Origin of the sequence: Ulvibacter sp. MAR_2010_11 (genome assembly GCF_002813135.1) — a bacterium.
GTDB lineage: Bacteria > Bacteroidota > Bacteroidia > Flavobacteriales > Flavobacteriaceae > Altibacter.
Genome location: NZ_PHTY01000001.1, coordinates 2592163 through 2685000, shown reverse-complemented (window position 1 = coordinate 2685000; position 92838 = coordinate 2592163). Strand labels below are relative to the sequence as shown.

The window sequence follows — 92838 nt, the reverse complement described above, 5'->3', positions numbered from 1 at the left end:
ACTCCTGAGAGACCGATAGTGAACCAGTACCGTGAGGGAAAGGTGAAAAGAACCCTGAATAAGGGAGTGAAATAGAACCTGAAACCATACGCTTACAAGCGGTCGGAGCGGCTTTAAGCTGTGACGGCGTGCCTTTTGCATAATGAGCCTACGAGTTACTGTTGCTAGCAAGGTTAATCCTTTAAGAGGTGGAGCCGTAGCGAAAGCGAGTCTGAATAGGGCGATATAGTTAGTAGTAGTAGACGCGAAACCGTGTGATCTACCCATGGGCAGGGTGAAGCTGTAGTAACATACAGTGGAGGCCCGAACCCGTTGACGTTGAAAAGTCTTGGGATGACCTGTGGGTAGGGGTGAAAGGCCAATCAAACTCGGAAATAGCTCGTACTCCCCGAAATGCATTTAGGTGCAGCGTTGATTTATAGTTTTATAGAGGTAGAGCTACTGATTGGATGCGGGGGCTTCACCGCCTACCAATTCCTGACAAACTCCGAATGCTATAAAATGTTGATCAGCAGTGAGGGCATGGGTGCTAAGGTCCATGTCCGAGAGGGAAAGAACCCAGACCATCAGCTAAGGTCCCCAAATGTATGTTAAGTTGAAGCAACGAGGTTGGATTGCACAGACAGCTAGGATGTTGGCTTGGAAGCAGCCATTCATTTAAAGAGTGCGTAACAGCTCACTAGTCGAGCGATCCGGCATGGATAATAATCGGGCATAAACATACTACCGAAGCTATGGACTTACATCCTTGAGATGTAAGTGGTAGGGGAGCATTCTATTTGCGCTGAAGGTGAACTGCGAGGTTTGCTGGAGCGGATAGAAAAGAAAATGTAGGCATAAGTAACGATAATGCGGGCGAGAAACCCGCACACCGAAAGACTAAGGTTTCCTCAGCTATGCTAATCAGCTGAGGGTTAGTCGGGACCTAACGCGAACCCGAAAGGGGTAGTGGATGGCCAACAGGTTAATATTCCTGTACCTGCTCACGTTAAAAGTGACGGAGGCGAAAAGATGGTGCGTGCTGACGGAATAGCACGTTGAAGCCAGTGGTAACACGGCGATAGTACACTAAGGCTACGGCTGCGGTGATAATCCATTGTATCGACTTCCAAGAAAAGCGAGTGAAGCAGCCCGTACCCTAAACCGACACAGGTAGTTGGGATGAGAATTCTAAGGTGCTCGAGAGATTCATGGCTAAGGAACTAGGCAAAATCGACCCGTAACTTCGGGAGAAGGGTCGCCCTCATTAAGTTGAGGGCCGCAGTGAAGAGGTCCAGGCGACTGTTTATCAAAAACACAGGGCTCTGCAAAATCGAAAGATGAAGTATAGGGCCTGACACCTGCCCGGTGCTGGAAGGTTAAGAGGAGATGTCATCCGACTTGTCGGAGAAGCATTGAATTGAAGCCCCAGTAAACGGCGGCCGTAACTATAACGGTCCTAAGGTAGCGAAATTCCTTGTCGGGTAAGTTCCGACCTGCACGAATGGTGTAACGATCTGGACACTGTCTCAGCCATGAGCTCGGTGAAATTGTAGTAACGGTGAAGATGCCGTTTACCCGCTGTGGGACGAAAAGACCCCGTGCACCTTTACTATAGCTTAGTATTGACTTTGGATAAGTAATGTGTAGGATAGGTGGGAGACATCGAAGCAGCGTCGCCAGGCGTTGTGGAGTCACTGTTGAAATACCACCCTTTACTTATTTGAAGCCTAACCCATGAATTTGGGGACAGTGCTTGGTGGGTAGTTTGACTGGGGTGGTCGCCTCCAAAAGAGTAACGGAGGCTTCTAAAGGTTCCCTCAATACGGTTGGCAATCGTGTGTAGAGTGCAATGGCATAAGGGAGCTTGACTGAGAGACCTACAAGTCGATCAGGTACGAAAGTAGAGCATAGTGATCCGGTGGTTCCGCATGGAAGGGCCATCGCTCAAAGGATAAAAGGTACGCCGGGGATAACAGGCTGATCTCCCCCAAGAGCTCACATCGACGGGGGGTTTGGCACCTCGATGTCGGCTCGTCACATCCTGGGGCTGGAGAAGGTCCCAAGGGTTGGGCTGTTCGCCCATTAAAGTGGCACGCGAGCTGGGTTCAGAACGTCGTGAGACAGTTCGGTCTCTATCTACAGTGGGCGCAAGAAATTTGAGTGGATCTGACTCTAGTACGAGAGGACCGAGTTGGACTGACCTCTGGTGTACCAGTTGTTCCGCCAGGAGCATTGCTGGGTAGCTACGTCGGGAAGGGATAAGCGCTGAAAGCATATAAGCGCGAAACCCACCACAAGATGAGATTTCTTTAAAGGGTCGTGGGAGACTACCACGTTGATAGGTCACAGGTGTAAGTGCGGTAACGTACGTAGCCGAGTGATACTAATAACCCGTATGCTTATGTACGTCGTTTCCCTCCAATCTAGGTTGGGGGGAAGCTAACTCTTTTGCATACCTATAATGAGGATCAATTACCTTATTTACATGCATTTTCTTATTTCTTTTTTCAATATGTTAAGATATTTGTCCGCCAATAGCGGACAGTGAATAGTGAACAGTGAACAGTGAATCGAAATTACGACTCACACTTCACCACTCACCACTCACTTACAACTAAGGTGGTTATAGCGACGGGGCTCACCTCTTACCTTTCCGAACAGAGAAGTTAAGCCCGTTTGCGCCGATGGTACTACACTTGTGGAAGAGTAGGTCGCCGCCTTCTTATAAAGACTCAATCATGTAAATGGTTGGGTCTTTTTTTTTGGAGTAAATTTATGCGACGCTTCCACAAGGGGTGTGGTAGTCAAAATTGCCAAAGTGATAGTTTTAAGATACCACTTTGGCAATTTTGACTGTTTTAGTACTATTGAGCAGTCATCTATTTATCCTCATCATTTATTTGATGAGGGTCTTTTTTTTTGTTCCCGTGTCACTTCGACTACGCTCAGTGCAGGCCAGTGCGGGATGACAGGACTAACTTCCACACGTGGTGTGGTAACCAAAACCTTTAAAATTGTACATTCAAAACTACAATTTTAAAGGTTTTGGTTGTTTCATACTATTGAGACGTCATCTAATTATCCTTATCATTTTATTGAAGAGGGACTTTTTATGGATTCTGAGTCAAGCTCAAAATGACAAGACCAATTTCCACAAGGGACATGGTGCCAAAATTCTGAGTTTTGTACATTTTATAAGATACAGAACTCAGGATTTTGATGTTGTATATTATTTAGAGCCGTCCACCCTCTTCGAGTTTGGGTAAACCTTCTATAAGATCCGATTCTTTAGAAAGTCGGGTCGTTTTTATGTTCCCGTGTCACATCGGCTTCACTTCGGCTACGCTCAGTGTGGCAGCTCAACGCAGGCAAGTGCGGGATGACAAAGACTGAAGAATCCAAATTAATTACTATAGTATTAAAAGAACCTTTATTTTGGCAACACTTTTTATAGCTTCAGGCATTATTTGGCCATTATAAATTGTAAACTTGCAATAGGGATAGCAGCGACATCCGCCCAACTTGATTGGGGGATATAGCGGATTGCCCGACCCTTCTCAGCCGAAATACTTTGGAAAAGTAGGCCGGCGAAGAAGGGGATTGCCCAAAAAAAAGAGAAACATGCAAACAAAAACAGAGGAAATTTGGAATACTGCTTCCCACGGGATAGGAGTGTTGTTGGGCATTGTTGGTCTGATATTGTTGCTGGTTTACGATACAGGTAAAACTCCGTATAGCAGCTTTAGTATTTCTCTCTATGCACTTTCAATAATTATTTTGTACGCTGCATCCAGTATCTATCATGCAATTAGTAACGTAGAATGGAAGAACAGGCTACGCAAAATTGATCATATAAGTATCTATTTGCTCATTGCCGGCACCTATACTCCAGTGGCTCTTATTTCGCTGGAACAGACATCGGGCTGGATGATTTTTTGGATTGTCTGGGGAATAGCAGGAATTGGGACTATTTTGAAGTTGTTTTTTACAGGAAGATTCGAAATTCTATCGGTACTGTTATATTTGATAATGGGGTGGCTTATTGTAATTGATTTCAGTAACCTAATGTCACTTCAATCAAGCACAGGCATTAATTTACTGATGCTGGGCGGTGCTTTTTATACTTTGGGAATTGTATTTTATGTCATTGAGAAAATCCCCTATAACCACGTAATCTGGCATTTCTTTGTGCTAGGTGGCAGTATTTCTCACTTCTTCTTTATCTTTTTGGACGTTATTTAATGGAGTAGGGAGATAGCTTTAGATAAAGTAAGCCACAACAATACCCAGAATTATAGTGACTAACTTTGCCAGATTGAATTTGTGGTCTTTACTGCTTTCATATAAAATAGTAGTAGAAACATGTAGAAATATCCCAATAACAATGGCTGTAATTTCAGTATGATATGCCTGTAAAGTCTCAAACCCCGATAGGTAATTTCCTATTGGTGTCATCAGGGCAAAGAACGTCATAAAGGCAATGGTAACGGTATTGCTGTACTTTGCTTTAATAAAGAAAAAAGATAAGATAAGTGCTACCGGCACCTTGTGAACTATAATCCCTACCAGAATATTGTTTTCATCTGAAATTGGAAATCCTTCCAACAAGGCGTGAATCGATAAGCTTATAAACAAGAGCCAGGGGAAGTCTCTTTTTTCGGAATGCACATGGATATGACCGTGTTCGGCTCCTTTCGAAAAAAACTCCAGGCAAATCTGCAGTAAAATACCTCCCATTATAAAAATCCCAATCCGGTCTTTTGGCATTTCAAATACTTCGGGCAGTAGCTCCAAAATAGTCATGGACAAGAGAAAAGCCCCACTAAACGCTAGCAGTAATGACATTTGCGTTATCTCCTTGGTCTTGAGAACTCGCGCAATAAGATATCCAAAGGCTACGGCCAGAAATAACAAGGCGTATTTCATTATCGAAAAATAAGGATTAGGCGTTCAGACTTACTTTTGTCGAACACATTTAGATGGTAGTCGCCAAAACAACTGTATAATTGCACCCCGGCTGCGTCAAAATACATTTTAAAATCTTCGAGGCTAATTGATTTTACACGTTCCGTAAAGTGATAGTTTTCTTTCTCATGAACAAATTCTATTTCCTTAAAAATATAACCATCTGTAATTCTTTTATTTATCTGAAATTTTATTCCCTCAATCACTTTTGTTTCTGAGGCTACTAAATTTTTACGAACATGTTCCACATTCAGGAAATCAATAACGCCGAAGCCGTTGGGTTTCAGACCGTTTTTTATCGCTTGAATGGTACTTAGATTATCTTCTTCATTTTTAAAATATCCAAAACTGGTGAAAAGATTGAAAATAGCGTCGAATTTAGTAACAAACGATTTACACATATCGTGAACTTCAAAGTGAAGCGTTTCATTTTCGAACTGTTTGGCGTAATTGATACTGGATTGCGACAAATCGGCTCCAATTACATCGTAGCCCAATTCATTAAGGTATTTAGAATGACGTCCTTTTCCACAAGCCAAATCCAGTATTTTTGCGCCTTTAGGCAGACTTAGAAACTCGGTAAGTCGCTGCATAAAAAACCCGGCCTCTTTGTAGTCTCTATCCTTGTATAAAATATGATAGAAAGGAGTATCGAACCAGGAGGCGTACCAATTATCAGTTTCTTTTTGCATTAATGGATTATTGAGCTGCTAAAATACTGTATTTTTGTTCCTTTATTAAACTGAAGTTTGTTTAATTTAAATCGGGATAATTAAATGGTATCTCGCCTAAGCGGGAAATGAATATGGGAAAAAATTTTAAAATGGTGGCCAAGACTCTTTATGGGATGGAAGAGTTATTAGCACAGGAATTACGACAATTGGGAGCTTCCGAAATAGAAATAGGGACTCGAAATGTTTCATTTGAAGGGGATACAGGCTTTATGTACAAAGTAAATTTGTGCAGCAGAATCGCAATCAAAGTGTTGAAACCCATTACCGCCTTTAATATTTTTACCGAAGAGGATTTGTATAAAAAAATATATGAAATGCCGTGGGAAGATTATATGGATGTGAACGGCACTCTGGCAGTTGACTCTACAGTATTCTCTGAAGAATTTACGCATTCTCAATATATCTCATTTAAAACAAAGGATGCGATAGTAGATCGATTTCGGGACAGAGTAGGAGAGCGCCCCAATGTAGATCTGGACCATCCAACCCTGCGGATTAATATTCATATTGATAGAAATATATGTACAGTATCTCTGGATAGCTCAGGGAAGTCTTTACACAAACGTGGTTATAAAACTGAAAGTACTGTTGCTCCCATCAACGAAGTACTGGCTGCAGGAATGATTATGTTGTCCGGTTGGACGGGGCATTGTGATTTTATGGATCCCATGTGTGGAAGTGGTACTATTCTCACTGAAGCCGCCATGATTGCGTGCAATATTCCCCCTAATTTGAACAGAGAGGAATTCGGATTTGAAACATGGCCCGATTTCGATGTAGATCTTTATGAACTCATTGAAGCTGCAGCTCTTAAAAAGGTTCGTGATTTTCATTTTAAGATTTATGGCTCCGATACAGATGTAGTTGCGATTAATAAAGCAAAGGAGAATATAAAAAATGCTAATCTTCAGGATTTTATCGAATTGAAAACTCAGGATTTTTTCGATAGTAAGAAAGAAACCGGGCGTCAGTTGTATATGATTTTTAATCCCCCATACGATGAGCGAATATCTGTTGATGATATCGAAAAATTCTACGGAAACATAGGAACTACCTTAAAACATGGTTATCCCGGAACGCAAGCATGGATGATTACCAGCAATATGGAAGCTTTAAAACATGTGGGGTTGCGCCCTTCTCGAAAAATAAAACTCTACAATGGAAAGCTGGAAAGTAAATTTGTTCTCTACGAAATGTACGAGGGGAGTAAGAAAGCCAGCAAACAATAAGGCTACTTTTTGAAGATGGGAATCAAGTACGAAATACTGTAGCCATACCCCACGCCGAACTCACTGAAGTCGTATGTTCTATTAAAACCCGGGACATACAGATTGTCGAAATTTTCAGGTTTGTCTTTCGAAATCATTCGTTTTAACTGCAAATTTATAGACAAGTACAAATTAGATAACACTTCGGTCTTAATACCAACAACAAATTCTGCCCAGTGAGCTGTTAGTCCGGTGAACTCTTCAGGTTCTACCCGAAAGGCAGGGGGAAATGTTGGATCGGTTGTATAAATGCCGTATGCCAAAAGCTCCTGCTTAAAGCTCGAAAATCCATAACGTAACCCACCGTGAATCGCGTTGTTCATCCCAAGCCAGTTGTTATATGCATTGAAGTCGAAGCCAAGTTTTGCATAACTCCCGGATGTTTTGGAGTTTAAATTAGCCTCAAATCGGTCTTTTTTTTCGTTTCCAATTTCGGCTGCAGCATAAAACTTTTCGGTAATCCGGAAATCCCCAACAACTTCGAAGCCGCTATAACCCTCCTCAAGCAGGGTCCTCAATGGTTTTGAAATATCTAAACCTACCCGCAGTCCGTACTTTTGCGGAGCTTTAGCAACCGTATCGGTAACAGTATCTACTTGCTGTGCCATTAATGAAAATGACAATAGCAGCATACTAGTGCAAAATAGTAATATGTGCTTGTGTTTCATTTTCTATACGTTGTTGTTCTACAATTATGGAAAAAACCCAATTGGCACTTCCCTCATCTTCTTTGGCCGCAGCCAGATTATCAAAAACTGTTTTAAAGGCACAGGCGCGATTTACATAAATGTCTTCTCGAGAATACGTAAAAGTTAAGATGTCCATATTCGGATTTTCGCCCTCGTCATCGTACTTAAAACGATACTTTGATATATCTGCGCTAACATTAAGCGGAATGGCAATCGAATCGGTAGTGGTCTGTGTAATCACCTGTGTGCTATTGTTGTCGGCCGTTTCAATAGTGAGGTTGGGGACATCTTTGGCTACCAACGGATTTGCACTGTCCTTAAAGGTGATAATGAGCAGGGGAGTGGTGGCGGTGCCTTCACTACAAATATCATCACGGGTACAGCCGTTAAGCGCTGTAAAGATTGTGATGAGTATAATTATTTTTTTTAGCATATCTTTTTCTGAAATGATTTCAGAATCCATTATCGTTTTTCCAAAAGTACAACATTTTCTACGTGAAAAGTTTGTGGAAACATATCTACCGGTTGCACTTTTTTTACTTTGTACATAGAATCTAAAAGTGCCAAATCACGGGCCTGTGTTGCACTGTTACAGCTCACATATACAATCTTGGGAGCCGAGATTTCCAGCAATTGAGCAACAACATCGGCATGCATGCCGTCTCGAGGTGGATCGGTAATAATAACATCGGGTTTGCCATGCTGCTTTATAAAACCTGAATTAAAGACCTTTTTCATATCCCCTACATAGAATTCTACATTATCAATACCGTTTAGCAGAGCGTTTTCTTTGGCCGCATCAATAGCATCGGAGACCGCTTCAATCCCGATTACCTTTTTTGCCTTTTTGGCAACAAATTGGGCGATGGTGCCTGTTCCTGTGTATAAATCGAATACGACTTCATTTCCGGTTAGTCCCGCAAAGTCCCGGGTAACCTTATATAATTCGTATGCCTGTTCACTATTAGTTTGATAAAAAGACTTGGCGTTAATTTTAAACTTCAGACCCTCCATTTCTTCAAAAATATGGTCGTCTCCGCTATGAATTAGTACCTCCTGGTCGTAAATAGTATCGTTTCCTTTTGAATTGATTACATAAAGTAATGATGTAATTTCCGGAAACTCAGTAGCAACGGCATCTAAAAGCTGTTCCCGATTTTTTTTGTCTTCATAAAAGAACTGAAGCAGCACCATCACATCACCGGTTGATGCTGTTCTAATCATGAGGGTTCGCAAAAACCCTTCCTGATTACGGGTGTTGAAAAAACTAAGTTGCAGTTCCTGGGCTTTGGCTTTTATAAAGTCCCGAATTGCATTACTGGGATCACGTTGAAGGTGGCATTTATTAAGATCCAAAATCTTGTCCCACATTCCGGGAATATGAAATCCCAGAGCATTTCTGTTTTCTATAACAACATCACTCTTAATTTGCTCCAGTGTAAGCCATTTAGAGTCGCTAAAAGAGAATTCCATCTTATTCCTGTAGAAATACTGCTCTGCGGAGCCAAGAATTGGTTCTACTGGTGGAATTTCAATCTTGCCCAAACGAATTAGGTTGTTTTCAACTTCCTTCTGTTTGTAATACAATTGATGCTCATACCCCATAAATTGCCACTTGCAACCACCACAGGTTCCAAAATGTTCACATTTAGGGTCTACACGCTTGTTGGAGTATTCAGAAAAAGAGATCGCAGATCCTTCAAAATAAGCTTTTCGTTGCTTGGTCGTTTGAATTGTAGCTACATCTCCCGGAACTGCGTTGTTGATAAAAACCACTCTGCCATCCGGGGCCTTTGCGATAGCTTTCCCTTTGGCTCCGGCATCAATCACCTCTAAGTTCTCAAATATTTTCCGATTGTTTTTTCTTCTGGACATCGTGCAAAAATAGCATAATTAGAACGTTTAAATTGATTGGAAGCTTCAAAAAATGTGGGAATTATTTAGTAATTTGCACCCGCTAGGATGATTTCTCTCCGCTAAGAAGGAATTACGAATATTTTACTTTTAATTTTTTACAAAATGTCAGTTTTAGAACACACCTTGTCACAAAAGGCAATCGATCTTGAAAATAAATACGGAGCACATAATTACCACCCCTTACCGGTAGTTTTAAACAGGGGAGAGGGTGTTTATGTTTGGGATGTTGATGGAAAAAAGTATTATGATTTCTTGTCGGCATATTCTGCGGTGAATCAAGGACACTGTCATCCAAAAATTGTTGGTGCCATGGTGCAGCAGGCAAATACGTTAACACTTACCTCTCGTGCCTTCTACAACGATATGTTGGGTAAGTATGAAAAATACGCAACTCAGTATTTTGGTTTCGACAAGCTACTACCTATGAATACGGGTGCTGAAGCTGTTGAAACCGCTATTAAAATATGTAGAAAGTGGGCGTATGAGAAAAAAGGAATTGCCGAAAATGAAGCCGAAATTATAGTGTGTAACAATAATTTCCACGGAAGAACAACTACTATTATTTCGTTTTCTAACGATCCTGTGGCAAGAAAGAATTTTGGACCCTACACACAAGGATTTATAAAAATAGCCTACGACGATTTAAATGCGTTGGAGCAAGCGATCACTAGCTCTAAAAATATAGCCGGATTTCTTGTGGAACCCATTCAAGGGGAGGCAGGGGTTTATGTTCCATCTGAAGGGTATTTGGCAAAGGCGAAAGCATTATGTGCAAAACATAACGTCCTCTTTATTGCCGATGAAGTTCAAACCGGAATTGCACGCACCGGAAAATTACTGGCGGTTGATCACGAAGATGTAAAACCCGATCTTCTTATCCTAGGGAAAGCATTAAGTGGGGGAGCCTATCCGGTTTCAGCGGTTTTAGCGGATAATACCATCATGGATGTTATTGAACCCGGCACACACGGTTCTACCTTCGGCGGAAACCCAATTGCGGCGGCAGTTGCGATTGCGGCCTTGGAAGTAGTAAAAGATGAAAATTTAGCTGAAAATGCTGCTAGGTTGGGTGAAATTTTCAGAAGTGAATTAAATAAATATATAGCAACAAGTTCAATTGCAAAACTAGTACGCGGGAAGGGACTATTAAACGCTATAGTGATAAACGACACGGAAGAAAGTGATACGGCATGGAATATTTGTCTAAAACTTAGAGACAATGGACTTCTAGCTAAACCAACACACGGTAACATTATTCGTTTTGCACCACCTTTGGTTATGAACGAGACGCAATTAAGAGATTGTGTGGCTATTATTATTGCAACACTTACAGAATTTGAATAGAGTTATAAATTGATAAAAACAAAAAAGCGTCAATTTTAGGATTGACGCTTTTTTTATGAAGGCAATTAAAAATTACATTCCGTATTGTTCCATGATATCCTGATTCATGTTCATAATACCATCCATACCTAAGGTTGCAAATAGGAAGATTACATATCCTAAATAGAGCACGTTAAGAATGATACCAATAATAGCAAGTATCTTACCTGTTTTCACATTTTGATACCCGGAATATAGTTCGGGATTTGCCATGTATAATGCGGTAGCTTTTTTTGCCATCACCATAGCGATGATTCCAAAAATAAGTCCCAAGACTCCATAACAGCAACAAGTTACTATCGAAATAATCCCGAAAACTAGAATAAGGGTTGAGTTAGGTAATTTTTGTTTTTCCATAATTGAAATTGTATTTAGTTGATTAACAGTTATAAATTTAAACGAAATAGTTTAGAAAAACTATGGATGACTTTAATTTTTGAAGGATTATAGGACTTTACTCATCTTGATAATGTAGCTCACTATAATAATTGCAACGTTGAGAAAGAGGAGCCCTACTTTAATTTGAAAGGCATATTTAAATTTCACAAAAAAATTGAAAATTACGAAGAGCGCTAATAGGAGTAACGTATAGATGGCAGGATACATTTTAAAAGCAGCTATGAATTCGCCTCTAAAAAGAAAGGCTGCAGCACGTTGGATGCCACAGCCTAAACATTCTACTCCGAAGATTTTTTTATTCGTGCATTCAAGCATGTAATCTTCGAGTCCTTCCATATTGGAAAGGTTTATCTTTTATTATGGATAGTTATTTTGTAATCTATATTAATATTATCCACAGTAGTTAATTTTACCAAATACACAGCATCACTTAGGGTAGCAGTTGGGAATGTAAAATACTCAACCTTACCAATGTTCTGTTGTGAGATTACCAACTTTCCGGTCATGTCGTATACATTAGCCGACTTGATGTCATAGCCGTCAGGGTTTCTAACTTCTAACTGGGCGGCAGCATTGTTTTGGAAAAAGTCAACATTCTTTTTAGCCTGCATATTATCCGCTGCTATGTCTGAATTCTCTTCGGCAACCGGAGCTTCTTCAGCACCACGTCCACCTCTAAATACGATATAAAATCTATTGGTATATTCACCAGCGGGTAAGAAAATGTTTGCTGATTCTCCACCTGTAATTTGATAATAGGTACTGGTGATACGATCCCAAAGATAGGCATTGGTCATAGGCAGGTTTACTTCTTCAACGGCCATTATTTTAACATCAAATGACTCTTCTAATGTTAATGTAATAGGGATTCTCTTGGTAACTTCATAAGGTACTGTTGAAATTACAAACGGTACCATATTGGTATCTTGTCCAACAGCAACCGGGAAATAGGCCTCTGCTATTGTAGCATCCATTGGGTGCTTTCCATCCAATCCTCTGTCATAACCATCACTGGATTGATCATAAAGCACTAATACCATATCTCTAAAATGAGACTCTCCAAAGAATGTATTCAATCTTAGTTGTGGTAGTCTGTTATCAACCGGAGGTAAAATAACCCCTCCGTTACTATCAGCTAAAGATGATTCAGTTGAAGTAGCTACTTCTCCTCCCGAGGTACGATAAACGGAAGCATTTGCGGCGCCTTCCTTAATATAGCGCCGATGACTGTTTTTTATCGTAATTGTTCCTGAAGATCCTGTATATATCATAAATCCTTGGCCAATAGGAGCAAAGCGGCGATCGTATACAGACCCAAACATTCCAGTACTTCCACCTGGATTACCGGCAGCATCATAATTTAAAAATGCTGGTGCGGCGTAGACACCGACTTCCGTTGTACCACTGGGGTCGTTAGGACCAGGAACATACGTGCCATATCCACCTTTATTATCGATAAAGTTATGAGATTGAATAGTTCTGTCCTCATCCCAATATCTGAATTCAGTGATTTCGGTATTGTCGGCATCCCAAAAGACTCTGTTTAAATCCAGAGCTGAAGGATAAGGATTTCCGGATAGAACCACTTTATTTGCAACAACTGGAATAGTAATATTACCATTATTAGGACGACCTCTAAAATCATAAAGTTGATTATGATTGTTAGTTTCGGTACCTTTCATAGTAAAGCCATATCCCGGCCCAATTGCATTGCTTGTATTAATTGCTGTAAAAGGCGCACCTGATGCCCTAGTATATAGCCATCTGGTAGAAATAGTCAACGGATTTTCCCATCCGTTGTAGCCTGCAGTAACTTCTGTACGTATGGAGTGAGTCTTAGAAATAGAATCGAATATTCTAAAAACTCCGGCATTTTGATTACCGCTCGCCCCTAAATTCTGAACTCCGACAGGAGAACACCAAAATGAATAATCATAGGCGTCATCATCCGGGGTATTCTGAAATACAGAAATAAATCCGGTACCGCTATTCGCGGAACTTGTAATTCCTTGCACTAACTGTGCTTGATTTCGTAAATAAATGCTTCCTCGAGTGGATCCGACATTGTTCAATGCCAAATTCACATCTTGTTCCACAAATAATACTTGGTCGTTTACGTATACGTAAGAGTCATTAGCCCCATTTGGCTTAACATAAAGCTGAGCCAAAGACGCAGCAGAGAGTAACAGCATAGCTGTTGAAAGTAGTAGGTTTTTCATTTTTTCCTGGTTTAGCGTGGTATTTCTGGGGGGAAATTCCACTATTTCCGTTGTAAATTTAAAAATATTTTTGAATTATAAGACACAATATACGGAAATTCATATAAATTTAATGCTCAGATAGTTGTAAAATTCTTACAAAAGTATCAATTAATTGAAGTACTTTTCCTTCAAATAAATCAATTACATTCATGAAAATTGGGGATAAAATTGCCGTTCTAGACGAAGATATTTCAGGTCATATAGTAGCATTTACGGGCAGTGACGTAACAATTATGACTCAGGATGGTTTCGAAATGCAGTACGCTAAAAATGAGATTGTTGTGGAATCCAATTCGCTTACAAAAAAGCAAATGTTACCTCAAAATATTTCTGAAATAATTTCTGAAAAAGAAGTAAAGAAACATAAAAATACCACCAGAATACGTCCAAAAGAGCGATCCATGCCTCCAATGGAAGTCGATTTACACATTCATCAGCTTACAAATAATCAAAAAGGACTAAGTAATTACGATATGCTAACCCTTCAAATGGATACCGCAAAACGGCAATTAGAATTTGCCATTTCCAAGCGATTGCAAAGGGTTGTATTTATCCACGGCATAGGTGATGGCGTATTAAGAGCCGAACTGGATTTTCTCTTTAAGCGATACGATAATCTGGAATATTACGATGCCGATTATCAGAAGTATGGCAGAGGGGCTACCGAAGTGTATATTTTTCAAAGTAAAAACCCTTAATTAAATTCCGGAGTGATAGTTACAGTTCCACTTACTACATCTTGTTGGGTTCCCAAATCGATATTTTCCTGAGTGATTTCTTCTTCGCCATTAATTAGCACTAATCCCTGCAAAGAAAGTGAAATATCGCTGCTTAGAGAGTAGGTGTGTGTGCGATATTCGTCAATTATAACCGAGGTAGTTATAGCGGGATTCAAGTAATCGGGACCCACTTCAGGGTCTGTCACGGTTGTAATAGGATCAAATCCGCCACCGGCTTCATAACGGGTAAGTGTCCCGTCATTGTCATCGTCGGGATCCAGATAGTCCGGTATTCCGTCTCCATCAAAATCTCTCGGGTTTTCAAGATCGGAGCCTATTTCGAGTGAGGTTGGCACATTGTCTCCATCGTCGTCGTAATCGTAGTAATTAGGTATTAAGTCACCATCTGTGTCTAAGTCGTTATTCGGGTCTTCATCTATAGAGTCGTTATCGTCCAGTGTGGTTGTAGTTATAAGAATTGCTGTGCCGGAAGTCCCAATATAATCTGTAGTAACCGTTGGACTGGTAGGGGGGATACTGCTGCAAAAATAGGAGGCAGTGACCGCGGCATCGTAATTTCGGTAATTCACTATATTAGAGGTTGTATTTAAGGCAAATTCCTGAGTACTGCTCTCTAAAAAAAATTCTTCCGAAGTAGTTATTTGCAACGAAATACTCTCAAAACCTCCACTGTTTATTTTAAAGAACACATAACTACTTGATCCCTCACAGGTCTGTAAATTGGCGTCATCAAAGTCAAAAGTGGTTACAATTACATCTCCATCGTTACATGCGGTAAAAAAGTAAATAAAGAGACAAAGAATTAAGATTCTCACCATGGTATTTTCAGAAATTTTTGAACTGCTACAAAGTAACACATTTCTTTACAACTGAAATCGGTTTAATTTATTTTAATATGTATTTTTGCACTCTATGAAAAAAGTATATTTTGATAGTGCGGCTACGACGCAATTACGGGACGATGTGATTAGATGCATCTCAGAGGTATTAAAAACCGAATATGGAAATCCTTCATCTACACATTCTTACGGAAGATCAGCTAAATCTTTACTTGAAAATGCTAGAAAAGAAATTGCCGGCTATTTAAATGTCTCTGCTTCCGAAATTATATTTACATCAGGGGGTACCGAAGCAGATAACCTGGTTTTAAACAGTTGTGTTTGTGATTTGGGTGTCACTCGAATTATTTCCAGTAAAATAGAACATCATGCAGTCTTACATACTGTTAATGAACTCCAAGATCGCTTTGGAATTCGCGTGGACTATGTAAACCTGGATCATTGTGGGATGGTAGATTTTGACCATCTGGAAACCTTGTTGCAGGATACTTCGGCTAAAACTCTGGTGTGTTTGATGCACATAAACAATGAAGTTGGAAATATATTGGATATAAAACATACTGCAATGCTATGTAAAAAGTACGACACCTTGTTTCATAGCGATACAGTTCAGTCTGTAGGGCATTTTGAATTGGATTTTGCCGAAATACCGCTCGATTTCGCTGCAGTGGCCGCACATAAGTTCCACGGACCCAAAGGAGCGGGTTTTGCATTTATACGAAAGAATTCGGGGTTACGCCCCTTGATTCATGGTGGATCTCAGGAAAAGGGCTTGCGTGCAGGAACCGAAGCTGTCTATGCTATTGCCGGAATGGCCGAAGCCTTGAAATTATCCTATCAAAATCTCGAAAAAGAGCGTTTGTATATTACCGAAATAAAAGATTATTTTAAGAATCGACTTATATCCGAAATTCCGGGAGTAAAATTTAATGGGAATTGTGATAATAACGAGACCAGCACTTATACCTTGCTTAATGTGTGTTTGCCTGTTTCTCCCGAAAAGGCCTTGATGCTGTTATTTCAATTAGATTTAAACGGAATTGCATGTTCAAAGGGAAGTGCCTGTCAAAGCGGTAGTAATAAAGGGTCACATGTTTTGTCTGAAATTCTTTCAGAAGAAGATATGAATAAACCTTCCATTCGGTTTTCATTCTCCAGTTTTAATACAAAGGAAGAGGTAGACTACGTAATTGATGTGCTTAAAACCTTTATCGACAGTTAATTAAAACTTCATTGTTGCTCTTACGTTAAACACCCTCGGCGTTAAAAAATTCGGAATTGAATACTGCAATTTCGAATAGACATCTCTTACAAAGGTGTTTGTAATAGAGTTTCTTACATCGAAGATATTAAAGATTTCGGCGCCAATAGTCAATTCTTTAAAGGGCTTTAACCAGCCACTGTCCCGCAATTTATCCTGATTTACAATTACGTAGGATACGCCAACATCGGCACGCTTATAATCTCTTAATCTGGTTTGGAAGTTATACGGATCGGCATAACTTGGTGAACCACCGGGAAGACCGGTATTGTACACCATGTTCAAATACATTTTAAGATCGGGAATCACTTTTACATAATCCTGAAAGAGCACCCCAAACTTTAACCGTTGGTCTGTGGGCCTGAAAATATAACCTCGGTCCTCAATGTTTTCTTCGGTTTTAAGATATCCGAAGCTTACCCAGCTTTCCGTTCCGGGAACAAACTCTCCTGCCAGTCTTAGGTCAAGTCCGTAGGCATAAGCAACAGCATTATTTCGCGCACGATAACGTATACGAACGTTTTCAAGAGTATAGGGATTTACATCGGTTAAATCTTTGTAATATGCTTCCGAGTTAAGCGTAAAGGGTCTTCCCCACATATCGAAACTATAATCGTTTCCTAAAACAATATGCACGGACTGCTGTGCTTTTACCCCGGGGCGAACTGCTCCGGTCGAATCCCGTAATTCTCTGTAAAATGGTGGTTGATGATACAATCCCCCGGATAAGCGGAATAACATATCCATTTCCCACTTTGGTTTTATGGAAATCTGACCTCTCGGACTAAAAACTGTTTGTGTTGTGCTGGTGATGCCTTCTCCACTCACAGTCCAATTGTGGGCACGTACACCTGCATTCAGCCAAACATCATTTGTTCCCAGCTTTGTTCTACGGCTCCATTGAGCGTAACCGGAAATTCTATCTATCTGCACATCGTTACGTGCTCTAATGTTGGTGTAAGGGACAATGGGAGAGTCGAACGGGCTGTACGGCTGATTATTTACATAATCGATAATTGGCGGACGAATGGAAAATCCTGCTGAGTCAATAATTTCGTATTCCTGTACGCGATCACGAATGTCTTCACGGGTATATTTTATTCCGTATTCGATTTTATTTTCATCCAGCGCCAGATTTCCTTTGTGTTCCACATTCATGATAAGTGCGTCCAAATCGTTTCTGGCATGCGTAAGTTGTCCACCAATTCCTTCGGTAAATTCTACTTCTCCTAGATTTTCATCTCCAATATCGGTATTCACTTCGCCTAAGAAATACTGTCCCAGAATATCGAAATATTCCTGCTCTGTAGTTTGATACAGGGAAGCGATAAATTTAGCGGTGTAATTCTTTGAAGCGACATAGGTGCCTTTAAAAGCTCCGAAGTAAGTGTTGTATCTATCTTCTTCCTGTCCTTCATAAAAGACGACTAATGCGATAGGATCTGCCAAGGTTCCAAAATTTGTCTGTCGTGTAAGGGGTTGGTAGCTGTAATCGTTTATGGAAACATTTCCTAAAAAGCCTAATTCGAATTTGTTGGTGAATTTATAGGTTAAATAGGTTTGTGCATCGGCGAATTTAGGTTTGAAATTGGTTTCGGTTTGTTTGGCTTTTACAAAAAGACTGTTGTCACGATAACGCAAACCTACAATTCCGCGTAAGCGTTGGCTTTTTGAAATACCTTCAACCGCAACACTTGCTCCTAACAAACTAATATCGGCAGAAGCTCCGAAATCGGCCGGCTGCCGGTATTCAATATCTAAAACTGAAGAAAGTTTATCGCCGTATTTAGCCTGAAAGCCCCCTGCCGAGAAATCGACCGAGCGCGTAAGATCACTGTTTACAAAACTCAATCCTTCCTGTTGTCCGCTTCTAATTAAGAAGGGACGATACACTTCAATTTCATTTACGTATACAAGGTTTTCGTCGTAATTTCCTCCACGCACGTTGTATTGAGTGCTCAATTCGTCGTTTCCGCTAACACCCGGTAAGGATTTTAAAAGATTTTCTACTCCGGGATTGGCACCTACCATTTTTCGGATGGTTTCCGGAGCAATGCTCAGCACCCCTGTTTCATCTACCCTGGTTCGTTTTTTCCCCGTGATCACAATAGTACTTATCTGGATTAAATCGGCTTTCATTACCGGGTTGAACTCAAAATCCTGATTGGGTTTCAGATTAAAGGTTTGGAGAACATTACTATGGCTTACATGTGTAAAAGTTAATGTAACATCCTGATTGGTTGGAATTTCAATAAGATAATAACCATCAAAATCTGTTATTGTTCCTTCTCCGTCAAATGTTACGTTCACATCTGAAATAGGAACATTCATCTCATCAAGAATTACACCCTTTACAGTTGCTTTTTGAGCAAATAAAGTTGTAGTTATAAAAAAAAGGAGAAGGAGTAGTTGTAAAGTTTTTGTTTTCAAAAGTAAATTTTAGGATTATTTTCTGAAAAAAGTTGCTTCAAATGTAGCACTATTTCCCACATTATCGGTAACAATCAGTTTCAATTTATTTTCAGATTCAATGATGACGTTATCAGTAAAATTATAGGTAACAACGTCTTTTTTGTAATTATATTCCAGTAAAATGAATTTTCCGTTAATCGTTGCCCGATAATTGCTTATTCCGCTCGAATCATCTTCTATTTTCAATTCCAGCGTGTCGTTTTTGCTAATCCATTTTCCGTCCTCAAAATTTAAGGGCTTGATAGATGGCGCAACAGTATCGGAAGCAATAGTATAGTTTCCGAAGGTTCTAATGCGCGCCGAAAGTTTACTGCCATTACGGCTGGTTGTAGTGTAATAGGCCTTTCCCCGGTAATTGAGTCGGCCGATGTATAGCTTATCTAAATCCTCCTCTTTGTAATTTGAAGCGTCTACAGTGATCGTTATGTTTTTATGAATTGGGATCACATCCTCATGAAAAGTAAGTACATCTCCATCCACTTTTATCTCTAAAAACGCATCTTCATAAAGACTGCCTGAAGGAATGTATACGTTAAACTTTCCTTTTGTGATCGATGTTCCCTGATCGGCATAAATATAATCCTCGGTTTTTTTCGAAATCTTTTGCTCTAAAGTTTCGGACTTTTTACCTTCAATAGGAACAGATACGGTCACTGTATTCTGCATAAAGTCTTTAATTTCTATGGTGTACATTGAATTTAAAGAATCTTCCACTACAACATATCCGTTATCGATTTCATGTGTAATTATGCTTAAGGGATTATTTGTTTGCCGAAATAGTTTCTGTACACGACTCTTGTTGCTCATAAAATAATCGTAATCTATAAAACGATTGAGATAGCGTGTTTCATCGAAGGAAAATTTATCAAAAAGCACTGTGAATTGTTCCGCACCATTGTACACGGTTTTTATTTGATATACTCCATTCTTATTTGAAGCCCCGTCCAGCTGATCATTTGTAGAAACTCCGAAGCCAATTCGTCCATAGGCTGTTACTTTTTCAGCGATATAATTGCCGTCATTTTGCAGCTTGAGCTTCAGTTTTACAGGATTTTGCGAATTATTCACCTGGGCATCGTCTGCAATGGGATATGCAAACACCGAATTGACCAAAGGGTTTTTGCTGTCGGGAATATTAATACCGAAAAGCATCGGATTCATGGGCCTTTCGGCTGAATCTCTTATTTCGAAATGTAAATGTGGCCCTCCACTGCTACCACTGTTCCCTGTATATCCAATGAGTTCACCTTTCTTTACCGGAAGCATGGTTGCATCCGGAAACAACTCAATTTCGAAGGTTTCTTTTTTATACTGATTGTCCTTTACGTATTTCTCAATCGCGCCGGCATATTTTTGAAGATGGGCATATACAGTTCCATAACCATTAGGATGCTGAATGTAAAGTGCTTTCCCGTAGCCGTAGTGTGCAACTTTGATTCGGTTTACGTACCCATCGGCTGGCGCAAAGATGGGAAGTCCTTCCCGTTGTTTCGTTTTTATATCGAAGCCGCTGTGAAAATGATTGCTGCGCAATTCACCAAAACTTCCCGATAAAATAAGGGGAATGTCAAGCGGACTTGAAAAATAATCGGTTGGAATTGCATTTTGGCTCCATACTGTTACTCCCAAAAAAAACAGTACAAAAAACAATTTTGTAGACTTCATAAAGATATAATACGTTATAGGATAATGGAGCGTTTTGCTTTTTATTGTAATTGAAATTCAATATTACAAAAAATAATAGAAAAAGAGTTGTCATATTCTCTTGCGTGTGTTAACTTTGTGTACGTAGTATTGAAATAGATTTTTAATGAGCGACCTATCAGAAATTGTTGATTCTCTTGAAAATAGGATTAGTAAATTGTTACACAGACATGACAAACTGAAGCAAACTAATCAATCACTTGAAGCCGAACGCAACGTTTTAAAGTCGAAGCAGGAGCAATATGCACAGGATATAGAGGCATGGCGTGATAAATGCAACTCATTACAATTAGCAAATTCAATGCTTGGCAGCGACCAATACAAACGAGAAACAAAACTCAAAATAAATGCTTTAGTTCGGGAAATTGATCAGTGTATCGCTCAACTTTCCGAGTAAATCGAAACCATGTCGAACCAACTAAAAATAAAGCTATCGATTGCAGACAGAATATATCCTTTAACCATCAACCCCAGTCAGGAAGAAGGTCTTAGGAAAGCTGCAAAAAAGATAGAAGAAATGATTAAGAGGTTCGAAAACAGTTACGCCGTAAGGGATAAGCAAGATGTACTTGCCATGTGTGCACTACAGTTTGCGGCCCAAGTGGAGCAAAAAGGAATTGATAAGGAAACCGACACACAACACATAGAAGAAAAGCTGGAAGCTTTAAATGAGTTGTTACAGGAACATTTATCATAACGTTCTTTAAAATAAAAAGGTTACTGCCTACATTAATATTATTTTTTGGTAAACTCAACACGATTCTTTAAAAAGGGTGAGTTAAAGTTGTAAAAGCGCGCCGTCTTTGAGCGGATACTTGATCAGCTTGTTAGCCCTAAACTTGTTTTTAAGGAGTTTATTCAAAATGCCATTATTAATGTAGGCTTTTTTTTTACTCAAAAACAGATCTTACAATGGATAACATTATTACGCTCATTATAGCATCAATCATAGGTGTAGCGGTAGGTTTTTTAATTGCAAAGTTTTTTGAAAGAAACAATGCATCCCGACTCATCAAGTCTGCAAAGAAAAATGCGGCTGCTATCTTAAAAGAGGCCAAAGCAGAGGCCGAAACACTCAAAAAAGATAAAATACTTCAGGCAAAGGAAAAATTTATTGAATTAAAATCGGAGCACGAAAAAGTAATCCTCAGCCGCGAAAAGAAAATCTCGGAGGTTGAAAAACGAATACGGGACAAAGAGTCTCAGGTTTCCAATGAGCTGGCTAAAAACAAGCGCCTTAGCTCTGAAGTTGAAGCTCAAGAAAAGGATTATTCCGAAAAATTATCCTTCCTGGAAAAGAAACAAAGCGATGTTGATAAACTGCATAGGAGTCAGATAGAACAACTTGAGGTAATCTCAAGTCTTTCAGCAGAAGATGCCAAGGCGCAACTCGTCGAAAATCTTAAAGAAGAGGCCAAAGCAGGAGCAATGGCGTATATTCAATCTTCGGTGGAAGAAGCCAAAATGACGGCACAACAGGAAGCGAAGAAAATTATTATCACTACCATACAGCGTATCGGTACCGAAGAAGCGGTTGAAAACTGCGTGTCGGTATTTAATTTGGAAAGTGATGATGTTAAAGGCCGAATTATAGGTAGAGAAGGTCGAAATATTCGTGCTATTGAAGCCGCCACCGGTGTTGAAATTATAGTAGACGACACTCCTGAGGCAATTATACTCTCTTGTTTCGACTCGGTTCGAAGAGAGGTAGCCCGCTTGTCACTTCACAAACTGGTGACGGATGGACGCATTCACCCTGCTAGAATTGAAGAAATTGTAAAGAAAACCACCAAACAAATAGAAGAGGAGATAATCGAAGTTGGAAAACGTACCGTAATCGATTTAGGTATTCACGGATTACAACCCGAATTGATTAAAGCGGTGGGAAGAATGAAATATCGTTCGTCCTACGGACAAAATTTATTACAACACTCACGTGAAGTAGCGAAATTATGCGGTGTGATGGCGTCTGAGTTAGGTTTAAACCCAAAACTGGCCAAACGCGCAGGATTATTGCATGATATAGGAAAAGTTCCTGAAACAGAAACAGAGGTGCCTCATGCAATCCTCGGAATGCAATGGGCAGAAAAATACGGAGAGAAACCCGAAGTATGTAATGCTATTGGAGCTCACCACGACGAAATTGAAATGACCAGTTTGCTGTCTCCCATTGTTCAGGTATGTGATGCCATTAGTGGCGCACGTCCCGGAGCCAGAAGACAAGTACTGGATTCGTATATACAACGCTTGAAAGACCTGGAGGATATTGCCTTCGGATTTGGAGGTGTAAATAAAGCGTATGCCATTCAAGCGGGACGTGAGTTACGTGTGATGGTGGAAAGTGAAAAGGTGACCGACGAGAAAGCGGCACAGTTATCCTTTGAGATCTCGCAAAAAATTCAGACAGATATGACCTATCCGGGGCAGGTAAAAGTTACTGTGATACGTGAAACCCGCGCTGTGAATATTGCAAAGTAGGTTATTTCAACGCTATAGACCCTACCGAAAGACTGGCAGGATATATTGGTATTGTAATTTAGGATACTTCTAACTTTTCGTCATAAACATTTTCATACCCCTTTTCGGGACAATCGAAAAATTTGCCGGTAATAAATCGATAGTGCTTATCCAGCTTGGCTATAGTTTCCATATCTTCTTCTTCAAGGACAACATCTGCAGCCCTGAAATTGGAAATAATGTGTTCTTTACTCGTGGATTTCGGAATAACCGCTGATCCTCTATGTGTATTCCAGCTAATTAAAACCTGAGCCGCAGTGGCGCTGCGTTTTTTTGCAATCTCTTTAATTGAATCGATTTCCATTAAGTTGGGTTCATCTTCAGCTTTCATTTGTGAAGATCTGTCACCGGAGCCTAGAGGCGAGTAGGCGGTTAAAAGTATATTTTCAGAATTGCAATACTCCAGTAAATCATTTTGCTGAAGCAAGGGATGCAATTCCACCTGATTCATTTCGGGCTTTATAACTGCTTTGCTTACCAGATCCTTTAATTTTTGTACACTGAAGTTGGAAACCCCAATATGTTTTACCAAGCCTAATTCTTTAGCCTTTTCCATTTGTTTCCAGGTTACCGTGATTGGTAGTTCTTCCAAGGGAATATAGTCGCTGGGAGCTGAAGGAGAGCCAATGCCTTGTTTAAAGGCCACCGGCCAATGTATTAGATACAAGTCCAGATAATCTAATTGCAGTTTTTGTAAGGATTTCTGTAAAGCAGGTAGTACCTGACCTTCGCCGTGTGCATCGTTCCACAATTTTGAAGTAATAAAGACATCTTCCCTGAAAATTTTTCCTTCCGAAAAAACTTCAGCCAGGGCTTCACCAATAACTTCTTCATTTCCATAGACAGCAGCAGTATCAATGTGTCTAAATCCCGTATTTAAGGCTGTTTTGACAGCAATTTTTAAATCATTTCCTTTCGATTTCCATGTGCCAAGACCAATACTATGAAAAGTATCGCCATTGGCAAATTCCAGCATTTTCATATTCTTTCTTTTTTTGTTTCTATGAAAATACAAAACAATAAACGCCTATGTAAAGGAATTTGCCACTTTAGCGATTATTTAACTTCACCGGACGATTTATTCTTTCCTGGGATGATATCTATTAATTATCTCTGTAAGATGCGTTTTGTCAATATGTGTGTAGACTTCGGTGGTAGTAATACTCTCATGTCCCAGCATTTGCTGAATCGCCCTCAAATCGGCACCATTTTCCAATAAATGTGTGGCAAAGGAGTGTCTGAAGGTATGCGGACTTATAGTCTTGTGAATTCCTGCTTTTACAGCCAGTTGTTTCACTATTGTAAAAATCATAGCGCGCGTAAGTGCCTTTCCTCTTCGATTTAAAAACAGCGTGTCTTTGGCCATGGGAGCGATTTCTTGATGATTACGGACTTCCATACGGTACAACTCGATGTATTTTATGGTAGTATCTCCAATAGGAACAAAGCGTTGCTTATCACCCTTTCCTGTTACCTTTATAAAGCCTTCTTCAAAAAACAGATCGGATATTTTAAGATTTGTCGCTTCCGAAACCCGTAATCCACAACCGTATAGTGTTTCCAGGATTGCCCGATTTCGCTCTCCTTGCGGCTTGCTTAGGTCAATGGCTTCAATTAACGCATCAATTTCTGAAGTAGAGAGCGTATCGGGAAGTTTTCGTCCTATTTTCGGACTTTCAATTAGTTCTAGCGGATTAGTTTTTCGGTATTCTTCAAAAATAAGATAGTTGAAAAATCCGCGTAATCCCGAAATTATCCTGCTTTGAGATCTCGGATTTACTGCTTTGGCAATGTTGTAGATAAATTGTTGCACTGTTTCTTCAGAGATGGAAACAGGAGAAATTATAATTTCGTTTTCATCCAACCATTGTATCAACTTCTTGATATCCAGTTCATAGTTGGCAATAGAATTTTCAGAAAGGCCACGCTCAATTTTCAAGTAGTGTTTATAGTCGGTTACCGCTTGTTGCCATTTCATGATTTTGTGCATTTCAGAATCGTAAAACAAAAGTACATTTAAAAATAATTCTTTAGATTCGCCGTTTAGAAGTCAATACTAAAACACAAAAAAAAAACATTATGAAAAAACTGATTTTATTTGCATTAGCAGTTGGGATGTTTACGACATCGTCTGCACAAGGAATCGATTTAGGTGTTAAGGCAGGGGTAAACTTTGCAAGTTTAACTGACGCCAGTGGTCTGTCCAATCGAACAGGATTTGTAGCCGGTATTTTTGCAGGGGGAAAGTTTAACGACAATGTTGGGCTACAAGCAGATTTGCTATATTCACAGCAAGGAGCTGAATTTGAGGGTGAAAAATTCGAATTAAATTATGTCAATGTACCAATTGTGTTGAAATATTTCATTTTTCAAGGACTTAACATCCAAGCCGGACCACAATTTGGATTTATCGTTGATGATAATACACAATCATTATTTGGAGAAATATTTAACGATGCAGCTACTAAAGATTTCGACTTATCAGGAGTAGTAGGACTAGGTTACGATTTACCCCTTGGACTTAGGGTCGATGGTAGATACAACTTTGGTCTTTCTGATGTTTTTGAAAATTTTGGAGATTCAAAATCAAAGAATAGTGTCGTTACACTTTCGATAGGATATTCATTCCTATAATTTATAATCAGTATAAATTTACGAGCCGTTTTACGAAGGTAAAGCGGCTTATTTATTGAATATCAAATTGTTAATAACCCTGTTGACAATTAGGGCAATAGCCCTATATACTTGGTATTGTTTATTTTATTAGCTTTATCTCATTAACTAAACACACTTAATTATGAAAAAACTACTTATTATGGCTGCTATTGCAGTTTTTGGATTTACAACTGCCAATGCACAAGGCGTAAGCTTTGGAGTTAAGGCCGGTGCTAACTTCGCTTCTATTAATGGAGATGACGCCGATGATCTTGATGGAAGAACAAGTTTCCATGTGGGGGGTGTTGTAAACATTGGAATTTCTGAATTGTTTGCAGTGCAACCTGAACTTGTTTACTCTGCCCAAGGGTTTGAATTTGAGGACGTGAAGGGAAAGTTAGATTACGTTAACATTCCTATTATGGCTGACTTTACTGTAGCCGATGGATTGAGTCTTCAAGGAGGGCCACAGGTTGGAATTAATATTTCTGCAAAGCAGGAGTTCGATGGTGAAACTGAAGATATTGATGATATCGAAACACTAGATTTGGGCTTTGGAGCAGGTGCTCAATATAGATTACCCGATATGGGCTTGTTCTTTCAAGCTCGATATGTAATTGGTTTTAATGATATTGTAGAGGATTTTGCCGGAAAAAACAGCGTTATCAGCCTTTCTGTAGGATGGTTCTTTAACTAATAATTATTAAATCACAGAAAAGCGGAGGTGCAAGCTTCCGCTTTTTTTATTTCTATATATTTGAAATATGAAAATAGTCATCATCAACGGACCAAACTTAAACTTACTCGGGAAAAGAGAAAACGATATCTATGGAGATGAATCGTTTCAGGATTTTTTTGAACGTCTGCAAGAGAAGTTTAAAATGGTGACTTTGTCTTATTACCAATCCAATATCGAAGGCGAACTAATAGACAAGCTACAGGAAGTTGGCTATTCCTATGATGGAATTATACTTAATGCCGCTGCATATACACATACTTCGGTGGGAATAGGGGATACCGTCAAGGCCATTAAAACTCCTGTGGTGGAAGTGCATATTTCAAATACTTTTTCCAGAGAAGAGTTTCGACACACCTCGTTTATTTCACCCAATGCCAAGGGCATTATTCTTGGTTTTGGTCTGCAAAGCTACGAACTGGCGCTACAAAGCTTTTTGGCTGCCAAATAAAAAAGCGTCCCAATTACTTGAAACGCTTTATATCTTATTAAATATTCTTTTTATAAATGTATCACCTCGCCATACGCATCGGCGACAGCTTCCATAACCGCTTCACTCATGGTAGGGTGCGGGTGAATTGTTTTTAATACTTCGTGGCCTGTAGTTTCCAGTTTCCGTCCCAAAACGGCTTCAGCAATCATATCGGTTACTCCGGCACCAATCATATGACAGCCCAACCACTCTCCGTATTTAGCATCAAAAATTACCTTTACAAAACCATCTTTGGCTCCTGCAGCGCTAGCTTTTCCGCTTGCTGAAAATGGAAACTTACCTACTTTCAATTCGTATCCGGCTTCTTTTGCTTGCTTTTCGGTCATTCCCACGCTGGCAATTTCGGGCGTAGCATAGGTACATCCCGGAATATTTCCGTAATCGATGGCTTCTACATGTAGTCCTGCGATTTTTTCTACACAGGTAATCCCTTCAGCAGAAGCGACGTGTGCCAACGCCGGACCGGGAACTATATCACCAATGGCATAGTAGCCGGGAATGTTGGTCTGATACCAGTCGTTCACCATTATTTTATCTTTGTCAACAACAATTCCAACGTCTTCCAGACCTATATTTTGTAAATTGGAAGCAATCCCTACTGCTGAAAGTACTACTTCGGCCTCTAAAATTTCTTCTCCTTTTTGTGTTTTTACGGTTGCTTTTACCATTTTTCCTGAAGTGTCCAGTTTTTCAACCGAAGATGAAGTCATCACCTTGATACCTGCTTTCTTGAAGGATTTTTCAAATTGCTTTGAAACGTCTTCGTCTTCCAGAGGAACTAAATTTGGCAAAAATTCAACGATGGTAACCTCAGTGCCCATGGCATTATAAAAATGAGCAAATTCCACTCCTATGGCACCACTACCCACCACAATCATACTCTTAGGCTGTGTTTTAAGTGACATTGCCTCACGATAGCCAATTACCTTCTTACCATCCTGTTTTAGGTTGGGAAGTTCACGAGAGCGAGCGCCTGTGGCGATTATAATATGATCTGCCGTATATTCTTTTCCGTCGACATCAACTTTTTTACCCGGCTTCAGCATTCCAACACCATTGATAACATCGATTTTATTTTTTTTCATTAAAAATTGGACACCTTTGCTCATCCCATCTGCAACACCTCGACTACGATCCACTACTTTCCCAAAATCTTTATCTGCATTTTTCAGGGTGAGTCCGTAGTCCTCGGCATGTTTCAGATAGTTAAACACTTCGGCACTTTTAAGAAGCGCTTTTGTAGGGATACATCCCCAGTTTAAGCACACGCCACCCAAACTTTCTTTTTCAATTATTGCCGTTTTGAGGCCCAACTGAGAGGCTCTAATAGCTGCTACGTAACCGCCCGGTCCGCTTCCTAAAACTATAATATCGTATTTACTCATCCGCTAAATTTATGTCATTTTAATAATGACACGAAATTACAAAATGAAAGTGTAACGAAGTAAAAAACCACAAAAAAATAAGCAGCAAATCTCAAAGAACTGCCTTGAGGTTTGCTGCTTAAAATTGTAAGCCGGATTTAATCACTCGTTTTTAAAATCCACAGAAAGTGAATTAACACAATAGCGTTGTCCAGTTTTGGTGGGACCGTCATTAAACACATGACCTAAATGACTTCCACAATTGGCGCATAATATTTCGGTGCGAATCATTCCGTGTGTGGTGTCTTTTATATATTCCACTGTTCCCGCTATAGCTTCATCAAATGAAGGCCATCCACAACCATGATCAAACTTGCTGTTGCTTTCAAACAATGGTGTTTTACAGGCGCCACATACATAGGCTCCCGATTCAAAATTCAGATTGTATTTTCCGGTAAAGGGACGTTCGGTACCTTTTTGGCGTAAAATATGGAAGCGTTCGGGACCCAACTCTTCCAACCATTGTGCATCTGTTTTCTGTAAAGGATAACTTTTATTTTTCATTTTATTTCGGAATAAATTCTAATGCAGCACCATTAATGCAATGTCTCTTGCCTGTGGTGTCGCGAGGACCGTCATCGAAGACGTGTCCCAAATGCCCACCGCATACTGCACAATGTTCTTCAACTCGCTCATAACCCAAATTATAATCGGTTGAAAATGCTACATTTCCTTTAATCTCTCTGTCAAAACTCGGCCAGCCTGTTCCACTATCAAATTTGTACTCACTTTTAAAAAGGGGGGTTTGGCATGCAGCACATACGTAGACACCCGGACTGTAATTTTTATTTAGCGCACTTGTAAAAGGCTGTTCGGTACCGGCTTCACGTAAAATATGAAATTGTAAATCGGTAAGTTCGGCCTTCCATTCTGCTTCGGTTTTAACCACCGCATACGTAGCTGTTTCTTTTTTATCCTGCGCTGAAGAATTACAACCTGTAATTACAAAAATTATGAGTAACAGACTGATTTGTTTCATATTAATCGATTTTAGGAATTTGTGATGTTTCAATTTGTAAATTTTGTAATAATTCATCCATGGTCAAATTTGCATTGGCAAATTCAGAAGGAACTATTGCAACTCGAAACGTTTGGTCGTTTGTGTATTGTGTACCTAACGTAGAAAAATCTGAAAAATCTCCGTACAAATACAATCGGACGTCTAAAAACGTATAATCGAAATTATAAATCAGAGTCCCCTGAGGCACAAAAAATGTCTGTGGTAACTGACTCCAAATATCAATTCCACCGGATGTAACTCCTTCCAGAAGGTATACCAATACCACGTCGCTTTCATATACCTCTACATTGGAGGGAAAGACAATAAGCTGTTCGTAATTGTTGGAAGCGGTAAAATCTACAGTAACCTCAAATACCTGTCCCAAAATATTAATTCCGGGGTCTCCGGGAGGGCCCTGATCCCCTTCGCAGGATGTGAGTAAAAGAGTAGAAGTAAACAAGAGTGATAAAATTAAATGTTTCATAAGAGTATATTTTTTTTGAATGGTACAAAAGTTGTTCCATTCTATAAAAATACTATCAATCGTATGAGATGTTCTTAAAATTGCGATAAAATTTTGGCTATAATTTTCTCTCTTAAACGAAAATTGAAAGGATCACCACTGTTTTATATTTTTTTTATAACTATTCAATTTTTATATCCTTATTTTTAAACAAATAAATAAAAAAAGTTGATATGAAACTTAAAAAAACACTTTCCATACTTGCTGTTGTTGTCTTTGCCGTGGCTTGCACAACAACCAATCCGTTTACCGGAAAACAGACACTGGCACTGGTGCCTAATTCGCAGATCTTTCCAATGGCTTTCCAGGAGTACCAATCATTTCTAACAGAGCATAAGGTTGTGAAGGGGACAGCAGACGCCCAGCGCATCACCACTGTGGGACAAAAAATCGCGGCGGCTTCAGAGCGATGGTTGACTGCTAACGGATACGCCGGATATTTAGAAAATTATCAATGGGAATATAACTTGGTGGAGGATCCTGCCGTTAACGCCTGGTGTATGCCCGGAGGTAAAATAGTTTTTTACACCGGAATTTTGCCTATTGCAAAAAATGAAGCCGGCATTGCTGCTATTATGGGCCATGAGGTAGCGCATGCACTTGCTAATCACGGACAACAACGTATGAGTGCAGGACAATTACAATCATTGGGAGCAGTGGCCGGAAATATAGCCCTAAGTAAAGATCCTAAAAATCAGCAAATTTTCAATCAGGCATACGGGATAGGAACCACTGTAGGAGTTATGCTGCCTTTTAGTAGAAATCATGAAAGTGAAGCCGACCAGATTGGATTAACTTTAATGGCAATTGCCGGATACGATCCAATTGTTGCCGCCGAACTCTGGCAGCGTATGAAGGCCAATGCAGGAGGAAATGCACCCCCAGAGTTTTTAAGTACACACCCTTCCAGCGATACCCGAATTAATAATATTACCGCGTGGGCACCACAGGCAAAGGCGGAAGCCAGAAAATTTGGTGTTACTACTTTTAAAAAGTAACCCTCATAGCATAGATTTATTTATTACTTTAGAAGCTGCCTTTAGGGGCAGCTTTTATTTTTGTAAAAAGAATTTTTATGGGGAATCTCGAAAAGGGAAGTAAAAAATTATTAAATGCCTGGGCCTTTTATGATTGGGCCAATTCGGTTTATAGCCTTGTAATTGCTTCAGCGGTATTTCCAATTTATTATCAGGCGCTTTTCAACAGTGCAAATGTGGATTCCGTAGTGGTTTTTGGCGGTATTATTAGAAGTACCCCTTTAATTAGCTACACAACCGCGGCCGCTTTTCTACTTGTTTCTATCATGTCTCCCTTGCTTTCCGGAATTGCCGATTATGTAGGCAACAAGAAGGTTTTTATGAAGTTTTTCTGTTATTTGGGGGCCTTATCCTGTATTGGCTTGTATTTTTTCGATCTTGAAGCGATTCATACCAGCCTGTTATTTTATTTTCTGGGACTGGTTGGATTTTGGGGAAGTTTGGTCTTTTACAATTCGTACCTCCCCGATGTCGCCTTTACAGAACAGCAGGATAGAATAAGCGCCAGAGGATATTCTTTAGGATACATAGGAAGTGTGCTATTACTTATTTTCAATTTATTGATGGTGATGAAGCCTAATCTCTTCGGACTGGGAGAAGGGGGAGAAGCCAGTATGAAAGCGATGCGTATTTCGTTTGTCTCTGTTGGCGTGTGGTGGATCGGTTTTAGTCAGTATTCGTTTTATCATTTGCCGAAAGGAGTTTCAACAGGTCACAAGGTAACACGTAAAGTGATTTTTAATGGTTTTAAGGAACTAAAAGGGGTCTATCAATCGCTATCGGGAAATTTAAAATTAAAACGATACCTCGCGGCTTTCTTTGTATACAGTATGGCGGTGCAGACTGTAATGTTGGTCGCAACCTATTTTGGGGAGCAGGAAATTGATTGGGGAGGTGCGGACGAAAAAACAATAGGCTTAATTTCGAGTATCTTGATAATTCAACTGGTTGCTGTCATTGGCGCGACTCTTACGTCGCGGTCTTCAGAAAAATTCGGAAATATCCCAACCTTAATTGTAATAAATGGGATCTGGGTTTTAATATGTGTGGTAGCCTATTTTATAGAAACTCCAAATCAATTTTATATGACCGCCGGAGTAGTGGGATTGGTTATGGGTGGAATACAAGCTTTATCCCGTTCGACCTACTCGAAATTTTTGCCCGAAACAACCGATACTACCTCTTATTTTAGTTTTTATGATGTTGCCGAAAAAATTGGAATCGTTATTGGAATGGTAATTTACGGAGTCATTGATCAGGTAACGGGAAGTATGCGAAATTCAATATTGTTTTTGGTAGTATTTTTTATTACAGGCGTTATTTTACTTTTTAGAGTACCAAGAAAAAATAGCAAATAGACAATTTTTACTTATGTTTGCGGTTATTACCAAAGAAAACTTACTTACTTATGAAAAAATTTCAACTATTAAACTGGGTGTTGGTTGCCTTCCTTACATTTCAGTTTATTTCTTGTGATAACGAGCCCTTAGAGGGAGATTTTCAACAAGATGAAACCAATACTGCAGGAGAGGGAGAATTTATCGCCAAAGTAAATGGGCAGGATTTTTTAGCCGAAACAGCCAGCGGAGTTCTTTCCGGAGGTGTTTTGGTAATTACAGGACTTAAAAGTGAAAACGGAGAAAACATAACGCTCTCTGTGGCACAGGCCGGAGAAGGGATGTTTAATTTGGTAGCCGGAGTTGGTACACAAACATTTGGAATGTATTTTAATTCCGAGTCTCAGAGCAACCCTTATATTTCGTATGCGGCTCTAAGTGGCCATGGACAATTAACTATTTCTGAAATGGACACCGAAGCCTTGACAGTTACGGGAACCTTTAATTTTGTGGGAGGTCGTTTTGCGTTAGATGGTGAAGGAAACCCTGTATTAGACGGTAGTGGAAACCCGGTTATTGAAACCATAGAAATAAGTAACGGAGCCTTTAATACTATTGAATATACAATAGAGGATAATGGCGGTGGCAATGTGGATGATGCCTTTTTCGCGAAGGTGGATGGAGTTGATTTTATTGCACAGACCATAGAAGTTACCCAATCGACAGTCGCAGGAATTCCAATGCTCAAACTAGTTGCGACAAATGCAGCCGGAGCTTATATTCGTATTGATTTCCCCGAAGGTCAAGGCTATGGAGGACCCTTCGATATGCAATCCATTTCTAACGGTACCGATTTAATTGCCATGTACAATGCAGGTACCGGAGGTGAAGATTTAAGTTCAAGCCCCGGGGTTATTGAATTTTTAGAATTTGGAACTACAACCGGAAAAGTTCGCGCTCAATTTAATTTTACAGCGACCGATCCTTTAGGAAATGACCCTACAATTGTCCAAATTACTCAGGGGAGTTTTGCAATAGACTATATTGAAAACACAACCGAAATATCCGATATTTTGGAGGCCGAAGTAGATGGAGTTACATATACCGCCGCCACAATCGAATTGACTCAGACGCCAGTAGGAGGAATACCTACTGTGTGGGTGACTACTGAAGACACTGCAAACATGCAATTTTTACGCCTAACTTTCCCTGAAACTATTGAGGTTGGAAGTTATGCAATAACTAGCGATCTTGTTGTAGGTGATGAGAAAATTGCCTTGTTCATTCCAAACACCGCAGATCCTCATAATTTCAAATCGGATAGCGGTATTCTTACAATAATAAGTTACGACACTTTTAACGGAATAATAGAAGGAACCTTCGAATTTACGGCAATTGATATGACAGGACAGGATCCTACGATCTATCAAATTGCTAACGGAACCTTTACCATTCAAATTGATTTATAAAGTACAAACAGCTAATTCATAAAAAAACCGCCCGATTTTTCGGGCGGTTTTTTTATTTCACTATGTTTTTGAAATTTACATCGATCTAATGGAACCGGAGCCCATTACTTTGGTATCACTTTTTTCGGGGCTACCACTGTATCGAATATCCCCCGAACCGTTTACACGTGCTTTTATATTACTTTTGGCCATAACTTCAGCATCACCTGAGCCGGAAACATAGACTTGTACATTTTGGGAGATCATGCTTCCACCCATAAAATTACCACTACCGGATAGTTTTAGCTCTAAAGTTTGAGCCTTCCCGGAAAGCTTCATATCACCCGATCCGGTCACCTTTGCGTCTAATTCATTGGCGTCAATGTCTAAAACTAGATCTCCAGAACCTGTTACAGATACTTCAAATGCATCACTTTGGATGGTATTTTTTGAATCAATATCACCCGACCCTACCAGAGATACGCCTTTAATATCCTGAAATGGTACGGTAACATGAATTCCGTTTTTGGTCGTAAGGGAAGTATTGTTCTTCGTTTTAATTACCAAGGTGTTCCCATCTTGTACTTCAACGATAATATACTCCTGAAGGTTTTCGTCCGTAGTAACAGTAATTGTTCCTTCGGTACCCTTGTGCAAGTGAACATCCATAGAACCTACTGCCTTTATTTCGGTATAGTCTGATGTGTTCACGGTTTTTGTTGTCACATTTCCGTTACCAACTACTTTCTCGTGTTTCCATTGGGCGTTTACTTCCGAAAGTCCTAAAAAGAAGATGGTAAGTGTCAGCGCATAGTGTACTAGTGTATTCATATTGTTTGGTTTAAATGCGTTAGTTTTTGATAAATGTCACTCCACCGTAATCCGACCTGATATTTACTGTGTTTCCTGAATTCTTACTTCCATGATAACCGGAATACATTTTATGGCTGCTTTCTTTTGAAGTATTAGTGACTGATATTTCTTCTACACCCTTCAAACTGCAATAGGTTAAATTTACGGTAAAATTAAAGTTATAATTGCTTGCAAAGCCCAATTTAATTCCTGTGTAATCTGCATTAATAGTTACATCCTTTGCAGAACCCGTAAGCCTGTCGACAGTAATAGAACCATAATCGGTGTTTAAATTTAGAGTTCCGGTTACTGTTCCAATACGATTGCTCACATAGTCGCCGCGCCCTGTAATATTCCCGGCCTTGTTAATGGTAACTTTTCCGTAATCGTTGTTGTAATTTACCTCGGTTGCTTCTCCAATTTCCGAATTGGTATAATCTGCATTTAGCTCTAAACGACCCACCTTATCCAAAACGAAACCGGAGTAATCTGCATCTATCTTTCCACTTTTCATATATGCAATAGTGCTATTACTGGTATAATCGAAGTTCAAATAGTTATTGTCTGCGAGAAGTTCCCCAATTATTAACTGTCCGTAATCGCAATTTATTTTTGCATTGCCTTCCAGTCGGTTCAAATTAATGGATCCGTAGTCGTTATTAAGGTCGACCGAGTTCATTGCCGGGATTTTAATGGTGTAATTTACTTCAATGGAGATACTTTTGTGTTTCTTCCCCCACCAGCTCCAGGAATTGTTATTATTGTCTCCAAATCTTGTTTTTGCTGTAACCAGAGAGGCATTGCCTGTAAAATCTACAGTAATTTGATCCAAACGCTCCTGCACTTCTTTTTCATCATCTCCGTTCGTAGTAATATGGACTTCTATTACGGTTCGGTTTTCGTTCCAGGTAGTAATGTAAATGTTACCGTACGAATTGTCTACTTTAAGACCTGCGTTGGCATTTACACTGTATTCTTTTTTAAGTGTTTTTTCCTTGGTGTATTTCCCCTTAAACTTATCGGGATTGGCAAATACAATTGCCGGGATAAGTAACAGGAATACTGCTTTTTTAAATTGTGATTTCATCTTTAGTGTTATTTAGATTTTTAACTTCTTCTATTGTTACAAGTACTTGTTCGAGTAACTCGATACGGTTCTGGAAATTGGTAATCATCGCATAAATTACACGTTTGTTGTTACCACTTTTCAAGAGATCCATCTTGAGTTTTTCATATTCCTGTTCAAGTACTTCCATTTGTCGCATTGCATCGTCTACCAAGGCCTTGGTTTCGGGTGTGGTTTGACTTTTTAAGGTGGCTAATTCCTTATTGATGGTTGTTGTGAAAAAAGTTTGGGTTTCTGCCATTTCGGGAGAAACACTCGCCAAATCGCCTATTGGTGCGGGTTGATTCAGAAAAGTAAATCCTAAACCAAACAGTACCACTATCGAAGCTGCTATGGAAAGAGGTTTCCACCATCCTTTGGTTTTTTCAGGTTTCTGCGCTTGCGCATTCAACCTTTCCAGAAACCGTTTTTGGTGTCCTTCCGGAGTTTCATGGTCATCGAAGTTGCCTTCCAAACTTTTAAACAGATTATGTACGTAATCTTTATTCATAATGTATAATTAATTTTTTTCGTAAACTTTCTTTTGCTCTCGAAATAAGCGTTCTGCAATTGGCATAACTTATTTGTAAAATTTCACAGATTTCCTCGTAATCGAATCCTTCAATAAAATGAAGGGTCAAAACCTCCTGATAACTGTCATGTAACTCCTTCATTCCTGCCATCACCTGCCGCGCTTTTAACGGGACTTCATCCTCTTCAAATGCAGCAATTCCAAAGCTGTCTTCTTCAACATCAGGAAGATTGCTATCATTTATTTCCTGAAAACGCAGCGACTTTCGGTATTGTGAAATACTGTTGTTCACTACAATTCTTTTCAACCAGGATCCAAACGAAGCCTCACCTTTAAAGGTGTGCAATTTTTCAAACGCCGTTATAAACGATTCTTGCATTACATCTTCTGCTTCGGCCGTATTTTTTACAATACGAAGCGATGTATTATACATGGCATGTTGATAACGATTGTAGACTTCCAGCTGTGCCAACTGATTTCCTTTCTGACAAAGAGCGAGTAACGTATTAATATGTTGGTCGGTTAGTGACAAAAAATACAATTGTTTAGTCTAAAGATGAACTAAGATACCAATTGTTACACTTGCTGTAGAAATTTTTTAAGCGATTGGCATAACTCTTGACTTATACTGTTGAAGATGTTGCTGAAGCAGTTGATTTTCAGTAGTGTTTTTAAAAATTTATAATAAAATTAATATACTAACAGCATTGTAAGCGCTATTTTAGTGACACAATGTCGTAATCGATTATATGTCCAAAACAAAATTAACAACGATAGACAGTTTGTCATTTCAAGAACTAAAGGAAGACGCAGAATTAATTCCGTTGATGACGCCCGAAGATGAAGAAGCCATGCACAATGAGGAACTACCTGAAATTCTACCCATACTTCCACTTCGCAATACTGTTTTATTTCCGGGAGTTGTAATTCCCATCACTGCAGGTCGTGATAAATCCATCAAATTAATTAACGAAACCAATAACGGAACTAAGGTGATTGGTGTCGTTTCACAAAAAGAGGAAGCTAAGGAAGAACCCGGATTAGCCGATATCAATACCATTGGTACAGTCGCAAAGATTTTGCGTGTCCTGAAAATGCCTGACGGAAATACCACTGTTATCATACAAGGAAAAAAGCGCTTTGAGGTTTCTGAAGTAATTACAACTTCACCGTATATGACCGCTACCATCAGAGAAGTAGCTGAAGCACGTCCGGCCAAGGAAAATGAAGAGTTCAATGCCATTATCGAATCTATCAAGGAGATGGCACTCGAAATTATTAAAGACAGCCCTAATATTCCTTCCGAAGCTGCCTTTGCCATAAAAAATATTGAAAGCAATTCCTTCCTTATAAACTTTGTTTCTTCCAACCTGAATATTTCGGTGGAAGAGAAGCAAAAATTATTGGAAATAAACGACTTGAAAGACCGTGCGCTGGAAACATTGCGCTATATGAATATTGAAATTCAGAAGCTTTCGCTACGACAGGATATTCAATCGAAGGTCGAAAGTGATATAAGTCAGCAGCAACGCGAGTACTATTTGCATCAGCAGATGAAGACCATTCAGGAAGAATTGGGAGGTAATTCTTCCGAAGCCGAAATAGAAGAAATGCGCTCACGCTCCAAAACCAAGAAATGGAGTAAGGAAGTTAAAGTACACTTCGATAAAGAACTGGCCAAATTGCAGCGTATGAATCCGCAAGTAGCCGAATTCAGTATCCAAAGAAATTATCTGGATCTAATTTTGGATCTGCCTTGGGATGAATACAGTAAAGATAAATTCGATTTACACAGAGCGCGGAAAATATTAGATAGAGACCATCACGGGCTGGACGATGTAAAACAGCGTATTATAGAGTATCTGGCGGTTTTAAAACTGCGAAACGATATGAAATCGCCCATTTTGTGCCTGTACGGACCACCTGGCGTGGGTAAAACTTCATTAGGAAAATCCATAGCAGAAGCGCTGGGACGAAAGTATGTACGGATGTCATTGGGTGGATTGCGTGATGAGGCCGAAATAAGAGGCCACCGAAAAACCTATATTGGAGCGATGCCGGGACGAATCATTCAAAGTATTAAAAAAGCCGGAGCCAGTAATCCGGTCTTTGTATTGGACGAAATTGATAAACTTTCGGTTGGAAGCCAAGGGGATCCTTCTTCAGCCATGCTCGAAGTTTTGGATCCGGAGCAAAATCATTCGTTTTACGACAATTTCCTGGAGTTGGGCTACGACCTTTCTAAGGTAATGTTTATAGCTACTTCTAATAGCTTGAGTACCATTCAGCCTGCTTTGAGGGATCGAATGGAGGTTATTAATGTTTCGGGTTATACTATAGAAGAAAAAATTGAGATAGCCAAGAAGCATTTACTTCCGAAGCAATTAAAAGAACACGGACTAAACAAAAAACACCTCGCCATAGCGAAACCGCAATTGGAAAAAATTGTTGAAGGATATACCAGAGAAAGCGGTGTGAGAGGGTTGGAAAAGCAAATTGCAAAAATGGTACGACATGCAGCCATGAAAATTGCAATGAACGAAGACTACACGGTTAAAGTCAACAATGAAATGATTGTTGAAGTGTTGGGAGCCCCAAAAATGGAGCGTGACAAATACGAAAATAACGATGTGGCGGGTGTTGTTACCGGATTGGCGTGGACAAGAGTAGGAGGAGACATCCTTTTTATTGAATCTATTTTATCGAAGGGCAAGGGGCAGCTTACCATGACCGGGAATCTAGGAAAAGTAATGAAAGAGTCTGCTACGATTGCTTTGGAATATATAAAATCGAACGCTTCTCTTTTAGGTATAGACCCGGAAGTTTTTGAAAAATACAACGTACACATTCACGTACCGGAAGGCGCCACTCCAAAAGACGGACCCAGTGCGGGAATTACGATGCTAACTTCTTTAGTTTCACTATTTACACAACGAAAAGTAAAGAAAAGTCTTGCCATGACGGGAGAAATTACGCTTCGCGGGAAGGTGTTACCTGTTGGCGGTATTAAAGAAAAGATTCTGGCAGCCAAACGTGCGCGCATTAAGGAGATACTGTTGTGTGAAGAAAATAAACGCGACATCGATGAGATAAAACCCGAATATTTAAAAGGACTTACCTTTCATTATGTGAAGGATATGAGCGATGTGCTGAATCTGGCATTGACTAAGGAAAAAGTGAAAAATGCTAAAAAGTTGTAGCACTTTTATAATTTATGCGGGAACTAGGGCTGAAATATTTTAAATCGCAATCATTTCGTACCCTCCCGAAAATAAATTATACTTGCACTCGTTTAGATTTCAGGTAAAGTATCTCACATTACATGAACCATAAGGTTTTCTTTTTATTAGCCTCATTTATAACTACTTCAGTCTTCGCTCAAGTAGGAGGTAAGTCGACCTACCAGTTTTTGAATTTAGTGAATTCCCCACGGCAGGCCGCGTTAGGGGGCAAAACAGTGACTAATTACGATTACGACCCAACGCAAGGGCTTTTTAATCCGGCAGCTATCAATCCTGCTATGGACAATCAATTGTCCTTGAACTATTTCAATTATATAGGTGATATTAACTACGGAAGCGTTGCTTACGCCTATCTGTGGGACCGAAGAACTCAGGTGCTCCACACCGGGATTACCTATATTAACTACGGCAAATTTGACGGGTACGACGAACAAGGAAATCCAACCGATACTTTTAGTGGAGGTGAAGTGGCACTTTCTGTGGGACACGCCCGAAACATTCCATTTACCAATTTTCATGTAGGTGCCAACCTGAAACTTATTTCCTCGACCTTGGAACAATATTCCTCCTTCGGAGGGGCTGTCGATATTGGGGTAATGTATGTCTATGAAGATTGGGATTTACACATTACAGGGGTGGCGAGAAACATAGGGACTCAATTTACAGCCTACGATACCCAATACGAACCTTTACCATTCGAGTTGATTTTCGGGATTTCACAAACCTTGGAAAATATTCCAATTCGCTGGCATTTTACGCTGGAAAATATGCAGCAGTGGAAATTGGCATTCGCTAATCCAAATCAGGCGGTGGTCGATTTGGAAGGGAATTCGCAAGGCAAAAAGATAAACTTTATAGATCATGCCTTCCGACATATGATTGTGGGCATTGAAATCTTTCCGGAAAGCGGATTCAATATCCGTCTTGGATATAATCTTCGTCGTGGGGAAGAGCTTCGTATTCTGGAAAGAAGAGCCTTTGCCGGTCTAAGCGCCGGTTTTTCTCTTCGTTTAAACAAACTTCGCTTCAGCTATTCGTACGTAAAATATAACACAGCCGCTTCCACAAGTAATTTCGGATTAAATATTAACTTGCAGTAATGCGAAAAATTACTATTGCTATTGACGGGTATTCCTCCACCGGAAAAAGTACGGTGGCAAGGCAATTGGCAGATTGGTTAGAATATGTCTATATAGACAGTGGCGCCATGTATCGGGCAGTAACGCTTTTTGCTATGCGAAAAGGCTGTATTTCAGGGAATAACTTGAAAAAAAAGAAGTTGATAAAAAAACTTCCCAAAATATCTTTAGAATTCAGAACTAATTCTGACGGAAAAGCCGAAATGTACCTTAACGGAATAAATGTCGAAAATGAAATACGTACCCTCGAAGTTTCCGAATGGGTTAGTCCGGTCGCCACCATACCTGAAGTACGTAGAAAATTAGTTGCCTTGCAACAGGGAATGGGTACTAAAAAAGGCGTGGTAATGGATGGTCGTGATATTGGAACCGTTGTATTTCCGGACGCGGAGCTGAAAATTTTTATGAATGCTACGGCTGAAGAAAGAGCCGGACGGCGTTACAAAGAATTAATTGCCAAAGGAGATATGGTAACTTTCGAGGAAGTCTTGGAAAATGTAACCCGCCGGGATTATATAGATTCCAATAGAGACGATTCACCACTTATGAAAGCTGTGGATGCCATCGAAATAAACAATTCGGAAATGAACCTGGAGGATCAGTTTCACATTATTCTGCAACTTGCAAAAGACCGAATCGCAGGAAGAGTTTAAAAGGGAATTTTAGTCAATGTTTTCTTCGATTCTTTTATCCGGAATTAACCATATAACGGCTACAGCGATATAACAACCAATAGCAATCCAAGTGCTAAAAAACGACACCCCAATTCCGATAATGTACAAAAGCATCGAAATTTTTCCTTTAAAATCTTTTCCAACCGCTTTCTTTAAAATGAAATCCTTACCGTGGTGTTTTAAAATAGCCGTCTGCAGTATATAATATGCAATTGCACTCATTAGCAGGTTGAAGCCATATAAAAATACAGGCACATTTTCCAATGGGTGTTCTCCAAACCAGGAGGTAGTAAACGGAATAAGTGATAGCCAGAACAACAAATGCAAATTCGCCCACAGTATTTTACCGTTCACCTTTTCGGTCACTTGAAAGAGGTGATGATGATTGTTCCAATAAATACCCAGGTAGATAAAACTAAAGAGATAACTCGCAAACACGGGGAGTTCCGGTACAAGCGCTTCAAGCGTGACATCGTGCGGCGCTTTCAATTCTAATACCATGATAGTAATGATGATGGCGAGTACGCCATCGCTAAAGGCTTCTAATCGGTTGGTGGTCATGATATTGAATTTGAATTGCTATTCGAAATATAATATATTTTATTGGCTTATATGAAATCTTGCAAAATCACTGGAAAGTATAAATCACACCCAGCATATTTCCGTTAAATGAGAAATCTAATGAACCGGTGGAATTGTTTCTAGAATCGTTGTATTTTTTTGAATACTTTCTGTCTAAATACAGGTCGATTGCTTCCACGACGAAATAACTCATTGCCCAACTTAAAAAAACATCACTAGCCCAGTGAGCCTGATCGTATATTCTGGTGATACCCGGAATAACTCCCACAGTATAAATTCCGGCTTTTACCCATGGGCTATCAAATTGTTTCGCAATAATATGTGCATTCGTAAAAGTGAGTACTGCGTGTCCCGAGGGAAATGAACGGTAGGCCGGACTGCCACCAAAAGGACGGAAATGATCTTTTCCAAAACCGGCTCCGGGTCGGGCCCTTCCAACAAGTGACTTCGATAGTTGTTGTAAAAATCCGGTTGCTGTCGCCGATGAAATCAACAACACACCCGTCCGCCGCAGCTTTTCATTTCGCGTAAAAAGACCGGTTAAATAGACAGCCCCTGTCAAACCGTAATTGTTTTGAGGTGCGCCTGCATAATAGCCGTATTCCAGTATAATATTTGGAACTTCCTCCTTGTGTTTTTCCAATCCGTTATTGATGTTATCGTCAAACGCAAAGAGCAACAAGGTTCCGCCGGCAGTTACGCCTATTGGAATAAAATCATCTTGTGACCAGTAAACAGGTCTGCTATACGCAAAGCCAATCCCCTGAAAAACATTTCCCATGTCGTACGTGAAATCCTGCCACATAGTAGTGGTTGTATCTCGTGCCACAGCATTTTGTGTAACGCCTTGGACGGAAAAAAAGAAGAGTAAAATCCACAACACAGGTCCCGAAGCACTGAATGATCCATTAATTCTGAAGAGATAGCTCATAAATACCAGCTTAATTTGATACTTTTCTCAAAGATGGTTTCATAACAAATTTAGCCTAAAATTGCTTTCAATTTTAAATTTTTATTACCTCAAAAGAAGAAGTTAGCTTCAGATTAAAAAAAATTAAAGTCAGTAAACAAAACTCTTTGAAAATCAAAAGATAAGTAGTATTTTTGCAGCCCTTTTAACGACAAGACTGAAGTAAAAGGAACTAAAAACAAAACAAACAACAACCCTTCTGTGGGAGCGTCGTTATAACTTTCAGTCCGAACACAGAATACAAACCCTTGATTTTAGAGGAAATCATTTCCGAAGAAATCAAATATTACAGCATGGCTGATAAAGCAAAAGAAACAGCAGTAGAAGAAAAGAAAACTGCAAAAACAACCAAAAAAGCAGCGGTAAAAACTACCGGAGCTAAAGCAAAAGCGGACAAACCTGCAAAAGCTAAAAAAGAGGAAACTGAAACTGTGGAAGAAACAGTGGCAGAAGTTGCTAAAACTGAAAAACCTCAAGAGGAAGTTTCTCTAAAAGAGAGCAACCCCGAAAAATTCCTAAGTGATTTTAACTGGCACAACTACGAAGAAGGAATCGATCCTATCGACGATGGTAAGCTGGAAGAATTCGAAAAATTAGTAGCCGCAAACTTCGTAGATACTTTAGATGATGAAGTAGTAGAAGGTGAAGTAGTTTACATTTCAGATCGCGATGCCATTATTGACATCAACGCCAAGTCTGAAGGTGTGGTATCTCTTAACGAGTTTCGCTACAATCCCGGACTAAAGGTTGGGGACAAGGTAGAAGTGTTAATCGACGTACGTGAAGACAGTACAGGTCAATTGATTCTTTCTCACCGTAAAGCTAGAACGATTAAGGCGTGGGATCGCGTAAATGCAGCCCATGACGAAGGTACTATCGTAAACGGTTTTGTAAAATGCCGTACCAAAGGTGGTATGATTGTAGACGTGTTTGGTATTGAAGCTTTCTTACCGGGATCACAAATAGACGTGAAGCCTATCCGTGATTACGATATATATGTTGGAAAAACAATGGAATTTAAAGTGGTTAAAATTAACCACGAATTCAAAAACGTTGTAGTTTCTCATAAAGCGTTGATCGAAGCTGATATCGAAGAACAGAAAAAAGAAATTATCGGACAACTTGAAAAAGGTCAGGTACTGGAAGGTGTTGTGAAAAACATCACCTCATACGGTGTCTTTGTAGATCTTGGAGGAGTTGACGGATTGGTGCATATTACAGACCTTTCCTGGTCTCGTATCAATCATCCGAACGAAATAGTTGAATTAGACCAGAAATTGAATGTGGTTATCCTTGACTTCGATGAAGACAAGACACGTATCCAATTAGGATTGAAACAATTGAACGCTCATCCATGGGATGCGCTTGGAGACGAATTGAAAGTAGGGGATAAAGTACTAGGTAAAGTAGTTGTAATCGCAGATTACGGTGCATTTATCGAAGTTGCCGAAGGTGTTGAAGGCTTGATCCACGTAAGCGAAATGTCTTGGTCTACACACTTGCGTAGTGCTCAGGATTTTGTAAACGTAGGTGATAAGATAGAGGCTCAGGTACTTACTTTAGACCGTGAAGAACGCAAAATGTCATTGGGTATTAAGCAATTAACTCCCGATCCATGGACCGATATCACTAAGAAATATCCGGTAGGATCTACTCACAAAGGGATTGTACGCAACTTTACCAACTTTGGAGTGTTTGTAGAATTGGAAGAAGGAATCGACGGACTTATATACATAAGCGACCTTTCCTGGACCAAGAAAATCAAGCATCCTAGCGAATTCACCAATATTAGTGATACGTTAGAAGTGGTTGTGTTAGAGTTGGATGTTGAAGGACGTAAGTTAAGCTTAGGTCACAAGCAAACCACCGAAAACCCTTGGGATAAGTACGAAGATGAGTTTGCAGTAGGCACTAAGCACACCGCAGCTATCGATGAGATGGTAGACAAAGGAGCAGTAATCAACTTCAACGAAGATATTTCTGCATTTGTTCCTACACGTCACTTAGAAAAAGAAGACGGTAACAACTTGAAGAAAGGTGAAGAAGCAGAATTCCAAATTATTGAATTTAACAAAGAATTCAAGAAAGTGGTAGCATCTCACATGGCAATTCACAAAGAGGAAGAGGCTAAGATTGTAAAGCAAGCTGCTAAGAAGCAAGCCGCGCAAGCTGAAGAGGCTAAACCAACTTTGGGTGATGCAAATTCAAAACTTCAGGAATTGAAGGACAAAATGGACGGAAAGAAAAAATAAACAAGTCCTACTAAAAACAGGGATCTAATCCTATATTTAAAGAGCCTTTCAGCAATGAAAGGCTTTTTGTTTTAGGGCATTCCACAAATGTTATATCGAGCGCAGTCGAGATAACATTTTTGGCGGGCTTTCGCCTGTACGCGGTACTTGGCTCAATCCCCTAATGCGAACCCCTCCGTCCGCCTTTGGCGGACACCTCCCCTAGATTAGGGGAGGTGAAGTTCCTGCTCCTTTTTAATCTTTGACGCACTTTTTCTACAATCTCTCCTAATTAAGTTGAGCATTGATTCCCCTCCTTTTCAAGGAGGGATGTCCGCCGGAGGCGGGCGGGGTGGTTCCTTCTCGATACAATTTTTCTCACCTCCAGGTGATAAAAACCACTCGAAGCGACAGAATTCAAATAAAACCCTTAAATTTGTCCTCTGAATATCATTCAGAACTACTCTATGAGCCAAAAAGTGTTATTAAACGCAAAGGAAGTACACATAGCGCTTCACCGTTTGGCTTGCCAGTTAATAGAAAATCACGATAACTTTAACAATACGGTACTCATTGGCATTCAGCCGAGAGGAGTCTTTTTGGCCGAACGCCTTAAAACACTCCTGGAAACCGAATATAAAATTAAGAACATACCTTTGGGGTATTTAGACATTACCTTTTATCGGGACGACTTCCGCAGAGGCGACAAACCTTTGGAGGCAAACAGAACCAATATTAATTTTATTGTTGAAGATAAAAAAGTAGTGTTTGTAGATGATGTGCTGTTTACCGGACGTAGTATTCGGTCGGCATTAACCGCCATACAGTCGTTTGGAAGACCCTTGGAGATAGAATTACTCACACTAATTGACAGACGATTTAGCAGACATCTGCCCATTCAACCCGATTATCGCGGTAGACAGGTAGACGCAATCAATAATGAAAAAGTAAAGGTGTGCTGGAAGGAAAATGACGGAGAAGACGCAGTATATCTCGTAAATAGCTAGCGCTAATTACGCAGTAAGCTAAGGGCTATAAGCTATAGGCAGCCTAAAGCGAAACGCATAAAGCCTATAGCGTTTTTAGAATAAAAACAATGAGCGAACTAAGTGTCAACCACTTATTAGGAATTAAATACATCACAGAAGCCGATATTCAACTTATTTTCGAGACGGCCGACCACTTTAAAGAAGTCATCAATCGTCCCATTAAAAAAGTTCCTTCGCTTCGGGATATTACCATCGCAAACCTTTTCTTCGAAAACAGTACCCGAACACGTTTGTCATTCGAATTAGCAGAAAAACGCCTTTCGGCAGATGTGATAAATTTCTCAGCGGCATCATCTTCAGTAAAAAAAGGGGAAACTCTCATAGACACGGTTAATAATATCCTGTCTATGAAAGTCGATATGGTAGTAATGCGCCACCCCAATCCGGGCGCGGGAGTATTTCTCTCCAAACATGTAAAAGCCAGTATTGTGAACGCAGGAGACGGCGCCCACGAACATCCCACTCAGGCGCTATTGGATTGCTACTCCATTCGTGAGAAACTAGGTGATGTAGCAGGTAAAAAAGTAGTGATTGTAGGAGATATACTGCATTCAAGAGTGGCTTTATCGAATATTTTCGCCTTGCAAAAGCTTGGAGCAAAAGTAAAGGTATGTGGTCCTAAAACGCTTATACCTAAATATATAGAAAAATTGGGAGTTGAGATCGAAAACAACTTAGTGAAAGCTTTGGAATGGTGCGATGTGGCCAATATGCTCCGAGTACAAAATGAGCGAATGGAGATAAGTTATTTTCCAACGACCAGAGAATACACCCAACAATTTGGAATAAATAAAGCGCTATTGGACTCACTAAAAAAGGAAATTGTTGTGATGCACCCGGGACCTATTAACCGCGGAGTAGAAATTACCAGCGATGTCGCCGATAGCAAACAGGCCATTATTTTGGATCAGGTTCAAAACGGAGTTGCCATACGGATGGCGGTTCTCTATTTATTAGCTTCAAAGATACAGCACGATGAAGATTGAAAATCAGGATAATTTTGTGGTCTTAGCAGATGAAAAGAACGACATCAAGTCGTTTGCATCATTTTTGGAATTTCAAATTCCGAATAAGTTTAAAAGACAAAATGTAGTTGTAAACCTGTTGGAGTTTACCGAACTAGAATTGCCCGAATTACTATTGTTTCTTAAAACATCAAATCTGCATCGCAAGACTAAATTTTCATTTGTAATCGTTAATAATGCAATAGATCCTGACGATGTTCCGTTTGAAATGACTGTCGTTCCCACGGTTCAGGAAGCCGCAGATATCATCGAAATGGAAGAAATAGAACGCGATTTAGGATTTTAAACTATTTTCGCTTCAACTTCAATTGTAATTGATAGCTAAGAATGACGGTTAACATCGTCCAGCGTAAATCGTAAATTTAATGAAACTCACCATCCTAGGCTGTCATTCTGCAACTCCACGTATTACCGCGCATCCCACAGCTCAGGTATTGGAAATTAAAGGGCACCTCTTTTTAATCGACTGCGGGGAAGGGACTCAGGTGCAACTGCGAAAGTACAAACTGAAATTTTCCAGGATAAGACATATTTTCATCTCCCACTTACACGGCGATCACTTTTTTGGATTAATCGGACTTATCTCCACCTTCCGATTATTGGGAAGAGAGGCCGAAATGCACGTCTATGGCCCGAAAGGTATTAAGGAAGCCATTACACTTCAGCTTAAATTGGGAAAATCATGGACTAATTATCCGCTGTATTTTCACGAATTGGAAAGCAAGGATTCTGAAACTATTTTTGAAGATGATAAGGTAGTGGTCACCACCATTCCGCTAAACCATCGCGTTTATACCAATGGTTTCCTATTTAAAGAAAAGCCCGGAGAACGTAAATTAAATGTTGAGGATGCCCAAAAGGCTAATGTAGATTTGAGTTATTACAGCAAAATAAAGCAAGGTTTCGATGTGGTAAATAAAGATGGTATTACAATTGCCAATAGCTCAATTACTTCAGACCCCGAACCGTCAAAATCGTACGCGTTTTGCAGTGATACTGTATATTATCCGGAAATTGTTCCTCAAATAAGCAACGTAACGGCTTTATATCACGAATCGACATTCCTGGAGACCCATAGAGATTTATGTGAACCAACAAAGCACAGTACGGCCAGGGAAGCAGGACTAATTGCGCAACAAGCCAATGTGGGTAAGCTTATATTGGGCCATTATTCCGGACGTTATGGAGATTTAAACTCTTTTAAAACTGAAGCAGAAACAGTTTTCCAAAATGTAGAATTAGCGGAAGATGGAAAAACCTTTAAATTGTAGAAACCTTTCCCTCCCAAAAAATAGTTGATTATTCAATTGATTTTATTTGTACTTTAGAATTGCCTTTGGAAATGAAACAATACAAAGGAGTTAATTTCAACTAACTAACCCTATTTCTGCAATGAAAAGAACTCAACTTCTTATGAATTGTGCATTCGCAACAATTCTATTTATCACAACCGGATGTGAAAAAAGCAACGAAAAACCGATAATAGAAGTGCCTTCCGCTAAGGTGGGAATGATTGGTTATGGTTCGCTACTTTCTCGCGAAGCCGTGGAAGAGACTCTGGGGAGAACGTACACTGATTCTATTTATACAGTACATGTTTCGGGATACGAAAGAGCATGGAACTTTGCAGGTTCTACAAACGACCCGAAATTACCTGAAGAATTGCTTAAACTCGATAGTTTTTATGTTCAGGGCAATGATACCATCCCATTCGATAATATCGTTTTTCTAAATATTGAACCTAAACCTGAAAGCAAAATAAATGCCGTACTCTATTTCTTAACGCCTAAGGAGTTGGAAAAATTCGACACAATGGAACTAGGCTATGAGCGAATTGATGTTACAGATAGTATAGTAGAATATACTATTAACGGAGGAAAGGTGTACGCCTACAAAGCCATGCCCGAATATACTCTAAACGGTATAGGGAAGGGAAAAAAGAACATTATTGACCAGCTGTATTACGATTTGGTGCTGAACGCAAACAAAGGAAATGGTGCAGAATTTAGAAAGGAGTTTGAAGCGAGTACATTACCTCCCGATACGATATTGGTTGCTCCTGTGAGGTATAAGGAACAGGTCGAGCAATAATTATTTTACAACCGATTCATGTATTTATAACTTGTGGTTTTCAATGAATAAGAAATCAAGACTCAGAAAGAGATCTGCATTTTTCCTGATTATGGGAATAGTAGGTTTATTCTCCGTACTTATAGGCTTCACAAAGACTTTTTTTGTTCCTGTAAGTTTTGGCACATTCAATGCGCCGGCAATCATTTATGTTCACGGTATTTTAGCCTTTTGCTGGGTGTTCCTGTATTTTACACAAGCGTTTCTCATACGAAAAAACCGCTATCTAACGCATAAAAGATTAGGTATAATTGGTTTAATAATTGCAATCGGAATTGCAGTAACAATGATTCCGGCAGGAAAGTTTCAGGTGGAAAAAGAACTCGCTATGGGCTTTGGGGATTCTGCTATTTCAGCAATTTTAGGGGTTTTTATATCCGCATTGATGTTTCTTTTGTTAGTCTTTTATGGGATTTATAAAAGACGAGTCCCGCAAACACATAAAAGAGTAATGCTATTAGCACTTTTGGTATTACTCTGGCCGGCCTGGTTTCGTTTTCGGCATTATTTTCCTTCCATACCTAATCCCGAAATTTGGTTCGCAGTAGTATTGGCAGATAGTTTTATTGTAATATCTATGTTTTGGGATAAAATTGCAAATGGAAAAATTCACCCTGCTTTTTTATACATAGGCACATTCATTATTGTGGAGCACATATTTGAAGTTCTTATGTTCGACAGTTCCAATTGGCGTGTTATTGCAAAGACCCTGTACGGGTGGCTATAAAGTATATTATGTGAAAGAACTTTAACGGGAGATTATTTTTCTATAAACCTGCTTTGATTATCGATACATTTATTTAACCTAAATTTAGAAAACACACCTCTAAAAACTTCTGCAATCTTTGTAACTTGCATTAAAATTGTAGTATGCAAGATAATCTTCAGAATCACCGAAAATCGTATGAAAAAGCGGCGCTTTCTAAAAAATCGGTGGCTATCAGTCCTTTTCAGCAGTTTAAAATCTGGTATAATGAAACCGAACAGCTTGGCGGTATTGAAGAAGTAAATGCGATGACGCTCACAACCATAGGAATAGATGGGTTTCCTAAGGGCAGAGTAGTCTTGTTGAAAAAATACGACGAAAATGGTTTTTATTTTTATACCAATTACAAAAGCGAAAAAGGCATCGCAATAGCCCAAAACAACAAGGTATCATTATCCTTTTTTTGGCCTACTTTAGAGCGCCAGGTTATTATAAAAGGAACTGCAACAAAAACTTCGGAAGAAGACGCCAAAACCTACTTTCAATCGCGCCCCAAAGGGAGTCAGTTAGGGGCTTTGGTTTCAAACCAAAGTGATCCCATTGAAAATAGAGAGGTTCTGGAATCCAGATTACAGACGTTAGAAAAGGAATTCGAGCATAAAGAAGTTCCAAAACCCAAAGATTGGGGCGGATATGTTGTTACTCCGCTGACCGTTGAATTCTGGCAAGGAAGGCCAAATCGGTTACACGATCGAATACAATATACTTTAGAAGGAACAAATTGGAAAATTAAAAGACTTCAACCATAATTATGAAAACACTTTATATGGTCCGGCATGCAAAGTCATCCTGGAAACACGACGTAATAGATCACAAACGGCCGCTAAAAGGCAGAGGGAAACGCGACGCTGTGTTAGTTTCTAATGCCGTAAAAAACGGTGTGTCGCCTCCACAAAAAATTGTATCGAGTGATGCTACCCGAGCACTATCAACCGCCACCTATTTTAAAGAGGCATTTGGAACTCCCGATGCAAATTTTAATACCAATCATTCGTTATACGATTTTAGCGGGCAAAATGTAATGAATATTGTAAAAAGCCTGGATAATTCGCTTAATTGTGTGATGATTGTAGGGCATAATCACGCCTTTACCTCGGTTGCAAATATGTTAGGAAACAAGTATATTGACAACGTACCCACCTGCGGCTTTGTAATGATTCAGTTTGAAGTAGATAATTGGAGTGAGGTTACAACAGGTAAAACAGTACAAACTATATTCCCAAGAGATTTAAAGTAATGTCTATAACCAAGGTGAAGAACACAAAAGTTGAAAACCGCTACTTTAACAGGGAGTTGAGCTGGTTACAATTTAATGCTCGCGTTTTACAGGAAGCGGCAGACAAAACGGTTCCTTTGCTTGAAAGGCTTCGGTTTTTAGGGATTTTTTCAAATAATCTGGATGAGTTTTTTAAAGTGCGCTATGCTACAATTAAACGAATTGTAGAAGCCGGAAAAGGAGGGAAGAGCGAATTAGGGGGAATTTCTTCAAAAGAATTGCTGGAAGAAATTACAACTATCGTGATTGAACAGCAGGCGACCAGCCTTCGGATATTGCACACCATTGAGGAACAACTCAAAAAAGAAAATATCTTCATCATCGATGAAACTGAAGTTTCGGCTTCACAAGGGAAATTTATTTCCGAATATTTTATTCGGAAAGTAAGCCCGGCCTTGGTTACTATTATGATTGGGGAATTAGAACAATTTCCCGAACTAAAGGACAGCGCTGCCTACTTAGCGATTAAAATGGTAATGTCTAAGGAAGACAAGACCTTCGAATCGAAGCTCAATTATGCCTTGATAGAAATTCCGCGTTCTATTGAACGTTTTGTAGTTCTTCCGCCTGAAGGGGATAAGCAATACATTATTCTGCTGGACGATTTAATACGACATTGCTTGAAGAACATATTCAGTATATTTAAGTACGACAGTATTTCGGCACACATGATAAAAATTACTCGTGATGCCGAGTTGGACATAGACAGTGACCTGAGTAGAAGTTTTATCGATAAAATTTCAAAAAGTGTGAAGGAACGTAGTGCCGGTGATCCGGTCCGATTTGTATACGATAAGAGCATCGAGAAGGAAACGCTTCGGTTTTTATTATTTAAGATGGGCATCGATGCTACAGATAGCATCATTCCCGGAGGAAGATATCATAATAGGCGTGATTATATGGATTTTCCCAGTTTGGGGAAAAGTGATCTGTTATACGAAAAAATTGTTCCATTGCCCATACCCGGACTGAGTCTGCAGGGCAGCCTTTTTGATCGAATTTCCGAAAAGGATTACTTGCTATATGCGCCCTATCAGAGCTTTTCATACGTGGTAAAATTTTTACGTGAAGCTGCCTTAGACCCAAAAGTTCGCTCCATTAAAATTACAATTTATCGCCTGGCAGAAGTATCCCACATCGCCAGCTCTCTTATAAATGCTGCAAAAAACGGAAAAAAAGTTACGGTACAGATAGAATTGCAGGCAAGATTCGACGAAGAAGCGAATATTGGCTACGCCGAACAAATGCAAAGTGAGGGCGTCCGACTTATTTTTGGTGTAAAAGGATTAAAAGTGCATTGCAAAGCTTGTATTATTGAACGGTTTGAAAATGACAAAATCAATCGTTACGGTATTATCAGTACGGGAAATTTCAATGAATCTACCGCCCGAATTTACACAGATTATACACTGTTTACCGCAAATCAAAAAATATGTAAGGAGATTAACAAGGTGTTCGATTTCTTTGAAGTAAATTATAAAATAAAAAAATACAGGCATTTAATTGTATCGCCGCATTACACCCGGAATGCATTATATGCTTTGATTGAAGCTGAAATTCAGAATAAAAAGAAGGGCTTGCCCAACGGAATTAAATTAAAATTGAATAGCCTGTCCGATTTCAGAATGATTGATAAACTGTACAAAGCGAGTAGAGAAGGAGTAAAAATACAGTTGATTATCCGCGGAATTTGCTGCTTAATCCCCGGGGTAAAGGGAATGAGTGAAAATATTGAAGTGATTAGCATAGTCGATAAATTTTTGGAACATCCCAGAATATTTATTTTTGAAAATGCGGGTGATGTAAAAGCTTACCTCTCTTCGGCCGACTTTATGGGCAGAAACCTGGACAATAGAGTGGAAATTACGTGTCCTATTTATGATGAAGATATCAAGCGGGAAATTATTGAAACGTTCGAAATAAGTTGGCAGGACACTGCGAAAGCGCGTAAAATATCTGAAAAACAAAATAACGCTTATCGCAAATCCAACAATGGAACAGTACGATCACAATTTAAATTATACGAATATTATCAAGAAAAACTCAACACATAGATTTGTTAACTATTGAAAAATACGGCGCTATAGATATTGGTTCAAATGCCATACGTCTTTTGGTTGCTTCGGTTGTGGAACAAGAAGGAAGAAACACACTTTTTAAAAAAACATCTCTGGTTCGGGTACCTATTCGTTTGGGTGCCGAAGTGTTTCAGGATGGTAAAATATCAGACACTAATGCCCGAAGGATGTTGGATGCTATGCACGCTTTTAAATTATTGATGAAAACGCACAACGTAAAACGTTTTAAAGCTTGTGCCACCTCTGCCATGCGGGAAGCATCCAATGGAAAAGAAATAGCCGATATCATTTACAAGGAATCCGGAATATTTATTAATATCATCGATGGCAACGACGAGGCTGCCATTATTGCTTCTACCGATTTAAAATCACTTATTCAAAACGATAAAGCCTTTCTCTATGTGGATGTAGGTGGCGGTAGTACCGAATTCACCATTTATGCCGAAGGGCATACCGTTGCTTCTCAGTCGTTTAAATTGGGAACTGTGCGATTGCTCAATGATATGGTAGAAGATACTATGTGGCAGCAGGTAGAAGACTGGATTAAAGCAGAAACCAAACCCTTTAAAAAGATATCTGTAATTGGATCGGGAGGGAATATCAACAGCATTTATAAAAACAGCGGTAAAAAAATTGGAAAGCCTCTCAGTTATTTTTACCTGCTTTCCTTTTATGACCTTATTCGGGCCTATAGTTTGGAAGAACGCATTGTAGAGATGGACATGAACCCGGATCGTGCCGATGTAATCGTTCCTGCAACCAGAATATATCTTTCGGCCATGAAATGGTCTGGTGCTAAGAACATCTTTGTCCCTAAAATCGGACTTTCAGACGGAATTATTAAAAGTCTCTACAACGAAAAGGTCGCGGAAGAATTAGAGGTCAATCAATAAAGAAGGTTTTTTCAGTTGAATAACAATTGTTTCGTCACAAGGGCCAAAATATTGGCACCAGAATCATTAACAGGATAAATAGAATTAGGGTAAGTGGAAGTCCGACCCTTATAAAATCGAAAAATTTATACTTTCCGGGACCAAATACCAGAATACAGGCAGGTTCAAAAGGTGCAATTAAAGACACCGAAGCCCCCAGCATAATAGCGATTGCAAAGGTACGAGGATCGGCATCCAATAATGTAGCTGCATTGAGTGCAACCGGTAAAATTACCAAGGCTGCCGCCGCATTAGACATGGGCTGAGTTAGGAGAATTACCAGTAAAACAAATCCGCCCAATACATATATTACTCCAAAGTCACCCAATAAGGTTACAATATTTTCAGCAAGAAAGGTTGAAGCCCCCGAATTATCCATAGCCGCACCAAATGCCGTCATTCCTCCAATTAGAATTAACAATTTCCAGTTAATTATTTGATACACACGCTCGGGACTTATAGCACCAATAAGCACCGATCCTAGTGCTGCTGTAAGAAAAGCAACAGATAGGGGAGCAATTTGAAGGGTCCCAACAGCTATCGCCAGCAGAAATAACGCTGCGGTAATTATTCCCTTTTTTTTCTTGTGCATCGTAACAGTAAGGTTGCCACCTATCACCGAGAATTCGGTTGAATTTCTATTTTCATTTATCACCTCTTCGGCACCTTGAACCAGTAATATATCTCCAATTTGCAGCTTTAAATTGCTGATTTTTTTAAAAGATACTTCTCCTAAACGCTGCATGGCAATTACCACCATATCATAATTTTGACGAAAACGAACTTCTCTTAAAGTCTTATTGAGAAGCTGCGATCCCGGGAGAATAAGAATTTCAGCAAGTCTAACTTCCTCATTCTGTATATCGGCGTCAGAAAGTAAAACATCGGCCAGGACATCGATGCCCTGAGCTTCTTTTATTTTGATAAGCTCGTCTATGTTGCACTCCACCAGTAAAATGTCCTTCGCCTGAAACTTAGAAAGTGCATTTGGAATGAATTGCTTTTTGTTTCGTATTATTTTTAAGATACGTACACCTTTTTTTGCAATATTAGATTGAAATACAAATTGCCCTATAAGCTCCGATTTTTCTGAAACTACAATTTCCGACAGGTATTTATTAATATCATACTTTTCTTCATAATTCACATCTTTATAATCCGGAAGTAAACGCTTCCAAAAGAGTAAGATAAAAGTTATTCCGGTAGCTAAAAAAATGAGTCCTATCCCAAGAATTTCAAAAAAGCGGAGGGGTTCCATCCCCATTTCAGCTATATAACCACTAACGGCAATGTTGGTGGAAGTTCCAATAAGAGTACATGTACCTCCAAGAATTGAGGCAAAGGCAAGCGGAATAAGTACTTTGGACGGATTTAGTGATAGCTTTCGACACATCCCCATAACAGGCCCGGTTAATAATGCCGTGACTGAAGTATTATTCATAAAAGCAGACAATCCTCCAGATATCACCATGGTATAACCCACAAAAAGGATTTTACTCCTTACAATGGTTATCAAACGTGCCCCCACATCGTTCACTAATCCTGTTTCGGATAACGCGCCTGAAATCACAAATATCGAGGCTAAAATGATGATAAAATCACTGCTAAAGCCTTCAAAGGCTTCTTTTGGTGTGATAATCCCGGAAAAAACAAGGACAATTAATAGACCTATGGTGACAACATCTACCGAAAACTTTTCGATAGAAAAAAGTATAATGGTTAGAATTAACAAGCCAATAACTAGCGCTATTTCCATAGGAGTCTTTTATGCTACAATTAAAGATAGGGAAAAGAGCTCGCACTATATACGCCTTAACAAATTTTTGTGGGAATCGAATGTAAAGTCAAATGGACAATCACACGATTTATATTGAGTAGAAATTCTAGATTGTTCTACCCATGAATAGCGTTATTTTTACTGAGGTTTTTCATAACTTCGGCTTCAAATGAAAGGAGTTCTTTCCATTTTTTGTCTACCTCTTTTCTTTCTCCGTATTGTCGCGCAAAATTTAAGAACATGGTGTAGTGGTTGGCTTCGCTAACCATTAATTTTCGATAAAATTCGGACAATTCTTTGTCTTTTAATTCCTCGCTTAACAAGCGGAAGCGTTCGCAGCTTCTTGCTTCAATAAGCGCTGCGTATAGAAGTCGGTGTACTAATTGTGTCGTTCTACTGCCTCCTTTCGGAAAGAATTTTACAATTTGGAGAACATAATCATCTTTGCGATCCCGTCCCATTACCCAACCTCTTTCCAGAATTTTGTCGTGGACCATTTTAAAATGACTTATTTCTTCCTTTACCAAGGCAACCATTTCCTGTACCAATTCGGTGTACTCAGGGAAGCTAACAATTAAGGAAATAGCCGTGGAAGCTGCCTTTTGTTCACAATAGGCATGATCTGTCAAGATTTCCTCGATGTTTTTCTCAACTATATTTACCCATCGTGGGTCTGTAGGAAGTTGTAATCCAAGCATTTTTTCTATGAATTAGGGATGAGTAAATAGGAATTAGGGATATTGTAATGATATCATTGGCCCAATTAAACCAGTTATAATTTTTCTAATAATCTAATAATCTAATAATCCAACAATCTATATATCCAAATCAAATTCTGTTCTTAACTTTTCCAGCATCGGATTTATTTCCTTGAGTTTCTCAAATTTTTCCCGCGGGGTGTAGGCGTAACGTTTTTCGATGGTTTCATTAACCTCGATAGAAAGATCTACATCGTAATTCTGTAGTTTTTCACGTAAAAAGCCCAACAACTCGTATTTAGCGCGTTCTACTTCCACCTTGATGGTACTGTTAGGAAACTCCAGGTGTATCAATGAGCCTTCTAATCTGGGGACGCCCATAGTTAGGTGAGACAATAAATTATATTTTCCGTCTTTTTCCACCTGATCTGTGTATTCCTTCCACGCGGCTATCATTTGCGGCTCATCGAAGGTGTCGGATGGTAGATTTTGCTCGTCCGGTTGATTCGCAACCATTTCTTTTTTAAGCTCCTGTTTTTTCTGAATACTTTTTAACGAAAGTGCCGATACCTTCTTCGCATTGCGCTCTGCCAGAATTTGAGGACGTTCTATCACTCTTTCTTTAACAGGTGGTCCTGATGGTGGCTCTTGGGTTTCAGGAATTGGATTGTTTTTTAATTCTGAAGCATCAGTTGCAGGCAGCTCGGTAACTTCTGAAATAGCTGAAACTACTTCAATAGTTTCGGATACAACTTTTATATTTTCTTCCGAAACACCTGGCTTTTCAGTTTTAAAATAGGAGGGAGGAATTACGAAACGACTACCGTTTTTTTTTTCGGTCTTAGCCGTAAGGGAGGCTAATTGCAACAAACATAACTCTACCAGTAAACGCTGATTCCGACTCGTTTTGTATTTGAGATCACAATCGTTGGCAATTTCAATTCCATCGATTAAAAACTCGCGTGAAGTGTGCTGTGATTGCTCAAAGTACATGGTCTTAACTTGTTCGCCCACTTCAAGCAATTCGATTGTCTGCTCATTTTGGCATACCAATAAATCTCTGAAATGTGAAGCCAGGCCTGTAATAAAATGATGTCCGTCAAAACCCTTTGCCAAAATATCGTCATAAGCTACCAATACCTTTGGTATGTCATTGGCTAATAACAAATCGGTTACCGAAAAGTAATACGTATAATCCAGGACATTCAAATTCTGGGTAACGGCTTGCCGCGTTAAATTTTTTCCCGAAAAACTAACCACCCGATCAAAAATAGAAAGGGCATCTCGTAACGCTCCATCAGCCTTTTGTGCAATAATATGCAGCGCGTCGTCTTCGGCATCGATGCTTTCAGATTTAGCCACTTCAACCAAATGACCTTTTATATCATTGACAGTAATACGTTTAAAGTCGAAAATCTGGCAACGAGACAGTATGGTGGGAATAATTTTATGTTTTTCAGTAGTGGCGAGTATAAAAATAGCATGTTTGGGAGGCTCTTCCAGCGTTTTCAAAAAGGCATTAAATGCAGCCGAAGACAGCATATGTACCTCGTCAATAATATATACCTTATACATTCCTACCTGAGGGGGAATACGTACCTGATCTATTAAATTTCGAATATCATCTACCGAGTTGTTGGAAGCAGCATCCAATTCGAATATATTAAATGCAAAATCTTCATCGACTTTCTCTGTCCCATCCTGATTAATTTTTTTTGCAAGAATACGGGCGCAGGTTGTTTTTCCAACCCCACGGGGACCTGTAAACAACAGTGCCTGTGCTAAATGATTGTTTTCGATGGCATTTTCGAGGGTATTGGTAATGGCCTGTTGACCTACAACGTCTTTAAAAACGGTAGGTCTGTACTTTCGGGCTGATACGATAAAGTGTTCCATAGAAGTAAAACAAATATAAAGATGTAGGCTTAGTTTTTAAAAAATAGCCTTTAGTATTTTACGGTATTTATTAACATTGGTTTACTTTTGCTGAAGCAGACCGCCTTATCGATCCGCCTTTGGCGGATAGGAAAGTCCGGACACCATAGGGAAGCATAGCGGCTAACGGCCGTCACTCTCTATCGCCTCGGCGAAAGAGAGGAGGACAAGTGCAACAGAAAGTATGTACAGGTAATGCTGTAGTGAAACCAGGTAAACTCTATGCGGTGAAATGTCACGTAAACCTGTGCTTGAGGGTTCCCGCCCGATGCAGGAGGGTGGACAGATAGAACGTATGGGTAACCATGCGTCCAGATAAATGATAAGGATTCGCCTGTCACTGAGCTTGTCGAAGTGCGGCGATACAGAATCCGGCTTACAGGTCTGCTTTTTTATTTTCCAGTAATTGTAGATTAATCCAGGCAACACACTCTTTCATAGTATAAAAAGGGCAATGTTTGTAATCGAAAAACTGCCCCGCAAAAAGAGAAATTTCGTAGGTAGCTTCACTGTAACACAAAGTAGCAACTCCCACTAAGTTTGGATTAAATCTATTGGCATCTTTATAACAAGTAGGATTGATGGTATAATCGTTTTTCCTGTCGGAGATATATCCAAAGGGTCTGTTGTAGTAATGTGTGTCGAAAATATCGTAGAATTTGAGTAAATGCGGGGTGTCGAAAAGAACTCCTTCATTAACCGTAGCAACCAAATAGTTTTCATATAAATCGAACGTGGCGAAACCAATATCGATAACATATTTAGTTTTTGGCACCATGTGACCGCAAGTGATTGGGTTATAAGTAAATTTAAGGAATTTTCCTTATTCAGACTCGTATTGATGAATTAAATCTAAAGCCCAGGAAATACAATCATCTAAGCTGTAAAAAGGCTCGAAAGCGCCTTTAAAAAAGGTTTTTTCAAATAACGCGGTGTTAAAGGAAGCATCTGAATAACATATAACACCTATCCCCAACAGATTTGAGAATCTTGAATCTCGCAATAGATTTGGGTCAATGGTATAATCGTTCTTTCTATCTGCTATCGAAACAAATGGCTTGCCGGCGAAGTACTTTTCAAAAATGACATAGAACTGCCGTAAATGTGCTTCTTCAAAAACAAGTCCTTCTTTAATTCGGGATATAAGATAATTCTCATATATCTCGATTGAAGTAAAGTCAAGCTCTATTTTTTCTATAATTGCAGTATTCATTTTCACGTTGTAAAAAAACTAAAAACTGAGCCACCGTATTTTCTGGCTTCAGAAAAATTGGCGTGAGGGGAGAGATCTGTATGCTTTGAATGTTCAATGATAAGCATACCGTTTGTGTTAAGTAGCCTGTTTAACAGTATTTTATCAACTATTTCAGTAAATTTAACGGTTGGAAAATCGTATGGAGGATCTGCAAAGATGACATCGAATCCTATGGATGTTTTGTCAATATATTTATATACATCGGCCTTAATAGCCGTAATTGGAAATTCGAATTCTTTTGCAGTTTCCTGAATAAACTTTACACAACCAAAATGTTCATCAACACTCGTTATTTCAGGAACTCCACGAGATGCGAACTCATAACTTATGTTTCCTGTTCCGGCAAAAAGGTCCAACACCTTAATTTCTTCAAAATAAACTCGATTATTGAGAATATTAAAAAGAGATTCCTTGGCAATGTCTGTTGTTGGACGAACGGGCAATGACTTTGGAGCCGTTATTCTTCTGCCTTTATATGTTCCGGAGATAATTCGCATTATAGACTTTTAACCAGTAAGTAATTTGAATGAAATGAATCTGAATGTGAAGTATGCACTGCAACAGGCATTTTTTCTGCAAATGCAACATTGCGTATATACCGGTATACAATTTCATAGGTTGTGTCGGTTTCAGAAATCGCTCCACATAAAACCGTCTTTATTGTTTCGGGATTTAAATGCAATTGTTCCATAGAAAATAAAACATAATAAATAAAGTCTTCAGGAGTCTTGTATGAATAGGTGTTACATAGCTGAAGTCCTCCATTTTTAACTACAATTACATCGAAGGTGGAATCTAATACATGGAGGTACACGATTGGTTCCTGCGAGTGCTTTTCGGCATCGAGAATAGACTTTAAAAGCACAGAACAGGCATGGTGGTATTGAAAACTTCCGAAGCGATCAAACAAATAATTGTTGATGTTTACAAAAGGGACGTAGACCACAACCATTTCATACATGTCGATAACATCGTGTGCAATGAAATCGTTAGCAAGAATTTTGGAATTAAATTTTAAGTAATCACTCGCTTTGGAATCGTCGAATAAAGTGGCAGGAACCAAACTGTAAATATTTGTCGCGTAGAGTAGGGTGACCGTTTCGAAGGCGGTCTGTAATTCTTTTTTTTCTGAAAAAACAGTTTCCATTTCCACCAGAAGCTCTTCGGGAGTACTTGAACTACTGAATTTTTTTTCAGAATAAAAGACTATTTCTTTGGTATCTGAAACTGACACCAAAAAAGAAAGTCCGGTCAATGTAACTTGAACGGACAGTCTTTTATTTGAATTAGGATCTATGTTATTGGTCTTTTGCAGTGTCGTATATTTTTGGCCAGTTTCCACTTGTGTTAACCTCGGTCATGGAACCTACTTTTAGATGAGTACCATTTACACCGTCTACTGAAACCACCTGTTTTTCCTGAACCAATAAATCTCGGTCAAGATCTGATAGGATGACATCCTTAGCAACTTTTGCTTCAAAAACCGAATAGGTAGCATCGTTCTTTTTAAGTTTTCCGGCCGACAATTCAATTTTAGTGTCTACGCCTTTTACCGGAATATTCATCATGGATTTATAACGATCTGTTCCTCCGTACAACGAATCTCTTACAGGAGTAAAACCTAACGTGTCAAGTAACACTTTCTCAATAAAGTAACCCTCTGTAAGTCCGAATGCCTTGTTTTTAGCAACATCAGCAAAACTTGTATCACGACGCTGAACAATAGCAAATTGGGCAGTATCTATAAAACGCACCAAACTGTCAAAATCTCCGGTAAACTTTCCATTAATCTCTTGATATGCCAACTCGGCATCTCTAATATCTTTTAAATTCTTTATGATTTTGGCGTAACGAGCCTCTTTCACCTTATTAAATTCAATTGGCCCTTGAATAGAATTATAAAGTTGGTATCCTAAAAAGATAATTACTATCCAAAGAAGTAGCTGTATTGCAAGTTTCATTATTTTGAGAGTTTAAAAATGTTGTACTAAATAGGTCTATCGCAAATCTACAATTTTTTTTTGTTCGTTAAAGTATATTCCGAAAAAATCATAGCTATCTTTAAAGCCTCTAAGACAGTGCAGTTTTCATGAATGTTTCTCAGTTTTATAGCTTATTAAAGAGCGATTTTCCTCACACCACAACCCCAAAGCAGGATGTTGCGCTTCAATTATTGGCCGGTTTTATTACAAACGACAATCACAATGAGATCTTTTTGCTCAAAGGGTATGCGGGAACCGGCAAAACTACCATTGTAGGAACTTTGGTTAAAAATTTATGGAAGGCTAAAAAATCGGCGGTCCTTTTGGCTCCAACCGGAAGAGCTGCAAAAGTAATAAGTAACTACTCAAACAAAGAAGCGTTTACAATCCATAAGAAAATATACTATCCAAAAAGTAAAAAGGGAGGCGGAGTTTCTTTTACACTTCAAAAAAATAAACATCGGAATGTTATATTTATAGTCGACGAAGCCTCAATGATACCCGATATCAATTCGGAATCAAAACTTTTTGAAAACGGCTCCTTACTAGACGATTTAATGCAGTATGTGTATAGCGGCCACCGTTGTAAACTATTGCTAATAGGTGATACCGCCCAATTGCCTCCTGTAAAACTAGCTATTAGCCCGGCCTTAGACAAGCATACACTGGAGAACTATTATAGCAAACAAGTAATCGAGCTGGAGATGGACGAGGTCGTGAGGCAGCAACAGGATAGTGGCATTCTTATTAATGCCACCGAGATGAGAAGCCGAATTGAAGACGGTCTTTTTGAAGCCTTTAAATTCACCGAGCTTGGCTATCCCGATGTTATTCGTCCCCTAGACGGACAAGAACTTATGGATGCGATTCAGGATAGTTATTCCACATTGGGGAATGAAGACACAGTGATAATCGTTCGATCCAACAAGCGCGCTAATTTATACAATCAGAATATCAGAAATCGAATTCTTTTTCAGGAGGAAGAGCTTTCGGCAGGGGATTATCTAATGGTGGTAAAGAACAATTACTTTTGGGTACAACCCACTACCGAAGCCGGATTTATTGCGAACGGAGATATTATCGAGGTGCTGGAAATTATGAGTTTTAAAGATTTATACGGATTTCGCTTTGCTGAAGTAAGAATTAGAATGGTCGATTATCCCAATATGAAACCTTTTGACACCGTATTATTGTTAGACACGCTAACTTCCGAAACACCTTCACTTTCCTATGAAGATGCCAATAAACTGTATCAGGAAGTGATGCAGGATTACGCTTCCGAGAAATCCAATTACAAACGGTTTCTTTCAGTAAAAAACAATAAGTATTTTAATGCGCTCCAAGTAAAGTTTTCCTATGCCATTACCTGTCATAAATCGCAAGGAGGTCAGTGGAACACCGTTTTTGTAGAGCAGCCGTATTTGCCAAATGGTATCGACAAGGAATACCTGCGATGGTTGTATACTGCAATTACACGTGCCAAAGAAAAATTGTACCTCATTGGCTTTAAAGATGAGTTTTTTGTAGATTCGTAAGGCATGGATACTGTAGAAATTTTAATTAGTGTTTGCTTGGGAATTGGGTTGGCGGCTGCAGTGGGTTTTCGTGTGTTCTTACCTTTGCTGGTTTTGAGTGTTGCAGGGCATTACGAAATTATTCCTCTTAATGAAAGCTGGCAATGGATTGGAAGTATCGCAGCAGTGATCACGCTTGCAATTGCTACCTGTGTTGAAATTTTCGGATACTACATTCCCTGGTTAGACAATGCTTTGGATACTATTGCGGTACCTATGGCTGCGATTGCCGGTACTGCCGTAATGGTGGCTACTGTATCAGACTTAAGTCCGATAATTACATGGGCACTTGCTATTATTGCCGGAGGAGGTACAGCAACAGCCATTAAAGGAAATACTTCGATGTTGCGTATGGGATCTACCGCTACTACAGGAGGGTTTGCAAATCCAATTGTGACAACTGTCGAAACCGGAACTTCTATTATTATGGCAATACTCTCTATTTTTATTCCGGTATTGGCCTTTGCGATTGTACTCCTTCTTTTTTACTTCATATATAAGTTTTATAAAAAGCTTCGGAAAAATCGCCACACTCCTGTATAATCTTCTTATTTTTGAAACTTTTTGTACCTTATTTAGTATTCAAAATAAGCAACCATATTGACATTTGTACATCTTATAAAATAACTTCTAATCTCACGAATGAAGATAATAGCAATGATTCCGGCGCGATACGGCGCCTCACGATTCCCGGGAAAGTTAATGCAAGATTTGGGTGGAAAACCTGTAATTGTTCGAACGTACGAAGCTGCCAAAGCCACAAAATTGTTCGACGAGGTGTATGTGGTGACCGATAGCGCAATTATTTTTAATGAAATAGAGCAATACGGAGGGAAAGCTATTATGAGCATTCGTGAACACGACTGCGGAAGTGATCGCATCGCCGAAGCTGTAGAATACATGGATGTCGATATTGTGGTTAATGTGCAGGGGGATGAACCTTTTACAAGTAAAAAAGGACTGGAACAGGTGTTGAGTGTTTTTAACGGCCCGGATGCCGAAAAAATAGATTTGGCTTCCCTTATGACCGAAATTCACGACTGGAAAGAAATAAGCGATCCTAACTGTGTAAAAGTGATTGTAGATAAAGACAACTTTGCACTGTATTTTTCGAGATCTCCCATTCCGTATCCGCGCGATAAAAACGTTGCGGTTCAGTATTATAAACACAAAGGAATTTATGCGTTCAGAAAGGCGGCGCTAATGGATTTTTACAGATTGCCTATGAGATCTATGGAAGCAGCCGAAAAGATTGAATGTATTCGTTACTTAGAATATGGAAAGAATATAAAAATGGCAATAACTAATACGCAAGGAATTGAAATTGATACGCCCGAAGACCTCATTAGAGCCAACAAAGTATTGAAAGAAGATAAAAAAGAGACAGTAAATAATAAATACAGAAACTTTCCCATGGTGCCTAAGGTGGTATTCGGACAAGGAAGTTTCGATCAATTAGGCTCAATTTTAGCCCCACAGCGAAAGGATAAAGCTCCTTTCATCTTTCTGGTGGACGATGTTTTCAAAAACAATAAAGAGTTAATAGACCGAATCAATCCGCGTTTTAACGACAAGATTTTGTTTATTTCAGCAAACGAAGAGCCCAAAACGTCACAGGTAGATCAAATTGTAAAAGAGATAAAAACTGAATTCACCTATAAACCTTCCGGCATCATTGGAATAGGAGGGGGAACCATTTTAGATTTGGCAAAGGCTGTGTCCATCATGCTTACTAATAAGGGGAGTGCGGCCGACTATCAAGGTTGGGATCTGGTGAAGACAAAGGCAATTTATCATGTGGGAATACCAACAATTTCAGGCACCGGAGCAGAAGTTTCAAGAACTACAGTGCTTTCGGGACCAGTAAGAAAGCTTGGAATCAATAGCGATTTCACACCCTTCGATCAGGTAATTCTCGATCCGGATCTTACGATAGGCGTTCCCAAGAACCAATGGTTTTACACAGGAATGGATTGTTTTATTCATTGTGTGGAATCCTTAAATGGCACTTTTCTGAATGCCTTCAGTGAGAGTTATGGTGAAAAGGCCTACGATTTGTGCAGAGAAATATTCGTTGACAATATGCTTACCGAAGAGGAATCCCGTGGAAAATTAATGATGGCCTCCTGGCATGGAGGGATGAGTATTGCTTATTCTCAAGTAGGAGTGGCACATGCGATGAGCTACGGACTTTCATACGTCTTGGGCACAAAGCACGGAGTAGGAAACTGTATTGTTTTTGACCATTTGGAAGAATTTTATCCGAAGGATGTTATCTTGTTTAAAAAGATGGTAAAAGCCCACGAAATTGAAATTCCACAGCACTTATGCGCAAATTTAACCGAAGATCAGATGAACACAATGATCGATATTGCGCTGAGCCTGGTGCCGCTTTGGGAAAATGCGCTTGGAGACAATTGGGAAACCATTATAACTCGTGACAAGCTGAAAGAACTATATTTAAAAATGTAATGCCAAGCATTACAATCTAATGGGTTTTACCAAATTTATATTCTACAAGGTACTTGGTTGGAAAATCAATGGCACTTTCGATTCTTCAATTAAAAAGGCAGTTGTAATTGTCGTGCCTCACACCAGTTGGCACGATTTCTACATTGGAGTTTTTACACGTCGAATTTTAAAAACTGAAATTAATTTTGTTGGTAAAAAAGAACTTTTCAAATGGCCCCTTGGTTGGTATTTTCGGTGGATGGGAGGCGCGCCTTTAGACAGAACCGAAGGACAAAATAAGGTTGAAGCCATTGCCGACTTGTTTAAAAGTAAAGAAGAATTCAGATTATCCTTAGCACCCGAAGGAACACGTAAAAAAGTAGCGGCTTGGAAAACCGGTTATTACTATATTGCACAAACGGCTCAAGTGCCTATAATTCCTGTAGCTTTCGACTACAGCACAAAAACCGTAACCATCAACCCCGCATTTTATCCAACAAACGATATTGAAAAAGACACTATAAAACTTCGAAATTATTACAAGGGAGTAGTAGGGAAGAAGCCTGCAAACACCTGAATTTACTCAGTTCCCTCTTCCATGGTGTGATATACGTTTTGTACATCATCATCCTCTTCCAGTTTCTCCAATAGTTTTTCAACATCGGCCATCTCTTCTTCGGTAAGTTTTTTGGTCACTTGAGGAATACGCTCAAATCCTGAAGAAAGGATTTCTATTGTATTTTCTTCCAAGTACGCCTGAATAGCTCCAAATTTTTCGAATGGAGCATAGATTAGCACACCGTCTTCATCTTCAAAAATTTCATCAACGCCGTGATCAATTAGTTCCAGCTCCAATTCTTCCAAATCCATGCCTTCACCGTTTATTCTGAAATTACAGCTGTGATCGAACATAAAAACTACCGACCCGGATGTTCCCAAGCTACCGTCGCATTTATTGAAATAAGAACGTACATTGGCAACTGTTCTCGTATTATTATCGGTTGCGGTTTCAATTAATACTGCAATTCCGTGTTGTGCATAGCCTTCAAATAGTACCTCTTTGTAATCCCCCTGACTTTTATCACTTGCCTTTTTAATAGCTCGCTCCACATTGTCTTTGGGCATGTTTACGGCCTTCGCATTCTGAATTACAGCTCTTAATCGTGAATTAGAATCGGGGTCGGGACCACCTTCTTTTACGGCCATTACAATATCTTTTCCAATACGCGTAAACGCCTTAGACATTGCGGACCACCGCTTCATTTTACGTGCTTTTCGAAATTCGAACGCTCTTCCCATAATAGTCTATATCATTTTTTGGAATCTTTATAAAGATTCATTGTGTTTTGTGAAAATTGTTATGCAAAACAAATATAAAAATTCGAAATTACAAGGACTCAATGTAAAGAATTCTTATACTTTTTTTGTCCAAACTTGGAGTGTTTGCACTCATAATTTCGAATGTCTGTCCTAACTCACCAAACTGTCGATTATCTTGGCCAAATCGAAATCTTTCTGTGTTACGCCTCCTTCACTGTGCGTTGAAAGGCTAATATTTAGTGTGTTGTACACATTGCTCCAATCAGGGTGATGATTCATTTTTTCAGCTTCAAAAGCGATACGCGTCATCACCGAAAATGCATCCTTAAAATCCCTGAATTCTATTGCGGTGTGAATGGCACTATCCTGATATTCCCAATCCTGAATTTCACCTAATTTTTCAAGTACTTCCTGTTCTGTAAATGCTTTCATGATTTTTCAATTTTATGTTTTCAATGTACTAATTTCTTCTTTTAAGGTGCTGTCTGCAATGACTTCGGCAACTGTAATTCTATATTCCTTCGGTAGTTTGTTCAATTTGGACAAAATGGCGAGGTAGCTATCGTCGTTACTGCTAAAAACACTTTTAAAGATAGGACTTTTATCACTTAATTTGCCGGTGAGTTCTCTAAAAAGATCCTCATGATGAACCATATCTTTACTGGTTAAGTGAAAAGTACCACTTAGCTTCTTATTGATAATATAATGAACCTGTTGCGCAATTTTATTGGCTGTAGTTATCGAAATAATAAGGTTGGGGTATACTTCAAAAGAGGCCTGGTGTTTTATTGCCTGCTTTAACTGAAAGATAGCCGGGGCATTCACTCCCAATACCATGGGGAGTCGTAAAATAGCATACTTTTCTACAGGAAGCGTTTTTATAGCCTTTTCTACCGAAATTTTATACTTTCCATAATCGCTTTCAGCCAATGTAAGACTATCTTCATAAGACGGAAATGTATTTTTCCCGTCAAAAACATTCACTGAAGACAAGAAAAGGAGTCTGCAGTCATTCTGCGAAAGAACATAATTAATTATTTCATTATGTACTTTAAGTTGATACTCATATCTTCCACGCAATGAAGATATTACAACATTTGGTTTAATTTTTTCTAACACCGCCAAAACAGAATCCTTTTCTATATCAAATTGAAAAAAGACCTGGTTATGTTTCATCGCAGCATCATCATGACAGTATGTTCCATACACATCAAAATAGGGCATGAGCTCCTTGTATAGACTATTGCCAATAAAACCACTGGCTCCAAGAATTAAAATGCGATTTGACACTATCTTTCTATAATTATCTTATTAAAACTCATATGTTCAATTCGTTCGATGGTGTCGATTGGGTCTGTAAGTGTTAGCCTTTGTAAAATGGCAGTTTAACTACAGTTGCCGGTACAGCTGCCTTTCTAATTTGAATGTAAATATTCGTCCCCAAATCCTTAAATTCGGTTGCTACGTATCCCAGTCCGATGCCCTTCCCAAGCGAAGGCGCCATGGTGCCGCTGGTAACGTTTCCAATAATCTTCCCGTCAATATCTACAATATCGTAACCCTGTCTTGGGATACCGCGCTCGTCCAGTTCGAAAGCGACTAATCTTCGTTTTGGCCCTTCTTCTTTTTGCTTTTTTAAGTTCTCGGAATTGATAAAATCTTTGGTGAATTTTGTAATCCAGCCCAATCCTGCCTCAATTGGAGAAGTAGTATCATCGATATCATTTCCGTAGAGACAAAAGCCCATTTCCAGGCGTAAGGTATCTCGGGCAGCCAAACCTATAGGTTTTATGCCGTAGCTGGCTCCGGCCTCGAACACTTTGTTCCAAACTTGCTCCACCTCACTGTTTTTGCAGTAAATTTCAAATCCACCGCTTCCCGTATACCCCGTAGCACTAATGATTACGTGATCGATTCCGGCAAAATCGGATACTTTAAAGGTGTAAAATTGTATTGCGGAAAGATCCTCGCTGGTCAATGATTGCATAGCTTCCACGGCTTTAGGTCCTTGAATGGCTAACAATGAATAATCTTCCGAAAGATTGCGCATTTCGGCGTCCATAGTATTCTGACTGCTAATCCAGTTCCAATCTTTTTCGATATTTGAAGCATTTACCACCAGCAACCACTTTTCGGCTTCCAGACGGTACACAATTAAATCGTCCACAATTCCACCGGTTGCATTGGGCAGGCAACTGTACTGCGCTTGTCCGTCTACTAACTTCGAAGCATCGTTGCTTGTTACTTTCTGAATTAAATCCAACGCCTTTGGCCCTGAAATTAAAAATTCTCCCATATGTGAAACATCAAAAACCCCAACGCCCTTGCGTACAGTTTCGTGTTCGGCATTAACCCCTTCATAGGAAACGGGCATATTATAACCTGCAAAGGGAACCATTTTGGCACCCAATTGTTCGTGGATGTGAGAAAGTGCGGTATTCTTCATTGGTAAAATTTTTTCGCAAATGTATTATATCTGTAAAAGGTAACGAAGGATTTGTTTGATTGTTTTCAACAAGGTTGGTAACTTGCGGCAAAGAAACAACGCTATGAAAATATTCTCTTCAAAACAACTGTATCAGGCCGATACTGTCACGGTGGAAAAACAGCAAATATCACCGGCCGAATTGATGGAGCGAGCGGGGACACAAATATTTAATTGGCTACATCAACGCATGCAGGGAGCCCAGGTACCTATTCATATTTTTTGCGGGATTGGAAACAACGGGGGAGACGGCTTGGTGATTGGCAGATTGCTTATTGAAAACGGATACAATGTGCACGTTTATGTTGTGAATTGCAGTGATAAGCGCTCTAAAAACTTTTTAATTAATTACGACCGAATTAAAAATGTAACCAAAAAATGGCCGAAGTTGATGAAATCTGAAGAGGATTTTCCGGAAATTAACCCCGATGACATTATAATTGACGGGATTTTTGGGATCGGCTTAAATCGTTGCCCGGACGGATGGGTAAAAAAGCTTATCATTTATTTAAATGAAAACAAGGCATTTAAGCTGGCGATAGATATTCCCAGCGGCTTGTATGCCGAAGCACCTCTGGATGACCCGGATGCAGTAATCAAGGCAAATCATACTCTCACATTCCAGGCACCGAAACTAGCCTTCTTTCTACCTGAAACAGGAAAATATGTACCCTTTTACGAAGTATTGGACATTGGATTAGATCCTGAATACTTAGCAACCGCCGAGCCATTAGCACAACTCATTCAAAAACCTGAAGCTCAACAATTTTACAAGCAACGTAAAAAATACGATCACAAAGGCATGTTTGGTCATGCGCTGATAGTCGCAGGAAGTTACGGAAAGATAGGAGCAGCAATACTTGCGGCCGGAGCTACACTACGAACTGGAGCCGGAATGCTAACCGTCTTTACGCCAAAATGCGGAAATGATATTTTGCAGAATGCTGTTCCCGAAGCTATGACGCTAACCGATTCTGAAGAAAAATACATTACAAATATTTCCTATTCTTTTACTGCTTCGGCCATAGGCGTAGGGATGGGGATAGGTACAAATGCAAAAACGGTTGCTGCTTTGGAAAAGCTTTTCAAAGAAAGTAAGGCACCCATGGTGATCGACGCCGACGCACTAAATTGTATTTCGGAAAATACTTCGCTGCTTAAAGTCCTTCCAAAGCTATCCATCCTAACACCCCATGAAGGAGAGTTGAAGCGTTTAATAGGAAGCTGGAAGAACGACTACAATAAATTGGAAAAGGCTAAAAAATTTGCAAACAAACACGAGGCGGTACTTGTTTTGAAAGGAGCGAATACAATCACTGTGTTTAATAACAAATTGTATATCAATTCAACCGGAAACCCCGGAATGGCTACGGCCGGTAGCGGCGACGTATTGGCAGGGGTTATTACCGGATTGCTTTCTCAGGGGTATGATTCTTTATTGGCGGCCGTTTTTGGAGTGTATTTGCACGGTAGCGCTGGAAACATCGCAGCCCAATCGATGGGACTCGAGGCAATGATCGCAGGAGATGTAACTGCTAATCTTGGAAATGCTTATCTGGCTTTATTCGAGCAAGATCCTGCTCCACAGCCCCAAGCAGAAGAAGAACAGCAATAAAAAAAGCTCCCGTACAGGAGCTTTTCGTTTTAATTATTATGTTGTTGTTTTAAATCATTTTATCCAACATACTGCGCAACTTGGCATCTGAAGGTCGTGGTGCGTCTGCATCAACAATTTTTCCTTGTGGATCTATTAATATAAAGCGGGGAATTCCTAATATCCCGTATTCTTCAACAAATTTCGATTTCCAATTATTGTCCGCCATTAACTGTATGCCACCAAGTTCTTTCTCCACGACCATGGCTTTCCATTTATCGTAATCGTTTGGTACGTCTATGGAAATGCTAACAAAAGCAATATTTTTACCGTGATAGGCAGCTTCTACCTCTTTAAGGGCAGGAATTTCGCGAATACAAGGACCGCACCAGGTAGCCCAGACATCTATATAAACATATTTACCGCTAAGATTTTCTAATTTGGTGGTTCCTCCCATAAAATTTTCATAGTCGAAGGTAGGGGAGACGTTCCCGGGTTGCAAAGGTTTCAACTTATTATATCGCTCGGTTACCTTATTTAGATTTTCGACACCGGGGTTACTGTTCTTATACAATGCATATACTTCATCCAAAGAAGCGTCCGGCCTAAGCCCAAATTGCAAATAATCGTACATTAACTGATCTTTTGCATAGCCGTTAGGCAAGGCTTCATTTACGGTAGTTAAATAGGCTTTTGAAATATTGAAATCTTCCCGACCTTCGGAAGCCTCACTAACCAAGCGGCTAAAATGTGTATCCAGCATTCGTTGATATGCATTTGATGCTCTAAAAGCCGTTGTGTCCGAGAAATTCACATTCTTGGTGTAATCATAATACTTTTCTGAGACTGAAAATTCTTTATTCCCGGTGAAATAGCGGTTGTATTGCTGATAGTTTTCCAGATTCATGACATGGGCATAGTCGAGATTTTGAGATTCCATTTTTGAAAATGTTTCAGAAATACCTTCTGTACCGGATAATAAATCTCGATATCCCTTATCGATGGCATTTGCTTCGGCCATAAATTCTGCTTCATTCAGAGAATAAACTTCCTGAAAGGGCTTTTCTTTTTCAGAAAGTAAATATTTGGCGGCCAGATAATTGTTTTCAACAGCCAAATCTCCCGAATAAGAAATTGTTTCATCAAACTCCTGAAGGTCTACAGTCACTGAAAGGTTTGCTCCTTTTTCAAGATAGGTAGGGGTGCGTTCTCTCCCTATAAAAAGATCGTACATTCCATCGGTCTTAATACGTAAAGTATCGGTGAAGGTTCCGGCTTCCGATATTGGAATTTCAACTTCAAAATCGTTCCCCCGTACCATTGCCGTTTCCAAATTACTGTTTTGGACTGTACCGTTTATGATAACATATTCAGGTTTTTTTTCTTCCTTATTGCAAGAAATTATCACCAATGCAGCCAAAAGAAATACTATTTTTTTCATGTTTTAGGTTTAAAAAGTAGGCTAAAATACAATATAATTTTTGAGTTAAATATATTTGTATAATCCTTCATTATAAATTGGTATTTTTGCAATACAAACCAACCAGCACATGCCAGAGATTCATTATATAAGCTCAGAAATTCTAGATTTACCTACTTTAAAAGACATAATAGAATCGAATAAGTTACTGGAACTTTCGGAGGAGGCTTCCCTTAATATCAAAAAATCGAAAGAGTATTTAGACGCCAAAACCAAGAATAACGATGCGCCTATCTATGGAATCAATACAGGGTTCGGGTCTTTATGTAATGTAAAAATTTCTTCTGAAAACCTCACTAAACTACAAGAAAACCTGGTGATGTCACATGCTTGTGGTACAGGAGATTTTGTTCCGAAACCTATTATTAAGCTCATGCTTTTACTGAAGGTTCAGTCTTTGAGTTACGGATATAGCGGAGTTCAATTACAAACCGTTCAGCGATTGATCGATTTTTACAATTACGATATTTTACCGGTAGTATACGATCAAGGTAGTTTAGGAGCTTCCGGTGACCTGGCACCCTTGGCACATTTGTCTTTACCGCTCCTGGGGAAAGGAGAGGTATTTGTAAATGATGCCATCTTTTCAGCAAATGAAATTTTAAAAAAACACAACTGGGAACCAATTGTTTTAGAGGCAAAGGAAGGATTGGCATTACTAAATGGCACACAGTTTATGAGCGCCTACGGCGCCTATATTTTACTTAAAGCACATAAGCTTTCTTATATGTCCGATATGATTGCTGCCATGTCTGTCGATGCATTCGATTGCAATATGAGTCCCTTCGATTCACTGGTACACTTAGTAAGACCTCACCGCGGACAGGTGAAAACAGCCGAACGATTTGTAGACTTTCTTAGGGGAAGTGAATTGGGCAAATCGGAAAAGAAAAATGTACAAGATCCGTATTCCTTCCGATGTATTCCTCAGGTACATGGTGCAACTAAAGACACTATTCTGTTTGTTACCAAAACGTTTAAGACTGAAATCAATTCGGTTACGGACAATCCCAATATTTTTATAGCAGAAGATAAAATTATTTCCGGCGGAAATTTCCATGGTCAGCCTTTGGCATTGGGCTTGGATTTTTTAGCGATCGCCATGGCAGAACTAGCAAATATTTCAGAAAGAAGAACCTATCAATTGGTTTCGGGTTTACGAGATCTTCCGGCTTTTTTGGTGAACAATCCGGGATTGAACAGCGGATTTATGATTCCGCAGTACACTGCGGCAAGTATTGTAAGTCAGAATAAACAATTGGCCTCTCCGGCTTCGGTAGACTCTATTGTTTCGTCCAACGGACAAGAAGATCATGTGAGTATGGGCGCCAATGCTGCCACAAAATGTTTGCGTATCGTCGATAATGTAGAAACTGTACTTGCAATCGAATTGATGAACGCTTCTCAGGCAATGGAATTCAGAAGACCCAAGAAAACTTCCCCGTTTTTAGAGTCATTTTTAGAATCATTCAGAAATACAGTTCCTTTTGTAGCTGAGGATCGGCTGTTGGCAGACGACATTCACGCATCGATTTCATTTTTGCAGAGTTTTTCGATTGATAATGATATTTTGTTTTAGCTCGATTCTTGCCGAGATTGGAAATCGTTTAGGCACTCACATTTGCAACAACTTCCGTAACCCAATCAATCGCTTCTTCCAAGTTATCAAAATGGTCAAACGGTTTTTTTAGAAATATTTTTTCCAATTCGGAGTTTGAAATGTTTATTGTTTTGTTTGAAACCACTGCAAAGGCTACAAGATTTTCAATTTTGGATGTTTCGATATAGGTTCTGGGATCTACCGAATATGAATTTAGGCGATGGGTTATATAGGCAAAAGGACGGTTTTCAAAATATTTATTTGAAATCGCTATAAGTTCTGCGTTGTATTCGGGCTTGACCGTAACCCCTTCTTTCATAACGGCAATTACATAATTTGGGAATACTTCTATTTTTCCAAATATAAAGTTTAGTGTGATTGGCATTCTCCTCGGGTTTTATGTCTTCAAGTTATTAAAATTAGAAGAAACGGACAACTAATTTGCACAATTCACACAAGTAATGGCCTGGGGCATGAGTAATATTCTTCCAATTGGAATGGCATTTTTACACCGAATACAAAGGCCAAAGTCCGAATCGTGAATCTTGGTGAGAGCCACCTTTAGATTTTTAAATTTTAGTTCTGCTTTACGAAGCGCATTTTCGTTGACAGTTCGATTATTGATAGCATCCATACGCGATATGCGGCCTATAGCATTTTCAGGAGCAATAGGTTTTGAAAGCTCGCGGTATTTTTCAACCAGCTTTGCCGTTTCAAGTAATTCCTCTTCAATTCGCAATTGTATCTGTTCCTTCTCTGTCATATCTAATAAGAAGCGCCTGCTTTATTCAAACAGGCGCCAACTCTTTACATTATTTGATCGAATCAGGACTCTGTAGTCTTCTTCTGTTTCTTAATTTTGATTGTCAACTCGTCTTTCTTTTCATCCAGATCCATAAGTATCCCATCGCCTTCCTGCAGGTTCGAATTAATTATTTCTTCGGCTAAGGCATCTTCAATATATTTCTGAATAGCACGATTTAAAGGCCGTGCACCGTATTCTTTATCAAAACCTTTGTCTGCGATATAATCTTTTGCTTTTTCGGTTAATTTAAGATCGTATCCCAAATCATTGATTCTTTCGAACAATTTATCCAGTTCAATATCAATAATCTTATGAATATCATCTCTATCCAACGGATTGAACACCATAACGTCGTCTACACGATTCAGAAATTCGGGGGCAAAAGCCTTTTTCAGCGCATTCTCAATAATGCTTTTTGAGTTTGCATCTGCCTGATTTTCTTTGGCTGATGTTCCAAAACCTACCCCTTGTCCGAAATCTTTCAATTTCCGGGCCCCGATATTGGAAGTCATAATGATAATGGTATTCTTAAAATCAATTTTTCTTCCCAAGCTATCCGTGAGCTGACCATCGTCCAATACCTGAAGCAACATATTAAATACATCGGGGTGTGCCTTTTCAATTTCGTCCAATAGAACTACTGCATACGGCTTGCGTCTTATTTTTTCGGTAAGTTGTCCGCCTTCTTCATAACCTACATAGCCCGGAGGCGCGCCAATTAAGCGCGACACTGCAAATTTTTCCATGTATTCACTCATGTCTACCCGCACCAAAGCGGTGTCCGAGTCGAATAGCTCTCTTGCCAATACTTTCGCTAATTGTGTTTTACCAACACCTGTCTGGCCTAAAAAGATAAACGACCCAATGGGCTTGTTAGGATCTTTTAAGCCTGCACGGTTTCGCTGAATGGCTTTTACAACCTTGGCAACTGCTTCGTCTTGTCCAATAACCTTTCCTTTAATTCGGTCGGGAAGAGCGGCAAGTTTGGTTGTTTCTGTCTGTGCAATTCTATTTACGGGAATACCTGTCATCATAGAAACCACTTCAGCTACATTTTCTTCATCGACAGTTTCCTTGTGTAATTTTGATTCTTTTTCCCAGGCTTCCTGTTGAGTTGCTAGTTCCTTTTCGAGGTTTTTCTCATCATCGCGAAGCTTGGCAGCTTCTTCATATTTCTGTTTTTTTACGACAGAATTTTTTAATTCACGAACTTCTTCGAGTTTGCCTTCGATGTCTAAAATCTTTTCAGGGACATGAATATTGGTGATATGAACACGTGATCCAGCTTCGTCCAAGGCATCGATAGCCTTGTCTGGAAGGAAACGTTCGGTCATATATCTATTTGTCAATTTTACGCAAGCTTCCAAGGCAGCATCTGTGTACTGCACATTGTGATGTGCTTCGTATTTGTCTTTGATGTTATGAAGAATCTCGATAGTTTCGGCTACTGTAGTGGGTTCTACAAGGACTTTTTGAAAACGACGCTCCAAGGCTCCGTCTTTTTCAATATACTGTCGGTATTCATCCAAAGTAGTCGCTCCAATACATTGAATTTCTCCCCTTGCCAAAGCCGGTTTAAACATATTGGATGCATCCAGAGAACCTGTTGCACCACCTGCACCAACTATGGTATGGATTTCATCTATAAAAAGAATAATGTCGTCGTTCTTCTCCAGTTCGTTCATCACCGCCTTCATGCGTTCTTCAAACTGCCCGCGATATTTGGTTCCGGCAACAAGACTCGCCAAATCGAGGGTTACCACTCGCTTATCGTATAATATTCGCGACACCTTACGTTGTACAATTCGTAAGGCAAGGCCTTCGGCGATCGCCGATTTACCCACTCCCGGTTCACCAATAAGTAATGGATTGTTCTTTTTTCTACGGCTAAGAATTTGAGAAACTCGTTGTATTTCACTTTCGCGACCCACAACAGGATCCAGTTTTCCATCTTCAGCCATTGCTGTTAAATCCCTTCCAAAATTATCCAAAACAGGGGTTTTAGATTTTTTTGTTCCCTTAGTAGTACTTGAGGCGAATAAATTTTCCTTCGAAGTATCTTCGGGGGCAGCGTCATCGTCATTAGGAAATGATTCGCTGGTAGGGCTGTCTATATAATCTTCGTCGTTTGCAATCATAAGTTTAAATTGATCTTTAACACCGTCGTAATCCACTTTCATTTTATTGAGCAACTTTGTGGTAGGATCGTTCTCATTTCTAAGAATACAAAGTAGCAAATGGGCCGTATTGATAGAGGAACTTTGGAACAATTTTGCTTCCAAAAAGGTTGTTTTAAGCGCTCTTTCTGCCTGACGGGTTAAATGTAGGTTCTTTTTATCGTTTTCGTTTGTATCGGAGTTTGGATTTGCAGGACTCAATATTTCTACCTTTCTGCGAAGGTGATTTAAATCAACGTCCAGTGCATTTAGTATGGTGACCGCCTTGCCATTGCCATCACGAAGCAAACCCAGCATTAAATGCTCGGTGCCTATAAAATCGTGACCCAATCGCAGCGCTTCTTCTTTGCTATATGCAATTACATCTTTTACTCTTGGGGAAAAATTATCATCCATACTTTTTATATCTGGGAACTCTAAAAATAGTAATTTTACTTATAGTCGAGACAAAAATCATACCTCATTTAACTGTTCAGTAGTAAAAGGACAAAAAAACTTACTAAAATCAAAGGATAACTCCTGATAGTTATTAACGATTTTCAGGCGAAATTTTGTTAATAAAAACGTGAATTTTACACGCTGAAACCCCTATTAAAACTTGCAAAATAGTGTATCTTGCCCGTTAAGTTTGACAACTAAAAATTAAAGAAAAATATTTATGGCTGAAGGCGAAAAATTAATCCCAATTAACATTGAAGATGAAATGAAATCGGCCTACATTGATTATTCAATGTCGGTCATTGTGTCACGTGCACTACCGGATGTAAGGGATGGTATGAAACCTGTTCACAGACGTGTATTATTTGGAATGTACGAGCTGGGTGTAAGAGCAACCGGAGCTCATAAAAAATCGGCTAGAATTGTTGGAGAAGTATTAGGAAAATATCATCCACATGGTGATACTTCTGTATACGATGCCATGGTGCGTATGGCACAGGAATGGAGTCTCCGTTATATGCTTGTTGACGGGCAGGGTAACTTTGGATCGATAGATGGTGACAGTCCGGCGGCAATGCGTTATACCGAAGCGCGTATGCAAAAGATTTCCGAAGACATGCTTGCCGATATCGACAAGGAAACGGTAGATCATAAGTTGAATTTTGATGATACCCTTCACGAACCTACGGTTTTACCTACAAGAGTCCCCGGACTTCTTATAAACGGGGCTTCCGGTATTGCGGTTGGAATGGCAACCAATATGCCTCCGCATAACCTTTCTGAAGTAATAGACGGAACCATCGCCTATATCGAAAACAACGATATAGACATTGATGAGTTGATGCAACATATTAAAGCACCCGATTTCCCTACGGGAGGTGTCATTTATGGGTATGAAGGCGTAAAAGAAGCATTTCACACTGGGAGAGGTCGTATCGTGATGCGTGCGAAAGCCAGTTTTGAAGAGGTTGCCGGGCGGGAATGCATTATTGTAAATGAGATTCCGTATCAGGTGAACAAGGCAGATATGATTAAAAAAACTGCCGATCTAGTAAATGATAAAAAAATTGAAGGTATTTCGAATATCCGGGATGAATCGGATAGAAACGGAATGCGGATAGTATATATACTGAAGCGAGATGCGATACCAAATATAGTATTGAACATGCTGTACAAGTACACGGCGTTGCAATCGAGTTTTAGTGTAAATAATATTGCCCTTGTAAAAGGACGTCCTCAAATGCTCAATTTGAAGGAGTTGATTCATTATTTCGTAGAGCACCGTCACGAAGTGGTAGTGCGGCGTACTGAGTATTTGTTGCGTAAAGCCGAAGAAAGAGGGCATATCCTGGAAGGATTGATTATTGCTTCCGATAATATTGACGAAGTAATAAAATTGATTCGGGCTTCCGCCAACGCAGATGAAGCCAGAGAAGTGTTGATGAAAACTTTCGAGCTTTCAGAAATACAAGCCAAGGCGATTGTAGAAATGCGATTACGTCAGTTAACAGGTCTGGAACAGGACAAACTGCGTAGTGAGTACGAAGAATTAATGAAAACCATCGATGACTATAAGGACATTCTTGCCAAAGTGGAGCGTCGTATGGGGATTATTAAAGAAGAATTGGCCGAAATTAAGTCTAAATACGGTGATGAGCGTCGTTCTACCATTGAATATGCAGGTGGCGACGTAAGTATTACCGATTTAATTGCCGATGAAAAAGTGGTAATTACTATTTCACATGCAGGGTATATTAAGCGTACTTCCCTAACCGAATACAAAACCCAGAATAGAGGAGGTGTAGGACAAAAAGCTTCAGCCACGCGAAATGAGGATTTCCTGGAGCACCTTTTCGTGGGAACCAACCACCAATATATGTTGTTCTTTACGCAAAAAGGAAAATGTTTCTGGATGCGTGTATTCGAAATTCCTGAAGGAAGCCGTACTTCAAAAGGCAGAGCTATTCAGAATTTAATAAATATTGAATCAGACGACAAGGTAAAAGCCTTTATCTGTACTCAGGATCTGAAGGACGAAGATTACATAAACAGTCACTATGTAATTATGGCAACTAAAAAAGGTCAGGTGAAGAAAACTCCATTGGAGCAGTATTCTCGTCCGCGTACCAATGGAATCAACGCCATTACCATTAGGGAAGATGACGAATTACTGGAAGCAAAATTAACTACCGGTTTCAGTCAGGTGATGATTGCCGTGCGTTCCGGGAAAGCCATTCGTTTTGAAGAGGCAAAAACAAGACCTATGGGTAGAAATGCTTCAGGGGTGAGAGGTATAACTTTGGCCGATAAGAACGATGAAGTAATTGGTATGATTGCCGTTGAAAATGAAGCATCCGATATTTTGGTGGTTGCTGAAAATGGATATGGTAAAAGATCCAGTATTGAAGATTATCGAATCACCAATCGAGGCGGAAAAGGTGTAAAAACCATTAATGTTACCGAAAAAACCGGTAAATTAGTGGCTATCAAGAATGTTAGTGATCAGGACGATTTAATGATTATCAATAAATCGGGTATTGCTATTCGAATGGCAGTAGAGGATTTAAGAGTTATGGGGCGTGCAACACAAGGAGTACGACTTATTAAAGTACGTGATGATGATGCCATAGCAGCTGTCGCCAAAGTAATGCATGATGAAGATGAGGTAAATGTCGAAGATGAATTGGAGGATGGCACTACAATTGATATGAATGAGCAACAAACCGATTTAGACAACGAAGAAACACAAACCGATATCAACGAATAATTTAGTTTAACAATGAAAAAAGTATTTTTAGTAACCGGACTTATACTGCTTACTGCAGTGAGTTTTGGTCAGAAGAAGGAAATTAAAAAAGCAGAAAAAGCGGTTAAGTCCGGGGATTACACAGAGGCTATGACATTATTGTCACAAGCCGAGCCAATGCTTGGTAGCGCAGAAACCGACGAAAAAGTTAGCTTTTACGTAACGCGAGCAGAAGCGAGAATGAATAATTTATCTTCAGATTTTGCAGCGCTCTCTAAGGCGGGTAGTGATCTTCAAAAAGCCCTTGAAATTGATCCGGGAGCTTCAAAAGACAGTCGCTATTCGGATGCAGTTACCATTCTGAAAAGCAAGATGGAACAGATGGCTATTAAGGATTTTAGGTCTAAAGACTATAAATCGGCTGCAGGAAAGTATTTTGCAATCTACAGTGCCAGTAAACAGGACACCATATTCTTGGCAAACGCTGCGATTAGTGCTAAAAACGCTCAGGACTATGAAACGGCCATTACCTATTATGAAACCTTGTTGGATGTTGGATATACCGATATAAAGGAGCAATATGTCGCAACAAGTATGGAAACAGGTATGGAAGAAGTTTTTGACACAAAAACCCAACGTGATTTGATGGTAAAAGGAGGCAGCCATATAAAGCCTGTGACCAGAAATTCTCCTTCAAAGCAGGAAGATTTTCTGAATGATTTAACGGTAATGTATGCAGAAACAGGTAATTCGGAAAAAGCTTTAACCCTGCTGAAAAAATTAAGAAGTACTAATCCAAATGATGCCGGATTAATTAGAGCTGAAGCCGATTTACAATATAAGATGGGTAATTCAGCAAAATATCAGGAACTTATTTCTGAGCTTATCAGTAAGGATCCGAATAATCCTGAACTCTATTTTAACCTTGGAGTAACTTCAAATAAAAGCGGGAACACTGAAAAAGCAATGGAATATTACAAAAAGGCTCTTGAGTTAGATCCAAATTATGTTGGAGCCAATATCAATATGGCTTCAATGATTTTAGATATGCAGCCGCCATTGGTAACCGAAATGAATGGGTTGGGAACTTCTAACGCAGACTACAAGCGTTATGATATTCTTAAAGCAAAATTAACCGAAATTCAAAGAAGTTCTATTCCGTATCTGGAAGCTGCCGTGCGTTTGCGTCCGGAGGATATAGATTTTGCAAGAACCCTTATGAACATCTACACTCAAGTAGGTGAAGACGCCAAAGCCACTGCTATGAAGGCTAAGGTTGAAGCGTTAGAAGGAGGAGAGTAAATTCTATTTCAATAAAAATATAAAAAAGCCTTTCGATATTTCGGAAGGCTTTTTTTATATGATACGTTTTATAACTCTTAGCTTATGGGTGTGAGTTCTTTTTTCGGCATTAAAAATTCCTGTATGGTCTAACCGGTCAATTCTCACCTGCCCATGTGCGTGAATAATATAGTTATCGCTCATAATAATACCCACATGGACGATGGCTCCTTCCGAATTATCGAAAAAGGCCAAATCACCCGGCTCACTTTCTTCAATAAAACTAAGAGGCTCGCCTTGTGTTGCCTGTTGACTTGCATCGCGAAGCAAACGATGACCATTCAATTTATAGACCATTTGGGTAAAACCACTACAATCTATTCCAAAAGGAGTTTTTCCACCCCATAAATAGGGTGTGTTTAAATAAAGTAAGGATGTTTCAACAAGCGCTGCTTTTGGAGCTATTTTTGAAATCGATTTACCTTCGAAAATATGTCCCAGTAATTTTGCTGAATTTATATTGCTGCCAATACAGATGGAAAGCAGTTGCTTTTTATCGGTTGTAATAAAATCCACCAAATCTGAAGCATAGACCGGGGATTCTTGTTTTGTCTGGTCGTATTCCTCTTCAGAAATAAAAGTAAATTGTTTGTTGTCTATCCACCCTTCGTACGAATCGAAACTCAAGCGAATGCGACTCCATTTTTTTCGAATTTCCAGCACTTTAAAAACCTCTCCGTACAACACCTGACTCACGAGTTCACTTCTATCGGAAGTTTCTACACGTAAAGGGACGATACTTAAATTACAAATGCCATAATTCATTTGGGCGATCCTCGGTAGCTTGGATTAGTTTCTTTCAATTACCATTGCAGAAGCACCACCACCTCCATTACAAATGGCAGCAGCACCAATCTTGGCATTATTTTGTTCCAACACATTCAGCAAAGTGATAAGAATTCGAACTCCACTACATCCAAGTGGATGTCCCAATGAAACTGCACCGCCGTTCACATTTACGTTGGCATCATTCAATCCTAAAATTTTCATATTAGCCAATCCAACAACCGCAAATGCTTCATTAAATTCGAAGAAATCAACATCATCCAGACCAATGCCTGCTTTGGCAAGTGCTTTTGGCAAAGCCTCAGCTGGCGCTGTCGTAAACCATTTAGGTTCCTGTGCCGCATCTGCATAACTTTTAATCGTGGCCAGAGGGCTTAATCCTAGTGCAGCAGCCTTTTCGGCACTCATTAAAATCATGGCTCCGGCACCGTCGTTAATTGTCGATGCGTTTGCTGCAGTCACCGTTCCGTCTTTTGTAAAAGCAGGTCTAAGTGATGGAATTTTATCCATGTGTACGTTTTTGTACTCTTCATCTTCCGAAACAATCACGGGTTCTCCACGGCGCTGTGGGACTTCCACAGGCACAACTTCATTTTTAAATTTTCCCTCACTCCAGGCTTTGGCGGAACGATTGTAGGACTGTATGGCAAAGGCATCCTGATCTTCACGTGAAAACTTATATTCGGTGGCACATGCATCTGCACAAACCCCCATGGCATTCTGATCGTAAGCATCAACCAAGCCGTCTTTTTGCATTCCGTCTATCAAGGTCGAAGGGCCGAATTTCACACCGTTACGCATATGAACATAATGTGGAATATTACTCATACTTTCCATGCCACCGGCCACTATAACATCGGCGTCACCTAAGGCAATTGCCTGTGCTGCATGCATTACAGCCTTCATCCCCGAAGCACATACCTTATTAACGGTGGTACAAGGAACCGAATCGGGAATCCCCGCAGCCAAGGCTGCCTGACGAGCAGGTGCTTGTCCAACACCGGCTTGAACAACATTGCCCATATACACTTCCTGAACTAATGATGGATCGAGTTTAATTTTATCTAAAGCGCCTTTTATTGCCGTTGCCCCAAGTTGGGTAGCAGTTAACGATGAAAGACTTCCCATAAAACTCCCAATTGGAGTTCGTGCCGCAGCAACAATTACAACTTTTTTACTCATTGGAATGTGGTATTTTATATTTTAAAATAATACTAATTCCTGATAAATATCCTTCAGAATTAGAAAGCGCAAATTTACATATTTAAAACTTAATTATCAATCTTTAGGCATGCAGGGTTGCCGATTAATTGGTCGATATTTATACCTTTACCTTTACAATATTGTATATGAACAATTTCTTTTCGATTTTAACTAAAAATCAGTCGTATATCTATAAGGTATTACTCTTTATAGCAGCTACGGTATTGATTATCTATTTGCTTCCGAAAGGCGGTCAATTTAAATACAATTTTCAAAAAGGAAAGCCATGGCAATATGAAAACCTCTATGCACCCTTTACTTTTACTATAAAAAAGGACAACGCGACTATAGACAAGGAGGTGGAAGCTATAAAAGCCAATGCCGTTCCTTACTTTGAATATGACAGTGATATTCCGAAGGAAAGCAAACGCGCATTTTTTGAATTATTTGAACAAACCTACGTTGACAGCTTATATAAAACATCTAAAACCAAAGCGCGCAACTTAGGAAATCAATTATTAGATGAAGTTTATAAACATGGACTTACAGAAGTGGTCTATCCTTATGCCGACGAGAAACTGGTCTATTTGAAGGACAACAATGAAGTTGAAGAAATCACCTATGCTCAAATACACAAAAAGGAAAATCTTAACAGGAAAATAATTGCATTAACCGTTGAATCTTCGGCTAACGATATTCAAGAACTTTTAAAGAAAATATTAGCCAGGACTGCGCAGGCCAACGTCACACTCAACTCAAAACTAACTGAAGATGCAGTCGCCACCGAAATAGAAGCTATTAATCCCAACAGAGGAATTATTGAAAAGGGTGGTAGAATTATCGCGAAAGGAGAAGTAGTGGAAGGGGATAAGTACCATATTTTAAACTCCTTAAAAGCCGAATACCAATCGCAAGTTTGGAGCAAATCTAATTATCTGTGGCTCCTGGTAGGTTATTCTTTGTTGGTTTCTCTTGTTTTCTTAATGTTGTTTTTATTCCTAAAAAAATACAGGCCGGATATATTTTATCACAACACCAAGGTCACGTTTATCTTTTTCAATATAGTATTGATGGTTTTTTTAACGACAATCGTTGTTAAAATGAACGCAGATTATGTGTATGTGGTGCCACTTTGTATACTTCCCATAGTGATAAAAGCTTTTTTCGATCCGCGATTGGGGCTGTTTGTACACGTACTCACATTGCTGTTACTGGGCTTCGTGGTGCCTAATAGTTTCGAATATCTTTTCCTTCAGATTATTGCGGGAATTGTGACAATTCTAACCGTTTCGGAATTGTATAAAAGAGCCAACCTCTTTATTTCGGTGGGGCAAATTACGTTTATATACATCATAGGTTATTTTGCATTCTTCATTATTCAGGAGGGAAATATTCAATTGCTGAAGTGGGAGACCTTCGGTTATTTTGTGTTATGTGGTCTGGCGACTTTGTTTGCTCATCCGCTTATTTATTTATATGAAAAGATTTTCGGTTTGGTTTCAGACGTTTCCTTGCTCGAATTGAGTGATACAAATAGCACCTTGCTGAAGGAATTGTCTAATAAGGCACCCGGAACTTTTCACCACTCTCTCAACGTGGCAAACTTATCGGAAGCAGCTGCGAATGAAATTGGCGCAAATGCGATGCTGGTAAGAGTAGGGGCTTTGTATCACGATATTGGCAAAATGATTAATCCGGCAAATTTTACCGAAAATCAGGTGAACTCTTTTAATACACACAACGAATTAGCGCCTAAGGAAAGTGCTAAAATAATCATAGCGCATGTTATTGATGGCATTGAAATAGCCCGAAAAAACAAGCTTCCGGATCGTGTAATCGATTTTATTAGAACCCATCACGGCACCAGTTTGGTGTATTATTTCTATAAAAAAGAAAAAGAATTAAGCGGCACGGCAGACCCCGAGGATTTCAGATATCCCGGTCCGATACCATTTTCAAAAGAAACGGCTATTTTAATGATGGCCGATAGTGTGGAGGCCGCGAGTAAAAGTTTAAAGGATCCCACATCTACAAAAATCGATGCCTTTGTCGAAAAAATTATCGACGGCCAAATGGAGCAGGGGCAGTTTTTAAATGCCAATGTCACTTTTAAGGAAATTCAGACTATTAAAAAAGTTTTGAAAAAGAAGCTCAACAACATCTTTCACCTGCGTGTTGAATATCCGGAATAAAGCTAATGCTAAATCATTTCTTTTCTTTTTAATGATACAGGACTTTCCTAGTTAAACTTTTGCCAACTTCCCGAAAATTATTTTAAGCCTTTATAACTTTAACAAAAGTCTTTGCTATGAACTTACGATCTAAGGAACCCTTTTGGCTTATCAAGGATGCGTTGATAAATTCATACCCTTCACTTCGGGAAAATTTAAATACACCGATTATTGTGATTGGTGGAGGGATAACAGGCGCACTCATTTCACATAAATTAATTGAAGATGGCTATAAAGTCGTTTTAATTGACAGAAGAGACGTATGCAGCGGAAGCACTGCCGCGAGTACTGCAATGCTGCAATATGAAGTGGATGTTCCTCTGCATCAACTTATAGAACAGGTAGGAAATACAAACGCAGTTGCAAGCTATCAAAATTGTGAAAAGGCAATATGGGAACTGGAATGTATTGTGAAAACGATTAAGAGTGACTGTGACTTTGAAAGAAAAAATAGTGTCTATTTCACAACCGGCAAAAGGGATGTTTCTTTTTTGGAGCATGAATTTCAGGCTAGAAAAGCTCATGGATTTGAAGTGAAATGGTTAAATGAATCGCGAATAAAAAAATTGGGCATCACCCAAGGACTTGCCGCGATCGAATCTAAATCGGGTGCGGTAATGAATCCGTATAAATTCACTCAGGATTTACTATTATACAATTTTAAAAAAGGCTTAAAAATCTACGACCGCACTGAAATAGTAAAAAGAAAATCGAAAGACGAAAAAATAGTGCTGACTACCGATACAGGGATCGAAATAATTGCATCTCATGTAATTCATTGTACGGGTTTTGAAAGTGTTGAGACCTTAAGCAAAGATATTGTGGATTTGAAAAGTACCTATGCATTGATATCGGAGGCCTATGAAAGTTTACCAAAGGCATTCGAAAGCAATATTTTTTGGGACACGTCGTCTCCTTACTTATATTTCAGGGCAACACAAGATAATCGCATCATTATCGGTGGGGAAGATGAAGACTTTAAAAATGCAACAGCCAGAAATAAGTTAATTCCCAAAAAAGAGAAAAAACTACAACAACTATTTCATAAAACTTTTCGTGATATTGAATTCCGGATGGATTACAGCTGGGCCGGTACCTTTGGGGAAACCAAAGACGGACTTCCTTATATTGGAAAACCCGACATATCGGTAAACGAACACTATATTTTAGGATTTGGAGGTAATGGAATCACCTTCAGCGTGATGGCAAGAGACGCAATTATAGCATCAATTGAGAGTAATCCACATCCATACCTGGAGTATTATAAATTTGACAGATAGTATATTGAAACAAAACCAGAAGCATGAAAAAAGTAATTGTCATCGTATTATTTTTTATAATTCTATTTGTGATATTGATTTATAGTGCGGTTTTAAGCACTAATGAGAAGGCTTCAACCGATATTTTGATCAATGTGGAAAATATAGAAACTGTTAATTTTAAAAATGTAGACTCTGTACATATAGCAGCTACTACTTTGTATGATGCCAACGAGTTAAAAAAATTAGTTCAAGGTGAACATTACCGCAATGTATGGGCAACACCGGTAAAAGTGCCGGTGGTCTTTTTGGAAGATCTAGAAGGCGGATTGGAAGTAGTTGAAAAGGGTGGTGGTAAACAAACAAAATCTTTAAAACTTAAAAGGAAAGATGGAACGATGTATACCTTGCGTAGTATTGCAAAAAATCCGGATCCTTTAATTCCGGGATACGCTCGTTCCCTGGGCCTTGAGAATGTTATAATCGACGGTGTTTCCGCCCAGCACCCTTACGGAGCAATCGTTGTTGCCCACTTGGCCGAAACCCTTGGAATACTCCATACAAACCCGAAAATGGTTTTTGTGCCTAAACAGGAATTGCTGGAAGAATTCAATAAAGAATATGGCAATAAATTATACTGGTTAGAATATGAAACAGAAGGAAAAACTAATTGGTCTGACTATGATAATGTCGTTGAAATTCTTGAAACAGATGATTTACAGGAATTAAAAGCCGAAGTAGGCGATAAGCTATTTATTGACGAAAATGCATTGGTACGCGCAAGATTGTTGGATATCATTGTTGGAGATTGGGATCGGCATTCGAAACAATGGGGATGGGTAATTCAAAAGCAGGGAGACCAATTGAAGGCGATTGTGCTACCCGGGGATAGGGACAACGCTTTTTTTGATATTGACGGACTTATTCCCTCATTAATATCGAGTAAACAAATCGAGGTTCATCTACGACCTTTTGAGAGTGATATCGATTATTTGCCGGGATTGATTCACGCTTTCGATCGGTATTTTCTCTTAAAAACATCAGCGTCCATTTTTATAGAGGAAGCAAAATTTATTCAGAAAAATCTTACCGACGAGAAAATACTTCAAGCCATATCATTGTGGCCGAAAGAAATACGTGACTTGGATAACAATGAAATAGCAGCCAAAATTAAAAGCCGGAGAGATGATCTTCATATTTACGCATTGGAATTCAAAAAAGTAATTGATGAACAAGGGCCTCTAAAGGAACCCTTGGAAGGATCAGTAGATATAAAACTACCCGCTAATCTCCTAAAATGTTTTGAATGTAATTTATAGTTTAGACTGAATTTGGCTTCTCCTAAGACAAAATTCTACCTATGTGTTTTATGGTTTAAGTTTCGATTAACACTTAAAGTTAAAGTGTTTTAAAATTCTTTACCGGAATTATTCTCAATGGTATTTTTAATGTAATTATTAACTAAAAAAATAAAATATGAAAAACCTTGCAGAATTATTCGAACATGAAATTAAGGATTTGTATTCCGCTGAAAAACAATTAGTGGAATCACTTCCAAATATGGTAAAAGCGGCTTCCGATAAAAAGCTGCAGCAAGCATTCGCCAATCATCTTGAAGAGACTAAAACTCAATTTGAACGCATGAAAGAAATTTGTTCCGAACTGGACATCAATCCCGGTAACACAAAGTGTGATGCAATGGAGGGGTTAATTGAAGAATGTGATGGAATGATAAACGAAAATGCAGACCCGGATGTTAAAGATGCCGGTTTAATTGCCTGTGCTCAGCGAGTGGAACATTATGAAATTTCGGGGTACGGTACGGCGGTTCGATTTGCGAAAGAATTAGGTTATTCCGGAATCGCTAAGAAACTTCAAACAACTTTAAATGAAGAATATGACGCCGATAATAAACTTGACAAATTAGCGCAAGGCAGATTGAATAAAGAAGCGCTGGTATAAGCCAAATTTGAAATTTCAGTGTAGTCTTTTGAGAATGATTTACAATGCATAAAAAAAGCTCCGCCTTCCCCAAGACGGAGCTTTGCACTCCTCATTTTTGTAGGTTAAGTTGGGGGTTAATTGTTATTGAGAACCAGCGCTTCAATTTTGGATAATCTAACCTCTAGTGTTTCATTTTTTACATTCTGTGAATCAATAATTTTTTGCTGTTGCTTTATTGCTTCTAATAGCACGGGGATAAGCTGAATATAACTTACACCAAGATGATCTTTGTCATCAATCACTTTGACCATTTCAGGAAATACCTTTTGAATTTCCTGAGCAATGACACCGTATTCGCGTTTTTTTGCCCCATCATTCTTCATATTGTATGAATATCCGGTAATAGTCATTATACGCTCTAATACATTACCTATGTCTTCAAAATTTTCTTTTAAGCGAACATCCGATACATCGGTAATAGTTCCTGTATATTCGATATCACCAATAACATCAAGAGCGACGTTCGGGTTGGAAACACCAATCCCCACATTGTCTGCGAAAAAATTAGCTGTCCCTCCAAAACCCCAGCTAAAGTAGGTGCCATTATACCATAAGGCTTCACTGCCATTCACTTGTAACGCGATACCCGTACCAATTCCTTGATTAAGATTGGCAGCACCATTTACAGAAAAGCGTTGTGTTGGTCCTGTTGTACCTACACCAACTCTATTGTTCACTTCATCTACATATAAGGTACCCGCATCCACATTTAATGATCCGGTATTTACTTCAACATCTGCATTAAAGCGAAGTAAATTGTTATCGAACTCTCCGTATATTAGGGCATTGTTCGCATCTGCATTGGAGTTTTCTACATATAGCTTATAATTGCCTAACTCATGATAACCTGCTTCATTACCAATAAAAACATTTCCATTTCCCACAACATTTGAATAACCGGCATTGTATCCCAATGCGGTATTACCTAATCCTGCAGTGTTAAAGCGTAATACTTCAGAGCCGATACCAACATTCCCATCTCCGTCACTCGCTATTAGTGCTTCGAACCCAATAGCAATATTGCCGGTTCCCCAAGAGTTTCCATTTAATGCCGCATAACCTAGTGCAACATTAGAATGACCAAGGGTATTAGACGCTAGTGCTGAGCTTCCAACGGCTGTATTTCCTGTTCCGGATGTGCTTAGCCCTAACGCATTATATCCCATAGCAGTATTTTCATAACCATCTGTATTGGAGGCCAGTGCAAACAAGCCCAGCGCAGAATTATGATATCCATCAATATTACCCCCTAACGCATTAGAACCTACAGCAGTATTGCCTGTTCCGGTAGTATTGGAATAAAGACTGCCATTACCAACTGCAACATTTTCCGACCCCGAAGTATTAGCATATAAAGCTGTTACTCCTATACCAATATTGCTAAAGCCATCTACATTGTTAAAAAGGGTATTATATCCTAATCCAATATTTCCGTTTCCGGTAGTATTGCTCGTCAATGAATTTAAACCAATTCCTACATTAAGGTTATCGGTACTATCATCATTAGCACCGGCTCCAATGCCTAAGAATATTGAAGAGCCGTCCTGGGATCCATCATAATCTGAGCGACCATCGGCAAGGTCATTGATCCTTTCTGCTCCTATGGTTGGTGTGATCCATGAGATCGCTCCGGCTCCATCGGTTTGTAATACCTGATTGGCAGAACCATCGACAGCTGGAAGTTGATAGCCTGTTCCTGTCGGATCATTTACTTGTACAGTACCATTTACTCGTAAGATGTTTGTGTCAAATTCCCCATAAATAAGTGGGGTAGTACTACTGGAATTCTCAATATATAATCTATTGTTTAAAACGCTGTTTTGTCCGGCTCTATACCCTAAAAGGACATTCCCTGAATTTGTATTAGTAGTACCATTGCTTCCTGCTAATTGCCCAAGAAAGACATTATTATTCCCGTTCACACCATCTCCGGCGCTTCCTCCAATGGCCACGTTGTCGTTCCCTGTGTCATTATCTCTTAATGTGCCGTGTCCCATGGCCACATTTCCTGCACCGGTCGTATTTGCAGTAAGCGAATATCTTCCATACGCCATATTGAAGAAACCTATCGTATTATTTGCCAGGGCTTGAGACCCAAGAGCAATATTTTGTGTTCCGGTGGTATTATCTTCCAATGCAGCAAAGCCTATGGCAACGTTGTCACTAGCCGATGTATTTTGTTGGAGTGAACCGAACCCTATACCGATATTTCCATTACCTGTGTTGTTGTAAAGTGCATTTGTCCCTATCGCAACATTGCTGTAGCCTGAAACATTAGTCCTTAAGGCATTATTCCCCATTGCGATATTGTCTACACCAGTAGTGTTAAAATATAAGCTTTGATAGCCTATCCCAACATTGGAATAACCAGTTAAATTATCATTTAGTGAAAAACTACCAAGCGAAATATTATTATAACCTGTGGTGTTGTTTCTCAAGGCGCCAGCGCCAATACTAACATTATCACTTGCTGTGGTATTGTCTCGGAGTGAAAAGATTCCAATTCCAATATTTCGTGATCCAGAGGTATTACTATACAATGTGGATGCCCCCACTGCAGTATTTCCAGCACCACCAACATTATTGTATAATGCGCGATAACCAAAACCTGAATTAGAATCCCCTGTAGTATTTGCATTAAGTGAATTTGCTCCTATGGCAGTATTGTAACTCGCTGTATTGTTAAATAGACTATAAGACCCAAAAGCTGTATTAAAACTCCCGGTAATGTTATTATAAAGGGTCGAAAAACCCACAGCATTATTATTCCCACCTGTGGTATTACTGCGCATGGATCCAAATCCTATAGCGGTATTGTTATTTGCAGTAGTATTATTTTCCATGGCATACCGGCCATAAGCACTATTGGAAGATCCAGTAGTATTTAACCGAAGTGCCTGAGAACCCATAGAGGTATTGCTATTACCGGTTGTTGTATTACTCATTGCGTCAAAACCAATGGCTACGTTATCGAAACCACTTGAATTAGTGTATAAACTATGAAATCCAATCCCAATGTTTCCATTTCCGGTAGTGTTATATAAAGCTTCTCTACCAATTGCTACATTTGAAAATCCACTTAGATTTGAGGTGAGCGAATTATTTCCTATAGCTATATTGTCTGCTCCTGTGGTATTGGAAGTTAAAGCTTCCCAGCCAACACCGATATTTCGGTTGTTGGTGCCATCATCATTCGCTCCTGCATTTATTCCTAAAAAAATCGAAGAACCATCATTGGTGCCATCTGTATCACTTTTTCCATCACTTAATTCATTTATGGCTTTTGCGCCTCCCAAATTTAACCAGGAGGTTGTTGCATTGTCCCAGTAA

General features: G+C 39.4%; 81 protein-coding genes, 2 rRNA genes and 2 other RNA genes (2 of these 85 cut by a window edge). 44 read left to right on the top strand and 41 right to left on the bottom strand.

The genetic code is table 11. The features are described from left to right. From ATE92_RS12350 to ATE92_RS12340, 3 genes are all read left to right on the top strand, one after another. Positions 1-2388 (top strand): 23S ribosomal RNA (locus tag ATE92_RS12350) (it extends 455 nt beyond the left edge of the window). A gap of 209 nt (positions 2389-2597) precedes the next feature. Continuing rightward, positions 2598-2705: ribosomal RNA gene (gene rrf, locus ATE92_RS12345) — 5S ribosomal RNA — on the top strand. A gap of 898 nt (positions 2706-3603) precedes the next feature. Then, entirely contained in the window at positions 3604-4224 is a 621-nt protein-coding gene (locus ATE92_RS12340) for a hemolysin III family protein (protein WP_100804437.1), read from the top strand. Between the two features lie 18 nt (positions 4225-4242). Here ATE92_RS12340 and ATE92_RS12335 read toward each other — a convergent pair whose 3' ends face one another. Together ATE92_RS12335 and ATE92_RS12330 are read right to left on the bottom strand one after the other, a co-directional pair. Continuing rightward, positions 4243-4908, bottom strand: coding sequence for a ZIP family metal transporter (locus ATE92_RS12335; protein WP_100804003.1), 666 nt, complete (start codon positions 4906-4908; stop codon positions 4243-4245). Next, the gene (locus ATE92_RS12330; protein WP_100804002.1) at positions 4908-5639 is read right to left on the bottom strand and encodes a bifunctional 2-polyprenyl-6-hydroxyphenol methylase/3-demethylubiquinol 3-O-methyltransferase UbiG; all 732 of its coding nucleotides are present in this window, start codon (positions 5637-5639) and stop codon (positions 4908-4910) included. The genes ATE92_RS12335 and ATE92_RS12330 overlap by 1 nt, the downstream gene beginning before the upstream one ends. Positions 5640-5752: 113 nt before the next feature. Between ATE92_RS12330 and ATE92_RS12325 the strand changes: the two genes are divergently transcribed. Continuing rightward, entirely contained in the window at positions 5753-6910 is a 1158-nt protein-coding gene (locus ATE92_RS12325; protein ID WP_100804436.1) for a class I SAM-dependent RNA methyltransferase, read from the top strand. A gap of 2 nt (positions 6911-6912) precedes the next feature. Here ATE92_RS12325 and ATE92_RS12320 read toward each other — a convergent pair whose 3' ends face one another. From ATE92_RS12320 to rlmD, 3 genes are read right to left on the bottom strand one after another with little or no spacing between them, the layout of a single operon-like run. Further along, a complete protein-coding gene (locus tag ATE92_RS12320) occupies positions 6913-7557 on the bottom strand; it encodes a DUF6048 family protein (RefSeq protein WP_232729157.1) in 645 nt (214 codons plus the stop codon). A 25-nt stretch (positions 7558-7582) separates the two neighbouring features. Beyond that, positions 7583-8101 carry a DUF6452 family protein gene (locus ATE92_RS12315; protein WP_100804000.1) on the bottom strand — a complete coding sequence of 173 codons (519 nt, stop codon included), beginning with the start codon at positions 8099-8101 and terminating at the stop codon, positions 7583-7585. Beyond that, complete coding sequence (gene rlmD, locus ATE92_RS12310) at positions 8101-9513, bottom strand: 23S rRNA (uracil(1939)-C(5))-methyltransferase RlmD (RefSeq protein ID WP_100803999.1); 1413 nt, start codon at positions 9511-9513, stop codon at positions 8101-8103. Before rlmD ends, ATE92_RS12315 begins: the two co-directional genes overlap by 1 nt. A 144-nt stretch (positions 9514-9657) precedes the next feature. Here rlmD and rocD point away from each other — a divergent pair, with 144 nt between their 5' ends. Then, positions 9658-10899 (top strand): ornithine--oxo-acid transaminase, encoded by a 1242-nt coding sequence (gene rocD, locus ATE92_RS12305; protein WP_100803998.1) that lies wholly within the window; start codon positions 9658-9660, stop codon positions 10897-10899. A gap of 72 nt (positions 10900-10971) precedes the next feature. Here rocD and ATE92_RS12300 read toward each other — a convergent pair whose 3' ends face one another. The 3 genes from ATE92_RS12300 to ATE92_RS12290 all read right to left on the bottom strand — a co-directional run bounded on the left by ATE92_RS12300 (position 10972) and on the right by ATE92_RS12290 (position 13556). Then, complete coding sequence (locus tag ATE92_RS12300) at positions 10972-11295, bottom strand: CCC motif membrane protein (protein WP_100803997.1); 324 nt, start codon at positions 11293-11295, stop codon at positions 10972-10974. Positions 11296-11382: 87 nt separating this feature from the next. Then, a complete protein-coding gene (locus ATE92_RS12295; RefSeq protein WP_100804435.1) occupies positions 11383-11652 on the bottom strand; it encodes a DUF2752 domain-containing protein in 270 nt (89 codons plus the stop codon). 32 nt (positions 11653-11684) lie between these two features. Then, positions 11685-13556 carry a T9SS type A sorting domain-containing protein gene (locus ATE92_RS12290; protein ID WP_157809631.1) on the bottom strand — a complete coding sequence of 624 codons (1872 nt, stop codon included), beginning with the start codon at positions 13554-13556 and terminating at the stop codon, positions 11685-11687. Between the two features lie 191 nt (positions 13557-13747). Between ATE92_RS12290 and ATE92_RS12285 the strand changes: the two genes are divergently transcribed. Further along, entirely contained in the window at positions 13748-14296 is a 549-nt protein-coding gene (locus tag ATE92_RS12285; RefSeq protein WP_100803995.1) for a Smr/MutS family protein, read from the top strand. Here the strand turns inward: ATE92_RS12285 and ATE92_RS12280 are convergent. Then, positions 14293-15156, bottom strand: coding sequence for a hypothetical protein (locus ATE92_RS12280; RefSeq protein WP_100803994.1), 864 nt, complete (start codon positions 15154-15156; stop codon positions 14293-14295). The genes ATE92_RS12285 and ATE92_RS12280 overlap by 4 nt on opposite strands. Before the next feature lie 94 nt (positions 15157-15250). Here ATE92_RS12280 and ATE92_RS12275 point away from each other — a divergent pair, with 94 nt between their 5' ends. Next, the gene (locus ATE92_RS12275) at positions 15251-16399 is read left to right on the top strand and encodes a cysteine desulfurase family protein (protein ID WP_100803993.1); all 1149 of its coding nucleotides are present in this window, start codon (positions 15251-15253) and stop codon (positions 16397-16399) included. Here the strand turns inward: ATE92_RS12275 and ATE92_RS12270 are convergent, their stop codons facing one another. Both ATE92_RS12270 and ATE92_RS12265 read right to left on the bottom strand, forming a co-directional pair. After that, the gene (locus ATE92_RS12270; RefSeq protein WP_369819716.1) at positions 16400-18868 is read right to left on the bottom strand and encodes a carboxypeptidase-like regulatory domain-containing protein; all 2469 of its coding nucleotides are present in this window, start codon (positions 18866-18868) and stop codon (positions 16400-16402) included. A 15-nt stretch (positions 18869-18883) separates the two neighbouring features. Continuing rightward, positions 18884-20575: a M23 family metallopeptidase gene (locus ATE92_RS12265; RefSeq protein ID WP_100803992.1), complete on the bottom strand. Its 1692-nt coding sequence runs from the start codon at positions 20573-20575 to the stop codon at positions 18884-18886. A 145-nt stretch (positions 20576-20720) separates the two neighbouring features. Between ATE92_RS12265 and ATE92_RS12260 the strand changes: the two genes are divergently transcribed. The 4 genes from ATE92_RS12260 to rny all read left to right on the top strand — a co-directional run bounded on the left by ATE92_RS12260 (position 20721) and on the right by rny (position 23092). Next, on the top strand, positions 20721-21011 hold the full coding sequence (locus ATE92_RS12260) for a hypothetical protein (RefSeq protein WP_100803991.1): 291 nt from the start codon (positions 20721-20723) through the stop codon (positions 21009-21011). Between the two features lie 9 nt (positions 21012-21020). After that, entirely contained in the window at positions 21021-21311 is a 291-nt protein-coding gene (locus ATE92_RS12255; protein ID WP_100803990.1) for a cell division protein ZapA, read from the top strand. Positions 21312-21363: 52 nt separating this feature from the next. Beyond that, a non-coding RNA gene (ssrS, locus tag ATE92_RS12250) (6S RNA) lies at positions 21364-21470 on the top strand. Between the two features lie 56 nt (positions 21471-21526). Beyond that, positions 21527-23092 carry a ribonuclease Y gene (gene rny / locus ATE92_RS12245; protein ID WP_100803989.1) on the top strand — a complete coding sequence of 522 codons (1566 nt, stop codon included), beginning with the start codon at positions 21527-21529 and terminating at the stop codon, positions 23090-23092. Between the two features lie 58 nt (positions 23093-23150). Here the strand turns inward: rny and ATE92_RS12240 are convergent, their stop codons facing one another. Beyond that, positions 23151-24113, bottom strand: coding sequence for an aldo/keto reductase (locus tag ATE92_RS12240; protein ID WP_100803988.1), 963 nt, complete (start codon positions 24111-24113; stop codon positions 23151-23153). 96 nt (positions 24114-24209) lie between these two features. Beyond that, positions 24210-25109: a site-specific tyrosine recombinase XerD gene (xerD, locus tag ATE92_RS12235; RefSeq protein WP_100803987.1), complete on the bottom strand. Its 900-nt coding sequence runs from the start codon at positions 25107-25109 to the stop codon at positions 24210-24212. 101 nt (positions 25110-25210) lie between these two features. Here xerD and ATE92_RS12230 point away from each other — a divergent pair, with 101 nt between their 5' ends. The 3 genes from ATE92_RS12230 (at position 25211) to ATE92_RS12220 (ending at position 26973) form a co-directional block, all read left to right on the top strand. Continuing rightward, complete coding sequence (locus tag ATE92_RS12230) at positions 25211-25765, top strand: porin family protein (protein ID WP_100803986.1); 555 nt, start codon at positions 25211-25213, stop codon at positions 25763-25765. A 163-nt stretch (positions 25766-25928) separates the two neighbouring features. Then, on the top strand, positions 25929-26483 hold the full coding sequence (locus ATE92_RS12225) for a porin family protein (protein ID WP_100803985.1): 555 nt from the start codon (positions 25929-25931) through the stop codon (positions 26481-26483). Between the two features lie 67 nt (positions 26484-26550). Then, positions 26551-26973 carry a type II 3-dehydroquinate dehydratase gene (locus ATE92_RS12220; protein WP_100803984.1) on the top strand — a complete coding sequence of 141 codons (423 nt, stop codon included), beginning with the start codon at positions 26551-26553 and terminating at the stop codon, positions 26971-26973. A gap of 50 nt (positions 26974-27023) precedes the next feature. Here the strand turns inward: ATE92_RS12220 and lpdA are convergent, their stop codons facing one another. From lpdA to ATE92_RS12200, 4 genes are all read right to left on the bottom strand, one after another. Then, positions 27024-28400: a dihydrolipoyl dehydrogenase gene (lpdA, locus tag ATE92_RS12215; protein WP_100803983.1), complete on the bottom strand. Its 1377-nt coding sequence runs from the start codon at positions 28398-28400 to the stop codon at positions 27024-27026. Positions 28401-28541: 141 nt separating this feature from the next. Further along, on the bottom strand, positions 28542-28943 hold the full coding sequence (gene msrB / locus ATE92_RS12210) for a peptide-methionine (R)-S-oxide reductase MsrB (RefSeq protein WP_100803982.1): 402 nt from the start codon (positions 28941-28943) through the stop codon (positions 28542-28544). Position 28944: 1 nt separating this feature from the next. Next, positions 28945-29418, bottom strand: coding sequence for a peptide-methionine (R)-S-oxide reductase MsrB (gene msrB / locus ATE92_RS12205; protein WP_100804433.1), 474 nt, complete (start codon positions 29416-29418; stop codon positions 28945-28947). A gap of 1 nt (position 29419) precedes the next feature. Then, positions 29420-29923 (bottom strand): hypothetical protein, encoded by a 504-nt coding sequence (locus ATE92_RS12200; RefSeq protein WP_100803981.1) that lies wholly within the window; start codon positions 29921-29923, stop codon positions 29420-29422. A gap of 212 nt (positions 29924-30135) precedes the next feature. Here ATE92_RS12200 and ATE92_RS12195 point away from each other — a divergent pair, with 212 nt between their 5' ends. The 3 genes from ATE92_RS12195 to ATE92_RS12185 all read left to right on the top strand — a co-directional run bounded on the left by ATE92_RS12195 (position 30136) and on the right by ATE92_RS12185 (position 33805). Next, a complete protein-coding gene (locus ATE92_RS12195) occupies positions 30136-30960 on the top strand; it encodes a M48 family metallopeptidase (protein ID WP_100803980.1) in 825 nt (274 codons plus the stop codon). A gap of 77 nt (positions 30961-31037) precedes the next feature. Continuing rightward, positions 31038-32357, top strand: a complete 1320-nt coding sequence (locus ATE92_RS12190; RefSeq protein ID WP_100803979.1) for an MFS transporter — start codon at positions 31038-31040, stop codon at positions 32355-32357. 50 nt (positions 32358-32407) lie between these two features. Further along, positions 32408-33805, top strand: a complete 1398-nt coding sequence (locus tag ATE92_RS12185) for a DUF6252 family protein (protein ID WP_100803978.1) — start codon at positions 32408-32410, stop codon at positions 33803-33805. 75 nt (positions 33806-33880) lie between these two features. Here ATE92_RS12185 and ATE92_RS12180 read toward each other — a convergent pair whose 3' ends face one another. From ATE92_RS12180 to ATE92_RS12165, 4 genes are read right to left on the bottom strand one after another with little or no spacing between them, the layout of a single operon-like run. Continuing rightward, positions 33881-34615, bottom strand: coding sequence for a head GIN domain-containing protein (locus ATE92_RS12180; RefSeq protein ID WP_100803977.1), 735 nt, complete (start codon positions 34613-34615; stop codon positions 33881-33883). A gap of 19 nt (positions 34616-34634) precedes the next feature. Next, the gene (locus tag ATE92_RS12175) at positions 34635-35723 is read right to left on the bottom strand and encodes a hypothetical protein (protein WP_100803976.1); all 1089 of its coding nucleotides are present in this window, start codon (positions 35721-35723) and stop codon (positions 34635-34637) included. After that, entirely contained in the window at positions 35707-36252 is a 546-nt protein-coding gene (locus ATE92_RS12170; protein WP_100803975.1) for a hypothetical protein, read from the bottom strand. Before ATE92_RS12170 ends, ATE92_RS12175 begins: the two co-directional genes overlap by 17 nt. Then, positions 36245-36805: an RNA polymerase sigma factor gene (locus ATE92_RS12165; protein ID WP_100803974.1), complete on the bottom strand. Its 561-nt coding sequence runs from the start codon at positions 36803-36805 to the stop codon at positions 36245-36247. Before ATE92_RS12165 ends, ATE92_RS12170 begins: the two co-directional genes overlap by 8 nt. Positions 36806-37022: 217 nt before the next feature. Here ATE92_RS12165 and lon point away from each other — a divergent pair, with 217 nt between their 5' ends. The 3 genes from lon to cmk all read left to right on the top strand — a co-directional run bounded on the left by lon (position 37023) and on the right by cmk (position 41307). Then, positions 37023-39473: an endopeptidase La gene (gene lon, locus ATE92_RS12160; RefSeq protein WP_100803973.1), complete on the top strand. Its 2451-nt coding sequence runs from the start codon at positions 37023-37025 to the stop codon at positions 39471-39473. A 122-nt stretch (positions 39474-39595) separates the two neighbouring features. Further along, positions 39596-40615 (top strand): type IX secretion system protein PorQ, encoded by a 1020-nt coding sequence (gene porQ, locus ATE92_RS12155; protein ID WP_100803972.1) that lies wholly within the window; start codon positions 39596-39598, stop codon positions 40613-40615. After that, positions 40615-41307 carry a (d)CMP kinase gene (gene cmk / locus ATE92_RS12150; protein WP_100803971.1) on the top strand — a complete coding sequence of 231 codons (693 nt, stop codon included), beginning with the start codon at positions 40615-40617 and terminating at the stop codon, positions 41305-41307. Before porQ ends, cmk begins: the two co-directional genes overlap by 1 nt. Positions 41308-41316: 9 nt before the next feature. Here the strand turns inward: cmk and ATE92_RS12145 are convergent, their stop codons facing one another. Together ATE92_RS12145 and ATE92_RS12140 are read right to left on the bottom strand one after the other, a co-directional pair. Further along, positions 41317-41889, bottom strand: coding sequence for a TMEM175 family protein (locus tag ATE92_RS12145; RefSeq protein WP_100803970.1), 573 nt, complete (start codon positions 41887-41889; stop codon positions 41317-41319). 67 nt (positions 41890-41956) lie between these two features. Beyond that, entirely contained in the window at positions 41957-42841 is an 885-nt protein-coding gene (locus ATE92_RS12140; RefSeq protein ID WP_232729156.1) for a phosphatase PAP2 family protein, read from the bottom strand. A gap of 332 nt (positions 42842-43173) precedes the next feature. On the opposite strand from ATE92_RS12140, the gene rpsA reads away from it, so the two are divergent. From rpsA to ATE92_RS12085, 11 genes are all read left to right on the top strand, one after another. Further along, complete coding sequence (gene rpsA, locus ATE92_RS12135; protein WP_100804431.1) at positions 43174-45132, top strand: 30S ribosomal protein S1; 1959 nt, start codon at positions 43174-43176, stop codon at positions 45130-45132. 446 nt (positions 45133-45578) lie between these two features. Further along, entirely contained in the window at positions 45579-46118 is a 540-nt protein-coding gene (gene pyrR / locus ATE92_RS12130; RefSeq protein WP_100803969.1) for a bifunctional pyr operon transcriptional regulator/uracil phosphoribosyltransferase PyrR, read from the top strand. Between the two features lie 89 nt (positions 46119-46207). Further along, positions 46208-47146, top strand: a complete 939-nt coding sequence (locus ATE92_RS12125; RefSeq protein WP_100803968.1) for an aspartate carbamoyltransferase catalytic subunit — start codon at positions 46208-46210, stop codon at positions 47144-47146. Next, positions 47136-47471, top strand: a complete 336-nt coding sequence (locus ATE92_RS12120) for a ribonuclease Z (RefSeq protein WP_100803967.1) — start codon at positions 47136-47138, stop codon at positions 47469-47471. The genes ATE92_RS12125 and ATE92_RS12120 overlap by 11 nt, the downstream gene beginning before the upstream one ends. Before the next feature lie 79 nt (positions 47472-47550). Further along, a complete protein-coding gene (locus tag ATE92_RS12115; protein WP_100803966.1) occupies positions 47551-48456 on the top strand; it encodes a ribonuclease Z in 906 nt (301 codons plus the stop codon). Positions 48457-48598: 142 nt separating this feature from the next. Continuing rightward, positions 48599-49276, top strand: coding sequence for a hypothetical protein (locus ATE92_RS12110; protein ID WP_232729155.1), 678 nt, complete (start codon positions 48599-48601; stop codon positions 49274-49276). A 43-nt stretch (positions 49277-49319) separates the two neighbouring features. Then, on the top strand, positions 49320-50042 hold the full coding sequence (locus tag ATE92_RS12105) for a hypothetical protein (protein WP_157809630.1): 723 nt from the start codon (positions 49320-49322) through the stop codon (positions 50040-50042). A 143-nt stretch (positions 50043-50185) separates the two neighbouring features. After that, complete coding sequence (gene pdxH / locus ATE92_RS12100; protein ID WP_100803963.1) at positions 50186-50830, top strand: pyridoxamine 5'-phosphate oxidase; 645 nt, start codon at positions 50186-50188, stop codon at positions 50828-50830. Between the two features lie 2 nt (positions 50831-50832). Then, entirely contained in the window at positions 50833-51318 is a 486-nt protein-coding gene (locus tag ATE92_RS12095) for a histidine phosphatase family protein (protein ID WP_100803962.1), read from the top strand. After that, entirely contained in the window at positions 51318-53411 is a 2094-nt protein-coding gene (gene ppk1, locus ATE92_RS12090) for a polyphosphate kinase 1 (RefSeq protein ID WP_100803961.1), read from the top strand. The genes ATE92_RS12095 and ppk1 overlap by 1 nt, the downstream gene beginning before the upstream one ends. 2 nt (positions 53412-53413) lie before the next feature. Beyond that, on the top strand, positions 53414-54328 hold the full coding sequence (locus ATE92_RS12085) for a Ppx/GppA phosphatase family protein (protein ID WP_100803960.1): 915 nt from the start codon (positions 53414-53416) through the stop codon (positions 54326-54328). Positions 54329-54362: 34 nt separating this feature from the next. Here ATE92_RS12085 and ATE92_RS12080 read toward each other — a convergent pair whose 3' ends face one another. The 3 genes from ATE92_RS12080 to ATE92_RS12070 all read right to left on the bottom strand — a co-directional run bounded on the left by ATE92_RS12080 (position 54363) and on the right by ATE92_RS12070 (position 58738). Continuing rightward, positions 54363-56123, bottom strand: coding sequence for an SLC13 family permease (locus ATE92_RS12080; protein ID WP_100803959.1), 1761 nt, complete (start codon positions 56121-56123; stop codon positions 54363-54365). A gap of 137 nt (positions 56124-56260) precedes the next feature. Then, a complete protein-coding gene (locus ATE92_RS12075) occupies positions 56261-56842 on the bottom strand; it encodes a tRNA-(ms[2]io[6]A)-hydroxylase (protein ID WP_100803958.1) in 582 nt (193 codons plus the stop codon). Between the two features lie 117 nt (positions 56843-56959). After that, entirely contained in the window at positions 56960-58738 is a 1779-nt protein-coding gene (locus ATE92_RS12070) for a DNA polymerase III subunit gamma/tau (RefSeq protein ID WP_100803957.1), read from the bottom strand. A 92-nt stretch (positions 58739-58830) separates the two neighbouring features. Between ATE92_RS12070 and rnpB the strand changes: the two genes are divergently transcribed. Beyond that, positions 58831-59172: RNase P RNA component class A (rnpB, locus tag ATE92_RS12065), an RNA gene on the top strand. Positions 59173-59600: 428 nt separating this feature from the next. On the opposite strand, the gene ATE92_RS12060 is transcribed toward rnpB, so the two are convergent. From ATE92_RS12060 to ATE92_RS12045, 4 genes are read right to left on the bottom strand one after another with little or no spacing between them, the layout of a single operon-like run. Continuing rightward, the gene (locus tag ATE92_RS12060) at positions 59601-59990 is read right to left on the bottom strand and encodes a hypothetical protein (protein WP_100803956.1); all 390 of its coding nucleotides are present in this window, start codon (positions 59988-59990) and stop codon (positions 59601-59603) included. A gap of 2 nt (positions 59991-59992) precedes the next feature. Continuing rightward, entirely contained in the window at positions 59993-60529 is a 537-nt protein-coding gene (locus ATE92_RS12055) for an RsmD family RNA methyltransferase (RefSeq protein ID WP_100803955.1), read from the bottom strand. Next, entirely contained in the window at positions 60529-61374 is an 846-nt protein-coding gene (locus ATE92_RS12050; RefSeq protein ID WP_100803954.1) for a DUF3822 family protein, read from the bottom strand. Before ATE92_RS12050 ends, ATE92_RS12055 begins: the two co-directional genes overlap by 1 nt. Beyond that, the gene (locus tag ATE92_RS12045) at positions 61331-61993 is read right to left on the bottom strand and encodes a hypothetical protein (protein WP_100803953.1); all 663 of its coding nucleotides are present in this window, start codon (positions 61991-61993) and stop codon (positions 61331-61333) included. Before ATE92_RS12045 ends, ATE92_RS12050 begins: the two co-directional genes overlap by 44 nt. 128 nt (positions 61994-62121) lie before the next feature. Between ATE92_RS12045 and ATE92_RS12040 the strand changes: the two genes are divergently transcribed. The 4 genes from ATE92_RS12040 to ATE92_RS12025 all read left to right on the top strand — a co-directional run bounded on the left by ATE92_RS12040 (position 62122) and on the right by ATE92_RS12025 (position 66616). Then, positions 62122-63549, top strand: coding sequence for an ATP-dependent RecD-like DNA helicase (locus ATE92_RS12040; RefSeq protein WP_100803952.1), 1428 nt, complete (start codon positions 62122-62124; stop codon positions 63547-63549). Positions 63550-63552: 3 nt separating this feature from the next. Then, a complete protein-coding gene (locus ATE92_RS12035) occupies positions 63553-64131 on the top strand; it encodes a DUF4126 domain-containing protein (protein WP_100803951.1) in 579 nt (192 codons plus the stop codon). Positions 64132-64230: 99 nt separating this feature from the next. Further along, complete coding sequence (gene kdsB / locus ATE92_RS14270; protein ID WP_369819714.1) at positions 64231-66060, top strand: 3-deoxy-manno-octulosonate cytidylyltransferase; 1830 nt, start codon at positions 64231-64233, stop codon at positions 66058-66060. Between the two features lie 19 nt (positions 66061-66079). Beyond that, a complete protein-coding gene (locus ATE92_RS12025) occupies positions 66080-66616 on the top strand; it encodes a 1-acyl-sn-glycerol-3-phosphate acyltransferase (RefSeq protein ID WP_100803950.1) in 537 nt (178 codons plus the stop codon). Between the two features lie 2 nt (positions 66617-66618). Here the strand turns inward: ATE92_RS12025 and ATE92_RS12020 are convergent, their stop codons facing one another. From ATE92_RS12020 to gcvT, 4 genes are all read right to left on the bottom strand, one after another. Next, entirely contained in the window at positions 66619-67338 is a 720-nt protein-coding gene (locus tag ATE92_RS12020; RefSeq protein WP_100803949.1) for a YebC/PmpR family DNA-binding transcriptional regulator, read from the bottom strand. A gap of 171 nt (positions 67339-67509) precedes the next feature. Further along, positions 67510-67791, bottom strand: a complete 282-nt coding sequence (locus ATE92_RS12015) for a 4a-hydroxytetrahydrobiopterin dehydratase (RefSeq protein ID WP_100803948.1) — start codon at positions 67789-67791, stop codon at positions 67510-67512. Between the two features lie 12 nt (positions 67792-67803). Beyond that, the gene (locus tag ATE92_RS12010) at positions 67804-68649 is read right to left on the bottom strand and encodes a sugar nucleotide-binding protein (protein WP_100803947.1); all 846 of its coding nucleotides are present in this window, start codon (positions 68647-68649) and stop codon (positions 67804-67806) included. 73 nt (positions 68650-68722) lie between these two features. Then, the gene (gene gcvT, locus ATE92_RS12005) at positions 68723-69805 is read right to left on the bottom strand and encodes a glycine cleavage system aminomethyltransferase GcvT (RefSeq protein WP_100803946.1); all 1083 of its coding nucleotides are present in this window, start codon (positions 69803-69805) and stop codon (positions 68723-68725) included. 103 nt (positions 69806-69908) lie between these two features. Here gcvT and ATE92_RS12000 point away from each other — a divergent pair, with 103 nt between their 5' ends. Continuing rightward, positions 69909-71459, top strand: a complete 1551-nt coding sequence (locus tag ATE92_RS12000) for an NAD(P)H-hydrate dehydratase (protein ID WP_100804429.1) — start codon at positions 69909-69911, stop codon at positions 71457-71459. A 49-nt stretch (positions 71460-71508) separates the two neighbouring features. Here ATE92_RS12000 and ATE92_RS11995 read toward each other — a convergent pair whose 3' ends face one another. After that, positions 71509-72879: a TlpA disulfide reductase family protein gene (locus tag ATE92_RS11995; RefSeq protein WP_100803945.1), complete on the bottom strand. Its 1371-nt coding sequence runs from the start codon at positions 72877-72879 to the stop codon at positions 71509-71511. A 109-nt stretch (positions 72880-72988) separates the two neighbouring features. Here ATE92_RS11995 and hutH point away from each other — a divergent pair, with 109 nt between their 5' ends. Then, positions 72989-74497 (top strand): histidine ammonia-lyase, encoded by a 1509-nt coding sequence (gene hutH, locus ATE92_RS11990; protein WP_100803944.1) that lies wholly within the window; start codon positions 72989-72991, stop codon positions 74495-74497. Between the two features lie 28 nt (positions 74498-74525). Here hutH and ATE92_RS11985 read toward each other — a convergent pair whose 3' ends face one another. The 3 genes from ATE92_RS11985 to ATE92_RS11975 all read right to left on the bottom strand — a co-directional run bounded on the left by ATE92_RS11985 (position 74526) and on the right by ATE92_RS11975 (position 77896). After that, positions 74526-74903 (bottom strand): hypothetical protein, encoded by a 378-nt coding sequence (locus ATE92_RS11985; protein ID WP_100803943.1) that lies wholly within the window; start codon positions 74901-74903, stop codon positions 74526-74528. 51 nt (positions 74904-74954) lie between these two features. Beyond that, entirely contained in the window at positions 74955-75281 is a 327-nt protein-coding gene (locus ATE92_RS11980) for a TraR/DksA C4-type zinc finger protein (protein WP_100803942.1), read from the bottom strand. A gap of 62 nt (positions 75282-75343) precedes the next feature. Beyond that, positions 75344-77896 (bottom strand): ATP-dependent Clp protease ATP-binding subunit, encoded by a 2553-nt coding sequence (locus tag ATE92_RS11975; RefSeq protein WP_100803941.1) that lies wholly within the window; start codon positions 77894-77896, stop codon positions 75344-75346. A gap of 262 nt (positions 77897-78158) precedes the next feature. On the opposite strand from ATE92_RS11975, the gene gyrA reads away from it, so the two are divergent. Both gyrA and ATE92_RS11965 read left to right on the top strand, forming a co-directional pair. Continuing rightward, on the top strand, positions 78159-80705 hold the full coding sequence (gyrA, locus tag ATE92_RS11970; protein ID WP_100803940.1) for a DNA gyrase subunit A: 2547 nt from the start codon (positions 78159-78161) through the stop codon (positions 80703-80705). Positions 80706-80717: 12 nt separating this feature from the next. Further along, a complete protein-coding gene (locus tag ATE92_RS11965; RefSeq protein ID WP_100803939.1) occupies positions 80718-81986 on the top strand; it encodes a tetratricopeptide repeat protein in 1269 nt (422 codons plus the stop codon). Between the two features lie 54 nt (positions 81987-82040). Here the strand turns inward: ATE92_RS11965 and ATE92_RS11960 are convergent, their stop codons facing one another. Both ATE92_RS11960 and ATE92_RS11955 read right to left on the bottom strand, forming a co-directional pair. Further along, on the bottom strand, positions 82041-82790 hold the full coding sequence (locus ATE92_RS11960; protein ID WP_100803938.1) for a C40 family peptidase: 750 nt from the start codon (positions 82788-82790) through the stop codon (positions 82041-82043). A 24-nt stretch (positions 82791-82814) separates the two neighbouring features. Beyond that, on the bottom strand, positions 82815-83993 hold the full coding sequence (locus tag ATE92_RS11955; protein WP_100803937.1) for an acetyl-CoA C-acyltransferase: 1179 nt from the start codon (positions 83991-83993) through the stop codon (positions 82815-82817). A 167-nt stretch (positions 83994-84160) separates the two neighbouring features. Here ATE92_RS11955 and ATE92_RS11950 point away from each other — a divergent pair, with 167 nt between their 5' ends. The 4 genes from ATE92_RS11950 (at position 84161) to ATE92_RS11935 (ending at position 89466) form a co-directional block, all read left to right on the top strand. After that, positions 84161-86206: an HD family phosphohydrolase gene (locus ATE92_RS11950; RefSeq protein ID WP_100804428.1), complete on the top strand. Its 2046-nt coding sequence runs from the start codon at positions 84161-84163 to the stop codon at positions 86204-86206. A gap of 116 nt (positions 86207-86322) precedes the next feature. Continuing rightward, complete coding sequence (locus tag ATE92_RS11945; RefSeq protein ID WP_100803936.1) at positions 86323-87525, top strand: FAD-binding oxidoreductase; 1203 nt, start codon at positions 86323-86325, stop codon at positions 87523-87525. A 23-nt stretch (positions 87526-87548) separates the two neighbouring features. Then, a complete protein-coding gene (locus tag ATE92_RS11940; RefSeq protein WP_100803935.1) occupies positions 87549-88823 on the top strand; it encodes a hypothetical protein in 1275 nt (424 codons plus the stop codon). 157 nt (positions 88824-88980) lie between these two features. Then, on the top strand, positions 88981-89466 hold the full coding sequence (locus ATE92_RS11935; RefSeq protein ID WP_100803934.1) for a ferritin-like domain-containing protein: 486 nt from the start codon (positions 88981-88983) through the stop codon (positions 89464-89466). Between the two features lie 116 nt (positions 89467-89582). Here the strand turns inward: ATE92_RS11935 and ATE92_RS11930 are convergent, their stop codons facing one another. After that, positions 89583-92838 carry the 3' portion of a tail fiber domain-containing protein gene (locus ATE92_RS11930; protein ID WP_157809629.1) on the bottom strand. 245 nt of this gene lie beyond the right edge of the window, so only the last 3256 of its 3501 coding nucleotides appear in the window; its start codon lies off the right edge, out of view; the stop codon is at positions 89583-89585.

What these genes read in the sequence shown, in the direction of transcription:
- ATE92_RS11935 (WP_100803934.1), top strand. Translation starts at nt 88,981, where the DNA reads ATGAAAAACCTTGCAGAATTATTCGAACATGAAATTAAGGATTTGTAT.
- ATE92_RS12300 (WP_100803997.1), bottom strand. Translation starts at nt 11,295, where the DNA reads ATGGAAAAACAAAAATTACCTAACTCAACCCTTATTCTAGTTTTCGGG.
- ATE92_RS11995 (WP_100803945.1), bottom strand. Translation starts at nt 72,879, where the DNA reads ATGAAAAAAATAGTATTTCTTTTGGCTGCATTGGTGATAATTTCTTGC.
- gcvT (WP_100803946.1), bottom strand. Translation starts at nt 69,805, where the DNA reads ATGAAGAATACCGCACTTTCTCACATCCACGAACAATTGGGTGCCAAA.
- ATE92_RS11960 (WP_100803938.1), bottom strand. Translation starts at nt 82,790, where the DNA reads ATGAATTATGGCATTTGTAATTTAAGTATCGTCCCTTTACGTGTAGAA.
- ATE92_RS12115 (WP_100803966.1), top strand. Translation starts at nt 47,551, where the DNA reads ATGAAACTCACCATCCTAGGCTGTCATTCTGCAACTCCACGTATTACC.
- ATE92_RS12200 (WP_100803981.1), bottom strand. Translation starts at nt 29,923, where the DNA reads ATGAAACATTTAATTTTATCACTCTTGTTTACTTCTACTCTTTTACTC.
- ATE92_RS12095 (WP_100803962.1), top strand. Translation starts at nt 50,833, where the DNA reads ATGAAAACACTTTATATGGTCCGGCATGCAAAGTCATCCTGGAAACAC.
- ATE92_RS12105 (WP_157809630.1), top strand. Translation starts at nt 49,320, where the DNA reads ATGAATAAGAAATCAAGACTCAGAAAGAGATCTGCATTTTTCCTGATT.
- ATE92_RS12000 (WP_100804429.1), top strand. Translation starts at nt 69,909, where the DNA reads ATGAAAATATTCTCTTCAAAACAACTGTATCAGGCCGATACTGTCACG.
- ATE92_RS12335 (WP_100804003.1), bottom strand. Translation starts at nt 4,908, where the DNA reads ATGAAATACGCCTTGTTATTTCTGGCCGTAGCCTTTGGATATCTTATT.
- msrB (WP_100804433.1), bottom strand. Translation starts at nt 29,418, where the DNA reads ATGAAACAAATCAGTCTGTTACTCATAATTTTTGTAATTACAGGTTGT.
- cmk (WP_100803971.1), top strand. Translation starts at nt 40,615, where the DNA reads ATGCGAAAAATTACTATTGCTATTGACGGGTATTCCTCCACCGGAAAA.
- ATE92_RS12260 (WP_100803991.1), top strand. Translation starts at nt 20,721, where the DNA reads ATGAGCGACCTATCAGAAATTGTTGATTCTCTTGAAAATAGGATTAGT.
- ATE92_RS12025 (WP_100803950.1), top strand. Translation starts at nt 66,080, where the DNA reads ATGGGTTTTACCAAATTTATATTCTACAAGGTACTTGGTTGGAAAATC.
- ATE92_RS12170 (WP_100803975.1), bottom strand. Translation starts at nt 36,252, where the DNA reads ATGAATAAAGATTACGTACATAATCTGTTTAAAAGTTTGGAAGGCAAC.
- ATE92_RS12220 (WP_100803984.1), top strand. Translation starts at nt 26,551, where the DNA reads ATGAAAATAGTCATCATCAACGGACCAAACTTAAACTTACTCGGGAAA.
- ATE92_RS11975 (WP_100803941.1), bottom strand. Translation starts at nt 77,896, where the DNA reads ATGGATGATAATTTTTCCCCAAGAGTAAAAGATGTAATTGCATATAGC.
- ATE92_RS12185 (WP_100803978.1), top strand. Translation starts at nt 32,408, where the DNA reads ATGAAAAAATTTCAACTATTAAACTGGGTGTTGGTTGCCTTCCTTACA.
- ATE92_RS12290 (WP_157809631.1), bottom strand. Translation starts at nt 13,556, where the DNA reads ATGAAAAACCTACTACTTTCAACAGCTATGCTGTTACTCTCTGCTGCG.
- rocD (WP_100803998.1), top strand. Translation starts at nt 9,658, where the DNA reads ATGTCAGTTTTAGAACACACCTTGTCACAAAAGGCAATCGATCTTGAA.
- ATE92_RS12280 (WP_100803994.1), bottom strand. Translation starts at nt 15,156, where the DNA reads ATGGTGAGAATCTTAATTCTTTGTCTCTTTATTTACTTTTTTACCGCA.
- ATE92_RS12190 (WP_100803979.1), top strand. Translation starts at nt 31,038, where the DNA reads ATGGGGAATCTCGAAAAGGGAAGTAAAAAATTATTAAATGCCTGGGCC.
- ATE92_RS12075 (WP_100803958.1), bottom strand. Translation starts at nt 56,842, where the DNA reads ATGCTTGGATTACAACTTCCTACAGACCCACGATGGGTAAATATAGTT.
- ATE92_RS12275 (WP_100803993.1), top strand. Translation starts at nt 15,251, where the DNA reads ATGAAAAAAGTATATTTTGATAGTGCGGCTACGACGCAATTACGGGAC.
- rny (WP_100803989.1), top strand. Translation starts at nt 21,527, where the DNA reads ATGGATAACATTATTACGCTCATTATAGCATCAATCATAGGTGTAGCG.
- ATE92_RS12340 (WP_100804437.1), top strand. Translation starts at nt 3,604, where the DNA reads ATGCAAACAAAAACAGAGGAAATTTGGAATACTGCTTCCCACGGGATA.
- ATE92_RS12125 (WP_100803968.1), top strand. Translation starts at nt 46,208, where the DNA reads ATGAGCGAACTAAGTGTCAACCACTTATTAGGAATTAAATACATCACA.
- ATE92_RS12055 (WP_100803955.1), bottom strand. Translation starts at nt 60,529, where the DNA reads ATGCGAATTATCTCCGGAACATATAAAGGCAGAAGAATAACGGCTCCA.
- ATE92_RS12225 (WP_100803985.1), top strand. Translation starts at nt 25,929, where the DNA reads ATGAAAAAACTACTTATTATGGCTGCTATTGCAGTTTTTGGATTTACA.
- ATE92_RS11985 (WP_100803943.1), bottom strand. Translation starts at nt 74,903, where the DNA reads ATGCCAATCACACTAAACTTTATATTTGGAAAAATAGAAGTATTCCCA.
- ATE92_RS12315 (WP_100804000.1), bottom strand. Translation starts at nt 8,101, where the DNA reads ATGGATTCTGAAATCATTTCAGAAAAAGATATGCTAAAAAAAATAATT.
- xerD (WP_100803987.1), bottom strand. Translation starts at nt 25,109, where the DNA reads ATGAAATGGCAACAAGCGGTAACCGACTATAAACACTACTTGAAAATT.
- ATE92_RS12070 (WP_100803957.1), bottom strand. Translation starts at nt 58,738, where the DNA reads ATGGAACACTTTATCGTATCAGCCCGAAAGTACAGACCTACCGTTTTT.
- ATE92_RS11955 (WP_100803937.1), bottom strand. Translation starts at nt 83,993, where the DNA reads ATGAGTAAAAAAGTTGTAATTGTTGCTGCGGCACGAACTCCAATTGGG.
- ATE92_RS12145 (WP_100803970.1), bottom strand. Translation starts at nt 41,889, where the DNA reads ATGACCACCAACCGATTAGAAGCCTTTAGCGATGGCGTACTCGCCATC.
- ATE92_RS11980 (WP_100803942.1), bottom strand. Translation starts at nt 75,281, where the DNA reads ATGACAGAGAAGGAACAGATACAATTGCGAATTGAAGAGGAATTACTT.
- ATE92_RS12230 (WP_100803986.1), top strand. Translation starts at nt 25,211, where the DNA reads ATGAAAAAACTGATTTTATTTGCATTAGCAGTTGGGATGTTTACGACA.
- lpdA (WP_100803983.1), bottom strand. Translation starts at nt 28,400, where the DNA reads ATGAGTAAATACGATATTATAGTTTTAGGAAGCGGACCGGGCGGTTAC.
- kdsB (WP_369819714.1), top strand. Translation starts at nt 64,231, where the DNA reads ATGAAGATAATAGCAATGATTCCGGCGCGATACGGCGCCTCACGATTC.
- ATE92_RS12020 (WP_100803949.1), bottom strand. Translation starts at nt 67,338, where the DNA reads ATGGGAAGAGCGTTCGAATTTCGAAAAGCACGTAAAATGAAGCGGTGG.
- ATE92_RS12060 (WP_100803956.1), bottom strand. Translation starts at nt 59,990, where the DNA reads ATGAATACTGCAATTATAGAAAAAATAGAGCTTGACTTTACTTCAATC.
- ATE92_RS11945 (WP_100803936.1), top strand. Translation starts at nt 86,323, where the DNA reads ATGAACTTACGATCTAAGGAACCCTTTTGGCTTATCAAGGATGCGTTG.
- ATE92_RS12320 (WP_232729157.1), bottom strand. Translation starts at nt 7,557, where the DNA reads ATGGCACAGCAAGTAGATACTGTTACCGATACGGTTGCTAAAGCTCCG.
- gyrA (WP_100803940.1), top strand. Translation starts at nt 78,159, where the DNA reads ATGGCTGAAGGCGAAAAATTAATCCCAATTAACATTGAAGATGAAATG.
- msrB (WP_100803982.1), bottom strand. Translation starts at nt 28,943, where the DNA reads ATGAAAAATAAAAGTTATCCTTTACAGAAAACAGATGCACAATGGTTG.
- rlmD (WP_100803999.1), bottom strand. Translation starts at nt 9,513, where the DNA reads ATGTCCAGAAGAAAAAACAATCGGAAAATATTTGAGAACTTAGAGGTG.
- ATE92_RS12035 (WP_100803951.1), top strand. Translation starts at nt 63,553, where the DNA reads ATGGATACTGTAGAAATTTTAATTAGTGTTTGCTTGGGAATTGGGTTG.
- ATE92_RS12045 (WP_100803953.1), bottom strand. Translation starts at nt 61,993, where the DNA reads ATGAAACTTGCAATACAGCTACTTCTTTGGATAGTAATTATCTTTTTA.
- ATE92_RS11965 (WP_100803939.1), top strand. Translation starts at nt 80,718, where the DNA reads ATGAAAAAAGTATTTTTAGTAACCGGACTTATACTGCTTACTGCAGTG.
- ATE92_RS12265 (WP_100803992.1), bottom strand. Translation starts at nt 20,575, where the DNA reads ATGAAGTCTACAAAATTGTTTTTTGTACTGTTTTTTTTGGGAGTAACA.
- ATE92_RS12195 (WP_100803980.1), top strand. Translation starts at nt 30,136, where the DNA reads ATGAAACTTAAAAAAACACTTTCCATACTTGCTGTTGTTGTCTTTGCC.
- ATE92_RS11940 (WP_100803935.1), top strand. Translation starts at nt 87,549, where the DNA reads ATGAAAAAAGTAATTGTCATCGTATTATTTTTTATAATTCTATTTGTG.
- lon (WP_100803973.1), top strand. Translation starts at nt 37,023, where the DNA reads ATGTCCAAAACAAAATTAACAACGATAGACAGTTTGTCATTTCAAGAA.
- ATE92_RS12015 (WP_100803948.1), bottom strand. Translation starts at nt 67,791, where the DNA reads ATGAAAGCATTTACAGAACAGGAAGTACTTGAAAAATTAGGTGAAATT.
- ATE92_RS12175 (WP_100803976.1), bottom strand. Translation starts at nt 35,723, where the DNA reads ATGAAATCACAATTTAAAAAAGCAGTATTCCTGTTACTTATCCCGGCA.
- rpsA (WP_100804431.1), top strand. Translation starts at nt 43,174, where the DNA reads ATGGCTGATAAAGCAAAAGAAACAGCAGTAGAAGAAAAGAAAACTGCA.
- ATE92_RS12295 (WP_100804435.1), bottom strand. Translation starts at nt 11,652, where the DNA reads ATGCTTGAATGCACGAATAAAAAAATCTTCGGAGTAGAATGTTTAGGC.
- ATE92_RS12325 (WP_100804436.1), top strand. Translation starts at nt 5,753, where the DNA reads ATGGGAAAAAATTTTAAAATGGTGGCCAAGACTCTTTATGGGATGGAA.
- ATE92_RS12080 (WP_100803959.1), bottom strand. Translation starts at nt 56,123, where the DNA reads ATGGAAATAGCGCTAGTTATTGGCTTGTTAATTCTAACCATTATACTT.
- ATE92_RS12180 (WP_100803977.1), bottom strand. Translation starts at nt 34,615, where the DNA reads ATGAATACACTAGTACACTATGCGCTGACACTTACCATCTTCTTTTTA.
- hutH (WP_100803944.1), top strand. Translation starts at nt 72,989, where the DNA reads ATGCCAGAGATTCATTATATAAGCTCAGAAATTCTAGATTTACCTACT.
- porQ (WP_100803972.1), top strand. Translation starts at nt 39,596, where the DNA reads ATGAACCATAAGGTTTTCTTTTTATTAGCCTCATTTATAACTACTTCA.
- pyrR (WP_100803969.1), top strand. Translation starts at nt 45,579, where the DNA reads ATGAGCCAAAAAGTGTTATTAAACGCAAAGGAAGTACACATAGCGCTT.
- ATE92_RS12110 (WP_232729155.1), top strand. Translation starts at nt 48,599, where the DNA reads ATGAATTGTGCATTCGCAACAATTCTATTTATCACAACCGGATGTGAA.
- ATE92_RS12120 (WP_100803967.1), top strand. Translation starts at nt 47,136, where the DNA reads ATGAAGATTGAAAATCAGGATAATTTTGTGGTCTTAGCAGATGAAAAG.
- ATE92_RS12240 (WP_100803988.1), bottom strand. Translation starts at nt 24,113, where the DNA reads ATGAAAATGCTGGAATTTGCCAATGGCGATACTTTTCATAGTATTGGT.
- ATE92_RS12255 (WP_100803990.1), top strand. Translation starts at nt 21,021, where the DNA reads ATGTCGAACCAACTAAAAATAAAGCTATCGATTGCAGACAGAATATAT.
- pdxH (WP_100803963.1), top strand. Translation starts at nt 50,186, where the DNA reads ATGCAAGATAATCTTCAGAATCACCGAAAATCGTATGAAAAAGCGGCG.
- ATE92_RS12285 (WP_100803995.1), top strand. Translation starts at nt 13,748, where the DNA reads ATGAAAATTGGGGATAAAATTGCCGTTCTAGACGAAGATATTTCAGGT.
- ATE92_RS12040 (WP_100803952.1), top strand. Translation starts at nt 62,122, where the DNA reads ATGAATGTTTCTCAGTTTTATAGCTTATTAAAGAGCGATTTTCCTCAC.
- ppk1 (WP_100803961.1), top strand. Translation starts at nt 51,318, where the DNA reads ATGTCTATAACCAAGGTGAAGAACACAAAAGTTGAAAACCGCTACTTT.
- ATE92_RS12140 (WP_232729156.1), bottom strand. Translation starts at nt 42,841, where the DNA reads ATGAGCTATCTCTTCAGAATTAATGGATCATTCAGTGCTTCGGGACCT.
- ATE92_RS11950 (WP_100804428.1), top strand. Translation starts at nt 84,161, where the DNA reads ATGAACAATTTCTTTTCGATTTTAACTAAAAATCAGTCGTATATCTAT.
- ATE92_RS12330 (WP_100804002.1), bottom strand. Translation starts at nt 5,639, where the DNA reads ATGCAAAAAGAAACTGATAATTGGTACGCCTCCTGGTTCGATACTCCT.